The sequence below is a fragment of the Syntrophaceae bacterium genome (assembly GCA_013177825.1).
GTDB lineage: Bacteria > Desulfobacterota > Syntrophia > Syntrophales > PHBD01 > PHBD01.
Genome location: JABLXX010000010.1, coordinates 1 through 115,026, shown reverse-complemented (window position 1 = coordinate 115,026; position 115,026 = coordinate 1). Strand labels below are relative to the sequence as shown.

Here is a 115,026-nt window from a genome sequence, read left to right as displayed (position 1 = left end):
CGGTTTCGGTCTCCAGGGGAAAAGGCGGCGGAAAGGAGGTTGAGGCATGCCGACATACGATTATCAATGTCAGAACTGCGGGAAAAAGTTCACCCTGATCATGAGGATCTCGGAACACGGGAAGACCAAGGTCGCCTGCCCCAAGTGCAAGGGCAGGAAGGTCAAGCAGATGATCTCCCTCTTCACCGCCAAGACCAGCAGAAAGAGCTGACGGCTCCCGTCCCGGTCCGCCTGCGGCGGATGGCATCGGGACGGCGGCGCGTCAGGGACAAGACACCCCCGTTACGCTTCGGATCCGGAATCCGGAAGGACACCCCGGGACCGGGGCAGGCAAAAGGAGGCCGGCCATGTCCCTGAAAGTTCTCATCAAGCGGAAATTGCCCCCGGCAACGCGGGACGAAATCATAAACCTGATCAAGGAACTCCGCTCCAGGGCCACGGTACAGACCGGTTACATCACCGGGGAAACCCTGCAGCGCATCGACACGCCGGACGAATTCCTCGTCATCAGCACCTGGCAGAGCCTGGAGGACTGGAACAACTGGGTGAATTCGGCGATCCGGACGGAGATCCGGCAGCGGATCGAGATCCTCTCCGGCGCGAAGGAGTCCTACGAGATCTACTATCACCCGGGGCGGGCGTCGGCAACCCTGAGCGGTTTCAAGGGATGGGAAGGCGGTTGACGGATTCCGGAGGCCGATCCCCGGAAACCGGACCGCCTTCGGGGATCGCCGTCCCGCCAGCCGGGCTGCGGTCCACACGCCCGGCCGGCACAGGAGTTCGGGCTGAGCAAACCTTCACCGTTTCCTTCTTCTCCAGGCCACCCACCCGTATACGGCAAGATTGGCCCCCACCACGGCAAACCCCAGCAGGATCTGATGCCGCCGGGTCAGACCGGACGGATAGATCAGCCCGCCGACAACCCGGTCGATGAAGTCCGGCGGGGGCGGCCCCGTCCCTGTCCCCCGGAGGAAATCCTCCAGGAACGTCAGGGGGCAGGGCCAGCCGGCCCACTCCACCAGGGCCGCCCAGGCGACGGCCGGCAGGTGGATCCATCGCCACCACGGCCGCTTCAGGGCAAGGAGACCGCCGAAGACGGCGAACAGGATGAAGGCCCCGTGGAGGAGCACCACGCCGTCCGCCAGAATGGATCCCATGGGACACCTCCGTTCGCCATGGCCGCCGGAAAGGAGCCGGCCGGAGTCCGGTACGCCTGCGCCCCTTCCTGCCTTGAATTACCGGGCTTTCCCCGGCGCGCGTCGCGACCGGCTCTGCGTCCCGCGGGAAAGGGTCTTCAGCGTGACCGGAAGCAGCGGGGACGGCTCCCCCTCCCGGACAGCACGCTCCCCTTCGTAAAGGACTTCCTCCAGGAAAAGGCCAGACGGCGGGGCCGTCAACCGCGCCGGAAGATCCGACCGTTCCTCCAGCATCCTTCCCAGGTCCGCCTCGCTCAGGTTTCCCCGGCCCACCTCCACCAGGGTTCCCACCATGCGCCGCACCATCTTCCAGAGAAAGTGGGAACCCCGTACCCGGAACAGGATCAGGTCGCCCTGTTCCCAAAGCTCCACGCTCTCGACCTTGACCCGGGAGGACGTCTTCCCGTCCATCCGGCGGTCGGCGAAGGAGGAAAAATCGTGGAAGCCCTCGAAAACCTGGGCAGCGGACTGCATCGCCCGCGTATCCAGACGGTCCCGGACCCACCAGACATATCGTTTGCCGAAGGCGGTCCGCTCCCGGGAGAGGACATAGAGATAGCTCCTGGAAACAGCGTCTCTTCGCGCATGGAAGCGCGGGTCCGCCTCTTCCGCACGGAGGACGCAGATCCCTGACGGCAGGAGATCGTTGAGCCCCTGCCGAAGCCGGTCCGGGGATATCTTTCGGGGAACGACCAGGTGGGCCGCCTGCCCGAGGGCATGGACGCCGGCATCGGTCCGTCCGGACCCCTGGATTTCCACGGGTCCTCCGAAAAGTTCCCGGGCCGCCGCGATCAGGGTTCCCTGGACCGTCCGTGCATTCTCCTGGATCTGCCAGCCCCGGTAGCCCGTTCCGTCGTATTCGATGACAAGGCGGTATTTGATGATGCCCGGATCATCCGCTCTAGACGGCGAGGGCACTGGCAATTTTTTTCTTCGGGAAGGTGAGGGGCGTCTCATCGTTCCTCCTGCGCCTTCGGGATCGATGCCGGATCCGTCAGGAATGTCATGCCGAGGAGCCCCCTCAGGTATCCGTATTTCCCTTTGCCATAGCGATTTCCACCGGGCCTGAGCGTGGTGACGGCCGCCCGGCCGACGATCCGCTTTCTCTGCAATCCAGCTTTTCCCTTCGTACGGACGCTCCAGAAGTTGTGAAAGACCAGCACGTCGTCTTCGTGTACCCCCATATAGAGCATGATGTGTCCTTTCGTGTACAGAAGTGTCAGATAGGGTATGCCGTCCCGCCGGATCACCCGCTCCTTCTCGACCGGCTTGAGCATGGACAGGTCGACCCAGCGTCCCCCCTCCCGGGCCTGGTCCTTCGAGTTTCGGGGGAGCCAGATCCCGAAAGGGGCGAAGAGGTCCCGGATCATGGCGGAGCAGTCCCGGTTTTCGTACATCCCGCCCCATCCGTAGGGCTGTCCCACCAGAACGTTGGCCACCCGGGCCAGGTTCCTCCGGGTCAGAGGCAGGGGCTTGGCCGCGGCCGCCTCCTCCGGAAGCACAACCTGCCGGATCACGGCCCGACCCTCCTCGTCTGCGACGGCCGCCAGGACGAGATGCGGACCGCCGACCGGTCCCTCCTCCGGGAACATCATGCCCAGGGACGTATTGAAGAGGAAGCGGCCGTTGACGGAATAGAAAGGGGTCTCGTCTTGCAGCACGGCCGCGTAGCGCCCCGATTCCCACCGCTGCACGAACGCGTCGTCCACCCAGGCGGCCTCCCGGGCGGGAATCCAGCCGTAGGTGAATCCCGTCTCCGCCAGGAGCCAGGCGCCGTCGGCGCTCATATGGGATACCCACAGGGGCGTATTGGCGGCGACCAGGGTCTGCTGGAACCGGTCGAACGGATAGTCGCAGGCATCGGGACCACAGGAGCGGAAATGGGGTTTCTGCGTGGGAACGGTCCGCATGTTGGCATTGACAAGGGTGATGGCCCGCCGGCCCGAATTGGGATAGGCCTCCAGTTGTGCATTGGCGCATACCCGGCGAATCCAGGCCGGGTCGTGGGGCCGTCTGTTCTCCCCGAACCCGGTTTTCCCGAATCCCTCGTGGAATTCCTCCTCCACATCTTCCCGCGCATAACGGGGGCTCGTGCGGTGCCACGGCGAAAAGAAGCGGGCATTGTATTGCCGATCCTGAAGATGCTGCTCCTCCGCCAAGAGGAGGGCGGCATCTGCGGAAACGGCTTCCAGATAGACGCCGTGATCCTGTTTCAGACGCCGGATGTCCTGAATCGGGTCGGTGGGGGCGGAAACGGACGTCAGAAGGACGATCCAGACCATCCAGAGATTCATCGGGGACATGGGCTGCTCCGTGGGGGCTCGACCGGCCGCGGGTGCATCCCCGGGGACAGTGACCGCTTTTAACACATCGACCATGAAACGACAATACCGGCGGACGGACGGGACGGTCCCATGAAAGGGATGGCTTTCGAAAAAAAACATTGCTATGATTGAATCGAATCCAGCGAAAGGAGGACCATGCGATGATTTCAGCCGGCCAGTTGAAACAGTTTGATTTCTTCTCAGAGTTCACCGATGCGGAACTGGAAAAACTTACAACGATCGCAGAAGAACAGGCCTACCCGGCGGGAGCCCAGATGTACAAGAAAGGCGATCCCGCGGCACACCTCTTTCTCGTAACCAAGGGCAAGATCATCCTGGTCCTGGACAGCTACGTGGGGCCCCACAAGCCGCCGCTCCAGGTAACGCTGGACATCATCACCAAGGGAGAGTCCATGGGCTGGTCTGCCGTGGTGAACCCGTTCATCTATACCCTGGGAGCCCTATGCATCGACGAATCGGACTTTATCGCCATCGACGCGCCGAAGCTCCGGGAGTTGATGGAAGAGGACTGTACGATGGGCTTCAAAGTCATGAAATCCATCGGCAAGGTCCTGGCATCGCGGCTCAATCACACGCGGATCATCCTCGTGGGCGAGCGGGGGCTTTCCCACCTTTCCGAGTACTGACGGAGGAAGGAGCGGAACGATGGCCGGACAGCCCGTGCGCATCTTCGGCAAGGCGGGTTGACCGTACACGGACCGGGCCAGGGAGGCCTTCGGAAACCGGGCGGTCTACATGGACGTGAGATCCGATCCTCAGGCGCTCCGTGAAATGCTGGCGCTGACCGGAGGAACCCGCAAGGTTCCGGTGATCGTGGACGGGGAAAAGATCAGCGTCGGTTACGGGGGCTCTTGAGGCGTGTAGATCCGCCGGAGGCGGGTCCGGAGACGGATACTGGCAGGACCGAAGAAGGGAACCGCATAAGTATGATCTTCCCGCAGACAGCGGGATAATCGGCAATCCGGAACAAAGCCTCCGCGGGGAATGGATCGGCTCGATCCCCCGCGGGGGCTGTTTTTTTTGGGATCCGGAACGGAATATGATATGGATGGAAGCCGTCGCGGCCGCACCGGCCGCGGAAGAAAATCAAAACCCCAGGGAGGCTTGACATGCGTACCAAAAGAAATTTCCTGTGCTGCCTGTTCCTGGCCGGAGCGATTCTCTTCGCCCCCGGCATTCCTGCCGCAACGGTCGACGCGGCTTCTGCGCCGGCCGGGGCTGTGTCCGGCGGTTTCGCCGATCTGGCGGAACGGCTCAGCCCGGCCGTGGTCAACATCAGCACAACGAAAACCGTGAAAAGCGGCGGCACCGGCCCGTTCGGCGCCATGCCCCAGAACCCCTTCGGCAATGACTTCTACCGGCGTTTCTTCGGCGACCAGCCGAACCGGGAATACCGCCAGCGGGGACTCGGCTCGGGATTCATCATCTCCCGGGACGGCTACATCTTCACCAACAACCACGTAATCGCCGGAGCGGACAAGATCCTGGTAAAACTGGCCGGCGGGAAGGAATACCCGGCGGAGATCGTTGGCCGGGACGCCAACACGGACATCGCCCTCATCAAGATCAAGCCGAATGGTGACCTGCCGACGGCCCTCCTGGGTGATTCCGACAAGCTCAGGGTCGGTGACTGGGTCCTCGCCATCGGAAATCCCTTCGGACTCGAACAGACCGTGACGGCGGGGATTGTCAGTGCCAAGGCGCGCTCCATCGGAGCGGGTCCCTACGACGAATTCATCCAGACGGACGCCTCCATCAATCCGGGCAACTCCGGCGGCCCGCTGTTCAACCTGAAGGGCGAAGTCGTGGGGATCAATACGGCCATTGTCGCCCAGGGGCAGGGAATCGGCTTTGCCGTCCCCGTCAACATGGCGAAGGAAATCTACAACGACCTGAAGACGAAGGGCAAGGTCACCCGCGGCTGGCTCGGCGTCTCCGTTCAGGACCTGACGGATGAGATGGCCGCCAGCCTGAAAATCACCGGGAAGCAGGGGGCCCTGGTGGGAGACGTCTTCCCGGGCGAGCCGGCGGACCGGGCGGGCATCAAGACGGGCGATTTGATCGTCGAGGTCGGCGGAAAGGCCGTCCGCAACACCCATGATCTCCTGCGTCTCGTGGCAACCCTCCAGGTGGGCCGGAGGGTGGCCCTCAAGATCATCCGGGACGGCCGGGAAAGAACCGTCGAAGCGACGGTCGGTGAGCGCAAGGATGCCCGGGAAATCGCCCGCATCGGCAAGGGCACCGAGCGGTTCGGAATGACCGTCCAGGAGATCACCCCGGAAATGGCGCGCCACTTTGGAATGGCCGATAAGACCGGCGTCGTGGTGACCCGGGTGGCGGAGGGGAGCCCTGCCGAGGAAGCGGGAATTCAGCCGCAGGACATTATTCTCCGGGTGAACCGGACGGAGATCCGGTCGATGAAGGATTATCTGCAGGCAACTGCGGGCGTGAAGGAGGAAGACTCGCTGCTGTTCCTCTTTCGCCGTGGAGAAAGCAACTTCTTCATCACCCTGAAAAATCAGAAAGCAAAATAGGAGGAGATAGCGCCGCAATGGAACTTCGCACCGCCGTCCGGGAAAGACGGAGTATCCGCCAGTTTCGCAGGGAAGCGGTCCCCCGGGAGCTGATCGAGGAAATCCTGCAGGATGCCCGCTACGCCCCATCCTGGGGAAACACCCAGCCCTGGGAGATCTTTGTCGTCACCGGCGAGGCTCTCGAGGCCTTCCGGTCCGGGAACCGGGAGAGCCTTCTCAAGGGCGTTCCCATGGCCTCGGAGGCACCGATGCCCCAAGAGTGGCCGGAGACTCTGAAGAGTCGCTATACGGGCACCGGCCGGAGCGTCCTGGAGGCCCAGTCCATCCCGAGGGAGGACAAGCAGGCGCGGCTCGATTATGCCCTGCGCATGTTCTCCCTCTTCGACGCCCCGGCTCTTCTGATCCTGTGCACCGACCGCAGCCTGCCGGAGGGATACGCCATGCTGGACTGTGGCCTGCTTCTCCAGACGATCTGCCTCCTGGCCAGGGACCGGGGCCTGGGAAGCTGCATCCTGGCCTGTTCTGTCGGCTATCCGGACCTGATCCGCAAACTCCTCCCCGTGCGGGAGGAGCAGCGGATCGTCATGGGCGCGGCCCTCGGCTGGCCCGACGATGATTCGCCACTGAACCGGTTCCCCCGGGAACGGGCGGAGCTGGGGGAAATCGTCACCTGGGTAAGCGCGTCATGACAGGAAGAGAAGTCCGCGGCCCCTTCCCGGAGGTCCGCAGGGAAACCGTCGGGGGTGCTGGGCTTGATTATCTCTTCTACGAAGGAAATGGGCCCGACGTGATCATGCTCCACGCCACAGGCTTCCTTCCCTGGCTGTGGCACCCCATCGCCCGGGAACTGACTCCGGCCTGCCGCGTTCTGGCACCTTATTTCTGTGACCATCGCCCGGCGGATCCCGACGAAGGGGGGCTCCCCTGGGAAACCCTGGCGGAGGACCTGGCAGCCTTCTCAAGGCAGCTTGGCCTGGACAGGCCGTACCTGATCGGCCACTCCATGGGCGCCACCATCATAACCATCGCCGCCGCCATGTTCGAAATCGCCCCCCGGGGGCTGGTCCTGATCGAGCCGATCTTCCTTCCCGACGAGATTTACAGGATGAACATGCGGGTGGAAGACCACCCGCTGGCCTCCAAATCCATCAAGCGCAGGAACGGCTGGCACGACGCGGCGGAGGCAAAGGAATATCTTCGTTCCAGAAAAATCTTCGAGGCCTGGGACGAGGAAATGCTGGACCTTTACATACGGTACGGCTTTCTGGAAAGCGACGCGGGCGGCCTTCAGCTGGCCTGTTCTCCCCGGCGGGAGGCGGCGCTGTTCATGGGAGGAAATCGCCTGAATCCCTGGCCGTTCCTGGAAAAGGTGTCCTGTCCCGTTCTCGTGATCGAGGGTGAGAAGAGCGACAATCGCACCTTCATCGATTTGAAAAAAGCCGCCGGCCGCTTCCCCCGCGGCTCCTATCGCCTCGTCGAAGGAGCCGGACATCTGGTTCCCATGGAGAGGCCCGCTGAAATCAGAGCGATGATTCATCAGTGTCTGGAGTCGAAAACATCTTGAAAAACTCACCGTTTTCCGTATAGAAAATACCAGTGATCGCGGATACCCTGTCAGGACAAGCAACTGCATATCCATGAAGGAGGGATAAAGCATGGCAAAGGCAAAAAAGGGAGATAAATTCCGTTGCGAAGTTTGCGGCTTGGTCGTTGTGGTGGATGAGTTTGGCAGAACCGGCGTGGGAGAGATTCTGTGCTGCCAGGGGAAACCCATGAACAAGGCAAAGGCCGTCGTCGCGAAAAAAGCGGCGCCGAAGCCCGCCGCCAAGGCCGCCGCTGCCAAAGCTGCACCCGCCGCGAAGAAGGCCGTAGCCAAGAAGGCCGCCGCCAAGCCCGCTGCCAAGCCTGCCGCAAAAAAACCCGCCGCAAAAAAAGCGGCAGCGGCGCCAAAGGCACCGGCAAAAAAAGCAGTCGCCAAAAGCAAGAAGTAATCATTCATTACTGCGGAAGCGATCACACAAAGAAAGTCCCCGCCTGGAACAGATAACGAACCGAGCGGGGCTTTTTTTCTGACAGGTTGTTGAAAAGGGACCGTCTGCTTCGTTCCCCTCATCCTTCGCCGCTCGACGTACCTCGGAGTAGGACTCGCGGTTCAGGATTTCGGGCGCCTCGCATCCAACCCCTTTTGAACAACCTGGAAAGGTGATTACCTGATAGGTTGCTCAAAAAAGTCTCCGATAAAGGAATGAACCTCGATCGGGCCGGGATGACGAAGCGGAGCATGCATGGAACGACTGCAAACCTCTGAAACCAGCCGCTGGTGCGAAAGTCACGGGTACTTCATCGCCGTCGAGGCCTGTCAGGCCCGTGCCTTGAAAAGGCCGCGCTGCCGGCGCTGCCTTCTGCTGTGGAGGCAGATGCCGCTTCCCTTCCTGGAGACCGCCGGCGGAGCCGATCGGAAGAAGGGAACGCAGCGCTCCGCCGATGCGGATTGACCGACCCGTCCCCGAGATCAGAGGAAGAAACATGTTCAAGGAAACAGCGGAACACTGGGTGGAGGATCTGAAGGCCCGCGGCAGGCTGAAGGACCTGGACGAGGCTTCGCTCCGGAAGCTGGTGGACGACTACGCCGTTCGCATCGAAGCCTTCTATCACGAAGCGGTCCACCGCCAGCTTGAACCGATCGGGAAAGTCGCCGAATATGAAAGGATGATCCTCTTCGACACGCAGTACCTGCACAAATACCTGAACCAGACGATCCCCGGTTACCCGGCCTTCCGCTTCGAAGTGCTCCAGGAGGCCCGAAAAGCGATCCTCGGAGATTCGTGACCGGAAACCCTATGGACATTCATTTCCTGGGAACGAACGGCTGGTATGACACGGAAACGGGCAACACGATCTGCACCCTGATCCGCACGGACCACTGGGAGATCCTGCTCGACGCAGGATACGGCATCGCGAAGGCCGACCGCTACCTGGCCGCGGAACCGGAAAATTCAACGGTCCTTCTCCTCAGCCACTTCCACCTGGATCACGTGGCGGGCCTTCATACCCTCGCCAAGTTCCGTTTCCCCAAGGGCCTGATCATTGCAGGCCCTGATGGATCCAGGCAAACGCTGAACGTCCTCGTGAATGCACCATTCACCATCCCCCTGGCGGACTTATCCTATCCGGTGGATGTCCTGGAACTGCCGGACGATCTGGGCCGGATTCCCTTTCCGCTTCTGGCTCTTCCTCTGCGACACACCGGAATTACGCTGGGGTTCCGCATCGAGGCGGAGGGGTTGACCGTGGCCTATTGCCCCGATACCGGTTACTGCGAAAACGCCCTGTCTCTGGCCCGCGGCGCCGACCTCCTCATCGCCGAATGCGCCTACCGGAGCGGGCAGGGAAACGAGGACTGGCCCCACCTGAATCCGGAAACGGCGGCCCGGATCGCACTGGAGGCAGGAGCCCGCAGGCTGGTTCTGGTCCACTTCGAAGCCTGGACATATCCGACCTTCCGGGAACGGGATGAGTCGGAAGCCGCGGCCCGTCGCATCTTCGCGGAGACCCTCGCCGCCCGGGACGACATGCTCCTCTCATTGTAAAACGGCCTGCCGCCCGCTTTCCCGTACCATCCGAGGCGAAGAACCACCTTTCTATTCCGACCCGACAACCGGCGAATTTTCAGGATCCCGTCTCACCTCTCAGACCGCCTCAAACAGCGCCGCCGTCTCGATGTGAGAGGTCTGGGGAAACATGTCCAGTGGCTGGAGCGCCGCAATGACGAATCCCCGATCCGCCAGAAATCGGGCGTCCCGAGCCTGGGTCGCCGGGTTGCAGGAGACATAGACGATTCGCCTCGGGGCCAGATCCACAAGGGCTTCCAGGACCTCCCGGGAACACCCGGTCCGGGGCGGATCCAGAACTGCAGCGTCGATCCGATGCCGGCGGCTCAGGACATCGCGCAATCCCTCCGCCACGTCCCCCGCATGAAAATGAGCCTCGCGAAACCCGTCCCGCAGGAGGTTTTCCCGGGCACAGGCAACCGCCGCCCGATCCTGTTCGATGCCGAAGACGGATCCCGCCCGAGGCGCCAGAAACCGGGAGAAGAGGCCGGAGCCGCAATAGGCGTCCAGAACCGCTTCGTCAAGGGAAGGGGACGCCAGTTCCAGGACAACGTCTACCAGCGTGTCCACCAGGGACTCGTTGGCCTGGAAGAAACCTCGATCCGGAACGGACAGCAGGACTCCCTTGACAACCCGATGAATGTGCCCCCGGCCGGGCAGCGCCGGATTTCCGCGGTTCGGAGATCCATGCCCCGGAGCGGACCAGAGCAGACGCTCCTCCCGGCGGACAGGCCCGTTCCTCCGCTCTTCCAGCGAGCGCCGGAGCAGCGGCAGGGACTCGTTGACGCTGTCCGCCAGAAGGAGGCACCGGTCCACATCCAGCACGTTGTGACTCCCCCGCTCCATGAAGCCCGCCTTCGTCTTCCGTCCACCTCCGTACTGCACGTGGATCTCCGCCCGGCCGCGATAGGAAAAGACCAGCGGGGAGGGAATGACGGGTTGCAGGGGCAGGTCCATAAAGCGCCCGATCCGGGCAAAAGACTCCGCGACATGGCGTTCCTTGATGGTCAACTGATGACCGTACCGGACATGCTGGAGCGAACAGCCCCCGCACCGGCCGTAATACACGCAATCCGGCTCGACCCGCCGGGGTGACGGAGAAAGGACCTCCCGCAGGACCGCCCGGGCATAGTGATTCCGCCGCTCCGTCACGTCCGCCACGACCTCGTCGCCGTCCACCGTGTAGGGGACAAAGGTAACCAGACCGTCCGGGCGCCCGACCCCGTCCCCGCCGAATGCCACCGCGTCGATGGTCATCCGGATGCCATTCCCGGTCTTCCCGTTCCGCGTCATTGCGCCGTTCTCCGCTCCGTTTTTCCTCTCATGTCAGGATTCCCAGTGAAAGACAAGCTCACCGCAAAATGAATCAGATCTTTTTTTCATTTTTTAAGGAAGTCTGCCCCCTGGTTCGAAAGCCCCCCTCCCCGATGTTCGCGGGGGTGCGGCCGGGGCGTTCCAGAGGAGCATTGGGAAGCTTTTCCATCGCTTCATTCATTCAATCAAGAAATGGCTTATGCGGAAAAGCTTCCGCGACGGCGGAAGCCCCCGTGACAGCCCCCGCGCCTCGGACTGTGTCAAAAAACAGATCCGACCTCTTACCCTTACAGGATTCTTGCGACGCAAGCCCCTTTACATCCCGGGAGATTGCTGGTATTGACAGTCGCCTTTGGGATCCCATGCGGTTTCCCACATCAAACAACCGGAAAGCCATGAATCCTCTCGAACACCCCCATGTCCACCGCGTCCATCACGAAGGGCGGGAAATGATCCTGGTCGGGACGGCCCACGTGTCCCGGGAAAGCGCCGAACTGGTGGAGCAGGTCCTGGACGAGGTGAAGCCGGACACAGTCTGCGTGGAACTCTGCCAGCCCCGGTTCGACGCCCTGAAACAGAAGGACAAGTGGCAGGAAACGGACATCGTCAAGGTCATCCGGGAGAAGCGGACGTCCCTTCTCCTTTCCCAGCTCCTCCTGGCCTCCTTCCAGAAGAAGATCGCCCAGCGTTTCAACATCCAGCCCGGCGAGGAGATGATCCGGGCCGTTGCGAAGGCGGAAGAAACGGGCGCCCGGGTGGTCCTGGCGGATCGGGAGGTCCGCATCACCCTGACGCGGACCTGGCGCAGCCTGGGATTCTGGAAAAAGGCGAACCTGATGTCGGAGGTCCTCGTATCCCTCTTCTATACGGAAGAGATCACCGAGGAAGAGATCGAAAAGCTCAAGGAGCGGGACATGCTGGAGGTGGCGCTCCAGGCCATCAGCGAGAAGCTCCCCCAGGTGAAGACCATTCTGATCGACGAGCGGGACCGCTACCTGGCCTCCCGGATCCGCACCGCCCCGGGAGAGCGCATCGTGGCCGTCGTCGGGGCCGGACACATCCAGGGCATCCTGGAGAACATCGACCAGCCGGTAGACCTGGCGGAACTGGAACAGATCCCCCCGAGGGGCTGGCTGGCCCGCACGGTCGGTTGGCTGTTTCCCCTTGCCATCCTCGCCCTGTTCGTCGGCGGTTTTTTCGCGTCGGGCGCCCGCACCAGCCTCGCCATGATCCTCTGGTGGTCCGGCATCACCGCCGTCTGCGCCAGCGCCGGGGCCCTGCTGATGCTGTCCCACCCCTTCACGATCCTCGCCTCCGCCCTCTCCGCCCCGATCGCGACACTCCACCCCCTCATCGCCACGGGCTGGGTAGCCGGACTCGTGGAGGCGACCCTGCGGAAACCGCAGGTTCGGGATTTTCTGGACCTGAAGGACGACATCACCTCGTTCCGGGGATTCTTCCGCAACAAGATCACCCGGCTCCTGATCCTGGTGGCCGTCGTGAACCTGACGACCTCCATCGGGACCTTTGTCGCCATCCCGGTGGTGATGAAGTTCATCTTCCAGCCGCTGTGAGAGGCCTTTGATGAAGGATGACGAGAAAAAAGCGATTCTCTGCCCCCAGTGCCGCCGCCTCATCAGCCGGGACGAGCCGGTCTGCCCGCACTGCGGCCTGTCGCGGCCCGGCACGCGCCGGGTAGCCGCCCTGCTGGGACGTCTTGGATCGGGAGCCCTGGATCCCGTTCGGATCGTGCTGTTTTCCAACGTGGCGCTGTTCCTGCTGTCGCTCCTGCTGAATCCGTCCTCCCTGGGATTCTCCCTGAACCCGCTCTCGTTCCTGTCTCCCTCCGAGACCAGCCTGTTCTACCTGGGGGCCACCGGGACGGTGCCGATCCTGGCGTACGGGCGCTGGTGGACCCTCTTGACGGCCTCCTTCCTGCACGGCGGCCTCCTCCACATCTTCTTCAACATGGCCGCCCTGACCCAACTGGGCCCCTTCGTGTGGCGCCAGTTCGGATTCTGGCGGTTCTGGATCATCTACCTGGCGAGCGGGATCGGCGGATTTCTCCTGTCCCTCCTGGCAGGCGTCCCGTTCACCATCGGCGCCTCCGCGGGCCTATGCGGACTCATCGGGGCGATCCTGTATTACGGCAAGAGCCGGGGGGGATTCCTGGGTGAGATGATCTCCCGGCAGGCCATGGGCTGGATCGTGGGACTCGCCGTGTTCGGCCTCCTCCTGCCGGGCATCAACAACTGGGCCCACGGCGGCGGGCTCCTGGCCGGGATCGGCGTTGCATTCCTGACGGGCCACCGGGACCGGGGACCCGAAACGGCGGTTCACCGCGCACTGGGGGCCGTTCTTGCGGGACTTACCGTCCTCTGTCTCCTCTATGCCGTGGCGGGCGCCTTCGCCATGGCCCTGAACCTGAACTGACGAACCCTCGCTTGAATTGACAGTCCAGCCGCCATTCGGTAGAATGAAGGGCGATTCAGGACGTTCGTTTCTTGGTCCGGAATGCATCTTCAGCGGAGATGCGGAGCGCGAGTGGCGATGCCTGTCCCGCTACGGGATCACGGAGGACAAAATGTACGGATACCGACGGACAATCTCGTTCTGCCTTACCGCCCTGGCCCTCCTGGCCTTCAGCGGCTGCTATACCGCCTCAACCATCGAGGTGAAGGACCGGATTGTCGGCGTCCGCTCCGGACGGTTTGTCGTGATTGACGGGAAACTGGGCGCCGACTACCCGTACTCCTATGATCGGGTCTGGACGGCCGCGGAAAAGACGATGGCCCAGATCAAGGCCACGGACGTCGTCCCGGACCGCGGCATCGCCTCCGGCTCGATCAAGGGCCGGGTGAGCGGTGACGAGGTCATGATCATGATCGATTACATTTCCCGGGACCGGACGTCCGTCTCGGTGCTGGTGGGCCTGATCGGTGATACCCTGGGAACCCGCCTGATCCACGAGCGGATTGAGGACAACCTGAAAAAGTCCACGCCATAAAAAAAGCCCACGCCGGGTGCCCGGCGTGGGCTTTCTGTTCTGTTCCCTGTTCCCTATTTCCTGTTTTCTGCTCCCCTGCCCGCCCGTTTCAGTGACGGGAAATCAATCCCAGACTCGCTATCAAATCCCCTGCGGCCTTCCGGACTTTTTCGGGCCCGAGCTCCTCCAGGCATTCACTGCGGTGCGAGTTGTCGCAGCCGATTTTCCGGCAGGGAACGCAGTCCCGGTCGGGAAAGACCGTCCGGTGCCGCGGACCCGGGTGCGCCCATGCCTCCCCGAAGGAAGGGCCGTAGATCGTCACGGTCGGCAGGCCCAGAGCGGCGGCCAGATGGGGGCCGCCGGTGTCGACGCCTACGTGCAGTACACTTCGGGCGATGACTCCCGCCAGTTCCGCGAGCGACGTTCGTCCCGCCAGGTTCCGGATGTGATCTCCACCGCCCCGCAGCAGCTCATCCGCCTTGTCCCGGTCTTCGACGGAGCCGACGATAGCGGTCCCCGCGCCCCAGTGCTCCCGGAACCATCGGATCAGGTCGATCCACTTTTCCTGGCCCCACTCCTTGTAAGTCCAGCGTGAATAAGGGCTGATGGTCACCCAGGGGAGTTCCATGTCCATCCGCTCTTCCCTGAAGAGGCGATCCACCCGCTCCGCGATGACCGGGGGAACGGGAAAAGGCGGCAGATCCCCCTCGATGTCGATCCCGAAGGGCCGCAAGACATCCAGAGATTGCTCCGCCGGCCCCCGGAACGGCCCTTTGCCCGGCAGCGGGGCGGCCGCCAGGTGCGTAAACATCCGGTTCCGCCAGAAGGGAACATCGTTGCGGCCGTAAGCGAGGGCTATCCGCACCGGGGCCCTGGTGCTCCAGGCCAGCAAGGCTCCCCGCTCGTCCCCCCGCAGGTCGACGGCCATGTCGAAGCGACGGCGCCGGAGGCTCGCCAGGAAGTTGGCATGGGCGGACAGGACCGCGATCCCGCCTCCCCGAGGCTGAACCACCTCTATGATTTCACGCAGAAGCGGGTTCGCCTCCAGGAGCCCGCCCCGTCCCTTCCTTGCAAGAAGGCTCATCTCCGCCGCGGGGAACCTGCCGTGGATTGCAGCCAGCGCGGGCCATGTCCACACGATGTCGCCGATATCGCCCAGCTGGATCACGAGAATGCGGCACGGGTCGCCGGGGATTTTATGTCGTTCGCGGATCAGCATATTCGGAAAAGAGCGGAAAAGGGGACAGATTTAAACCAGTCCCCTTTTCCTTGTGTTTTGGAACCCTTCGAGAAACGGCTCCGCCAGAGAGGCCACGCGATGGCCGATGGCCAGGGAGGCCGTCAGGCCCGGGGACTCGATCCCCACCAGGTTCACCAGACCCGGAAAGCCGCGGTCGCTCTCCTCGCGGATGATGAAATCCCGGTACGGCTCACCGGGCCCCTGGAGTTTGGGCCGGATGCCGCACATATCCGGCTGGAGGACCTCTGCCGGAAGCCCGGGCAAATAACGCCGGATGGCCTCATGAAAACGGCTTCGGAGGCCCTCGTCAACGTCATAATCAATCCGCTCTACGTACTGGACATCGGGCCCGAAGCGGACCCGCCCCGCCAGATCCACCGTGGCGTGAATGCCGAGTCCTTCCTTTCCCCGGTCCGGAGCGGGGTAAACCAAGTGCTTCAACCGGGGAGCAGCAGAAGCGGAGAAATAGGACCCCTTGCAGTACTTGAGGCGGTAATCGGCAGCATCCACGTCGATGCCGGCCATGGCGGCCAGCCGGTCGGAAGCGAGCCCGGCGGAGTTGACCAGAACCTTCGTCCGGAACCGGTACTCGCCGCCGTTGATCTCCACGTCGAAGCCATCTCCGTCCGGCCGGACCGCCGTGACATCCGACCGGAACGCCGCGGTGGCTCCCGTCGTCTGCAGACGCGACAGGAGTGCCTGCATGAACCGGTGGGAATCGACGATTCCCGTGGAGGGAGAAAACAGGGCTTCCCGGGCCCGCACGGCCGGCTCCAGTCGCCGAATCTCCCGGGGGGTCAGAAAGCGGAGGTTCATGACGCCGTTTCTCTCCGCCTGGTCGCGAAGCCGGTGGAGTTCCTCGCCGTCCTCGTCACCGCCGGCAACGATCATCTTGCCCACCCGCCGGTGCGGCACCCGCCACTCCGTACAGGCCTCGTAAAGCAGGCGGTTTCCTTCCCGGCAGAGGGCCGCCTTCACAAAACCCGCCGGGTAGTAAATGCCGGCATGGATGACCTCGCTGTTCCGGCTGCTGGTTTCCCGGCCGCAGGATTCATGCCTCTCCAGGAGCAGGACGTCCCGGTACTCCCGGGACAGCCGCTCCGCCACGGCGAGACCCACAACCCCGGCGCCGATGACGGTGGCGGAAAAACAGTCCCTCAAAGAACGCTCCTTGAATCCTGGGGGGCGTATTCGGGAACGATGCCGTGCAGAAGACGCCGGATCTCCGGAGCGTCGTGCCGCGAAGCGGCTTCGCAGAGCTGCTCGATCTCGCCATAGAGCCTCCGGCGGAATGCCTCCGGATCCGTTTCCCGCTCCGGGTCCGGATCGGGCCGGAGGACCAGGATCTTGTCGTGGCCCGTGGGAACGATCCCTTCTCCCTCGGTGATCAGTTCCTCGTGCAGTTTTTCGCCATCCCTGAGCCCCGTGAAAACGATTTGGACGTCCCGGTCCGGCTCCTTTCCCGACAGGCGGATCAGGTCCCGGGCCATGTCGATGATCCGTACGGGCGTTCCCATTTTCAGAATATAGATTTCCCCGCCCTCCCCCATGGCGCCGGCCTGGATGATCAACTGGGCTGCCTCGGGAATCGTCATGAAGAAGCGCGTCACGTCGGGATGGGTCACCGTAACGGGCCCGCCGTGCTCGATCTGGCGCCGGAACAGCGGAATGACCGATCCGGAGGAACCGACCACGTTGCCGAAACGGACGGAGAGGAACCGGGTGTCCGTTCCCTGGTGAGCCTGGAGAATCAGTTCCGTGACCCGCTTGCTGGCCCCCATGACGTTGGTGGGCCGGACGGCCTTGTCGGTGGAGACCAGGACGAACCGTTCCACACCGAAGGAGACGGCCGTCTCCATTGCCGTCCTGCTTCCCTGGATGTTGTTGAAGACGGCCTCCCACGGGTTCAACTCCAGCATGGGAACGTGCTTGTAGGCGGCGGCGTGAAAGACCACATGAGGACGGTACGTTTCCAGGACGGAGCGCAAGAGGGCCTCGTCCTGCACCTGTCCCAGAACAGGCTCATACCGCCGGAAGGTCAGCTCGTTCTCCATCTCCATCTGAATCTGGAAAAGGTTTGCCTCCGAAGCGTCCAGAAGCACGATCAGTCCCGGCTCGAACCGGACCAGCTGGCGGCAGAGCTCGGAGCCGATCGACCCGCCGCATCCGGTAACGAGGATCGTCCGGCCGGCCAGGTAATTCCGGATACCCGTCACGTCCAGGTGGACCGGGGGCCGGCCCAGCAGGTCCTCGTAGCTCACGTCCCGCAGGATCTTGACACTGACTCGGCCGTCGATGATCTCCCCGATACCCGGAAGGGTTTTGTACGTAACGTTGCACTCCTTGCAGACGTCCACGATCCGCCGCATCTGCTCCCCTGTGGCTGACGGCGTGGCGATAAGGATTTCCTCGATGTCATGGCGCATCACCAGGGACGGAATCGTCGCCACCGTTCCCAGGATGGAGACGCCGTGGATGGAACGCCCCTGCTTATGCGGGTCGTCGTCGATGAACCCGGACACCCGGTAATGAATCTGCTCGTTCTCGTTGATCTCTCGCAGGATCTTCTCCCCCGCATCTCCTGCTCCCACGATCAGGACGTTCCGGGGCGGCCTCGCAGCGGCGGCCCCGTCTGCGCGGCCGTTCCCCGCCCGAGCCTGAGTCATGTAATAGGACCGGACAAGGAGACGGTGCAGGCCCGCCAGCATAAACGTCAGCCCTCCGTCCATCAGGAAAACCGCCCGGGAAAAATTCTCGTCCCGATACAGAAGAAAAACGACCGCGATGGAGACGAGTGTCGTCATGGCCGTTCCGGTTGCAAGAAGCCAGAAATCGCGGACGCTGGTATAGCGCCACATGCCGTGATAGAGACCCAGCCTGTAAAATACGATGATTTTCAACGGGATCAGCCAGGGAAGCACCATTTTGATATGCACCAGCCTGGTTTGATCGATGAAAAATTCAAACCGGAACAGGTAGGCAATGATATGCGCCGCGACGAACAGGGCGCCGTCGATTGCCAGCTTCACAAAGAATCGGGGATTTTTGAGTTGTTTTCGCATAAATGTTGCCGGTCGGGGCGATCGGTGCCTGCCACTTCCTTACATATTGACATTACAATACAATTTGCTGAGCGACGTCGATTGGTCCTGTCTTCAGGAGTGTTCCCTTTCCCGTGATTGACATTGCCACAGAACGGCAATCATTCCAAACAGGACATAATGAATCGTCAGTTGCGGACCGAAGGCCGAGTCCATGAACAGGTCAAGGACCGTGATGCACGTCAGCGACGCCGTCAGGATGACACCCAGGTGCCGGATTTCCCGGTCCTCCCCTTTCATCATCAGCCCGATGCTCGTTCGAAACGCAGCAACCAGAACATACAGCCACAGGACGAGCCCCACCAGGCCGGTACGGACGGCGACGTCCATGTAGGAATTGTGCGTCGCGCCCCAGAAGATGCCGCCTTCATGATGCTGCCGGTATTTCTCCGGCAACCTTGCGTTGTATTTCGCCAAATCCACATACTGCCGGTTTCCGTATGTCTGCATCCCGTAGCCGATCCCGAAGACGGGATAGTCCTTGAGCAGCTCGATGGAGATCATGGCAATCTTGACCCTGGACTCGCCGGCCAGAGCCTTGAGGGACATGCGGTCCCTCACGCTGGGAACGAATGAAAACATCAGCACGCCCGCGATGAGGATGACAAACAGCGGAAGCAGGTTCTTCCGCAACCGGGGCAGGAACACCCACGCCGGGGCGAGCGCACCGACAAACGCCGCCCGCGCCCCGCTCAAAACCGACGCCGCCGCCGAGACAATCACACCGAACAGGTACAGGTACCGGTACGCACCGTCGCTTTTCAGCCTCAGGAATCCGAGAGACAGGAACACCGTGAACAGGGTTGTATAAGTCAGAAACCCTGGATTGAACTCCAGGTAGGGAATGTACATGCCCAGCCGCTCCGTCAGGGGATAGCGGGCGATGCCATAGTAATAAACGAGAAGGCCGGCAGAAAAGAGGAGGCCCGAGACAACGGTCAGGCGGAGCAGGAGAATCAGTTTCTCCTTTGTGTCGAATACGTTGAAGATCAGGAAGAACAAGACAAGAAAACAGAGAAGGTGGGCATAGTAGTCATGAATGCTGTTCTTCACGTCCAAGGCGGAAAAAAGCCCCAGGAATCCCCAGAAGGCGAACAGGAGCAGCGGAATCGTCAGAGGTGTCCTGAAGTTCAGCTTCATCCTGCCGGTCAGCGAAAGGATGGCGACCATAAGCGTGGACGAGTAAAATGTGATCAGCTCAATGGCCGTCTTTCGCGGAAACGGATTGATGAAAACGTAAACCGCCAGAAGAACCAGTACCGTGCACTGTATCGCTCTGGTTATCCTCGCTCCGTTATCCGCAACAGGGGATTGTGCCGGGTTCCTGTCGTTCATTGCAATGGCCTGACGTTTATGCCCTGACGGCATGGCGCATCACTTTCTCCACCGCCATGACGGTGTCCTGGAGATCGTCCGTTTCCAGCGTCGGGTGAACGGGAAACATGAGGCTCGTCTCCGACAGCCGCTCCGCCACGGGAAGCCTGTCCCGGGGAACCAGGCCCGTATCGATAAAGGCCTTTTCCATGTAGATTTCACCGCAGGTGCCGCTGAAGCAGGGCACACCCTCGGCTGTCACCGACGTGATGATGCGCTCCTGGTCCCAGGAATCCTTCAGCATCTCGGGAATCAAAAACACATAATACTTGTAGTAGGAATGCCGGACGTGAGGAGGGGGAACAACGACACGCAGGCCCGGCACATGGGCGAGGCGATCCGAGAGATAGCGGGCGTTGCGCTCCCTTTTCCCGAGCCAGCCATCAAGTTTTTTCAGCTGGATCCGGCCGATTGCAGCCTGCAGCTCGGTCATCCGGTAATTGGATCCGAAGGAATCGTGAAGCCACCTGAAAACGGGAGGATGATGCTTCTCGTGCGCGGGCCAAAAACTTTTCCCATGGTCCTTGAACGACCAGACTGCCGACCAGATCTCCTCCTTGCCGGTGGTAACCATCCCGCCTTCCCCGGCCGTTGTCATGATCTTGTCCTGACAGAAGGAAAAGGCGGCCACATCCCCGAAAGAGCCTGTTTTCCTGCCCCGATAAAGAGCGCCGTGGGCATGGGCGCTGTCCTCGACCACCCAAAGGCATCGATCCCTGGCCATATCCATGATCGGATCCATTTCACAGGGCCATCCGGCATGATGCACGGCGAGGACCGCCTTCGTCCGGGGAGTGACGACCCGCGCCATGGTTTCCGCCGTTATGTTCTGACTGTCGGGATCCACATCGGCAAAAACGGGGATTGCCCCCAGGAGGATAAACGCGCTGGCCGAGGCAATGAACGTCCGGGGCGTTACGACGACCTCGTCACCGGCACCGATTCCCAGGGCCCGAAACGCACTGTCCAGTGCAACCGTTCCGTTGGCCATGGCCACCGCATACCCGGTGCCAACATACGAGGCAAATTCCTTCTCAAAGATATGTCCTTCCTCGCCGGTCCAATAGTTCACCCGGCCGGAACGGAGAACGGATGTTGCGGCCATCACCTCGTCATCATCATAAACAGGCCAGGACGGGTATGGGACATGCCGTACCGCATGCCCGCCCTCCACCGCAAGACGATCAGCCTTTCCCATTTTCCCCCTCTTTCCCGCGCGGCGGCAACTTCCGCAGCACTTTTGCCGGGACTCCCCCGGCGACAACGTCGGCCGGAATGTCCCGATTGACGAAACTGCAGGCCGCAACGACGGCGTTCTCCCCGATGTGGACACCGGGCATGATGACCGAGTGGCTCCCGATCCGGCAGTTCCGGTCCAGCCGGACTTCCCCGGCCTTGTCGTCGATCGTGGAAACGGAATAAATGGAGCAGTGCGATCCGATCTGGACCTCGTCTCCGATGACGACGCCGCGGACGGCATTGATATACGTAAAGGCCCCGATGTCCGTCCGGTACCCAAGGCGAAGCCCCGGAACATGCCGGACCAGCCAATGGTACTTTGTGGGCTTGCCCTCCTCAATTTCCGGATACTGCCAGTCGGCAAAGCGGTCTTTTTCAGTCTTCATGCCTGCTCCCCTTGAATTCCTCCGCTGTACAGTGTCCTTCCTGGCTGATGCCTTCCCTCCTGAGAACGATTCCCAGGGTCATGAAGAGAATCTTCAGGTCAAGCAACAGGTTGCGGTTGTCCACATACCAGACGTCCAGCCGGAATTTATCCTCCCACGTCAGCGCATTCCGCCCGTTCACCTGCGCCCAGCCGGTCAGCCCGGGCTTCACGTGGTGCCGGCGCTTCTGCTCGGAGTCGTAGCGATCCAGATAAGCCGTCAAAAGGGGCCTCGGCCCCACCAGGCTCATGTCACCCCGCAGCACATTCCAGAGTTCGGGGAGTTCGTCAAGAGATGTTGATCTCAGAAACCGGCCGAATGCCGTCAGTCGCTCCTCGTCGGACAGGAGGCGCCCCTCCCCGTCCCTCGCGTCCGTCATGGTCCGGAACTTGTAAAGACCGAAGGGCTTCCCGTTCAGTCCCGGGCGGATTTGCCGGAAAAGGACCGGCCGGCCAAGGGTCCGGAGGATCATGAGGGCGATCAGGGCCATGACCGGAAGGACCAGAACAAACGCACATCCGCCGATGGCCAGATCCATCGCGCGTTTGCAGTAATGCGCCGCCCCCGGTTGCATCAGACGTTGTCCCCGGCCTTATGGCCACTCCGGACGGACATCAAAACCCGCTCCAGTTCCCGGGCAAGCCGCTCCCTGGAAAACAGCTCCCGGGCAAGCTTCCCGGCCGCGCTTCGGGCTTTTTCCATCCATTCCGGGTTGCGGATGGCACCGGTCAGCAGGCGGGCGGCCTCGGGAATGTCATCGGCAGGAAGGATGAGCCCCGCTCCGTGCTCCTCGGCAAGCCGGGACTGCCACCCGTCGAAATTGTTGACGATGGGCCTCCCCGCCGCCATGGCATCGAAAAACTTGTTCTGGACCGCATCCTTCCAGACAATCTTCGGACCCGTGAAAAGGGCTGTAACAAGATCCGATGCCGACAGCCAGGCGGGAACTTCCCGCTTGGGGATGGCGTTCATCATGAAGAAATTCTTCTCCAGAACGTCCTGCTCCCGGGCCATGCCCCGGACCCGCTCCACCTCTTTTCCTCCGCCGATCACCAGGAAGCGGATTTCCGGATCGAGCATGCGTACGGCAGATGCCAGCCGCACCAGGTAATCGACTCCGTTCGCCATGCCCAGCGTCCCGGCAAAGAGGACCAGCGGCCGGCCCTGCAGCCACGGATGAAGGCTCCGCAGGCGCTTTCCCTCCTCCGGCGGCACATCGAACAGATCGAGATCGGCCCCGTTGGGAATCACGGAGACCTGCCCGGACGGATAGCCCGTTTCCACGATGGCGTCCCGCATCCCCGGGGCCAGCGCGACCACATGGGAAGCGTTCCCGTATGCAAATCGCTCTAGTCGCCGTGCCAGCCAGCGGCTCAGCGGATTTTTCAACGCTCCGAGGGCAATGGGAACCGCGGGCCACAGATCGCGAACCTCGAAAACCATCGGGATGCCGCAGCGCTTCGCCGCATACACGGCGGGAAGCGCAATCGTCAGGGGTGTACTCGTGGCAAAGACCAGATCCCCTCCAACGCGCGCCGCCTCTCTGGCCGATCGCCAGGCAAAGAGGAAAAAAGCCTTGATCCTCTCCCCGTACGGCATCTCGTTTCCATAAGGAACCGTCGTCCAATGAACGTGGATGCCGGCTTCCTCCGTAATGCGCCACCCTTCAGACGCATCGAAGCGCCCCGACTGATCGGAGGTGATCATATGGACCTCGTGGCCGGCCTCGACGAGCCGGCGCCCCATTTCATAGGAGCGGGTTCCTCCGGGCATGTCGGGCGTCACGAAGTACTGATGGAGGTAAACGATCTTCACGCTTTTTCCCCTGTCAGGATGCCATCACGACGAGAGGATCTCCACGACCTTTCGGGCGTGGTCGATGCCGGTCAGGCAGGGCGTACCCCTTTCAATGCAGTCGAGAAAGTGGTCGATCTCCACCTTCAGGGGCTCCTGGAAGTCGATCTTCGGGATCAGGATATCGCCGGACCGGAGGCTGAAGGTCGGATAGGAAGGACCATCGTAATCCATGTTCTCCCCCAGGACGGCCTTGCGGTCGATCCCCTTGTCATAAACGGCGATCTTGTTTTCCGCCACGTCGTCATACACGACCATCTTCCGGGAACCCACGACGGTCATGCACCTCACCTTGCCGGGGTCCAGCCAGCTGACGTGGATATTGGCCATGATTTTCCCGGGATAGTGGATGTTCATGAAGACGACGTCGGCAATCCCCGGCTGGATGAAGTCCACCCCCCGCTTCACCACCGAAACCGGCTCGGGGTCGCCCAGCCAGTATTGGATGATGCTGACGTCGTGGGGGGCAAAATTCCAGAGAGCGTCCACGTCGGAGCGGATCCTTCCCAGATTCAGGCGCTGGCTGTAGATGTAGCGGATGTCGCCGATCTCCCGGTCATCGATCAGTTTCTTCACGTATCGGACCGCGGCATTGTAGAGGAACGTGTGGCCGACCATGGCCACCCGTTTTCGCTCCTCCGCCAGACGGCCGATGGCCTCAACCTCCGCCACGCTCCGGGCCAGGGGCTTTTCCACGAGGATATGCTTTCCCGCATCCAGCGCCGCCATGGCAAGGTCGTAGTGGCTTGCCACTGGGGTGGCCACGATCACCGCGTCCACCTCCGGGTCTCCGACGACATCCTCCACCCGGTCCGTCACCGCAACAGCCGGATACAGGGATTGAACGTAATTGCGGCGCTCCGCAGACAATTCCGCTACGGCCTTCACCCGGCAGCGCCGGTTCGCAATCAGGTTGCGCAGCAGGTTGGGGCCCCAGTACCCCACACCGATCTGGGCGACTTGAATCATGATACGCTCCTTGTCGATGAATGTTTATACAGACAGAGACTCCTCGTGTCTCTGATGGATCCGGTAGAGGATCGCCCCGTACAGCAGATAAATAACCGCTTCCTTGCAGGACCAGAACCACAGGAAAGACTTGATGTCCTGGCGCCAGAAGAAAAACCCCAGCAACAGGGCGGTGATCATCGTCAGGAAGGACAGCACCTGCCAGCCGAGCAGCAGGTTGAGTTTCTCGAATGCCATAAGGCCGAGGCTCGTCGGGGAGACCACAAGCTGCCCGATGAAGCCGATGGAGAGAATCGCGGCATACTCCCCCGCTTCGCTCCATCCCGACCCCAGGAGCAGGAGGAAGATTTCCCTGCCGAAGAACAGCATCAGCAGGCTGGGACCGATGAAAAACACGAAGAGCAGTTTCCAGGTTTTCAAGAGCAGGGAGGTGGTCTCTTCGTGGTCGCGCCGGAGGCTTGCAACCCGCTGGTAAAACACCTGCCCCAGCGTCACGCTGAAAAAGTCCACCGCGCCCCGGAACAGCCGGTCGGCCACGGCGAAGGATCCGCCGACATGAGAGGAGAAAATGACGGGAAGCACAATCAGCGGAATCTGTGCGGATGCCGTGTCAAGAAAAGCACCTATACCGGCCTTTTTCGGAAAATCGGCGTACCGGGACGCGACAGGAAGCATCCTGGACCACCGGATGTCGCTGGCAATGACCACCTTGGATCGTTTTAGAATGGGTCCCAGACCGGCCGCGAGACCGATTGCATAGCCGCAGATCAGGCCGCCGCCGGGCAGTGCAACGACCAGATATGCGATCAACTGCCCCAAAACCGTGAACAGGGATTTCGCCGTCCGGGCAAGGACGATCCCCGGGAAACGCCGACCTCTCAGGCACCAGTTGTACAAGGTGTTGTAGGAGCCGACCTGCAGGATGCACAGCGGCAGCAGGGGCAGCCATGGATGCAGATCCTGAATGCGGCTTACCGGGAGCAGCCAGCGGCCGGCGGCGATCACCAGAACCAGGGTGACGAGGCTCACGGAACAAACAATCAGCAGGGAGAACTGGACAAGAGCCGCAGCATCCTCGTCCTTTTCCGGCAGCGTTACGGCGATTTCATATCGGAAGGACGACCAGACGCTGACCAGGGAGACCAAACCGGCGAACATGGAGAAAACACCGAAATGGGAGGGAAGATAAAACCTGGCGAGGATCAGGGTCCCGAGAAGGGTTATCACCTGCGCAACCGCCGTCCCGCCCATCATCGTCACGGTGTGGGCGAAAAAGGCTTTTCGTCTCATGCGCCCGAAAAACCGGTCCCAGAGTCTCAGCATGGTTCAGTCCATCCTCGGAGGAGCCTGTCCGAATCCTCAACGGCCGATGAAGCCGAGTGTCCGATAGGCATCGAGCAATTCCCTTTCTTCCACATGCCAGCCGAATCCGTATCCGGCCTCCAGGGCCCGTTCCCTCTTTTCCTGCACGTCCTGCACGGTGATCCCGCCGATGAGCTTCAATGCCTCGTCGTCGGAGGGACCGCACTTCCAGCCGCATCCGCAGCCGTCCACCACCCGCGCCATCTCCGGGAGGTCGCTCACGACGACGGGGAGGGCCGCGTTCAGGTATTCCCAGATTTTATTGGGAAGGCAATAGTAATGATTGAGACACGTGTTTTCAATCAGGTGGACCCCCACGTCGGCGCCGCATGTATGGCGGAAAACCTCGGATGGGGGAACGGCGGGGTGGTAATGAATGTTCGGATGCTTCCGGGCAAAGCTCCGCACCAGATCGACGTCTTCCCCGAATCCCATGCAGACAAGATGCCTGCCTTCGTCAAGCCTGGAAAAAACGTCCAGAAGGCGGCGGATCCCCCGATCCTTCACCATGGCCCCCTGGTAAAGGAAAAGAATCGCCTCCCCTCCGACGCCACAGGCGTCGCGAAGCATTGCCGTCTTCATGGGGGCGGAATCCGGACGATAGGGGACGTTCTTTACAACCCAGACCCGTTTCAACCCGTAGGCACGCCGGTACCAGGAGGCGATGGAATCGTTGACCGCGATGACGGCATCCGCCTCGCGGATCAGGACACGCTCGACCCAGCGGGCCAGAACCCTGCGGATGCCCGTGGAACCGGCTGTCTCCGTTTCCAGCTCATGGGTATCGTAGATCAGCTTCGATCCCTTGGACCGCTTCAGGAGTACGCAGAGCGGGAGAACCGAAAGGCTGTGGGCATTCACACAATCAATGTTCTCTTCCCGAAGGGAATGCATGACCCGCCAGGACCACTCCCCGACCCGGGCAGCTTTCCAGAAGGTTCCGTTCCTCCCTTCCCCGATCCGCCTCCGGATGCGGACGACCCTTCGCGTCTCGTCCAGGTCCTCTTCTTCCGCAAGCCCTTCCTCCCAGGTGGCCATGATCCGGATCCGGTCGAACGCGGCCGCCTCCTTCAGGCTCCTCGTGATCTTGAGAATCCGGCTCTCGTTCCGGAACGGGGTGGGATATATATGTACGTTCATGGTGATGAGGAGCCTCAGGCGGCCGTGGCCACCTTCTTGAAGCGGGACCGCAAGTCCCTGAGAGTGTGCAGGAAGAAGGAATGATTCGGATAATCCCGGTAGGACCGGATGGGCAGGTGCATCAGCCCCTCGAAGGTCTCCTCGGTCAGGCCGAATTTCTTGATGACGAACTCGCGATCCTCCCGGAGGAGGCTCTCGTTCCCGTACGGATCCTTTTCCATTTCCCGAAGCGCATCCTCCCGGCTCATCTCACCCGAGCAGACCAGGGTGGACAGATGGGCCCGCCGCTTGTCGAACCCGAACTTGACGGGCAGGATGTAGCCTTGGAAAAAGCGGGTGAAGATGGATTCGTAGTGCTTTCCCCCGTAGTAGCGCCAGCAGAGCTCCTCCTGGATAAGCTTCATGGCCTCCGCCTTGTTGTAGTCGACGTAGTTCAGGATGGGAATGAGCCGGATCCCGCGGACGAAGACGAGGTAGATGAACCTGGAAAGGCTGAGCCTGGGCGTGGTCTTCAGGGGAACCGTGCCGAAGCGCCGGTGCACCGCCTCCAGGTGCTTCCGGTCCTGGTTGTAGTATCCCCAGCTGAACGGGAGGATCCCCTCCGTGGCGACGTTCCCGCCCCCGAAAATGTACCGGATGCCGTGTTGCGCCGCCGTGTTGAACAAGAGGGCCGTGATGGCGTGATCGGTGGGAATCTCACAGTTCGCCACGGAAGCCTTCAGAAAGGAAAGCTGAAGGTCCCTGAACTCCTCCCAATCCACAACGTGTGTCTGGAGATCGATTCCCAGGCGGTCGAGTGTCTTCTTGATGTTGTCCACCGCCAGTTCACTGTTCCATCCATTGTCGAAATGGACGGCCAGGGGTCTCAGTCCCAGTTTCCGGACCGTGTAGGCCACCATTGTGCTGTCCACCCCTCCGCTCACCCCGATGATGCAGTCGTAGTCGCGGCCGTGCCCCTGGGCCCGGATCCGTTCGGCCATCTCCGCGATCCGGCGTTTTCCTTCCTCTCCCGGGAACACCTCCGAGGCCACGCGAACCTCGTAATTCCGGCAATGGTTGCAGCGCCCCTGCCCGTCGAACGAAATTTCCGGGTCTGACGTGTCCATAATGCAGTGCGTGCAGATCTGATAAGGTCTTTCCATTCATCTCTCCCTGTCCGGAGCGGTCGGGAAGGCCGCGTCCAGTTCTTTCCTGGACGGATAACTGATCAGAACCGCCCGATGGCGGCCGTGGAACACGAACAGGCTTCCCGCCGCAGCCGCGGCGGCCCCGCTCTTCACAGCCGCCGTTATGTCATTCAGGCCGCCGGCGCCCCCGCAGGCGATCACGGGAATCCCGACCGCTTCCGCCACCCGCCCGATCAGGTCCAGGTCGTATCCCTGCCGGGTGCCGTCCCGATCGATCGAGGTGAGCAGAAGCTCCCCGGCCCCCAGCTCCTCCATCCGGCGGACATGGGACAGGATGTCTTTCCTCGCGTTCCGGCGCCCCCCGTGGGTGAATATCTCATACTTTCCGAACAGGCTCTTCTTCACATCCACGGACACAACGATGCTCTGGTTCCCGAAGGCCTTCGCCGCATCCCGGACCAAGTCTGGGTCCTCCACCGCTGCAGCGTTCAGGCAAACCTTTTCGACCCCCAGGCTGAATATCTTCTCGATTTCCCGGAGGCTCCGGATTCCCCCTCCGTACGCCAGGGGCATGAAGCACTCGCTGGCGATCTCCGAAAGAACCTGGTAGGGCGGAGGCCTTTTCTCAATCGTTGCCGTTATGTCCAGGAAAACGAGCTCGTCCACCTCTTTCTCGTTGAAGATCTTGATGGCGTTGATGGGATCTCCAACGTACGTTGGATCCTTGAACCGGACGGTCTTGACCAGTCCATGGCCCTTGAGCAACAGGCAGGGAATCACTCTCGTAATCAGCATTTTTCCGCGAAATTCTGCAGGAGCCGCATGCCGAACCGGTGGCTCTTCTCCGGGTGGAACTGCACCCCGGCGATGTTCTCCCGCGCGAACGCGGATACGAAATCGCCTCCGTAATCCGTCGTCGCCAGGACGTCCGATTCTGCCCGGCATCTCACATGGTAGGAGTGGACGAAATAGAACCGGCTTCCCTCCGCCATCTCCTCGAAAAGCAGCCCGCGCCCCCGCACCCGGATCGTGTTCCATCCCATGTGCGGCACTTTCAGATGCCGAAGGGATTCGTCGAACCGGAAACGCACGGTCTCCGCATCCACCCAGCCGAGCCCCGGGAGTTCACCCTCCTCGCTCCCGCCGGTCATGAGCTGCATGCCCAGACAGACTCCGAGGATGGGAATTTTCCGGTTCAGCACGCATTCGCTCAGAACAGGGATCAGCCCCGTCGAGCGGAGGTTGCTGATCGCGTGATCGAAGGACCCCACCCCCGGCAGGATGATTTTGTCGGCCTTCCCGACGGCCTGCGGATCCTGGGAAATCAGCGCCTCCTGGCCTATCTTCTTCAGCATGTTCCGAAGCGATCCGAGATTCCCCACCCCATAGTCGACGATGACGATCACGCTACATCCCTTCTGCAAACAAGCCGGAGCAGGATACGTAAACGGCCATACAAAGAATGATGACCGTGCCGTTCACAACAATCGCAGCAAACGGATTGAGCAACACCATACAGATGCAGCTGAGTGCTCCCGAAACAGCTGTCAAACCGGCAAGGAGCTTCAGCAGGCCCATCAGGTTCAGTTTCTTGAAATCAGCCTCGCTGAAAATGACATGGAGAAGATAGAAGTGGTAAATTGTTAAAATCAGCGATTGCAAAACGATTGCCAGAAGAATGTTCTCCAGTACGACCATCACCAGCGTGAACAACCCGATGACGATGACGGATGAGACAAAATCCAGCTTGAACAGGAGGCGCTGACGGCCAAGAACGTCAAATGAACGATCCATCCAATTGCCGAGCAGTCTCGGAATGATGGGAGCTGAAAGAACGGCGGCGTAGAGACCGGCCTCACGCCAGGCTTCGCCGAAAAACAACGCGAACAGGGTCTCGGCGTGAAACAGGAAGAGAACCCAGAAGGGAATGGCACAAATGGAGATTGTATATAGAAGTGTCTTCAATCTCCCTTCCAGAGCTTCCAAGCCCGCGGATGCCCCGCTCTGGAAAAAGACAGGCCGTATGGCGCTGCTGAGAAGGCTATTGGGAACATTGATCACCCGTGAAGACAATCCATAAAATCCGAGGCTTTCCTTGCTGGCATACCCGGCAAGCAGAAAATACGGAACCCGCTCGCGAAACGTCCCTATCAGGGTGTAAGGCGTCATGTGAGTCGGATAGACACGGTAGCGAGAAAACAAATGCAGGATTTCCGCCCATGAGACACTGCGGGCGATAGCGCGTCCATATTTACCCGATATCAATGCAAGCATGAGAATAATCACCACAGACTGGCCGGCCAAAGTCCCGATGATCAGGCCCGAGGAGTCCTTCCGGCCAGTCATGGCCATTACGATTTGCACCAGGCACACAATCAGAGGCAAGAGTAACTGCATCATCGCGTACCATTGAAATTCCTTCTTTCTCACACACCAGTGCAGGCATGCCTGGTAAAATCCCGCCACTGCGACAAGATAGGATATGTATAACAACCAATGCTTCAGTTCCTGGCGGAACCCGCTGCCAATCAGCTCGTCCTGGAACAACGGCAGCAGCAGACCGGAGGCCGCAGCAACGAGCAACGAAACAGCCAGGCAGATAACGAAGAGATTCGAAGCCTCCTTGTCGGACCTGGGAAGAACCAGGGCAAGTTCGAAGCGCAACGTTGCAATGGAGCTGAAGAGAATGGCGGTACTCATCATCAGGGCCCATCCCGCGTAAGCCTCCGGCGCATAGAGGCGTGTAATAAGCGGGATTACAGCAATATTAAAGAAAAAAGCACCAGCACTTCCCAAACCAACCGTGAAAACATGATGGACAAAGTCGGACAGCTTCACTTGGTTTTTCTCATCTCATGTGTGACGCCGTCTCCTCGTTCTATCCTGGAGCGCCGGTCGGATCCGTGTGATGGCCGTCTCTCATCACAAGCATGCCCGCAGCAGCAAACAGAAGCCTGTTATCCGAAAGGTCGCCCGAGCAAAGGGCGTTCACAAACAGATCAACAAAGATCATCAACAAAATCATTCGGATCGGAGCGCTTTGAATCGCCTTCAAAGACCCGTTTTGATACAGCGCCTTCAAGGAAATGGCCAGAAACAGAAGAAAACCCACCAGGCCAAGCTCCACCAGAAGCTCCAAAATGACGTTGTGAGGATACTCTTTGATGTCCCCAAGACCGACCAACAAGGGCCAACTACCGAGCCCATGTCCCAGGATCGGCATCTCCGCCCATAGTCTTAACGCTCTCCAATAATAATCCAGCCGAAGCAGCGGACTCTCCCCTATGCCGGCAAACAGGTAATACGTCCTTCTGATGGTCGGCATGAGTGAACTGTGAGTCACCATATAGCCAGCCAGGATAGCGGCAGCCAGAATCGCAAGAAAAATCAGGAAGACATGCTTTCTGTTCCATAGATGGAACGGAGAGCCCTTCTTCCATCCTGCAATCGGGATCAGGGAAAAAGAAACGATCATCCCCAGAAGAGGTCCTCGGCCTCCCAGAATCATCAATACGAAAACGAAACAACAAAGAAGGGCCAGTGACAGGAATAGGGAGAGACCCGAGTCGGCAAGCAGCATATAGTAGCCATAGATGGAGATTGCCCCCAGACTGATGATCCTTCCGATTGAAATGTAGTCGGCGCCGTCTATGGCAACGCCGATCGCCCAAAGCCTCTGGTCTGAGGACTGGAAAAACGAAAAGAGAGATTCCATGCCAAACCACAGGGCGAAGAAGGAAAGGCCTCCCAGGAAATATCGGACCCGCCGAGCACTGTCAGCGACAATCAAGGCTGCGGCAACCAGGGGCCAACATGTAAGGGTGCAGAGATACAGAGCCTTCTTCCCGGCATAGAGCACACCTGGAGACCAGGTCAAACTCACGGCGGCATAGAGAAACAGGAGACCGCCCATGCCGACCACAATGAGAGCGTCCCGGGAAAAACGAACCTTTTTTCGCGCCAGGATGAACGCCCCCACGGCAACACTCACGGCAAAGAAAAATGCCGTCAAGTCGACGGGAACCCACTGCAGCCAGGGACGGGCCTTGTAGCACCCCGCAAAGAGAAATAAGAGGAACACGAATTCAAAAGAAAAAAACGTCTGTGCTGCATAAACATGCATACCTTTCAACGGATCGGTCATCCTCATTCCATCCGTTCGATCATTTTTTCGGTGCCTGTAATGTACGGGCTGCGGGCGAATTGAGAGAGCCGCGGATCAGTCCTGTGATGAGACATCGAACATCCTCTCCCAGATGGCGATGTTATAAAGACGCCATTGCATCTCGGTATTCAAAGTTCCGAGGTCGGGAATCCGATTGCAAATCCTGTTGAGCACGCATGAGCGATCGATCTCAGCCTGCATGACTGCCTGATGCCGTTTCTGCCACAAATCGGCAGGCGCCTCGAATCCGATCTTGTTGCGCCGCCAGGCGATTTCCCCGGGCAGGATTTCCTCCGCCAGCTTTCTCAACGGATACTTCGTGTACCCCTCCCGGATCTTCTCGGCGGCCGGCAGGTCCAGGGCCGTGCGGACGCAGTCGGCCTCGATGAAGGGAACCCTGGCCTCGATGGAAAAGGCCATGGAGTTCCGGTCCTCGTAGCGAAGCAGATGGGAAAGCTGCTGTCCCATGATCTCCGTGATCTGCAGATCCCGGAGCCGGAAAAAATCCCGGGACAGGCTGCGGATCAGGGGATAGGATCGGGCCAGCGCTTCCCGCTTCAGGAAACGGGACCGCCGCTTGAGGACGGACCTTCGCAGGGGATAACAGGAAAAGTAGCCGACGGACGCGAGAAACCACCAGAAGCTCATGCGTGAATTCCGGACGGCCAGGATATATTCGCGAAGAAGGTCCCGCAGGCGTCCTTTCCGCAAAAGCTCCAGGAAGTACGCGATGTAGTACCGCTCGTACCCCAGGAGAGTCTCGTCGCCTCCCTGGCCGTCCAGCATGACCTTCAGGCCCGCCTCCTTCGCCTTTTTCATGACCCAGTACTGCATGAAAACGGATGGACTGCCGACCGGCTCCTCCTGAAACCACAGGCATGCCTCAATGTGCCCGGCGAAATCCTCGTAACCGGGAGCGGCAACATGCCACCGGAGGCCGCAATGTCCTACGACCTGCCGGGCATACGGGGTTTCGTCCGTTTCCGGGTTTTCCGACCGGGCCGTGACCGCGTCGAAGCGGCTGTTGCCGTTCTCCCGGTTCATGGCTGCCGCCAGGGCTGCCACGACGGAAGAGTCGAGCCCCCCGGAAAGGCACGTCCCGACGGGAACATCGCTGCGAAGGTGCAGGTGAACGGAACGCTTCAGGGCGGCGGCGAAATCGTCGCCGGTCGGAGGCGGCGTGACCGCCCGGTCCGCCGGATAATAATACCGCTGTCCCCTGATCCGTCCGGACAGTAGGTCGATGCGCATCCAGCATCCGGGCAGGAGCTGGTGGATGCCCTCGAAACAGGTCTCCTCCGTATGGTCGGTGATCCCCACCACCAGGTATTCGATGAGGCGCTGTTCGTTCATACGGGCGGTAACGCCCCCGGCCAGGATCGCCTTTATTTCCGAGGCGAAAAGGAAACGCTTTTCGCCGTCCCGGTAATAGAGGGGCTTGATGCCGAAGCGGTCCCGGGCAAGGAAAATCTCCCGCTTTGCTTCATCGAAAATCGCGAAGGCCCACATCCCCGTAAAACGCTGCAGGCACTCATCCCCCCAGGCATCGAATGCCTGAAGGATCACCTCGGTGTCCGTCCCGGTCTCGAACCTTCGCCCCAGGCTCTCCAGTTCCTGCCGCAGCTCCAAATAGTTATAGATTTCGCCATTGTAGATGATCACCAGGTCCCGGAAGCGCATGGGCTGGCGTCCGGCGGGGGACAGGTCGATAATGGACAGGCGCCGGTGGCCCAGACTCAGCTGCCCGGACGAATAGATCCCCTCATCATCGGGACCGCGATGGCCCATGGCCTCCATCATGGCCCGCAGCGTCTCCGTCCCGGTGGGGACGGGATCCTTGTTTATGATTCCGGCAATGCCGCACATATCCGGCTCAGCAGCCGCCTTTTTCGGCCAGCACGGATTCATAAATCCGCGAAAGGTTTTCCAGGTAAACCTCCTCGCCGAAGCGGTCCGTGACGCTCCTGCGGATGGCCGCCGTATCGAAACGGACGCCGCCCGTCAGGACCTTTTCCATGGCTGCGGTGAGATCCCCGCTGTCGTTTATTTCAACCAGCAGGCCGTTCTCCTTCGTAATGATGAACTCCGGACCGGTGCATCGGGTTGCGATCACCGGCTTCCCACAGGCCATGGCCTCCCCGATAACCACACCGAACGTCTCCACGAGGCTGGGCAGGACAAAGACGTCGCACTGCTGCATCCAGCTGCGGACCTCGTCCGGTTTGAGCATCCCCAGGAAGCGGCAGCGGCTTTCCACCCCCAGGCGCCTCGCCTGCGCCTCCAGCGAGGCCCTGGCCGGGCCGTCCCCGCCGATCCAGAGCTCGCAGTTCTTCAAGCCCCTCAGCTCCAGCAAGTGAAGCGCCTCCACGAGGTTGTGGATCCCCTTGGCCGGATCCAGGAGCGCAACCGTCAGGAACCGGGTGCGCGGGCCGGGAGTCCGGGCTTCCGCAGGTGGAACGAAGAACGCGGACTTCACCATGATCCCGAGGGGTGAGACGTTCCTCACCGGCCGGAACGATTCGATCTCCCTCGCCAGCCCCGGGCTGGCGGTCACGAGGTGATGGCAGGAATCGAGGGTCTCCCGGACCAGGCGCCGCTGCAGGCGCGTTTCCAGGTGCACCGAGAACGGTCCCGTGTATTCGGTCAGAACGACGGGAATGCCGTGCCTGCCTGCAATGCGGACGGCCGTCCATCCGGCGGGATAGACCATGTAGGCATGGATGAGATCCGGCCGACCCCAGCGGTCCATCACCCGGACGAAGAGCTTTTCCGCCAGCATTCGATAGAACATCACGCGCAGGAGAAACGATCGCGGCGGGGCGATGGCTTCCTGGCGAAACATGGGGAGACCGTTGTGGGTTCCCTCCATCGTTCGGGGCCGGTCCTGCCCCTTCAGCATCCTCCTCCAGCTGGGGACCCGCGCCAGGGCAACCGCCACGTCGTAACGCCTGGAGAGGACCTCGGCCTGCTCCTTGGTGAAAATGCCGCTGACGAAGGACGCCTCCGTGGGATAGGTGGACGGCCAGACCAGGATCTTCCGTTTCATGAAATCGCCATCCCGGGGAAATGCCGCTGCGTCACCGACCACGCCTGCCGGGCGATCACCAGCGGGTCCATCTTCAGGGACCGGCCCAGCGCCGGCCACAAGGCCGGATGCGAAATCCCCCTTGCGAAAAGCATGAACAGCCTCGCCGCGGCGTCGAGACGGATTCCCCTTCTTTCCACGAAAGCCAGGGAAGGATCGGACAGCATTGCATCACAGAGGCGGCCGACCCAGTCCGCTGCCGCCGTCGCTTCGGCGGGGTTCCTGACCTCCTGAAGCCAGAGGGTCCGGAGCACCCCCGGCGGCGGCTCCTCGCCCAGGATTGTCCGGATATGGGCCGACGCAACGCGCAGGGCATTCCGGACGTTGTCCTCCGGCCAGACGCGTGTCATGCTCGAGGCATGCCGACGCAGGTGCAGGAGCACTTCCGGGATCATCGCCAGCCTGGTTTTTCCAGCCGCACGGGTCCAGAGGTCATAGTCCTCGCAGCGGAAGGCCTCTTCGCGATAGGCTCCCACCTCCAGGATCAGGGAACGGCGCATCATCACGCCCGCATGGGCGATCGGGCAGCCGAAACAGAAAGACCAGCGGAGGAGATCATGCCCTGTCAGGAGCGGCAGGACGGCTCCGGGACGGTCCCGCTCGTCGATCAGCCTCGCTCCCGCCGCCACGATGCCCACGTCCCTGTGCCGGTCCAGGAACGCCGCCTGTTTCTCCAGGCGCTCCGGCAGGCTGATGTCGTCCTGGTCCATCCGGGCGACATACTCCCCCTGCGCCAGGCCCAGCCCTTCGTTGAGCGTCGCGACCAGATCCATGTTCTTTTCATGCCGGACGAGCCGGATCCTCGGATCCCGCATGGCGGACAGGATGTCGCCGCTTTCGTCGGTAGACGCATCGTCAATGACGAGAAGCTCGAACTCTGGGTGAGTCTGGCGCAGGATGCTGTCCACGGCCCGCTCCAGGTAGGGAAGGCCGTTGTGGACCGGCATCAGGACCGTTACCTTCGGCAGACTCACGACCGGCAGGCCTCCAGGACCTGCCTCCAGGTCCGCCCGATGCCTTCCTCCAGGGTGGTCACGGGTTCCCATCCCAGTTCACGCCTTGCCCTTTCGATGTCGAGATAGATCTCCGGCACGTCGAATCGTCTCCCGCCGCTGTAGCGGACGGCCGCCTCCCTCCCGGTAACGGTATGGATCACCGACAGCAATTGATTGAGGGAAATCCCCCGGCCGCTGCCGAGATTGAAAATCCGGGACGGCGTCCGGGAGACGGAGGCCCGGTAGATGCCGTCCACCAGGTCCCCGATGAACACGTAGTCCCGGACGACGCTGCCGTCTCCCCAGATATCCAGGGATTCCCCCCGGGCCAGCCGCCAGAGGAAAACCGAGACGGCCCCCTGGGACCCGAGCGGATTCTGCCGGATGCCGTAGGGATTGGAGGGCCGGAGAATCACGTATTCCAGCCCGTGCAGATGGCGGTACAGGGCCAGGTATTTCTCCACCGCCAGCTTCGTGATGCCGTACGAGCAAAGGGGCTCGGTGGGGCTCTCCTCGGAAACGGGCAGGCTCCGGGGATTCCCGTACACGGTCCCCCCCGAGGAGATGAAGACGATCCGGCCGATTTCCCGGCGGACGCATTCCTCGAGAAGAAACAAGGTGTCCGCCAGGTTGGAGGAGACGTCAAAGAAGGCGTCGTCGTTGGAGGTCTTCGGCACGGTATTCCAGACCAGGTGGTAAACTACCTCCCGGTCCCGGAGAGCCTCCGCCAGGAGGCCGCGGTTGCCGAAATCGCCGAGGTGATAATCCACCCCGCGCAGGGGGGGCCGACAGCGCTCTTCGTACTTGTCGAACACCCGTACGTCGTGGCCTTCCATAAGCAGCCGGTCCGTAAGATGCGATCCGATGAAGCCGTTGCCGCCCAGTACGAGAGCCCTCATTCCCCTTGCTCCCCTGTCCTCTTCCGTTTGCGATCCTTTAAAATCATGTGCTTCGCTACATCCTGATCCAGGAATCCGGAACGATGTCGGTCTCCTCCAGGGTGCCCGCCCGGAACCAGCTTCGCGGTGCCAGAACGATTTTTTCGGGATATCCGCTCAGCCAGGCACCCCACCAGCTGAAACTGCTGTTCGCGATGATGTGGTGACGGCACCGGCTCATGAGAAGCAGGTCTTCGTAGTCCTTCTCCCCGCCGTTGTGATCCACCACGACGGACGGCCTCCCCAGGTCCAGGTTCCGCCGCACCCACTCGGGCTCGTCGGAAAAGACGAAACAGTGGAGATCCTCCACCCTGTCCTCCAGGAACCGCACACAGCGCCGGTAATAATCATCGTCGCAGAGACGGTGGACCTCGCGTGCCGCAGGGTCCGTCACGTAGTCCCCCCGGCGCACATGGACGCTCACAGAGGAGGTCCGGAGGATTTCCGCCTTCAGGTCCCGGCTACGGGCGTCCGGGGGTTCCGTCCCGACGACTTCTCTCCGGATGGCGTCGGCGACGGGCAGAAAATACTTTTCACTCTGCCAGTATCCGCGGAGATAAACGCTCTTCGGAGTTTTAAGGATGTCCGGATCGTAGCGTCCGATATGCCTTTCGTGGAAGATGGAACGCCGATGGAACGGCTTCAACCTCTGAAGGAAGCGAAAGGCAATCCCCCGGAATGAATTCCGGGGCGGTCCGCAGAGGGCGTCGATTTCCTCCTCGTCGGCAACGCTTTCCCGGATCCGGAAGTGATTCAGACGGTAGGTACGCCCCTGACCGGCGTGAAAGGCATTCAGATCCAGCTTCAGCTCCGTCCGGTGGAAATCGGCCAGCATTCGGCCCGCCGCATATTGGAACAGCTGATTCCCGAGCCCCCCGTTCAGGCGTACGATCACCATCGCCGGCTATTCCTTCCCGGCCGATCCGGCTGCATCGGGAACGAGAAGGGTCATGCCGGGTAGCCCGGCCTGCGTGGAAAGGCGGGCATAGCGCCCGGGGAAAGCCCGCAGGGCGTCTTTGACGGCCCGCCACGGGCCTGTGTTGTAACCGGATTCGGATGACTGATTGAATGTATCGTGTATGAGAATGGATGCCCCCGGCCGCTTCTCCATGATCTCATTCAGTTCCCTGGAAACCGAGTCGTAGCCGTGATCTCCGTCGAGGAAAAAAAGGAGGGGAGTCCCCGGGTCCAGGTCACGGGAGAGGCGGAGGGAAACCTCCAGGCCGTCCCCCTGGTAGAGCCGGACGTTTTCCCGGCCCCGGACCAGGATTCCCCGCCGCTTGCGAGGATGTTCCACATGATCCGTGTCGTCCGGCAGGTCGATGGAATGGATCTCCGTTTGCAGGCGGAAACGCCGGGCCGTCTCGAAGAAAATCCTCGCCGACGTGCCGATGTTCGTCCCCCATTCGTAGATATGCCGGGGACGGCAGCGGCACACGGCGCCGGTCATCAGCAGCAGTTCGTCGAGCGGAAACGGGTGAATTCCGACAACGGGAACAAGCTCCCGCAGGATGAACTCCGACAGAACCCATTTGTTCACCTCGAACTCGCGGCACGAGGCATTCACCATGGCTTCCCCCGGAGGATGACCCAACAGGGCACGGATCCGGTTCACGACGCTTCCGACCATCAGAACGCCTCCTGCCGGGGGTCGGACAGAAGCTCCTTGATCCCTTCCTCAAGAGAATAGCGGGGCTCCCATGTGAATGCCCGCTTCACGAGGCGAATGTCCACGGAGATGTCATCGACGTCGTTTCTTCTCGGCAGGTCCGCGATCTCCAGCGAAAAAGGCGTCGGAGAAAGCAGCCGGAAAAGCCCGGCCACCTCCAGGTTGCTGTGGGTCTCGCCACCGCCTACGTTGTACGTTCCCGCCGGTACGGGCTCCGTAGAAAGGATCGCCCGGACCAGGGCGGCAAAATCCCGGATGTACAGGTAGTCTCTCCGGGGCGCTGGGTCCTTGAGCACAAAAGGGGTTCCGCGCCTCGCCGAATCCAGGAGGTCCGGGATCAGGCGCCCCGGCGACCGGCTGTCCCCGTAGATCAGAAAGCCGCGAAGGGCGATGACGGGAATGCCTGTCAGGCCACCCCACTGCCGGCTGATCACCTCGCCGGCGATCTTGCTCCCCATGTAAGGATTCAGGGCCTCGACGGGATGGGACTCGTCGATGGGGAGATACTGCGGCCGACCGTAAACATAGGAACTCATGAAGAGAAAGGGGGCACGGGAGAGCCTGGCGATCTCCAGAGCGAGCAGCGTGGATCCCGTGTTGTTGGCATATACTGCCAACGGGTCCTCGAAGCTCCTGGGAATCGACGTGGAGGCGCCGAAATGGAGGACCCAATCCAGCCCGCAGGGGAAATCGTTCCGGTTTTTCTCATTCGTGGAACGGCGGGTGAAGGCGTCCAGGGGGATCACGTCGTGCCCGTCCCCGGACAGGAAACGGGAGAGGAACCCGCCGATGAAGCCCTGCGATCCGGTGATCCCGATTCTCATGCAGGGTGCACCCGCATCACAGCTCGTTGAGGGCGGACCGGGGCTGATGGAACACGTCCAGGTACCGCCGATACCATGCAACCGTCCGCTCCAGCCCCTCTTCGAAGGTGACCCGGGGGGTCCAGCCGAGGCATTCGGCGGCCCGCTCGTTGTCTGCGCACATGCGCCAGATCTCCGTGGGACGGTTCGGGAGATGGCCGATCCGGAGCTCCGACTTCGAGCCCGTTGCCTCGTGGATCCGGCGGACCAGGTCCCGGATGGCGATCTCCCGGTTGGAGCCGATGTTGACGACCTGGTCCTCCGGAGGAACGGGCATCCCGGCGACAATTACGAAGGCATCGACGATGTTGTCCACGTAGTTGAACTCCCGCGTCTGGATGCCCTCCGTGGTCTCCACGGGAAGCCCCCGGAGGCAGCGGCCGATCAGTTCGGGGATCACGGCCCGCTCGCTCTGGTAGGGACCGAACGTGTTGAAGGGCCGCACACAGACGATGGGCTGGTTCGTGACGTGCCGTTTCATCCGGGCGTAAAGCTCCCCCGCATATTTGCCGATGGCATACGGCGAGATGGGAAACGGCGTGAAACCCTCCGAAAAGGGAACCGCCGTCTGGTAGCCGTAGACCTCCGAGGAGGAAATGTAGATGAATCGCCCAAATTCGGGGGCGGACTCCAGGAGGTTGGCCGTCGCCACGGCATTGGACATGAGGGCCTCGTTCACGTGCAGGAAGCTGTCCCCGACGTGGTTGTAAGCCGCGAGGTGAAAGACCGTGTCATAAGACTGGTCGCGGAACGGCTTCAGGGAATCGATGTTTCTGAGATCCCCCTCGATCACCTGGATGTCGTCCCAGACCGGGCTCAGGCGGACATTGTCGATGATGCTCCGGTATTTCACCAGGACCGAGACCCGGGCTCCCAGCCGGACCAGCCGCTTCGTCAAATGGGAACCGATGAACCCGGCCCCTCCCGTCACCAGAACGCTCTTATCCTTCCAGACCATCCTCCACCTCGGACATCGTATAGAATTGACAGAGTTTCTCTTCTGCCATTTTCAGCTCGTCGGGAGTGTTGAAACTGATCTCCAGCCCCGTGTGCTCATAAGCCCCGAGCCTTTCCATGGCCATCAGGATCTTGAAAAAGGCCACCAGGCCCTCCCCGTCCCTCATGCGGCGGATCTCGTCAGGCACGAACCGGAGGGCCGATTTCCGGACCACCGCATGACCGATGTAGTACTTCAGGACCGGCTTCTCCCGGAAGCTGGTCACCCGGTTGCGGCCGTCGAACTCCACCAGCCCGAAGGGGTTCTGAATGGGGGCCGTGACCAGGGTGGCCTCGTGGCCCCCTTCCTCGTGGAACGCGAGCAGCTTTGCCAGGGACAGGTTGGTGAAGGTGTCCCCGTAGGTCATGAAGACCTGGTCGTCGAACAGCTCCCTGGCATGGCAGAGGCGCTCCAGGATGCCTGCCTCCTCCCCGGCATCGGAGAATACGGCGTCGATCCGGTCCTCATACCGGCGGACCGCCTCCCGGATGAGATCCCCGCGGTATCCGGTACAGAAGATGAAATTCCGGCAACCCTGCCGCAAATATTCCTCGATCTTGAGTTCCAGGATGGTCTTCCCGTTGAGACAGACCAGGGGCTTGGGAACCCGGTCCGTGAGCTTCCCCAGGCGCCGGCCGCGCCCCCCGCACATGACGAGAATCTTCATGCTTTCTCCTTACAGCCTCCCGGGACCGCCCGGACAGAGGAGTTCTTCATAGCGTCCGACAATCGTTTCCCAGGTGTAATTCCGCTTCCAGTTTTCCCGTCCCCTCCGCCCGAGCATGCCCAATCTTTCCCTGTCCGTCGCCAGGTCGGCCATGGCCTGCGAGAGGACGTCCACAGAGACGCGCGTGTTTCCAACCCGGTCCCGCTCGGCAGGGACAATCTCCCCGGCCCCGGTCCATCTTGCAATCTCATCGGCGTTGCCGGCGGGTACCGTGAGAAACGGCAGTCCCGCAGCGGCGGCCTCGAAGAGGACCAGGGGGGAATATTCGACCCGGGACGCGAAGACGAACAGGTCCGCCGCAAAGAAAGCGGCAACCATTTCCTCCCGGGGGAGGTCGGTGAATACCACCTGTTTCCCCCGTTGCCGGCGTATGGACTGACAGGCCAGCAGGAGCTGTTGCGCGGGATTTTCCTGCCCGCGAAGGATCCTTTTCAGGACGCCCCGCAGGTGCAGCCGGACCCGGTCTCTCCGGTTCTGGGCCGGGGGATGGTACCGCCGCTCGTAGCGGCCGTCGAGAACGAGACACGTGGGAAAGGGAAAAGAAGCCCGGGCATAGGCCTGGGCCACCTCGGCATGCCCCTTGGCAAAAGGCGGCGAACCCACGGAGAGGAGAACGAAGGCTTCGGGAGCGATGCCGAGCCGCTGCCGCAGGTCCGGAACGGGGCTGACGGCGAATTCCCTCTCGCTGGCCCCGTTCGGAAGGACGGAAAACCGCTCCAGACCGTTTTCCCTGGCAAACTGGATATCCCGATAATCCGTGGCGTTGAAGACCAGGTGGTCGAACTGCCGCAGAATATCGGGCATCCGGCGGAAGTAGTCTTCATAGGAAGGCTCGTACAGGCATGAGTACCCGCAGGGGACATGGATCTTGCGGGCCTGAACCTGCGGAAGGATCGGCCAGAGGGCGTCGAACGTCCACTGCTGGGCGGCATAAACGAGAAGCGCGTCGAATCCGCCGTCGAGAACGAACTGCCGGTATTCCTCCGCCTCTCCCCGGACTCCCAGGACGAGGTTGCCGGAGACATCGAAGCCCCGGACAGCAACCCCGCCCGGCAATGTGCCCGGGCGGCCGTCGATGCTCGTCGTCGCCACCGTTACATCATGGCCGCGCCGCACCAGTCCTTCGCCGAGTTCCCGGACCACTTTCTGAACGCCGCCGACGCTGGGGGCATACCACTCGGCACAGAGGAGAACGCGCTTGCCCATCAGGACTTGCCGGCCGTCAGGACCCGGGAAAAAGCCAAACAGCCTTCATGATACCAGCGGAAGGAACGAGCACCCAGGGATGCGGCAAGCCGCGCCGGCAGGACCCGGTTGAAGGCCTTTCCTCCGACTTCCCTGGCTTTCCGGAGACAGGATCTTCCCTCCTTCATACGCCCCAGCAGGCAGTAATGCTTCCCGATGGCGTAATACCCGTCTGCCGGCAGCCGGCCGAAAGGCCGGTACTCTGCCCGGCGATCCTCCAGGTGATCGGACCAGCGTTTCAAGACCCGGAGCCAATCCTCGTGGAGATGATGCTCATCGGAGGACGTCTGCTCGTGAAGGGAAAGGATGGTCCGGAACGCCCGGGAGTAGGCTTCCAGCAGCGCCCGGCGGACCGGCGGGTCCTGGCAGGAGACGGAAATCCTGTCCAGGACGTCCAGGAGCTCATAACCGAATTCCACGGAAAGAACGCCGGACTTGGACACGGCATGGTAACGGAAACGGGAGAGAACCGACGGCAGATAGGAGGCCCGGACACCGTTCAGGATCTGCCGGATCCAGAGGTCGTAATCCATGACGTACTGGAGGGCCGGATCGGGCCCCCCGACAGCCTCCCAAGCCTCCCGGCGGCAGAAAGCACTGGGCTGGGGGATATAGTTCTCGCCGAGCAGCGCCGCCAGGTCTCCCTGCCGGACGGAGAATTTGCCCGTCACGCGTCCTCCTTCGTCGATCATCTCGCAGTCACCGTAGAGGAGTCCCGTACCCGGATGTGCGGCCAGAAAAGCTCCGGCGGTCTTGAGGGCGTCCGGGCAATACAGATCGTCCGAGTTCAGCCACGCCAGGATCTCGCCGGACGACTGCCGCACTCCCTTCCGGATCGCATCCGTCTGACCTTCGTCGGATTCGCTGGCCCAGAAGGCCAGCCAGGGATCGTAGCGGCGGATGACATCGATGCTGCCGTCGGTGCTGCCGCCGTCGACGACGATGTATTCCAGGTTCTGATACCCCTGCAGGAGGACCGAGCGGATGGTCTCCTCCAGAAAAATACCCTGGTTGAAGGAGGGCGTCACAATGCTGATCCGGGGCCAGGGGGAACCGTCCGGCAGAAGCGGCGGAAGGGCCGGGCATCCCTCCGTCCAGGGCCAGCCCGACCGGCCCGGGGGAGGCGGGGGAAGCTCGTGTATCGAAGGCGTGGAAGCGATGTCTGCCATGGCCTTCGGCATCAACCCGGCTGAATCTCTTCCTGGTGGGCCATTTCCTCTTCCACAAGCCGCCGGACGAGTTGATCGAAGGTCATGTCGTATTCCCAGCCCAGCCTGTTCCTGGCCTTGGCGGGATTGCCATAGATCAGGTCGATGTCGGACGGCCGGAAGAGGCTCCGGTCGATCACGGTGTGCTCCTCCCAGTCCAGGTCGAGGCAGGAGAAGGCGGCGGCGGCAAAGCTGCGCAGGCTGTGGGCCTCGCTCGTGGCGATGACGTATTCGTCCGGCTCGTCCTGCTGGAGCATGAGCCACATGGATTTGACGTACTCCGGGGCATAACCCCAGTCCCGGCGGATCTCCACGTTCCCCAGGGTCAGTTTTTCGCGGGAGCCCCGTGAAATCCGGACCGCCGCGGAAACGATCTTCTTGGTCACGTAGTTGGGGGGCCGAAGCACCGATTCATGGTTGAAGAGGATGCCGCAGCAGCAGAAGAGTCCGTAAGCCTCCCGGTAGTTGACGGCCAGCCAGTGGCCCGCCGCCTTGGAGATGGCGTAGGGACTGACGGGATGGAAGACCGACTCTTCCATGACCGGCAGGTTCCTGACCCGGCCGTACATCTCGCTGGAGGAGGCCTGGTAAAACCGGGCAGGCAGGTCCAGGGTGCGGATCGACTCCAGCAGGTGCTGGGTGCTCTGGATGTTGAACGTAACCGTATCGACAGGGGTCTGAAAAGACTGGGCGACGGAACTCTGGGCGGCGAGGTGATAAACCTCGTCCGGCCGCAGATCCTCCATCCGATCTCTCAATCGCACCAGGTCCATGAGATCACCCGAAACGAGCGAGATACGGTCCAGAACGCCCACCTGCTTCAGATTGGCCAGTTGCGAGCGGTCGTAATCGGTCACCAGGCCAAGGACCCGATACCCTTTGTCCAGCAGGAACCTGGACAGGTAGGCCCCGTCCTGTCCGGTGATGCCGGTGATCAATGCCTTTTTCATTGCGGAGAACCCATGGGGCGTCGCTGTCCGGCTGTCATTGGAGGCCCCGATACACGCGCAGCGTTTCACCGGCCGTCCGGTCCCAGGAATACCCGCCGGCATGGGCAAGACCGGCACGGGTGCGATGCGAATTTCGCCCCTCCTCCATCGCCTGATCGAGGGCGGACAGCAGGGAATCCCCGTCGAGAGCCTCGAAATAGATGGGACAATCCGCGGCTATCTCCACCGTCGTTGCGATCCGGGAAGCCACCACGGGACATCCGCAGGCCATGGCCTCCAGCAGGGGAATGCCGAATCCTTCGTAGAGGGAGGGGTAGAGAAAGGCCGCGGCCCGGTTGTAGAGCCTGCAAAGGGCCTCGTCGTCGACATTCGTGAACAGGCGCACATGATCGGAGATGCCCAGCACCCGCAAGGATTCGACCTCGCCGGGCGTCCAGGGAGGTCCGACGACGAGGAGCGTCAAGTCCCGCCTCATCGGCCAGCGGCTGTAGGCCCGGAGGAGTCTGTCGAAGTTCTTGTAGTGAGCTCGGGAACCTACATAGAGGAGAAAGGGTCTTTCGCCGGATCGACTGTTCCCCGACTCTTCGTCTTGAAGAGGCCGGAAGAAATCGCTGCAGGCCAGGTGGACCACGTGGAGCCTGTCGGAATCCCAGTCGTACAGATCGCGGACGTCGTTGCGGGTCGCCTCGGAGATGCACAGGACGGCGTCGGCCGAGAGAACGCAGCGCTTCCGCAAGGCCCGGAAGGCGTCGCCGCCCGGACCTCCGAACAGCTCCGGATATCGCTCGTGGATCATGTCTGCCACGGTGAAGACCTGCCTCCCCTCCCAGCGTCCCGGTTCCGAAAAATACGTCGAATGCCATATCTTGCCGCGGCCGGTGCCCAACCGGAGACGAAGCATGGCCTTCCGGGCGGGCTCCTCCAGGGAGCGCCAGAGGAAGGACGGACGGAGAAACGGCTGCGGATCGAAAATCCGCAAGGGGTGGATCCGCGGATGCACCGGCAGCGCCTGGCTGCTGTTCCCCACAACGAACAGGGTCATGTCCACCGCCTCGTCCTGTGCGCACATGCGGGGAAGGATCTCCGTGAACAGCCGGGAGATCCCTCCCGTGGACTGGGACTGGTAGATGATGCCGTCGACGACGAGATGAAGGGGATCGCGCATGAAGTGTTATTTCACCAGTTCCAGGCAGGCGACGGCCCGGGCCGCCGCGGCGTAATCCGGATCGTAATCGGACTTTCGGTGGATATCGAAATACCGACAGTCCGCGCAGGCCTCCGCCGTGGAGATGTTCCAACCGTCCTCGTTGTAGCGGTAATAGGAGACCTCCGCGCTGCTGCCGTCAAAAACCCGCTGCACCCTCTCCACCATCGCCCGGTCGAACTGCTGCAGCCAGCCGTGATTCTCATAAACTCCATATGGCACGGTGATAAAAAGACGGCCGCCGGGTTTGAGCAGACGCTTGAGTTCAACAATCACCGCTTCGAAATCCAGGGGACTGCTCTCGTCGAACGCCTGATCTTTCGTATAAAGAAGCGTGTTGTTCATGCCGACGTGTTCGAGGGTCGAGATGCTGACGATTTCATCGAAACAGTCGCTCTTTATAATGGTTTTCCTCAGATCGCCGTATAGGTAGGAGACACTGGGTGATGGAAATGTCTGCTCCGGTGCAAGGGTGACGATAACAAGCGTCTTGCGTTCCAGGGCTTCGTGCGAAAGCAGGTAATCATGATTCAGGGCGGACCCGGCGTCCAATAGCATCGTCTCTGCACGGTTCAGTCGGGCCAGTACCCAAGGGAGTTCGATAACCCTCTCATCAAGGCGATACCCGTACTTGGAAGGCAGGAGGCTTTTATCCCGAAATCGACGGATTACATCTCTGTCGCTCAAGTACTCTTTGATGGTCTTTTCTCGGAATTCCCCATACCCGATGCTCCAGGGCTTCCGATCGGACGCAACGTACCTCCGGATGCGAGTGTCCCGGTTCCAAAGGTCCCTTTTTGCCTTGAGCATTCGAACGAAACGAACGATCACGCACCCGTCCGTTTCGGTCTGAGGACAAAGTCCCTTACGTATTTCATGATAATTCGCAATACCATTCTGAGAGTCTGCCCATAATAAGGGGAGCCTTTTAGATATGGCAGATATTGATTGACAAAAGACAGATAAGCCCCAGCCTGACGAACGCCGATCGCTTCTGACCTACGGACAACGCTTTCAAAGTCCAGAATACACCATTGGAGAAGCCGAAAGAGGTTTACCTGAAAAACGCCATTTCCCCCGGTATTCTTTAGAATATCAATGCTCTTGGAAAGGAGATCCCTCTGAGCAGTCCTGTATATTTCGATGTTGGCATTCCCATAAGATGAGGACGATTCGTGGGTCCTGAAAAAGACAAGATCTGCATGGATAAACATAATGTGACTCAGAAGCCCCGCTTGAATCGCCAATAGATTGTCCGAATACGGTGAAAAATAGCCGTTACCCAGATGTACCATGCCTCCAATGCCTCGCAGGCATTCTGTTTCAAATACACCATAATTACCAATAACCCGAAAATCGCGCAGGAGGTATCGATTCAAGAAGTCGGAACCCTCAAACAGTTCGACCCTGTCTATCTTGGATTCAAGGTTTTCTGGAAGATGTTCCCCCTGACAGTACGATGTGAAGACACAGGATATATTGTTACTCGTACCCAATCCATCATAGACTGCCTTAAGATAATTCGGAAGGAGAATGTCATCATCGGCCAGCCATGTGAAATAGCTTCCCTTGGCCATGGCCAGCAAGGTGTTTGCGTTGTTGATAGGACCGATGTTTTCCGGATAATTGACCAGACGGATCCGGGAATCTTCGATTCCCAAAATCTCGCTGGAAATCGGTGACGGAGGGTAATCATTCCCTACAATGACTTCAAAGTCAGCAAATTCCTGCATCAGAAGAGAATGAAGACTCTCACGCAGCAAATCATTCCGATTATAGGCCGTGACACCAATCGAAAAAAGCGGCTTCACAGAAGACATGCCGCACTCAATCCCTACAGCATTTCAAGTACCCACCCGGGATACAAGTGAAGAGAAGCTTGTCGTCGACCTCCCGATCCATTATGAACCGGTCGTTTTCATTGAGGAATTCGTCAAGGGCGGTTTTGGGGTTGTTTCCTTTTCCCCAAGGGCGAGGCCGGTAGTCCGCTGCGGGTTGGTATTCGATGACTGTATCGGAACAGACGAGATAATGGTTCTTCCCGATCAACGGGGAGTAAAGTCTCAATTCCTTCAAGACGTGGTCATGGGAATGATGCGAATCGAGGATTACCATTACGTCTCTCGACGGACCGACGATTTCTCTTATCCGTTCGACCGTATCTTTCTCTACGGAGGATCCCTGCAGCAGGGTGATCCTTTCTGAAATCGGTCCGTGTGATTTCAAGCGTTCCACGAGATCGTCCGGAACGAAGATATCGACACCGACAATCCGATCCCCACCGAGAATCTGCATCAAGGATGAATAGAACAGCAGCGAACCGCCCCAAGCCACCCCCAGTTCGATGATGTAACGAGGACGGGTTCGGAAAACGATTTCCTGGATTGCAAACATATCCTGGGGAAGTTGCAGAATGGGTTCTCCAAGCCAAGTCGTCTGATGAACCCAGAAATAGCGGCCTGCCCGGACCTTGACGTCGAGTGCATCATGGACCAACTGCTTGTCCGCCATCATTTCCCTGGCGCCGTTGCGCCGCACTTCCTCAAACTCTTGGCGGGTATATAGTTTTTTCTCTGACATTCTCTTGTTACCTCGCTTTTCGTTTGACTGAACTGGCAGGCCGCCGTCAATCCATCGGATATCCGTGATCCCGCAGAGGAAGGCCATACTCGCTTGCCAGTCCTGAGTTATCGTCACGGTAAAGCTCGATGATCCGTTTCCTCCAAGCATCCGACATGAATCCATCCGCCGGAGGCCCCTTCTCTAAATAGTCTGCCCATACCCTCTTGAGCGCATTACCGAAGGGGGCGTAGCGGCTCAGGGGGATACACCGGAAAAAACCGTCGCGGAAACGATGGTATCTCAACTCCCTGTCCGTATTGCGTCTTCGCTCCCTTCCTCCCTCCAGACGCCTCAGCGCGTCGTCTGCATCGATTCTGAGGATGCGGCAGAGATCCTTCATGAATTTCTCCCGACGATGCACGAAGTCCTCGTAAAGGAGGACATGGACATTCTCCCGGCCAAACAGGGAGGCATAGAGGCTGGCAATCCGGTGATAGAAGAACCCGTCGATGGGACTGTAGCGGATGAAGTTTGTACAGTAATCCATCCAGCTATCGAAAGACACATAGCGTCTGAAATAGCAGCGGGGCACATGACGAAGATAAGCCCCATGGTTCGCATACCAGGAGGGGATTGCCGTCAGTTGGTTCCTCACGACCATCAGAATCCGCGCGTCAGGCATGAGCCTGTACAGTCGTTGTGCGCACAAAGCCGGAGTGCGGCTCGTCATGATGTCCTCGTTGGAATAGAGAAAAGTCTTACCCTCAGCCAGGGAGAGAAAACGGTCGAACAAAGCCCGGGCCTGCTCGAAGCGGAAGTAGATATCGTCATCGGTCACAAGGGAGTTTACGATGTCCCGATAATCTTCATATCCTTCCCCGTCTTCGCCCATGTAAACCAGTCTACTGCTGTAGGGAAAAACCTTTCGCTGCAGGGTCGTGGAACCACTTTTGTTCGCTCCAATGTGAATAACCTTGTATATCATCTCTGCTCCCGAACGTGCTCGATTGACCCGTATCCTCCCGCCGCAGCCAGCATCGAAATCGTATCGCGGATGGATTCTTCCGGTTTCCCGCTAAATGCAAAGCCCAGGGCACAGAAGCGGGCACTGGATACCTCGTAGGACAACTGGTTCATGATGGGCGAATCGACATACTCGATCCGAGTGTGGGGGATGTCTCTCTCGATGTAATGGATAATCTGCTGAACCGTCAGATTGTCCGTCAGGACGTTGTAGATCTTCCCATCGAAGAGGTTATGGCGAATGACATAAACAATCGCTTCCGCGGCATCGCTCAAGCACAGGTAGGGCCGTTTCTGGTGCAGGGCAGTTCTCCACACCGTGATAGGCCGACCGGTGACAGCTTGCCAGCAGAACTTGTTGACTGCTGTATGAAAGCGCATCCCTGGAGAAATCCCGCAGATGGTTCCATTGCGCAGGGTGATGAAACGCAGGGAGCCGGAGTTCCCCAATTCCCGTAGGACCGCTTCTTCCTTGAGTTTGGCTTCCGCGTAAGGGCTCTGTGGTTGCAGCTCCTCAGGGGAGCAATCCTCGTCAACAACCTGTGCTTGCGTCCCATAGACGCTTGTTGAAGACATGTGAATCAGAGAACAGCCTGCGGCGAGGCTGGCTTTTGCCACCATTACGGTTCCCCGGTAATTGACCCGCTCCACTTCTTCCGGGTTGGAGAAACTCGCAGCGGCGTCCGTAACGGCGGCCAGGTGAATCACCACATCGGCCCCTGCAAACACAGCCGGAAGATCCGCACTCAGGACGTCCGCCTCGAGGAAGCGATATCGCCCTTCACGGGGAAGGTTGAAAAGGGAACAGTATCGGTTCGTCTTCAGGTTATCAACCATGAGGATTTCCGAATCCGGGAATGCCCGGGGCAACTCCCGGATCAGGAAGGATCCTATATGGCCGAGTGCTCCCGTGATGACAAAGCGCATTATTTTTACCTCAGGTAGGCTGCCAGGCAGTCCCGGTAGTATTCCCTCGTCTTGATCAGTCCGCTTCCCAGGGTGTCCTGGGCGGCCCAGGGTATGATCGACTTGAACCTTTGATTACTGAGTATCGCGTCGCCGACGTCTATTGCCTTCTTCCCTTTCGGCCATTCGACGAACCGAACCCGGCCGGACCCTATGTGTTCTACCGTCGCCCGTGCAATATCCGCGACACTGTAATGCTCGTCTCCTACGACGAACCAGGTCTGGCCATCTACAGCATCGCTGCGGGAGGCAAGAATGAGGGCAGATACGGCATCGTCCACAAAGATTACATTCCTCTTCTGACTTCCATCTCCGAAAACAGTTACCTCCTTGCCCTGGAGGGCAAGACCGACAAAATAGTTGTTGAATGTAAAATCTGAACTGTGAATGCTGGCTCGGGGTCCGAAGACGTTGGACAGCCGGATGACGGATGCCCTCATTTGATAGGCCGTAGCATAGATAAGGACAAACTTCTCAGACACGCTCTTGTTGGCTGAATAAATATCTGCGGGGAACTCTGGATGGTTTTCATCGGCAGGCTGATAATGGAGCCGGCCAAGCTGGGTGCTCGTGCCCAGATGAATGAATTTCACGTCCGGGTTGAAACGCCGGATGGCTTCCAGGAGATTAATCACGCCGCGGCTGTTCACATCGAGATCGATCCATGGCTCCCGCATGGAGAAAGGATGAGAGGTCGATGCTGCGCAGTTGAACACAATATCCTTGTTGATGATATGTTGGCAGACATTCTCAAATGTGAGAATATCGTAAAAATAGAGATCAATATCGTCCTTGATATCCCGGACGTTGAACAAATTCCCGCCGGAACGAGGATCAAGGCAATCGAAGACAGTCACACGGGCTCCCAGCTCAAGGCAGCGGCGAGTAAGATTGCTCCCTATGAATCCCAATCCTCCCGTCACCAGAACCCTCAAGCCTTTTAGGCTGGGGACCTTGAAACTCCGCTTTTTTGCCATTGAATCCGCCCCTTTCCTTTTGTGTTCGCTCATGGTGAGAGAATTTTCCTGATCCCGCTGCAGACGAAATCGATCTGCTCCTCTGTCAGGTTCAGTGCTCCGGGTAGATTGATTCCCCGGGAGGCGATATCGTAAGCTACGGGATTCCGCTGCCGGAATTCATCCTCGCTATATTCTGGATAGGCCGGGAGCGATGTCAGGGGATAGAAGAAAGGCCTTGATGGAACGCCCAGCGTCTCAAGGCGCGCAATGGCCTCCCGCTTGGAAATATTGTGGCTGCGGCCGAAAACAAGGCCTGTGATCCAGACACTGTTATAAACTCCCTCTCGCTCGTCATTAAATTGAAGATCCCGGATATCCTGCAGTTTCTCCTTGTATAGGCGGTATATCTCACGCTTCTTGTCCACCAGTTCCTGGAGTCGCTGGAACTGGGCATATCCAAGGGCTGCCTGTACGTTGAAGGGCATGTATTTGAAGGCCACTTCCGAGTTATAATATGGAATGCCTTCCACGCGGCCATGGTCCCGGAGGAACTTGCACCGCTCAAAGAGCCGGTCATCATCAAGCAGGAGGATTCCCCCCTCGCCGGTGGTGATGGTCTTGGTCCGATGGAAGCTGAAGACAGACCCCACACCGAATTTACCCGCCCGCACGCCCCGGTAGGTGCTTCCCAGAGCCTCCGCGGCATCCTCGATGAGGTGAATGCCACGTTTCATACAGAGTTCCTCGATGCGTTCAATATGGGGCATGTTGCCGAAGAGATCGACAAAAATCAGCGCCTTGGTCCGTGAAGTGATGTACTTTTCCGCCGACGCGGGATCCAGGCACCAGTGGTCCGGATCGATGTCGCAGAACACGGGTTTTGCTCTCTGGTAACTTACGGGCGCCGCGGTGGCAATCCAGGTGCATTCCGGTATGATAACCTCATCGCCGTCCTGGATATCCAAGCCTCTAAGGAGCAGGTGGATGGCTGATGTGCAGTTAGGCGTCATCAGGGCGTATTTTCGATCATGATATTTCGCAAATTCCCTCTCGAAGGCCTCACAGTAATCGTAAGCATGTTCATACCACCCGTTGCGCATGGCGTCTTCTACCGTACGAATCTCGTGCTCGGTGATCCATGGACCGGCCATGTATATCTGTTCCATTTTCTATTCCCCTCTATTGATTAACTAAGATAGATCCTTTCGATGATCCCGTCCTTTTCAAGTTGTCTCAAAAGTGCACCGACAATATCTTCAACGCTGTGCAGATCGGTCTCTACCACACACTCGGGGTGCTGCGGTTCCTCGTAAGGGGAAGAAATCCCGGTAAACTCCTTGATCTCTCCCACCATGGCCTTCCCGTACAGACCGTTCGGATCGCGCCTTTTACAAACATCAAGGTCGCACTTGACGAAAATCTCGAAGAAGCGGCCCGACGGGAAAAGAGAGCGTACGAATGCCCGGTCTTCGGCAAATGGGGAGATGAAAGTACAGATCACGATTTTGCCAGCTTCAAAAAAGAGCTTCGCCACCTCGCCTGCTCGGCGAATGTTCTCGGTGCGGTCCTTTGCCGAAAAGCCGAGATCCCCGCAGAGTCCATGGCGGACCGTGTCTCCGTCCAGGAGCATCGACTGGCACCCCGCATCAAACAGGACACGCTCCAGACGCCTGGCGATGGTTGATTTCCCCGAGCCGGAGTACCCCGTCAGCCAGAGCACCGCAGCCTGGTGGCCGTTGCGATCCTCCCTGACCTCCCTGGGAATGTTCCATCCGCTCCATACTGCATGGGGTGATCTCCTCTGCTGAACTTCGTCCTTCTTCTCCCCTTCGATGACCTCTTCCAGTGTTTTGGAGACCCCTCGGATCAACCCGGCCCCAACGGTTTGATTGGTCAGGGGATCAATGAGAATGAAGCCACCTGTCCCGTGGTTAAGCTTATATGGATCAAAGAAGATGGGCGAGGCCGCTGCTATCTCCACCCGTCCGATTTCGTTGAGGCCGAAGGAAGAGGCCTGCCCCCGGTGCAGGGTGTCGACATCGATCTTGTAGATGATCCTGGAGACGAAGGCCTTCACCGTCCGGGTCGTATGCTTGAGGACGTAAGTATCAGCCATGGAAAGGGGTTTTTCGTCCATCCAGCAGATAATGGCCTCGAAGCGGGAGCTCACCTGCGGCAGGTTGTTCCTCCGGACGATCATGTCCCCCCTGCTCACGTCGATCTCATCCCGCAGGGTCAATACGACCGACTGGGGCGCGAAAGCTTCCTGCAGTTCCCCGTCGTAGGTAACGACGGACCGGACCGCGCTGGTCTTGCCAGACGGGAGAGCTACGATCTCCTCACCCGGGCCGATGGTTCCAGAGACGACCTTGCCGGCAAATCCCCGAAAATCCAGATGGGGGCGGACAACGTACTGAATGGGGAAACGGAAGTCCACCAGGTTGCGGTCTGCCGACACATGGACATTCTCCAGGTAATGCAGGAGCGTCGTGCCTTCGTACCAGGGCATATTGGCACTCTTTTCCACAACATTGTCACCCTTCAGGGCGGAAACAGGGATGAATACAATGTCATGGATGTCCAGTTTGTCGGAAAATGCCTGATATTCCGACACAATTCGGTCATAGACCTCCTTGCTGTAGTCTACAAGATCCATCTTGTTGACGGCCACGATCATGTGGGGGATCTGCAGGAGCGAAACGATGAATCCATGCCGCTTGGATTGCGTCAGAACTCCGTTCCGGGCATCGATGAGAATGACGGCACAATCGGCGGTCGATGCCCCCGTCACCATGTTCCGGGTATACTGAACATGGCCAGGCGTATCAGCGATGATGAATTTACGGCGTGGCGTCTCGAAGTACCGGTGGGCCACGTCGATAGTGATTCCCTGTTCGCGCTCCGCTGCCAGTCCGTCCAACAGGAGGGCTAGGTCCACATCTTTCAATCCCTTGCGTTTTGAGGTCTTTTTTATCGCTTCGTACTGATCCACATATATGGATTTCGTTTCGTAGAGAAGCCGGCCGATGAGCGTCGATTTGCCATCATCGACGCTTCCGGTAGTCGTAAAACGAAGAAGGGATTTTTCCGCCGACTCCATCAGAAATATCCCTCCTTTTTCTTCTGCTCCATCGAGGAGTCGCTGGTCAGGTCGATCACCCTGTTTTCACGCTCCGACTTCTTGGCCGCCCTGACCTCTCCGATGATGTCGTCGATGACGGAGGCCCTGGAAGGGATTGCCCCGGTACAGGGGATGCAACCCAGGCTGCGGAAACGACAAGAAACCGTCTCTATTTTTTCTTCATCGGTCTTCAGCTGATTGCTGTCCTCCACAAGGGAACAAGATGAGACGGGGATCAGAATCCCCTGACGTCGAATCACCTCGCGCTCTAAGGCGAAATATATCGGGACAATGGGGATCTTCTCGATTTTTATGTATTGCCAGATATCCTGCTCAGTCCAGTTGCTCAGCGGGAAGACCCGGACCGATTCCCCTTCGTTGATACGCGTATTATAGAGGTCCCAGAGCTCCGGCCGTTGATTCTTGGGATCCCACTGACCGAAACGATCCCTCAGGGAAAAGACACGCTCCTTGGCCCTGGATTTTTCCTCCTCGCGGCGTGCACCGCCGATGGCGGCATCAAAACCATGCTTGTTCAGAGCTTCCAGCAGTGCCCCCGTCTTGAGATAGCTGCAGCACTTGTCAACGCCCATTTTCAAGGGGTGGCACCCTTTGGCAATCCATTCTTCATTGCGCTCCACGATCAGGGTCACATCAATGTCACGGCAGAATCCGTCCCGAAAGGCGTACATCTCCGGAAATTTAAAACCGGTGTCCACATGCATGAGCGGAAAAGGGATTTTTGCAGGATGAAAGGCTTTTTGGGCGATCCTGACCATGACGCTCGAATCTTTTCCGACCGAGTAGAGCATGACGGGGTTCTTGAACTCCGCCGCCACTTCCCGCATGATGTACATGGATTCCGATTCGAGCTGTTTTAAATACGATAGACTGTAGGAAGGCATTTCAGCTGATCTCACCACTGATGTAGGCCCGGGTCCTCTCATCCCGCGGCGCGTTGAAGAACTCGGCAGCAGGCCCGTGCTCTACAAGCTCGCCCATGTAGAGAAATACGATGTAGTCCGCCATTCGCCTGGCCTGTCGGAGGATATGAGTAACCACAACAATCGTATAATCCTTTTTCAGGAACTGGAACTGCTTCTCCACCAGCCGCGCCGACACCGGGTCCAGCGCCGATGTCGGCTCATCAGCCAGGATGACCTCCGGATCAACGGCGATGGCCCGTGCCAATGCCAGGCGCTGCTGCTGCCCGATGGACAGACGGGACGCCGGTGCATGAAGGCGATCCTTCACCTCGTCCCAGAGTCCCGCCAGATTGAGGTAGTATTCAACCAGGCGGTCCAGGGAATTCCCTCTCTTCTTGCGGGCTGTGGACCGCTCTCCTTCCATGGAGTTACCCAGCAGAAGCTCCCGGCTTCTCTCCAGTTCCTCGATCCGCTTGCGGATCTGCGCTCCCCCCACCCGATGGATCCGGGGTCCGAAGGCAATGTTATCGTAGATCGACATGGGCAGAGGATATGGCCGCTGGGAGAGAAATCCCACCTTCTTGCGCAGGGCCAGGAGATCGGCCTGCCGGTCATAAATGTTGAGCCCGTCGATAAGGACGTCCCCCTCTACCGTAACGCTGTCGTAAAGGTCAAGAAGGCGATTCAGACTCTTCAGAAGGGTGGTTTTCCCACAGCCGGAAGGGCCGATAATGGCAATGATTTGGCGGTCCGGGATGTCCAGGGAGATATCCTGGAGCACACGGTGGCCGCCGTAGGATATGCTCAGGTTACGGATACGGATGTGGGACATTTAGGCCTCTAACGGATAATGTTCTTTGAAAAACGCCGCCCCAGCAGGCGCGACGCGATGTTGACCAGCAGGACGATTGCCAGGAGAATCAGGGCCGCCGCATAGGCCCGTTCCTGAACCTCCGGGATCGGTGTCCCCACCTGGAAAAAGACGGCCAGGGGGAGGGAGGCGACTGGATCGAGGAGAGACGAGGGGATCTCGTCCGTGTATCCCGCTGTGAAAAGGATCGATGCGGCGTCGCCGATCCCACGTCCGAAGGCCAGGAGGACCGCTGTGATCATGCCGGGCAAAGCCTGCCGAAACACGACCGCAAAGGTGGTCTCCAGCCGCGTCGTTCCCAGGGCATAGGCGATCTCCTTGAGTTCCGGCGGGACCATGCGGATCACCTCCTCCATGGACCGGATCATAATGGGCAGCATCAGCATTGTGAGCACAATGATCCCTCCCAGCAGGGAGGCCCGCAGCCCGAGATAAACCATGAGGGTAAAGCCAAAAGCACCGTAGACAATGGAGGGCGTACCCCACAGGATGTCCAGGACGAAGCGGGTTGCATCGGCAAAACGCCTGTTCGTGTATTCCCGCTGGAGAGCGAACGCCGCGGGGAGGCTGATCAGCATTGCCAGGATCGACGCCCCGAAAGCCAGGTACAGGGAACCGACGATGGCATTGGCAACTCCCCCCCCCTGGCCCAGGTAATACCCGCCCTGCGGCGTTTCGATCAGCATGGAAAGGCTCATGGCGTTCCAGCCCTTCACGACGATGACGGCCATGATGCCCACCAGGGTGGAAAGGATCAGAACCAGGGAAAGCAGCATCAGGACCTTGAACAGGTTTTCCGTAAATTTCCGGGATCCCATTGCCTTCAGACCCCGAACCGCCCGATGCGAAGCAGGGTGAAATGCGCTCCCAGGCTGAACACGCTCACAACGAGCAAAAGGATGAAGGCGGCCAGCATGAGAGCTGCGTCGTAGAGAGGAATGGACATCATCTCTCCATAGTTGTTGGCGATGAGAGCCGGCAGAGGATACGCGGGGTCAAACAGGGAACCGGGTACCTGCGGAACATTGCCCACGACCATGAGAACCGCCATCGTCTCGCCGAACGCCCTGGAGAATCCCAGGACGACTGCCGCCATGACCCCCCGGCGGGCATGGCGGAGCAGAACGTGATGGACCATTTCCCATCTCGTCGTTCCCAGGGCGAGGGCGCTTTCCCGGGCTTCGATCGGAATGGTCCGGAAGACCTCAACCGTAAGCGCAATGATGAACGGCGCAACCATGATGGCCAGTATGATCCCCCCGGCAAGAAGACTGTAGCCGGTGGTCTGGATCCCGATTGCCTCTCCCAGTTCGCGCACCAGGGGAACAATGACGAGGATGCCGCAGAGGCCGTAAATAACCGATGGGATGCCCGCCAGGATATCGACCGCCAATCGGACGGACTCCCGGATCCGGGTTCCGGCATACTCGGACAGATAGACGGCGCTCAACAGGCAGACGGGAATTGATATGGCCATAGCCAGTGCCGTGACCGCCAGAGTTCCCATGATAAAAGGATACAGCCCGAAGTCGCCTCTCAGGGGATGCCAGGACTCGGATCCCAGGATGGCCCCGATGGGAACCTCCGCCAGAAGGGGCCAGGCCTTCAAAAACAGCCCCACCCCGATGGCAAGAAACAGGACATGGACGAAAAGAAGAGGAAACCGCATGGAGGCACCGGAGAATGCATCCAGGAGGCGGCGCCTTTTCAGCACATTCATCTATCTCACCTTCTTCAGAGACTCCTTGACTTGGCCCGGCGTAACCTTCAGATAGCCAACCTCCTCCGCGTACCGCTGACCATCCGTCAGAATCCAGCGAACGAAAGCCAGAGACGTCCCCTTGAAGTTACCCTTGGCGACGAGATACAGATCGCGGGCCGGGGGCGAGGGATATCGCCCCGCAAGGACGGCCTGGATGGCATCATGCTTCGACATCAGTCGCTCGCCGGGATCCACCCGGCCATTCTCGTTGACATCGATGGGAGCAATCTGGAGACCGGCAACGGGCCTGCCCGTTCGCATGTCATAGGCATAATTCAGGTTGTTATAACCAATCCCGGCAGGATCCCTCCGGATCGCTTCTGCAACGCCCGGATCTCCGTAAACGGCAACTCCCTTGAGGTCTTCCTGTTTTTTCCCCAGATATTTCGCCCAGGTCTCGGCAGCACCGCAGGAATCGGACCGGGTGTATACCTGAATCCTTGTCGGAACGGCTTGTCCCGCAACGGATCCCCAGGTGAGGGGTTTTCCCATAATCCACAGATCCGTGAAGACGCTCTTCTTGATGCCCTTTTTCATCAGGGTGGCCAGGACCGGGTTGTTGCCGTTGATCGTTGGGAAAACAGCATCCTTGACAACGGGAACCCCGAAGAGACCCTGCCTGGTTTCCTCCTGCCTGATCTCTCGGGAGACCATTCCGATATCCACCATTCCTGTCAGTGTATCCGCGGCCCCCTTGCCGGCCCCGCCGGCGGAAACGTCGATTCTGACCTTGGGGTGCAGTTTTCTGAACTCCTCGGCCCACTTGACCATCATCGGATAAAGAGCCCAGGCGCCGGAGACCCTGATGGTACCTTGAAGGTCCACGGTTGCCGGAGCTTTCCCCACTGCAGGTCCGCGCTCTGCCGCCCGCCCTTCCAGGCTTCCCAGCACCATGGCCATAACAACCAACAAAACGAAAACAATCTTGCCGTAAAAACGTATCACCTCGTACCTCCTCGTATAATTTAGCGAAAATCCACTATTTAATCGGCGGCCCCTTCAACCAGTCAAAGTCGATCTGCGGATCGTCATATGGAATCCGAATCTCATCATCCGGGTTGTAAATATGGGAGGTCACATAGAGAAGATGTACAGGTCCCTGAATCGCCTTACAGCCATGGGCAACACCGGGAGGGATCTTCAGGATCCTGGCGGGCTGGTAATCGCCCGCCAGGAAATCCATCGTCATCTTGTATGATTTCGATTTCTCCCGCATGTCGCAAAGGCCCACCCGCATCACTCCACTGACGACGTACCACCAGTCCGTCTGGATTCTGTGAAAGTGCCAGGCCTTGATGACTCCGTCGAACATGAGGGAATGGCTCCACTGGCCGAAGCCCTCCTGGAAGAAATCATCGGTCCTGCGTATGATTTCCCGAAAGAACCCCCGTTCATCCGAGTGTGTCACGAGGTCTCTGACGACCACTCCGTCGATGCAATTATTCTCCATAAAAATCCCTCACGACATTGATGACCCTGTCGATTTGCGCCTGCTCAAGCTCCGGGTAGAGGGGCAGGGATAGGACCTCCCCGGCAGCCTTCTCCGTTTCCGTTAGGCCGTCGCCTCCCAGGCACAGGCGCCCCGCATAGGCGGGCTGCAGGTGAACGGGAACCGGATAGTGGATCAGCGCCCCTACCCCTTCATTCTGCAGATGATCCAGAAGATGGTCCCGATCGGTTGAACGAACCACGTAAAGATGGAAAACATGGCTTGTTCCGGGGGCGATCCCGGGACAGCGGAGCGGGGTCCCCGCCAATCCATCTGTGTAGGCCTGGGCGAGGGCAGACCGGCGGGCATTGTTCCGATCCAGGTGCGGAAGCTTCACCCTCAGGATCGCCGCCTGCAGTTCGTCGAGCCTTGTATTCCAGCCTCTCCGGGAGCTCACGTATCGCTCCACCCATCCATATTCCCGGAGCGACGCCGCACGCCCGGCGAGTTCGCCATCATTTGTCACGACCATCCCACCATCTCCAAGGGCTCCCAGGTTCTTCGTCGGATAAAAACTAAAGCACCCCATGTCCCCGAAAGAACCAACCCGCCGGTCCCCATGAATGGCACCATGAGCCTGTGAACAATCTTCAATGATTCTGAATCCGAATCGCCGCTGAAGGTCTAAAAGTGCATCCATGTCTGCAGGCTGTCCGTACAGGTGAACGGGGATGACGGCCTTCGTCCGCGGCGAGAGCACTTTCAATAATTTGTTCGGATCCAGGGTAAAGCGTCCCGGGTCAATGTCTACGAGTACGGGCCGTGCCCCGGTCAGCTCAATCGCCGCCACGGTGGCTACGGCCGTATGTGAAACAGTGACGACCTCGTCTCCGTCTCCGATGCCGCAGGACGCAAGTGCCAAGTGTAGTGCTTCGGTCCCACTGCCTACTCCGATTCCATGGGAAACGCCCACGTACCTTGCAAACTCCTCCTCGAAAGCCCGTACTTCCTCGCCCAGGATATACCGCCCTCCGTTTAGGACGCGGGCGATCGCTTCGTCGATGCCTTCCTTGAAAGCATGGTACTGGGCCAGGGGATTGCTACAGAGGATCATTCCAGCACCGTGACCCGTGGCACGTAAACGATCCATTTCCCTCCGGACTCAATGAAGGGTTTCTCCTTCGCCATGATCTCCCGGGCATGATTGTAGGCAAACAGGAGGGCATAATCGGGGTAATGGGCCATGAATGACTCATATGGCCGCACGGGGATGTGTGCTCCCGGGCTGAATTTTCCCTGTTTGATGGGCGTTGTATCGGAGATAAATTCAATGAGATCGGGGCCGATGCCGCAATAGTTGATGATCGTCGTGCTCTTTGACGTGGCTGCGTACCCGACGATGCGCTTGCCCTCACGCCGGATGCCGGACAGGAGACCTATCAACTCGTCTCTGGAACGCTCACAATTCCGACGGAACTGATCATACACACCTGCCTCCCAAAGACCCATGCCGCGTTCCTTTGCCAGGCAGGCCTCCACTGTCGGTGAAATCGGTCTGGCCCCCCGACGGGCGATGACGTAGCGCATCGATCCTCCATGGGTTTCCTGAGGCTCGATGTCGACTACTTCCATGCCGTGCATACCGAAAAGGTGGCTTATGGAAGAGACGGAGAACAGGAAAACGTGCTCGTCGTAGATCTGATCATAGGAGGTCTGCTCGATGACATCGCCGAGATAGGGATCTTCGAACAGAACCACTCCGCTGGGTTTCAGGAGAATATCGATGCCCCGGATGACCGAGTGGAGGTAGGGGATGTGGCACATCACGTTTGCCCCCAGGAAGGCGTCGGCCTGACCATAACGGCTCACGATCTGCCTGGCCTGTTCTTCATCGAAGAAGGCGCAGGTCGTGTTCACGCCTTTCTGACGCGCGACATCGGCAACGTTCGCGGACGGCTCGATGCCCAGATGCCGGATCTCCCAGTGAGCGAAGTGTTGCATCATAATGCCGTCGTTGCTTCCGATCTCCACCACAAAGGGATCCTGGCCACCGAGATAGTCCCGCTTCACGTGAGAGGCAAACTCATTAAAGTGAACGGCCATATTCCTCGAAGTACCGGAGTAGAAGGCGTAGTTTTCGTTGAACATCATCTCCCTGGCAGGTTGCTCGACCAGCTGAACCATTTTACAGGCGCCACAGAAGGCAACCCGCAGATCGAAGAAGTATTCGTCGTCAAACTCGCTTTCCCTTAAAAACCCATTGGCGATGGGCATCCGTCCGAACGACATGAATGGTTCAATAGGCTCTTGACAGATGAGGCATTTATGCATGGTTCTCTCTTTTCATGATGGCAAGATACGTAAGATGACGCGCCGTATGATCCTGTACAGGCGGCGTCCTGCAGTTAGTCGGCCTGTTTCTCCGTTCTGTTGCGGTCTCAAACGGTGCATGATGTCGTTCAGCCTTGCAATCTCACAGGTTTCAAGAAGCCCACGCAATGCGGGCGGAGGTTGGAGCATCAGGCTTATGAAGTCTGCCGCCGGAGAGTCTGGATGGTAAATGATCCCCCCTCCATGATTGATGGGGAGGGTAAACAGCTCAAGGGAAACGCCGGAGGTGTTGATAAAATCCTCAACCGCCGTCCTCACGCCGTTTCGTAGCCCTCCTTCCTGCCGGGCATTAAAGAACGGCGCATTGATTGCGTTCTCCTCCAGGCCTGGAGACTACGGACTCATCCCTATCCGCCCATATTCATGCCGTGCTTCCGGCGGGATGGCATCCGGATCATAATACATGTCCCGTCGCGCATAGGGCCGTGACATACTTTTGGTGATGAGGGTGGGGAAATCTCTTCCCTTTCGTTCGGCCATCTCGGCAATGTCCTGCAGGTCGACACGCATGGAATGATAATTCAGGTCTCCATTCAGAAGCACGACATCGATAGGATCCATGATCCCCGGAATGGCTTCATGACTCTTCTTCGCAATAAGGCGACCACAGACGTCCCCTTCCATTATCTCCTCGAGTTCGGGAAGAACGAAAGGCTCGACCACTGTTAGGAATCCTCCACAGGTCCGGCAGTATTCCAGGAGCAGACTGGTGTGCTCCCCCTTGTAAGCACCAATTTGTAAAAGATATTTTGCCCCCGTCCTCTCCAGCAGCGGTTTGACTGCATCGAACCAAAAAAGACTGAACCCGGTGGCACCGTCGATCTCTCCCAGGAAGGCCTTTTCCGCTTCCGATTGTTTGCTGAATGCAGGTGATAGGTATTGGAACTTCGTCATTGGAGCTCTCCGTTTCCCGAATAATGGAACCGGTATTCCCCCGATGAAACGAATTCATCAAGACCTTCGAAGATCCGCTTATGGCGCTCAGGAGTAAAAGATTCCATGAAGGCCCGGTAACTCTCTGGACCCATTTGTCCGTAATAACCACCGACCTCCTGCAGGAATCTCCTGAAGTCGGGAAACAGCCAGTCATCGCTGTTATGAAGAAAAGCCATATAGTAGTATTCGAGGACCTGTCGAATGTCGATATCGAGCTTCTGATCATGTAGATTCAGAAGGATGTTTTCGTATTCCTGCACCGTGCGGGGGTGAATATTAAAGCCGTAACGGATCTGAGGATTGCAGAGAGAGGCATGGATTACAGGAACCCCAAGGGCAGCATATTCAAAACCTATGGTCCCGTATACGGTCAGGGCGAAATTGATCCCCTCCTGAATCAACTGCAGATGGGAACTGTCCGAAGGAATAAGGGTAAACTTTGGGTAACGACGGATCAATTCCCCAAGGATCTCCTTGTTGCCAGGCAGAAAATCCGGGTGCGTCTTGATGTACCAGTCATAATCCGTTCGCTCCGAAATATTCCCTAGAAACACGAGCCATTCATAGAAATCAGGAAAGAGATTGACCCCGTATGGATGAGGGCTGTCAAAAAAACAGTGGGTGGCTATGAGAATCTTGATCCTGGGACTCTCCGGGATAATCCTTTGGCCGTTCGGCCTGGTGTATGCGGACATGGTGGAGTAGTGCATATCTACACCGACTTCCCCGGAGAACCGCCGCTGCAGCCTTTCCTCGGCCATCCACAAGCCTCGTTCCTGCTCCTCTGCTGAGAGCATGGCGAATCTCTCCGGGTAGTCGTAGAAGTCATCGTACGCCCATAACCGCTCCCGGCTCAGGTGGTATACGTGGCTGGCGTTGCTCTGATAGACCGGGATGTCCCGCTGAACGGCGTGCCGCAGGAGTACTGCATACTCGTAATAGACGCAGTGGCTGAGGATGACCGCTTTTACCCGACCGGTCGCCAGGTAATCACGCCAGAACACATGATATCCCAATGCATCGCGCAGGGCGTGACGGAAATCTTCATCTTCGAGATCGATCGTGGGCTTTCGGCAGGCCATCAAATAAGAATCGTAGAGCAGGTCGCCAAACCATACACCATCCGCCTGAAGATCCTCCACGTCACGTTTGGTCTTTAGCATGGGATACAGCGACTCGAAAAGGCGGTCCCGATCCTCCATCTGAGACGAGCTGAGATGCACGTACACGAACCGGTCCGCATTGAAGGAACGGTAAAGCCTGAAAAGACCCCTGTCCGTCAGCCACGACCTGGAGTTCTTTTCCTTGAGCAGAAAAGCCGTGATGGAGGCTCGATGTCGTCGGGCCAGGACATTTGCCAGGTAGCTGAAGGAGATGATGGAACTGGCCATCGGGTTCGCTTCCAGAAGGATCTCACCCTCCTCGGGGTTGGACCGATGATCCTGCCACAGTTTTTCATTGTGACGGATGAAGGCGGCTTCCTTTGGGTTGATTCTTAAGAAATTAACGATCTGTCGAATACGTTCTAGGAAATGCTTCATTAGAGATTGCCTGACTACATCTGGAGATCCTGTCGAAACAGGGCGCTATGGATTACATCCACTTCACAGGAATCGAACAGATAATGCCGGATCCGCCGACCATCCTCGACCATGCCCGATTTTTTCATCAGGCGAAGCATGGCAGCATTCAGAGCCAAGGTCCCCGCCGTTACCTTGCGCATCCCGGCAGGGCCAAGGAGATAACAGCAAACGGCCGACCAGGCCTCGAGTCCGTAACCTTTGCTCCAGGCCTTTTTCTCCCCGATCAGGATGCCCACGTCGGCGACAAGGTTTTTCTCATCGACATAGGCATTCATGTTGCCGATGTGCCCCCGTACCCCCGCGGAAACAACGATGGCCCAGAAATAATGGGGCGTGCCGGAAAAGGACTGCCAGTATTCCCGACATGACGCGAGCGAGTGTTTGTGGTGCCGCTGCTCACTGAAACGCACCACCTCGGGGTCGTTGAGCCAACCGACATAGCGGGAGGTCAGATATGCCTCTCCAAAAGGAACGATACGTAGACGGCCTGTCTCAAGAATCGGTCCCTCAGCCATGGTTGCAGACTCTTTCCATGAATTCGAGGAGGTGCGTCAGGGCACCTTCTGCAATGAAGGGACGGTGCTCCACGACACCACTTTTTTGAACGAGTCCCTTCAACGTCACGGCCAGATCGGCGCGGTTCGTGACACACGGGGTAATCCCCTGCCGAATGGTCGGGAGCCATTCTTTTTCCAGTTCCCGCGGGACAATCGACAGGGTACGTCTCCCCAGCAAGGCTGCCTCCAACAGAAGCATGGACGTCATCCCCACCACGAGATCGGCACAGTAGACCAGTTCCAGAGGTGGTGATGTCTGGTCGATGCAGTCAAACTCATCGCCATATTCCTTGAAGTCATCGCCATGATCCTTGGGATGCAGGCGCAGAACGAGGTAGGGCCTCTGCGGCAGCGTCCCTGCCGCATCGAGAAACTCCTCCATGATGATCTCCGTCCGGCCCTTCCGCAGCCCCCTGCCGCGCATAACAAATTCATCCAGCGGGACGGGTTGGAGGAGCGGAACGCTTTCGGATCCCTCACTCAGGAAGATCAAGACTTGCCTGCCCTTCGTCAACCCCGGCAAAAGCTTCTTTCTCAATTCCTCCCGGTCATTATCCGTCCATGTTCTGAACAGATTAAGAACATGGTCGTAATGCGGATGACCGCATACGATCACCCTGTCGGCCCGGGCACCGATCCGCACAAATTCATCCCGCGTCCACACGTCCGGGACCAGGATCCAATCCGGTGCTGAGGCCAGTGCATCCGTGCTTCTTTGCCGGAATCTGTACGAAGCATTCATGGCTGCATCCACGAATGCCGCTGACGGGATTTCCGCCCGCCTCGCTGCATCGATGAGCCGGAGGCCCAGGGTGTCAGGATTCTCCGATGTTCCCGTCAGAAGGACACGGGGCTGCATTTCCAGGATCAGATTCTCCGCAGATTCATTTTCCCTTGCCGGCACGAAATCAACCTTGCGTTTTTCCAGGACATCCCTGGCCAAGCCCGATGCCAGAACGACTGTCCTCCGGCCTCTCGCGGCCAGCGCTGCAGGAAAAGGCGCAATGTAATGGGCCGGACCGGGATCTTCCACAAAGATCAGGAAGTCAACCGCCATTCGCTATACGTTCCTCAACTCGTCAAGATGATCCCAGACCTTGCGAAAGGCACGGACCACGGAATCAACCTCCTGATCCGTGAATGTGTATGAACAGAGGCCGATCGAAATGAACGAATTGTCCTGGAGAGCTTCCGCCACCGGGCATATCCCCTTCCCGTAAGAGACATTTCCCTTGTAGAATTCGGCCGTCCAGGGGAATCCCCCTTTGCCGTAAGCTACCCGTTTTTGATAAAGCGGCTGCAGATGCAGATTCTGGTACCCGCCTCCAATGGGAACACCTTCAGCTTGGAGCGCCGCCAGGATTGTCTTTCGCGGGATGCCAGTCTCTCTTTCCGAGTAGACGAGCGGATAGACGTAGTAAACATGGGTGCAGCCGGCCTTGACGACGGGTACCCGGATGCCTTTCAGATCGCGGATTCCAGCAGTCAACCGGTCTGCCGCGGCAATCCGCTGCCCCACCAGGGCCGGGAGCTTCTTCAGTTGTTCCCGGCCGATGGCGGCCTCGATCTCGGTCATGCGGAAATTGAAGCCGATCATGTTGGTCAGGTCCGTCACCCCCTTGTCCTCCACGACGGCCTCCGCATGGTTCCGGATCAACTGCAGGCGCTCCGCCAGGACGGGATCGTTGGTAACGCACACTCCCCCTTCGCCCGTATGCACGTGCTTGTGGTAATTCAGGCTGTAGACACCGATATGGCCGATCGTGCCTGCATAGCGGCCCCGGTAGACGGCCCCCGGGACCTGCGCGGCGTCCTCGATGACTTTCAAGCTGTGTTTCTCCGCCAGGTCCATGATCGCATCCAAATCGGCCGCATGACCGAAAATGTCCGGCAGCATGATCGCCCTGGTCCTGGGTGTGATGTTCCTTTCTATCGAAAGCGGATCCAGGTTGAAGGTCTCTCCCTCAATGTCGGCAAAGACCGGTATCCCGTTCCAGATGAGGATGGATGTTGCAGAGGCGCTCATAGTCCAGGGGCTGACGATCACCTCGTCGCCCGGCTCGATCCCGATGGCGCCGACGGCCGCGATGAGGCCTGACGTGTTGGAGTTCACCGTCACGGCGTATCCCACGGAAAAATAAGCCGCCCATTCCACTTCCAGGGCCTGCACCTGCTCGCCACCGAAGAAATCCGGATCCCAACAGCCCAGGAAGCGCGACAGGACGCCGCTTTTCAGGACTTCCTGAACCGTGGACGATTCTTCCGGCCCGATTGTATTGTAGCGGGAAAAAGGCTTGGTGATGGTCCGGTCCCCCCCCATCAAGGCAAGCTGGCTCATGGATTGGACTCCTTGCATAATTTCCTGATCTCTTCGATGACAGCGAGGGTTTTCAGCGCTGATCGGCCGTCGGACGGAAACGGCTCGCCTGCCTCCAGGTGCCGATAGAGATGATCGATCACATGCCACTGGTATCGCGACATATCCGTAGCAATCTCAATGCATTCGCGGCTCAACACACGGTAGCCGGCGAAGAGGGCATCAGCACTGGACTTTCGGATACGGATTGTTTCGCCGAAATCATCATAGAGGACTTGCCCGGCCGTTCCCATCAGTTCCAGCCTCCCCACGGAGAAGCACTCCTCCCGGGCGGCAAGGAAGTAGACAGGCGCCTGTTCGAAACAGATTCGAACATCCGGCTCAGGGTCCGAATCCTGAATGTTCCAAGTATTTTCCTCGACAAACAGATCCGTAACGCCACCCAGGAGATAACGGCACAAGTCGATATAATGGGACCCGTTGTTCAGGATCCCTTTGCTGTACCAGCAAACCCCCTTTTCGATTTTTCCAACATCTCCTCGTTGGAGGGTCTCCCGCAGGGCCAGTACGCCGGGTTCAAAGCGTCGGATGTAGTTCACCAGGAGGGAACATCTGTTTTCTTCGGCCAGTCGAAGCATCTCCTTTGCCTCGGACACCGTGCCGGTCATGGGTTTCTCGCACAGGACCGCCCGGGGGCTGAAATGAACGATCTGCCGGAAGGAGGATAAATGTAATGATGTGGGAACACACAGAGAGACAACCTCCGGACGGAGACGGTCCATCATGGTCCCCATATCGGCATAGGCGGGAAGCCCGAAACACTCGGTGAACCGTTTCCGCTGCGAGGCGTCCGTATCAACAGCCGCTACGAACTCATATCCTTCGTGACATGTATAGGCACGAGCATGGGTGAGAACGGTTCGACCATCAGACAAATTGTAATCATAACCCTGTCCGATCTGTCCCAAACCCACGACTGCGGCCCGAAACCGCCTCATGTAGCTCCTTTCCGCAGCACTTCCCGGTTGATTGCCACCCATTCGGGTCTCGATCTGAGGAGAGCGATAATGTCCCTGCAGCTGAAATACGGATTTGACGGTCCGAAGTGTTCGATCAACTTTTTCAGGAGTTCATAATCTTTCCTCTCGTCGAGGGTCAATCCTAACTCTGGCCAGTGTAAATCGGGAGATGCTATCAGGTAGACATGTCGGAAGAGCTCAGGATGATTGCATATGTGGAGCGTTACATGCTCACGGTCGAGCCGATCTGTTGTCAGGGCAGCAGAATGTTTAAGCGTTTTCAGGGAAAGAACCTGGGTATCCATTCCGTCAGGATAACTGCGAATGAAGGAATTACTTGCGAAGTCGCACTGGTTACGAAGGAACATCTGTATCGTCTGCTCGACAAGCAATGGATCAATGACGGGGCAATCTCCAGTGATTTCCACCACAATATCAGCACTCACGGAATCGGCGGCATCGATAACCCGGGCCATCACGTCATCCTCACTGCCTCTGAAACTGGCAATGGCTTGCTCTTTGGCAAAATCCTCCAGACAATCATCCGCTTTGTTTACGGTCGTAGCAAGGACAATGCTATGAATGGATTTAACCTGCCGCAACCGATCGACAAGGTGCTTCAGCATCGGCTCGCCGTCAGCCGGCAGCAAAACTTTGCCGGGTAACCGAGAAGACGTCATTCTTGCTTCAATAGTAGCTACTATCTTTTTGCCTTCAATCAGCATCTGTAAAACATCCTCGACCCATTAAGAAATAAGATCCCGACTCAGGGGGGTACAACCTCAAACAAATCAAATATTCTAGTGTCTTTAACAGATTTTCGCATGTCGAACTAGATTGACAACATGAATGGTAACGCTTTTCATGTCATTTTCTTTGGTATGGGAAATCGGGATATGCATTATCATAGTCTTTATTAAGCATCATTACGGATATACGTTCATCTGGAATATTAATTAACTCCGGTGAACTAGCAAATATTTTCTGGTAAATTAGATAATAGGCTGGATTACATGTAAAGAGTTTTGCATAATTCATTTTATAGCTAAAAAGACCAGGGCAATGTGAATATGCATTCCGATACGGAAAGGGGGGGTGGAAATCCAAGATAATCAGCTTTCCCAGGTTCATCAAGACACGGTCCACTTCACAGGCAATCTTAAAAAGATCTTTCCTGTCACAGAGATAGAGACAGAAGCCGAGGATGACCAGATCGAACATTTGATCAGTATAGGGAATTTCATCCGCTGTAGCTTGTTGAAGCGATAGTTCAGGGAAGAGATTCATGCCATCCTGAATAGCCCTCATTGATGGATCAATGCCGAAACACTTTGCTTGATAGTGCTCCCCAAGTGCATGCAGACGCCATCCACTACTGCATCCAATTTCCAGGATGGATTTAGGATGCAACTCTACCTCCGATATCGCCCGCATGATGGGATCACAATCCGATGATTTTAATGCCTCTTCCAAGGCATGTTTATTACGCTGATAATAACGATCCCCCTCGGAGCATCTGAAAATTTCCTTCTGCATACAGTTCTTATCGATCACGGTCTATCCCTCACTGCCATTCAGGCCATAGGATTGGATTCACAACAGGTTCACACACAGTAAGGTAATGTTTCATCCAATCGGCTTCTCCAGGAGCCATACAGTGACCCCGGCCAGACATCGACATTCCCCTCTACCCGCCGCGGTGTTTCCGTAAGAAAAGTAATCAAAACAAATGCTAATGCTGCTATCTTCGATGTCGGATGAACAGCCAATAACGATCATCGAAGGACAGACGCTCTCCCAAATCTCCGTCAGGTGCCACAGCAGCCGGTAACCTCCTTAAGATCACCAATGACCCGTTCTACATCCTCGGCAGTCATTCCCGGATAGAGGGGAAGAGAAAGAATCTGTCCGTAAGCCTCCTCGGCAACGGGACATAAGCCGGGACCGGTACCGAAGTGCTTCCGGTAGTAGGGGTGCAGGTGAACCGGAATGTAATGGACATTCACACCGATCCCCCTCTCTCGAAGCCTCCTAAAGACCTCATCGCGATCTCCCATCAGGCGCACAACATAGAGGTGATATGCGTGGACGACATCGGGGCGCACAGAAAGCGGGCGGATTCCGGGGACAGAGGCCAGAGCCTCGTCATAACGGCTCGCAATCCGCCTGCGCCGGTCTATCCAACCGGCCAGTTTTGAAAGCTGGCTGATTCCGAGGGCGCATTGAAAATCCGTCAGCCGGTAATTGAAACCCAGGTCGACCATCTCGTAGAACCAAGCCCCCGTGTTCTGCCGCTCTCGATGGTCCGTCGTGATGCCGTGATTCCGGAAGGTTCGCATGCGCCGGGCCAGTTCAGGATCGTCCGTGGTGATCATGCCTCCCTCACCGGTGGTAATATGCTTGACGGGATGAAAACTGAAGCAACTCAGTTCGGTCAGGGACCCTACTGGCCGGCCCTTGTAGGCCGCCCCCAGGGCATGGCAGGCGTCATCCACCAGTTGCAGGCCACGGCGGTGTGCGATGTCGCGCAGGGTATCGTAATCGCACGGTTGCCCCGCATAGTCGACAGGAACGATCGCCCTGGTCCGTGGAGTGATTCTCTCCTCCACGCTTCCGGGATCGATCAGGAGCGTCTCACGGTCCACATCGGCGAAGACCGGTGTCCCACCCTGGAATACGACACAATTGGCCGAAGCGGCAAATGTCATGGCCGGGACGATGACTTCATCACCAGGCCCGATGCCGAGTGCATACATGGCTGCATGGAGGGCTGCCGTTCCGCTGCTGACTGCCACCGCATGTTTTACACCTGCACAACGGGCAAAGCTCGATTCGAACTCGGCCACCTTGGGTCCCGTGGTCAGCCAATCGGAACGAAGAACTTCTATGACTGCCTTGATGTCGGATTCATCAAGGCATTGCCGGCCGTAAGGAATCATAATCGTTCAATTATCTCGCGCATTTCTTCGATGGACAGCTGCCAGGCGTTCGTGCCGGAGTTATATTCGAAATCCTCTGGAAGCGTTTCTCCCCCCTGGCCGTTATATCGGCGCGACCAGAAACGGAAATCCGGCTGAATGATGTAGTAATGTTCAAATTCAATGCTGCGAATCGCCTCATCCCGCGGGATCATAACTTCATGGACTTTTTCTCCAGGCCGGATGCCTATGATTTCAATGGGGCAATCCGGTGCGATGGCTTTTGCCAGGGTCATGATGTTCATGCTCGGCAATTTGGGGACAAAGAGCTCTCCCCCAACCATGCGTTCCAGGCAGGAGAGAACGAAGTCCACTCCCTGTTCCAGGGTTATCCAGAAACGGGTCATCCTGGGATCCGTAATCGGCAGAAGCCCTTTCGACCTGCACTGCAGGAAAAAGGGAATCACGCTCCCCCGGCTTCCTGCTACGTTTCCGTACCTGACAACGCTGAAGATTGTCTGCCCGTGTCCAACATACGCGTTTCCGGCAATGAAGAGCTTATCCGAACAGAGTTTCGTTGCGCCATAGAGGTTGATCGGATTGGCTGCCTTGTCCGTGCTGAGCGCAATGACCCGTTGTACCCCCTGATCAATGGCGACATTGATGATGTTCTGCGCCCCCAGAATGTTGGTTTTGATCGCTTCGAAGGGATTGTACTCTGCTGCCGGGACCTGTTTCAGGGCTGCCGCATGTATAACGTAATCCACTCCCCGGAAGGCCCTGTGCAAACGCTCCTGATCACGGACATCCCCTAGAAAATATCGTATGCTTGGATAATTCTTCTCGGAGAAGACTTGGGCCATTTCATATTGTTTCAGCTCATCACGGCTGAAGATAATGAGACGTTTCGGTCTGTACCGCTTCAGGATTATCTCTGTGCACTTGCAGCCAAACGATCCCGTACCGCCCGTAATCAAAATTGTTTTGTCATTCAGCATATCTTCTTCCTATGTTTCAAATCACGCGATTCATACGCCACCGTAACTGTGGTCTGAAAAAAAACGGATGGTTGTCGTGGATATTATTATAACCTTTGAACGTCACTTCGATCCCGAGGATCTTGGGTGCGATCAGGTGCTCCGTCTTGGGGAGTTCCAAATGGACCGAAACGAAGAAGGTCTTTCCGCCGAAAAGATTCGGAGGGATTTCACAGACCATTTCATATTTCCCTTCGGACAGGTACTGAAACGACGACACCAGTTCCGGTTCGTCAAGGTGCTGCGTCAGAAGCAGCAACTCATCCCGTTCATCTGTCAGATGAACAACGACCCGCAGGTCGTGGGCCGGCCGCAGGCAACGGAACACTATTTTCAGCCGGATGGGCTCGTCGGAATAAAAGGAACGCCTGGGCTCGCCGGATTCGTCATAAACTCCGACCTCGACGAACCGGATGTGCGGAGTATTCCTGAGGATGACCCCTTCCTGGCGCTTTTCTATCTCCGCCGCTCCTGCAACGGCTTTCTCAATCGTCTTCTGTTTGAGATAGTAACCGATGGCCTGCTCCGACGTCCCGTCCGTCGCAACCCTCCCGTCTTCGAGCAGGATCGACCGGGCGCACAGATTGCGCACCGCCGCCATGTTGTGGCTGACGAAGAGGACCGTCCGGCCCTCCCGGGCCACGTCGCCCATCTTGCCGAGGCACTTCTTCTGGAACTCCGCGTCCCCGACGGCCAGCACTTCGTCGACCAGCAGGATCTCCGGCTCCAGGTGAGCCGCCACCGCGAAGGCCAGGCGGACGTACATGCCGCTTGAATAACGCTTCACCGGCGTGTCGATGAAGGTTGCAACGCCGGAAAAATCCACAATCTCGTCGAATTTCCGGCCGATTTCATCCTTCCGCATGCCCAGGATCGCGCCGTTCAGGAAGATGTTTTCCCGCCCTGTCAATTCCGGGTGAAACCCCGTTCCCACTTCCAGGAGGCTGGCAACCCTCCCGTCGAGCCGGACCTCTCCCCGTGTCGGAGCCGTCACCCGGGAGAGGACTTTCAGCAGCGTCGACTTCCCGGCCCCATTCTTCCCGATGATCCCGACGGTTTCTCCATGCCCGATCTCCAGGCCGATCTCCCGGAGGGCCCAGAACCGGTCCCCCCCCGCCACAGGATCCGCCTGCCGGAAGCCGACGGGGGTATTGGGGTCCTCCTTGCCCCGCTTCCGGGCCCACCAGCTCTGGAGGTCCCGGTAGAGGGCACCGTGGCCGATCACACCGAGGCGGTACTGCTTCCAGAGGTCTTCGATCTGAACGGCCCGGTTTCCCATGCGTCCTCAGACCGTATCCATGAAGGTCTTTTCGATTCTGCTGAACAGGACGATGCCCGCAAACAGAACCAGCAGGGTAATCAGCCAGCTCACTGCCATGAACGTCGCATTCACGCCGCCCGATCCGAGAAAGGCGGCGCGGAAGGTCTCGACCACCGCCGTCATGGGATTGAGCATAAAGAACAGGTGATACTTCCCGGGAATCTGGGACAGGGGATACACGACAGGGGTGGCATACATCCAGAGCTGCACGCCGAAGGCCACCAGAAATGCCAGGTCCCGGTACCGGGTCGTCAGTGAGGAAATGACAATCCCGAATCCCATGCCCAGGAGGGCCATCTCGAGGATCAGAAAAGGAAGGAGCGCGATCCAGATGGTGGGATGGACGGACGCGCCCGACAGCAGGAAGTATACGTAAAAAATCAGGAACAGGCAGAACTGAACGGCGAATTTCATCATGTTCGTGATCACCGTGGCCAGCGGGACCACCAGGCGCGGGAAATACACCTTTCCGAAAATATGGGCGTTCGTGACGAAGGTGTTGGCCGTCATGGTGAGGCAATCGGCGAAATAGGCCCAGGCGATGTATCCGGCCATGTAAAAGAGAAACGGGGGGATTCCGTCCGTGGGGATCTTCGCGATCTTGCCGAAAACAACGGTGAAGACGATCGTCGTCAGGACCGGCTGGATCAGGTACCACAGCGGTCCCAGGATCGTCTGCTTGTAGGCGGACACAAAATCGCGCCGCACGAACAGAAATACCAGGTCTCTGTAATTCCAGAGTTCGGCCAGATGGATGTCGAACCAGCCCGTCTTCGGGCGGATCACGGTCGAATGTTGCTTCTTTATCGCCTGCGTTGCAGCAGACGTGTCAGGACAGGAATCGATCATTCTTCTCCCGGGGTTCTTGCCTGGGCGCTGGAACCTCCAGACAACTCATTCAACCTCGCCTCCGGTCCACTTCTCTCCGCAAACCGTACAGACACGGCGGGCATTCAGCCGCTCGCCGCACCGGCACATCCAGCCGATCCGCCGCGCCGGGTTCCCAACCACCAGGGCGTGGTCCGGCACGTCTTTCGTCACGACCGCTCCGGCGCCGACAAAGGCGTACCGGCCGATGGTGTGGCCGCAGACGATGGTAGCGTTGGCCCCGATGGTGGCACCCCGCTTCACCAGGGTAGGCCTGGCCTCGTCCATCCGGGGGATCTCGGCCCTGGGGTTGTAGACGTTCGTGAAGACCATGGAGGGGCCGCAGAAGACGCCGTCCTCCAGGGTCACGCCGGGGTAGACGCTGACATTGTTCTGGATCTTGCACCGGTTCCCGATGACGGCGCCGGGACCGACGACGACGTTCTGGCCGATGTTGCAGTCTTCACCGATGGAAGCCCCTGCCTGAACCTTCGAGAAGTGCCAGATCTTCGTTCCCTTCCCGATGACGGCGCCGGGCTCCGCAATGGCCGTTTCGTGAACGAAATACGGCTTCTCCTCTGCTTCTTCGGCTGCCCGTTCGACGATCCCCGTTTCCTTCGCCTCCAGGGAGCGCTGGCTCATTTCCAGGATCCTGAGCACCCTCAGTCCTTCCGCGCCGTCCGTGACGGGATCCGCCCCCGTCCGGACCACCTCCAGGAAGGCCCGGCATTCGGCCCGGAGCGGCTCCTCCCATACGTCCTTCAGGTCCACGGGGCTCCCTTCGCCCTTCTCGGGAACGGGAACATTGTCCTGCCAGCGAATGCTGTGGGCATAATGGACCAGTTTCGCCTCCACCGGCTGGGTGTCGTCGAAGACCAGCATTCCCTGGTCGCCCACCACGACGAGGCGCTGTTCCTTGAAAGGATTCAACCAGCTCACGAAGATATGGGCGCCGATGCCGGAGGGGAACTTCAGGTTCGTCATGGTCACGTCGGCGATCCGGGCGTGGAGGAAGTTGCTGCCTACGGAATCGACATACGAGGGATCCTCCCCCACGAGACTGAGAATGACGGAGATGTCGTGGGGCGCGAAGGACCAGAGGATGTTCTCCTCCCGCCGGATCTTCCCCAGGGAGAGGCGCCGGGAGTAAATGTACCGGAGGCGCCCCACCTGTCCCTGCCGGACCATTTCCTTGAGCCGCATGACCGCCGGATGGTACTGGAGGATGTGCCCGACAAAGAGGGTCCGCTGCTTTTCCCCGGCAAGGCGGACCAGTTTCTCTCCGTCCCCGTAGGTCAGCGACAGGGGCTTCTCTACAAAGACGTGCTTTCCTGCCCGAAGGGCCTGCTCGGCCAGCCGGAAATGAGTCACCGCCGGCGTGGCGAGAACCACGGCCTGGATCTTCCCGTCCTTCAAAAGCTTTTTCAGGTCATCGGTGGCAACTGTCCCCGGGTAGTCCTTCTTCACCTGTTCCCGGACGGCGGCGCTCCCGTCACAGACCGCCGCCAGCACACCCAGCTGGTGGAAGTTCCGAACCAGGTTCTTTCCCCAGTAGCCCGCTCCCACCACCGCCACGCGGACCTCCTCCGCGTTTTTTTTCGCTCCCTTTCGCACCGGGGCGGCCATTATGATGCACTCCTTTCCCGCAGGACCTTCACCACGAAGGCCTGCTGCTCTTCCGTCAGATAGGGATGCATGGGCAGGCTGAAGGTCCGGACGGCACAGTCCTCGCTGGCCGGGCAGTCGCCCTCCTTATAACCAAGGAACGAAAAGGCCGTCTGGAGATGGAGGGGACGCGGGTAGTAGATCATGGTCGGAATGCCCTGCTCCTGGAGGCCCTTCTGCAGGAAGGCCCGGTGGGCCTCGTCGCGGGCCAGGAGCGAATACTGCGCCCAGGCGGAGCGGTATCCCTCGGGAACGAACGGCGTCTCGATGCCCGGGATGCCCAGGATGGCCTCGGTGTAGCGGCGGGCCGCCTCCTGGCGCTTCTCCATCTCCTCCGGAAATACCTCGAATTTCGCCAGGACGATGGCAGCCTGGAGAGTGTCCAGCCGTCCGTTGATGCCGATCCGGACGTTGTCGTATTTGTGGCTCCCCTTGCCGTGAACGCGGATGGATTCGAGCAGCGACGCCAGGTTCGGGTCGTCGGTGAAGATCATCCCCCCGTCTCCATAGCAGCCCAGAGGCTTGGCGGGAAAGAAGGAGGTGCAGGCAATGTCGCCGAAGGAGCAGGACATCCTGCCCTTGCAAACGGCCCCGAAGGACTGGGCGGCGTCTTCGATCACTGTGAGCCCGTGTTTCCGGGCGATGTCCCCGATGGCGTCATAGTCGGCCATCAGGCCCAGCATGTCCACCGGGATGACGGCCTTCGGCCTGAGCTTCCCGACGCCCTCCAGACGCGGCAGGGGCGCCAGGCGAGGGTCTCCCGCTTTCAGGGCGGCGACGGCCTGCTCGAGTTTGTCCGGGTCGATGTTGTAGGTCCTCCGATCGATGTCGACATAGATCGGAGTCGCCCCCAGGAGGCTGATCACCTCAGCCGTGGAGATGAACGTGAAGGGGGTGGTGAAGACGGCGTCGCCGGGGCCGACCCCCAGGGCCATCAGGGCCATCAGGAGGGCGTCCGTCCCGGAGGCGCACCCCACGGCGAATTTCCGCCCGGCGTAGGCCGCCAGTTTTCCTTCCAGTTCCTTCACCTCCGGCCCCATGATGTACTGCCCGTGGGCCAGAACCTTCTCCATGTTCGCCTCCAGGCGGTCCCGAATCCCTGCCTGCTGCGCCTTCAAATCGATAAAATCCATTGCTTTTCCTGTTGCTTATGGGGGCTGATGGAAAATCGGTCCCCTTCTCTGTTATGTTGCCTTTTTTTCCGGGGTCCTCACTGCGTCCTTGATTCGCTTCACGTGTCCCCGCCCCAGGCCTTTCACCTCACAACCCAGTTCGAAATACCGACGGATGGCATCGTCGTCGAGAATGCCGAAGCAGTCAATGACCGCCACGGGACGGCCCGTCATGGCTACGACCGCGTCCGGGGTCAGCTTCAGGTAGGGATCGTGGCGGACGGCGAATACCACCGCGTCGGCGCCCTTCAGCGCCTCCTCCAGGTTTTCCCGAATCCGGAGGTCCTTGAGCTTTTCCTGATTCCTGAAGAACCGCGACCAGGAGTGGCCGACTGCCGGGTAGGTGTCCTGCTTCTCGAACTCCCACCAGTGCTTCACGTAGGGATCGTGCACGGCCACCTCGCCTCCCATCTCCGTGATCTTGCGGATCAGCATCTCCGATCCGCTGTAGCGCGTGTCCCCCACGTCCTCTCGATAGGAGGCCCCCAGGACGGTGACCTGTGATGCCGCAATGATCTTCCCCATGTTCCGGAGCGCGTCGCGTACCAGCTCCGCCGCATGGAGGGACCGGGTGTCGTTGATGTCGATGGCCAGGGGTGTGATCTTGAAAATGTCGTCATCGAAACCCATCAGGGTGTGGTACGCCCAGACACCCAGGCCGCCGTCCTTGGGCAGGCAATACCCGCCGATACCGGGCCCCGGGAAGATCATGTTCGAGTGGGTCGGACGGACCTTGATCGCCTTGATGACCTTCATCAGATCCACGCCGTTCCGTTCGGCGAAAAGGCTCCATTCATCCAGGAAGGCCAGGAGCGTCGCCCGGAAAGAATTCTCCACGATCTTGCAGGTTTCGCTCTCGATGGGCCGATCGAGCACTGTGAGGGGGAATTTATCCACGTTCAGGACTTCCGAGAGGAATTTTTTTACCCGGCAGCGGGCCTCCTCGTTCGTGCCGCTGCAGACCCGCCAGAAGTCCCGGATGGATGCCACGTATTCCCGCCCCGGCATGACGCGCTCATAGGAATGCGACAGGAGGGGCTCTGCATGGATCCCCCGCTTCTCGAAAGCCTTTTTCACAATAGGATAGGCCACGTACTCCGTCGTTCCCGGCGGAACGGTCGTCTCGATGAGGACCAGACACTCCGGCCGAATCCGTTCGCCGATAACGCGCAGACTGTCTTCCAGGGCGGCGATCTCCGCGTGTCCCTGCCGGCAGTTGCCCAGGCTCTCCTTGAAGTAGTCGCACTGGACGTCCACTACCACCACATCGGCCAGCGTCAGGGCATCATAGCTGTATGTTGCAACAAGTGTTTTCTTGTCGTTGACACAGCGGGCGATCATGGGCGCCACGTCCGGGTCCTCCGACTCCACGGGCGCAACCCCCCGGTTCAGAAAGGGAATTTTCCAATAGGAGCGCGACGACGGCCGCTGCATGCCGATGACGAACTTGCCCGGTTTTCCCGTTGCCTTGTCCACCGAGTCCGCCACGACGCCCGCCATGACGGCGCCCACAAAGCCGACGCCCATGACCACCACGATCTCCCGGTCCAGAGCTCTCTGTTCCGCCACCAACTGACGGAGCCCCCGGTTCTCCCGCTCGTAATCCCCCGGACCGGGCAGAGGGAAGGTTTCGCCGTTGGGAGATACACTCACGCCGTTTTCTGAACCCATCTCGTGCACCTCAAACAGGTTTGGCTTGCACCGTCGGCCGGCGGGCAAAGCTTCGCTCTCTGGATTCCATCCAGCCCCGCTCGATGATGGTGTTAATAATCATATCTGCTACTTACAAATCCGTCCGGCCTGTTCCGAAAAACAGGATGGATGGTTCCTCCTGCTGCCGCGGCAATATTCCGCCCCTTCGGGGGCGGGAACTCCCCTATTGGGGCACGTCCGGCGGGATGCCGCTCTCCCGCACTTCCTGCGCCAGCCGCTGGATCTCCGCCTGCAGGCGCTCGTATTCCTCCATCTTCTGCCTCAGGAAGCGGTAGGTGGCGCGGGCCTTGGCCTCCATCCCCTGGGGCGTCAGAACATACAGATAAGAAACTTTGTTGTTGGAATTCTTGAAGTTGCTTGCCTTGACAAATCCCCGGCCGATCAGGGACTTGATGAGGAAATTGGCCTTCCCGACGCTGATCCCCAATCGGGTCGCAATTTCCCGCTGGGTCAGCTCCGGGCTCTCCTTGATCTCCCGGAGGATCTTCAGGACTTCCTCGTTTTCCAGGTTGAAATAGGATGATTCTGGCATTGGATTTGTTTGTTCAATCGATGAACAGGTGCGAACCTACTTGATTTTTTATGAGGAAGTCAAGATTTTTATCAGCAGGATGGGAATCGGGGGGAACACAGGCGGGGCAAAATTACTCGATCCATTCTTTTGAAGTCAAGGGATTTCAGGATAATGGCGAAAAACCGAGGGAAATCATGTCAGATGCACGGCCGGCAACCCTGTAGCGCGCATTGCTTTTCATCCGTCACTCCACGGAGAAGAGCATCCCGGTAAGGCGGGCGGCGACGCGGGGAACCGTCGAGATCAGTGCTTCCCTGAGAGGAAGGCAGGCCTTGAAACGAATAACACGCCGGACATAATCTGCCACAGTGTCAACTGCCTGATGAGGCACGCTGCCTCTGCTTCCGCGCCCCCACCCGCACAGCGCCTGGCACAAGCAACGATCAGGCCCTCAGCACCTTTCCCCCGGCGCGATAATGCTTTGTTTTGATGAGAGATCGCTCGTCGAGACCGACTTCCAGCAGGGAATTGCACCGTTTGAGCCCCTCCATGACGTACATTTCAAATTCCTCGTCACTCATGGAGGTCATGTTGAGGCGGAGGTCCTGCCGGTCGCCCATCTTCAGGAGGTATTCCTCCTCATCCCCGATAAAGCCGTTGGCAACGGCGTAATCGTACATTTTGGAACCAGGCTGGGGAAGGAGATAACCGGCGGAGGGATATATGCTGTTTTCAATACAGCACTCAAACGTCCTTCTAATGGTCTCGGGCGTCTCTTGCGGGTAGCCCATCACGATGCTTGTTCCGACAGGAATGCCGGCACGATGAAACAAACCGGTTTGAGTACTGAATTGTTCGGCCGACACATGCTTGTTCATCATCTTTAGAATCGAGGGGTTCGACGATTCCAGTGAATACGCCATGCTGACACATCCTGATTTTTTCATTTTTTCCATGATTTCCAGATCTTCTTCACAATCGAAGAGATTTCCCCGGCAACTGCCGGCCCAGTAGATATCGAGGTCTTCCGCGAGCAGCCTGTCAACCAGGGCAATGGTCTGCTTCTTCGAAAAGAATGTCAGCTCATCCCAGAACAGAACGTAATTAATCGAGTATCTGGAGATTAATTCCCTTATCTCTGCAACGATGGAATCAGGATTCCTGAATCGATACGGGGAATTTTTAAAGACATGGTAACAGAATGTACAATTCGCTATGCAGCCTCTTGCCGTGTTCACGGGCATCGCCCTCACGTCGTCCCTTTTCATGGGCAGCGGATCATTCGCGTGCTGTTTGGAAGCGTCGATGTAAATATCGATGTCATAAGGAGAGAAATCGATGAACGGCAGCGATGAGATGTCTTTGATCAAAGGTCTGGATGGATTTCTGACAAACGTTCCGTCCCGGAGAAAGCTGATCCCCTTGACACCATCGAGGGAATCGTTTCCCGCCAGCAATCCAAGCAATTCTACAATGGTTTCATCTCCTTCCGACATCACGGCAATGTCGGCCCGGGTTTTTTTCAGAAGTGTTTCAGCGACGGAGGTTGCAACCGAGTTGCCGACGACAATCGTGGCATGCGGATGAATTTCCTTTATAACATCGCATAATGATTTCACTATTCTATAGCCAGTGACAATGCATCCCATGCAGACAACGTCGTATTTCTTCTTTTGTATTCTCTTTCTCACCTCGCTGTCCGAATACCTGTGAGCGTCGATATCGATCAGATCGAATTCAAAGCCGGCCCTCTTCATCGCCGTCGTGACAAATCCCAATCCGATTGGGAAAAGCTTTACGGGAGACTGGGGTCTCAAAGACACATTCATGACGAGAATATTCATGGATTCCTGCTGCTTTCATCTTTAGAACAGATGTTCAACGGATCCCGCTTCCATTGGATCAACGAATCATTTCCCAACACAGCGGGGTTCCTCTTGTGAGGTCCTTCGCGGCCTTTTTTCCCAGGACATCCGGCAGATACTTCGGCGGAAGGCCATGGCCGGGACGGATGGATCGGACGTTCTCCGGAGTAAATACCTCGCCCTTCTTCACATCGTGGACGACAAACAGCGACCGGCGATATGCCAGACTGGCCTCCTCCTGGTCCCCGGGCCCATATTGGACGCGTCCCAGAGCCTTTTCGACAGTCCGGACGGCATCGACCATGGCCTTGAACTCGTGCGGCTCGAGCGAAAAGGCATGATCGGGCCCCCCGGACGAACGGTCCAAAACCAGATGCTTCTCGATGATGCAGGCACCGACAGCCACGGCGGCCACGGGGATTTCGATGCCCAGGGAATGATCCGACAGGCCGACGGGAACGCCGAAATCCTCCGCCATCTGCCGGATGGTGAGCAGGTTCATTTCTTCCGGAGGCGATGGATACGCTGTCGTGCATTTCAGCAGGGCGACATGGGGCATGCCTGCATTCCGAACAGCATTCAGGGCATCCGCGATCTCTTCCCGGCCGGCCATTCCCGTCGACAGGATCATCGGCTTCCCCTTCCGGGCGACATACTCGATCAGTGGGAGATCGACGAGCTCGCAGGATGCAATCTTGAACGCGGGAACATCCACCTGCTCAAGGAAGTCAGCGGCAGAGGCGTCGAAAGGTGAACTGAAGCAGTGCATCCCGAGTTCTTCCGCCAGTGCCTTCAGCCGGGGTTGCCATTCCCAGGGTGTGTAGGCTTCCTGATACAGGTCATAGAGGGTTCGCCCCGACCAGAGGTTCCCGGAGCCGACCCGGAACAGGCCGCTGTCGCAATCGATCGTGATGGTGTCCGCCGTGTAGGTCTGGAGCTTTACGGCATCCGCCCCACTGTCTTTTGCTGCACGTACGATTTTCTCGGCCGTGTGATAATCTCCATTATGATTTCCGGACATCTCCGCGATGATGTAAACGGGATGCCCCGGTCCGATATTTCTTCCGGCGATATTCATTTCCGATGCCCCCTCAGACATCCGTCGGCTCAGTTGCAGAGGAGTAATCATTGGCTGTGACGGAGACCATGTCGTCCCATTTCGACCATCCCACATTGCTGTTTTCGATCAGATCCCTGGTTCCGGCGAGCCCCACGTTCATTAGGGCGTCCACGATAGACAGATAGGGGACAAATTGCCCGGGAGAGCCAACCTGGACATAGGGTCGGGGAATGAAATGCTGAAAGTAAACGGGGATGTCCGGTAGCGGGAATACGCCATCTTCTTTCATGTATTCGAAAGAGCCGCGGGCCGAATAATAGGAATCTCCGCCTGCCCACTTCAGTAGTTCGACGACCCGGAGGGAACGTTCTTCGGCTCCGGGGTGTCTGGAACTCGTTCGAAACTCCGGAGTGTAACCAAGGAGATCGCAGACCCAGTGAATGAAGGCCATGTTCTGATCCGCCAGGTTGTCCCAGGGCTGCAGAAGCCATTTCTCCAGGGAGCCTGCCAGATCGTTGTAATGGGGCGTCTTTCGATAGTTCTGCTCGACCCGCTTCCACATCTTCTTCCGCCATGGCCCCTTCTCGTCGATCTTTGCTTTATTCAGCGGTGCCTGAAACGATACGGACTTCACTACCGGAACCGAATACCAGTCGATCTGGCCCGGGTTGACAAACAGGCGGTTGCGCTGGTGATAGCTCTGGACGGAAAATTGAAAATCGTCCAGCAGGATGAAGCAATCCACCTGGCGGATCAGATCAAAGAAACCCTGCCACGGCATGAAGGATGGTTGCATCATGGAGACTTTCATGAATCGTTCCTCGCTTCCATTCGGATTACGGTACAGCCCCGGTCCATCCATTCCTCATCGTTTCCCAGCAATCTCGATTCGGTAAACCCCAGCCTCCGGTACATGCGAACGGCCTGTTCATTGAAATCGGCAACATGGACATAGACGGTCCGCAGCCCCAGATTCCGGAATCCTTCCTGCAGCAGGAGTTCCGTAGCCCTGGATCCGGCGCCTTTTCCCCGGTCTTTGTGATCGCCGATATAAACCCAGAGCTCTCCCGAATGATCGTCCATACGGATGTTCTTGATGCCGCCGTTGCCGATATGCCGGTCTTCCTCCACAATGGCATATACCCGCTGACCTTCGTCAGCCAGAACCCTGTGGAAATAATCCAGGTGCCCCTCCCAGGTCGGCGCCTGCCGCATGAGGAAGAGCCTCTGGAAATCCGGTTCCCTGACCCATTCAAACGTCCTGCCGACATGGGTCTCGGAAAAAAAGGCAAGACGGATCCGGTCCTTCATATGTCATAATCCGTACAATCCCTGCAGAAGGGGATTTCCGCCATCCTCCCCTGTCTGTTGAGGTCAAGAATCCGACGGCGCTGCTCCCCGTTCCAGATGTCATGGAGAGAGGATTCATGGATATTTCCGAGGTACAGCTCGCCGTTGTAGGCGGCGTCACACAGCGTGACGTGGCCGTTCGAACAGATGAAACAGTCGTTCCGCGACACCCTCAGACACGAAGTCAGGGGCTTTCTTTCCCGCTGGCGCAGTCCGTATCTGTTGTTCGGCAGGTTCACGTATTCAAGCATGTTGACGCTGACGATTTCACCCCTCTGGTAATGCCGGGCGATAAAGGCATCGACCTCATGGGCCGTCGTCTCCTGCTCGATCATCTGACAATGGAGATACGGCTTCCTGGGAAGCGCCTCGCTCCCTTTCAGGCGATAGAAGGTTTCGAGATTCCCCTGCACGATATGGAAATCACCCTGGGACGCGACGGTCTTATACGTCTCTTCCGTTACCGCATGGGCCGAGAAATTGATGTAGTCGATGTTTGAATCGAGAACACAGCGGATGTTTTCTTCGGTAAAATATTGTCCGTTCGTGCTCATCCAGATCACCCCAAGGTTCTTTTTGGTGCTGATGTGGCGGATATTGTCCCTGAACTCGGGGTGAAGAAGGGATTCGCCCAGATGATAGAGCCAGAGGCCTTCTATGCCATGGGCATCGATTTCGTCGATGACCCTGCAGCAGGCCTCGCCCGGCATGTCCATCCGGGGTCGTGTCAGGTTCTGTTGCGGACACATGCGGCAGAAGAAATTGCATCGGCTCGTCATTTCAAGAATGACGCGACGCGGAAAGGTGTTTCTATCCAAGTAGTTCGACTTCGGGGGCCGCCGGCGGATCGGAACGACCGCCAATCCCCGGGATGCGAGCTCTATCGCATACTCCCGGTTTTCTTCCTCACCATCGAGATTCAGATCCTGTGTGAAGAAAAGAGGGGGCATTTTCCTCAATTCCGCAAAGGGAAGCAACCTCGGCTGCTCCACAGTCAAATAGCGTGAAAGATGAATTAATTCCATTTGATACAATCCTCAACGTTTCATCGTCCGGCCGGACTTCATTCGGAACGCCCCGGTGTGGCGAAAACAACAATCTGCCGCCCGAGATCCAGATCGGCAAGGGCCTGATAGAACCGGGACAGTTTCTCCCCCCTGTCTCTCTTCCGAAGGACGTGCTCGAAGGACACCCTTTTCTGATGACAGGCTTTGCCCACGCCTTCGTCTCCGACATATACGTCCCCCATCAGGAGAAACATCTCCATCGGAAAGGAGGCCTCCCGATGGACGATCCGGTATCCACAAGCTTCCAGGAGGCGGCACAGGCTCGATCCCGAGAAGTAGTTGATGTGGTTCGGCGGGCACAGCCACCACTGTCCGAGCTGGAACTCCGCGTCGGCGGCCGTCTGAAAGTCGTTGAACTCGTTGGCTACATCGACGATGAGCAGGCCGTCCCCATGAAGAAGCCTGTTGCGCACGTTCAGGAGGGTCTCTGCGGGCTGCCTCAAGTGCTCGAGCACATTGATGATCGTCACAACATCAAAGCGCCGTTCCCCCACGCATTCAATATCCTCGATGTTTGCCTGAAAAACATCGAGGCCCCGGTCCCGCGCATAGGCCACGCCCTCCGGAGCCGGCTCCAGACCGCTGACGTTCATCCCCCGGGTACGGAAATACAGCAGGGCCTGCGCAAATCCGAAGCCGATGTCGAAGACCGAAAGACCGGCCAGCCGACCGAAGTGGCGTTCGCAGATCCTGCAGATCGCCTCCCAGCGGCTGTCGAAGAACGCCTTTTCTTCTTCCTGAACCGCCAGTTCCGAGTCGTTGAAATGGGGAAGAGCGGAATAAAATTCTTCCCTGTAGTAGCGGTCGACTTCCTCCTGGGTCGGAATGGGATCGACGCGCAGATATCCGTACACCGGGTCGTCAACAAGACGGAAGCGGTTGTCCATGGCTCCTCCTGGTCATCCAGTCACCCATCAGGATCTGTTTCAGATTCATCCCGGCAGTCCCCCTGCCGATCGGTCGGGGCAGCCGGCTCAAATCCGGAACCTGCCCCTGGTCGCCGGCAAGGGTGGCAAGCACATCACGGACCGGATCGGTATCCGTGAGAACGGGAATCCCGATGTGTCTGAATATTCGGAAATATTCGAGCTTGTCCCGGTTGAGGTTCGGTTGAAAAGAGACCACTCTCTTCCCCAGAAGGGCCGCTTCGAACAGAAGGCTGGAACACATGCCGAAAACGCCGTCAGCAGCGCAGACTGCGTCAAGGGGTTCCGTATCTGCGAGAATCAGCGGCTCCCGGAGTCCGGAAGCCGCCATGAGGTCACGTAAATCGGCCAGGGATTCCCGCGGGTGCGGCTTGACGGCCCAGCAGACCGGCCGGCGGATACCGTTGCTCCTGGATAGCGAGGCAATCGCCCCGAACAAATCGCCTTCGTCGTAGCCCAGATCGAGTCCAAGATTCCGGATGTTGCCGGATACGATCAGGATAAGCCGGCTCTCCGGAGGAACGTTGAGACACGTCCGCACGTTGTTCCGGGTGAACTCCCAGAGCGAACGGGAAATCCCGATCAGGTCCTCCCAGTAGGGATTCCCGGTGATGCGGATGGATTCGGCTGGAATGCCTTCCGCAATGCACCCCTCTCTCGCGTCGTCATCGGGAACGGCAACGATGTCCGGCAGGAACCGGAGATCCCGGGTCCCGGGCGCGGAAAACCGCTGCCCGAAATTGGACCACCAGTCCACCAGTCCTGCCGTGCGGATCCCACGCTTTCGTGCCTCCGCCGCCAGAAGCCGCTCCCCCTGCGAATCGAGGCTGGACCCCAGCAGAACAGCATCCGGCTCTATCTGATCGAGTACCTCACAGACCTGGTCGTTCGTCATATCCGCATCATAAGCACGATCCGGCCGGATTCCGGACCTCGAGAAAACCTCAGAGGCGTATTGCATCGTGACCGCCTGAACGAACATTCCCTCGCTTTTCCAGGGCCCGACAAGCCTGGACAGGGCGTTGGCGGCGCCTGCGTCGTGGCAGGCAATGAGAATGGAAGGGCAATCCATGATGCCGGTCACTTTTTGATGAATTTACCCGTCAATCGGCTGTCATGCACCCGATTGACCTTGACCAGTGATCCCACGATCCTTTGCTCGAGTCGCGGATTCAACCGGTAGAGCGCATGAGACGCCCAACCCAGTGCATACTTCCCGTGCCGCCGGATGCGGGAGAGGCTCTGCGCCTCGATCGCCTTGCGGCCGATGAGAAGCCCCATCCTGGCAACGGCGCGTTTGTACTCCGGTGTGAAGCGGAAAAAATAATCCTCCGCCACATACGTGTCGTCGTAGAGGTTGCGCTGAAAATAGGTGCTCACCTTGTAAGGATTCGCTACGTTCTGATAGATGACCATGCCTGCGTTCTGGAACTTCTCCTGCAGCCAGAAGTCCGTGAATCCCTCTTTCTCATGGTAGTCCTCGTAGATCGGCGTATCCGGGTACGGAATGACCGCGCCGTACAGCTGAAAGCAGTTCACATACTTTTCGACGGCCTTGATGAACCGGACGTCGTCTTCGACGTGGTCCGGTGTCTCCCAGGGAAAACCGGTCATAAGATTGACGTACATGGGAAGCCTCAGCTTTCCCGTCATGACGACCGTCTCCAGGGCCTGTCTGGCTGTATATCCCTTCCTGGTCTTTTTCAGAGTCTCGTCATTCGCGCTCTCGATACCATAGGTAACCTGGGTCAGACCGGCCTGCATCATTTTCTTGAGCAGTTTCTCATCGACACTCGTCGCCCTCGTACCCATCATCCACCGGAAGGGAAGCTTCGCCGCGATGAATTTGTCGCAGAATTCGTGGATGTGGTCCCGGTCGACGGTGAAGGTCTCATCAGACATCCAGAAGTCCGTGATGCCGTGTGCCTCGTTCCGCCGGACCATCTCTTCAAGAATACTGTCCGTGCTTCGCTTCGCATGCTTCATCCAGTCCCTGTGGGAACAGAAGCTGCACTGGAAAGGGCACCCCCTGCCGCAGCTGATGACATTGAGACCCTTGATTGAGCCGTCGGCAACCTGGAATTCATCCAGATCGATGGCGGAAAAGTCCATTTCCCCCAAATCATCGAGGTCCGTCAGCCTCGGCGGCTTCGCGTTGTGGACGACATGGCCCTCCGGGTCGATGTAGCTTGTTCCGCGAAGCCCCGCCCGCCCGGCCGGGTCCCGGCCGGCCCCGAACCATGCAGAGAAGTCGTCGATGGCAAGCTCCCCTTCCCCGCGGACGACAAGATCGGCCCCGTTGCGCAGGGCTTCCTCCGGGCAGATGGTAGGGTGATTGCCTCCGGCAATGACAAAGTAACCCGTTTCACTGAGCATCCGCTGCAGCCGGTAGACCTCCAAAACGTTGAACGTAGCATAGGAGAGCCCGACGACATCGGGAGCGAAGGGCCGGACGATCTCTTGCAGGAGCTGATCGACGGAGCGGAAGTTTCGAAACGTGTTGATGTGTATTTTCACATCGAATCCGTTTCTCTTGAAGCGCTTGCCCACGTATGTCAGTCCGCCCGGTATGGTGGCGATGGGATTGGGGAAAAGCAGCAACAGCCGGTTCTTCTTGTCCATCATAAATTCACCCTGGCCTGACGACATCATGAGGATTGAAGCATGGCCTCCAGGCAACGCTTCGTCCCCAGGCCGTCCACCAGCGACTTTCCTTTCCTGGCCATTTCCAGCACCCGTTCCGGATGTCCGGTAAGTTCTTCAATCGTATCGCGGATCTTTTCAGGCGTTACCCGCCCGCTTTCACCCAGGAGATGAATGCATCCTGCAGCCGCCAAGTCCCGGATGGCCTCGAATTGGTTGAATGCCGTGAAAATTACCAGGGCCGGCAAACCGACACAACACCTCTCCCATGTCGTGATCCCGCCGGCGCCGACGGCAAGATCGGCCAGGGCCATCAAACGAGCCATGTTCTCCACACCTTCATGGATACGCACGCACGGCATTCCCGAGGCGAGTGCTTCAATGGTTCTCCTGTTTGCGTTGTTGGGACCGATTACAACATCTGTTTCAATATTCAACCTGCCACCAGGCAGGGAAAGGCCTTGCAGAACGTTTCCCGTTTCGTTTGTCAGATCGCTTCCTCCGAAAAAAACAAAAATGCGGCGGATACAGCCATCTTTTTCGATTCCAGGCGACACCGCGTTTGCAAACTCGTCTCTGAGGAGCGCAAAACCTGGACCGGTCAGCAGGCGGCAATGTTCAGGGACCAGTCGCTCATAACGACCGGCGGTATTCATGTAGTAGTTCTGGTCGAGGAGGAGATCAGCGTCATGAGGGCGATCCGCCAGATCGTCGACGACCATGATCCTCTTCACGATCTTTCGCAGTGACGACTCCCAGCGCCGGTCAAGGGCGTAGTGATCGACGATGAGCCAGTCTGTTCCATTCCCGGGAGAAACAAGCGCGTCGATCGTCTGCCTTGAATCCGTCTCCCAGTCCGCCCCGAGCCAATCGGCATGAACTGTTCCGGCCGGAGGAACAGCCGAAGAAAGGCCGTCCGATATCCCGGTCAGCCGGTACACCCGGAAGCCCTTTTTCTCGATCCATGAACAGAGATTCCCCGGCATCTCCCGGCATACAAACGTGACGTCCGCTCCCCCTGCCTTGAGGGCGCCGGCAAGCGTCAGACAGCGCATGACGTGGCCGGTCCCGATCTCCATCGAGGCGTCGGTGCGAATCGCAACGTTCATTAGTTCAGCCGCTTGAAGCCGGCAACGGCCGGATTCCCTTTCAGATACTTCTCGGGCCTGCCTTCCCGGCAGACCTCGGCGATTCGCTCAAAGATCGAATCCGCCGCGGCAAGATAGCCCTCCACATGCTCTTCCGTATGGGCCAGCATGGAATAGAAGGACGTCGAGGCGAGGTATCCCTTTTCCAGCATCCATTGCACAAAAAGGGCTTTCAGCACGGCCTGCCCGGAATCGGCAAAGGAGAAATGACTCAACGGCGGGATGCCGCCTACGTCAATGGAGAGGCCGTGCCTGGCCGTAATCGCCTTCCACCCGGCCTGGATCTTCTCTCCGACGGCCATCAGGTGCGCTCCGGCATTCATGCGCCGGTGCTTTGCAATCATGGCGAGGGCGGCCGCCGGCCCGATCCGCTCCGTCCAGTACGTGCTGCTGATAAAGGTCTTCTGGGCCGCGTCCATGACCGTTTCCCGACCGATGATGGCGCCGATGGGATAGCCATTGCCCAACGCCTTGGAAAAAACGGCGATGTCGGGCCGGATGCCGAGTTCGAGATGAGCGCCCCCGGTGTTCATGCGAAAGCCCGCCGATATCTCGTCCATGATAAGAACGGCACCGTACGTGTCCGCGAGCATCCTGATCTTGTCGAAGTATCCCGGATCCGGCCGGTCATTGCGGATTGGCTCCATAATGATGGCCGCGACATCCTTTCCGTGCCCGCTCATGATCGCCGCGATTTCCTCCGGCTGATTGTAGCGGAAAGGAATGGCGGTCCCGGCCAGGACCTTCGGGACGCCCGCCGGATCGAGTCCGGGCAGCAGGTGTTCTCCGAGTGCATTTTCCGTCCCCACGTTGGCAGCCAGGTACCAGTCATGCCAGCCGTGGTATCCGCAGAAGGCGACCTTGTCGCGTCCCGTGGCGGCCCGGGCTATGCGTACGGCAACCGTCATGGACTCTCCGCCTGTCCTGGCAAAACGGACTTTCTGTGCCCACGGATGAAGTTCGCACAGGAGCTCGGCAAGAAAAACCTCTTCGGGGCAGTTGAGGGAGGAAGAGCTTCCCTGGCGGACGGCGGTCAGGACGGCGGCATCGACATCGGGATCGGCATAGCCGAGGACGTTTGCCCCGATCCCTCCAATGCTCATGTCGATGTACCGGTTCCCGTCCAGATCCCATACCTCGACACCGCTGGCCCTGCTGAAATAACCGGGCCAGACACCCATCGAGAACAGATCGGGCCGCTTGGAAAGAAGCTGGGTCATCCCCGGGATGCGCTTCTTCGCCCGCTCCTGCATGGCGAGCGATTTCGTCAATGTCTTACCCGTCCCATTCACCGGTCGGTCTTCCATGACGGATTTCCGAAAACCCTCGTTCCGGGAAATGTGACGGTTCATCGCGGACAGTTCGGGCCTCTCCTTTAGAAGCGTGAGGATGTCGTCCATGGAGAAAGACGGATTCCCGGGATACAGAGCCTCGTAGACTTTCCTCACGAAGGCGAGGTCGGGCTCCTCGTCCACCGTCCAGCGCAAGGCGGAGAGATCCCGGCTGTTTTTGAATTTCGCTACCCGGAACCGTTCCGGGTGGCTGCGGATGAACGGCGTCACGTGCTCCCGCTCCGACTTGAGGGTAGCCTCGGTCCATGCGGCTGTCAGGGCCTCCATCCGGAAGACCTCCGTATCGAGACCGTCGGGAAATGTCGGTTCGATGGCGTTGGATATGTAATCCGGATCCTGCTCCCTGAAGGCGGCGACGACCCGGTCCACAATTTCCGGATCGATGAGTGGACAGTCGGCTGTCAGCCTGACGCAGATATCCGCCTCGTAATGAAGTGCGGCCTTGTAAAAGCGATCAAGGACATCGTCCAGACTGCCGCGGAAGCAGGGGATCCGCTCCTGCCGGCAGAGGGCCTCGATTGCATCGTCTTCGCCGTCGGTCGATGTGGCGACGGCGACCAGATCGATACTCCGCGCCCGTGCCACGCGTCCGACCATATGCCAGAGCAGCGGCTTGCCCAGGATGTCCGCCAGGACTTTCCCCGGCAGGCGGCTTGAACTCATGCGGGCCTGAATAATGGCCACTGTTTTCATCCGCTGTCCCTCCATTGGGATGGGTTGACGACCCGTTCGTCCACTTCCGGGAAGAGGTTCTCAACCGCTTCGATCAGCGCCTCCGGTACATCGCTATGCCAGGAACGGATATTCTCCCGCACCTGCTCCGTTGTCTCCGCGCCGAAAAGAACCGGGGACTCCGGAAAGCGCTTCTTGATGTATCCGATGGCCGCTTCGCGTCTGGTCAAGTCGAACCCGGCGATCAGCCGGCCATATTCCTCAAGAATGGGAACGGAAAATGCAACTCTTGGCGGCACGTCCATAGGATCCAGCAGGAGGAGTCCCTGCAGGAAAATGCTGCGGATGTGAATTCCCTTGTTTTTCTCTTTCGCCCTTGCGTCGATGCCTGCCCTTGCGGCCCGCTGGTCAACGATGCTGGCCGGCAACTGGACGATGTCGATCACATCCTCGTCCAAAGCCGCCAGGCCCCTTTCGGGAGAATAGACCGAGACGCCGATGCGGCCCACTTTCCCCTCGGCGACGAAGTGAAAAAGGCTTTCCGCCAAACCGTCTTTCAACAGATCCAGATGCTCTTCGCGATGAAGGAGAAGGGCGTGAATTCGAGGGACTTGAAGGCAGCGCATGCTGTGATCGACTGCCTCGGCAAGAACATCGCGCCTTCGGTGGTCGATTCCGGGATGCAGTTTCGTAATCACACGAATCTCGTTCTCAAGACCGAGATCGTGGATGATCGACCCAAGGACGGTCTCGCTGTCTCCATACCCCTGGGCCGTGTCGAAGGTCCGGATCCCGCCTTCCCAGGCAGCGGCAATAATCGCCCTGGCATCGGCCGCTTCGGGCCGGCCGCTCCGGTTTGCCACCCCGTAGGGCATCCCCAGTTGCACCGTACCGAGGATCAGTCTTTCCAAAGAGTTCTTCATCGGTATTCGATTGCCAGGTTCACGTCACCTGCACGCGTTCCACACGACCATCTGGTGGACCGGTCATATCACGGCGCCTTGATGACATTCAGGACGTTGTCATCGTCCACCATCTTCCTGCCGTAGAGTATCATAGCCTACGGATGATCTCTTTCATATCTTCCACACTCAGGCGCCAGGGGTTCGTGTCGGAACTGTACTCGAAGTCCTCCGGCGGGGTCTTTGCTCCGTTGGATATATATCTTTTTTCCCAGAACCGGAAGTCAGGCTGGATAAGGTAATGCGAATCAAACTCCAGGGTTCGCCGCGCCTCATCTCTGGGTATCATGAGTTCATGGAGCTTTTCGCCCGGCCGGATGCCGATGACCCGGACGGGACAGTCCGGGGCGATGGTTTTTACAAGGTCCATAATGTTCATGCTTGGCAGCTTCGGTACGAACATCTCCCCCCCAACCATGCGATTCAGGCTTTCCAGAACGAAATCAACGCCCTGATCAAGCGTGATCCAGAAGCGCGTCATCCGAGGATCCGTCACGGGAATGGATCCTTCCTTGCGGCACTTGATGAAGAATGGGATCACGCTTCCTCTGCTGCCAATGACGTTGCCGTATCGGACAACACTGAAGCAGGAATCACCCATCCCAACGTAAGAGTTCCCCGCAATGAACAGTTTGTCCGAACAGAGCTTCGTCGCCCCATAGAGGTTGATCGGGTTCGCAGCTTTGTCCGTGCTGAGGGCGATGACCCGCTTCACTCCCTGGTCGATGGCCACGTTGATGATATTCTGGGCTCCGAGAATATTCGTCTTTACAGCCTCGAAGGGATTGTATTCCGCCGCAGGAACCTGTTTTAGAGCGGCGGCGTGGATCACGTAGTCCACGTTCCGGAAGGCCCGGTGCAGTCTCTCCTTGTCGCGTACGTCTCCGATGAAGAAGCTGACGGACGTATTGTTTGCGAATACGGGATTTTGCGACATTTCGAACTGCTTGAGTTCATCTCGGCTGAAAATGATGAGGCGTCGAGGTTTGTATCGTTGCAGAATAATTTCAGCACATTTTTTCCCAAAGGAACCCGTGCCCCCGGTGATGAGAATTGTTCTTCCGTTCAACATGTTGCACTCCTTAATGATGCATGGTCAGCATGACCGATGTTTCGCCCGGAGTTTCTGCACTGGAAAGTCACCCGTCATATACTGTCCCGCCTGCATCGTGTTTTCCTGAAAAGGACCACAGACCGTCAATGTTTCATCATGCAGGTGTCGAAGTATGGACATGGCTCACAACCCCAGATCTTTTGCTCCCCGGGTCTTGCCGGATGGACCTTCCGGCGGCGCATACATAGCCGTTCGCCGGACACGGACTCCATTGCAAACGGAGTTCAGGGTACCGATATGCAAGTTCCACACCATGCAAGCGAATCACTTTCACTGAACGTGATTCAACACATCGGTCTTCTTTCTGCATCGACCAGGAATCACAATCTTTCCTCCTCCCGGTGCAGTCCAAATTCCATGGATTGTGAAAGAGCATAAAATCATCCGTGTCTTCCGCATAATTACCCGGGGATCACGGACACAGGCCTCCCGCCGGGCATTTTCGATCGAGATTAAAGAGACCCGATATATTTGAAATTGCCCCATTCCTTGAATAAAAAGTCAAGGATTTTGTCAGGACTCTAAGGACGTCAGGGAAGTCCCCTCAAATGCCACGCCAGCAATTCCTGATACACGTCCGCCTTCCGGCGCAGTTCCGCGTGCTGCCCCAGTGTGAGGAGCATTCCCGCGGTGCTGAGGAAGGCGTTGACGGCGAGGCGAACGAAGAGCATGCAGCAGACCGTGAAATAATAAGGCCTTCCGAACCACTTCCGGAAGAAGGCGTAGCGGGAGCGGTAGAAGGCCATCCGGGAGGCGATTCCGGTGCCCACGCTCTGGCCCTGGAGATGGTAAATCCGGGCCGCTGGCACGTGGAAGACCTTCCAGCCCTTCCGGGACATGGCATAGGCCCAGTCGGTCTCCTCGAAGTAGAAGAAATACCGCTCGTCCAGGAGGCCCGCATCATCCATGGCATCCCGGCGGACCAGCAGGCAGGCCCCCACGCCCGAGTCCACCTGCACCGGCTCCGCGTGCCGATACCGCTTGCTGGGAAACCGCCGGGGAAAAAGGATCTCCAGGAGGGGCATGTTGGCGGCAAGGGTAAGCAGGGAGGGAAAAGCGGCGATGGAATTCTGGAGGCTCCCGTCCCGGTTGAGGAGCTGGCCGCAGGCCATGGCGGCGTCGGAATGTCCTTCCATGAACCGGAACAGCGCTTCCACGGCCCCCTCCGTCAGGACTGCGTCGGTGTTGAGGAGAAGGGCGTACCGGCCATCCATGATCCGGAAGGCCTGGTTGTTGGCGGCGGCGAATCCTCGATTTTCGTGGTTTTCAACGATCCGGACAGCCGGAAAGGACTCGCGGAGCATGGCTGCGCTGCCGTCGGAAGAGCCGTTGTCCACGACGATGATCTCGAAGGCGAGGTCCCGCACCGTGCCGTAAACCGAGCGGAGGCAGTCGCGGAGGAGATCCCGGGTGTTCCAGTTGATGATGACGATGGAGAGGTCCACTACCGCTTCACCCGGTCCTGCTGGCGGGAAAGCTCGCTCAGCTTGGCGTACTTGAAGAACTTGTTGATTGAGTCGGTCATGGCCAGGGTCAGCCCCTGGACCCCGTCGAGCATCCCCAGCCGGAGGAAGTACCCCTGCAGAAAGGTGAAACCCGCCCGGGAAAAGGCGGCCCAGACGGTGGCCCGTTTGCCCTCCTCGTATGCCTCCAGGGCGCCCAGGGTGGAATAGCGATCGATTTTCTGGAGGACGGCGCTCAGGCGGCTCTCGGTGAAGTGGTCGATGGGGTCCTCCAGGGCAGCCACGAGCCCTTTCACCTCCAGTCCCTCGTGGACCCGGGCGGGGCTCATGCGCCCCTTCTCCCGCCGGAAGAGCCTGAGGATGCGGTCGGGCCACCAGCCGTTGTGGCGGATCCAGCGGCCCTGGAAGTAGTTGCGCCGCGGGAACGTGTATCCAACCGGATGCCCCTCTTTCTCCGGCCTGGTAACGACTTCCCGGATGGAGGACGCCGTCTCGGGAGGGATTCGCTCGTCCGCATCCAGGACCAGGATCCAGGGCTCGGTGCACCGGTCGATGGCATACTGTTTCTGGACGCCGAACCCCTCCCAGCTGCGCGTGAAGACCTGGCAGCCCGCCTCCTCGGCGACACGGATCGTGTCGTCGGTGCTTCCCGAGTCGACGACGACGATCTGGGAGGCGAAGCGCACGCTCTTCAGGCATCCCGGGAGGTTCTCGCCCTCGTTCTTCGTGATGATGGCAACGGAAAGGGGAACCTTGATGATCATAACCGGTCCAGAATCGTGAGCCCGTTGCAGGATGCCCGGTGGCGGACGAGCCAGCCGGCCCCGCCGGGCTCACTCTGCCCGCTGGGAATGATCCGGGTGAAGTCCGTTTCTTCCGGAAAAGACTGTCCCACATATTCCTCGACGGCCCGGATGACCCCCCGGGCGTTGTCCCAGCCGGCGCCGATGCTCCCGTCCCGCCGGACAAAGCTCTCTTTCATGTTCGTGTCGTGGAAAACGACGCGCGACGCTGCGCCCAGATGGGGAAACCAGGCACGGATTTCCTGGACGGTGTGTTCGTAGAGATGGCTCGTGTCGATGAAGAGGAGATCGATCTCCGGTGAAAGGCCCCGGCCTGCGCACCAGGAGGGGAAGTCGTCGCCGAAGGCCACGTCGTCGCCGTGGAGGAAGTGCCGCTTCCCGTAGGTCGAGACGTTCGCGCGGTCCTCGATGTCGACGCTCACGAGGACGGCATCCCAGAGCTTCGCGGCCCGCTCGAAGACGAAGCTCGACTCGCCGTCCCCCACGCCCAACTCCACGATCAGACGCAGCTCCTTGTCCAGGCAGAGGAGAAAGAGCTCCTCCAGATGGTCGCAGATGTCCGTCGGCCGGGCGGCACGCTGCCGGACTTCATCGAGGGTCTTATGGAGCGCCCCCGACGGGGTCTTCCGCAGGGCCCATGTTTTCTCAAATTTTCCCACCCGAATCGCTCCTTCCCGCACCTGTCGCCTTGAAGACAGGGACCGGGCTCAACCACTCGACCGGCCACGGCGATTCCTTGAACCGCCTGTCCCAGCCGGTGCATGGTTCCGATCCCCCGGATCAGCGCTCTTCGCCCCGCGGATCCGCCAGGTACCGATTGTGGCCGTACCGCCGGGCCACTTCCGGAAAATCCCGGATCGTCCGGTCGCCCAGGGACCGGTAAATGTCCAGTTGCCGGTTCAGATCCGGCCACTTCTCGTCCCAGAGGGCCTTCATCACGGCCGTTCCGTCCTCGCCGTAACAGGCAAAGACGAGCTGCCGCGAATCGTTCTTTTCCGTCACTTTGTGATGGTGCCAGACGAAGGAGTCGTAGCTGACGGCCGTACATCCTCCCGCCAGGAAACACCGGAGGGAGAAGTCATTGTTCTCGTAACAGGCCTTCCAGCGCTCGTCGAAGAACCCGACCTCGTCGAAGACGGAGCGGCGCCAGAACATGACGTTCAGCTCCACGCCGATGCAGCGCAGATAACCCCTCCGCTTGCGCCCGGCAAGGCGCCCCAGGAGGGACAACTCCTTTTCCCGGAGGGGCGCCAGGTCGAGGCCGTCGGAACCGAAGGGCTCCGCCGGGGTCCAGGTGTGGCGCAGGACGTCGCTCTTGTCGGTGAAGGGCAGCGCCTGGAAGACCTCGGGGATCTGCACCTTTTCGAAGAGGTCCTCGTCCATCCCCGTGGTGACCATCACATCCGAGGTGACCAGCGCCACCACCGGCGATTTCGCCATGCGAACGAGCCGGTTGATGGCACCGCTGATTCCGATGTTCTCCTCCAGGAGAAGAAGGGAGAACCCGAAACGGGCGGCCTGCTCCCGCAGCCAGTCCCGATGCCCCTCCGTCGTCCCCTGATCCAGCAGGTGCACCTCCGCCCTCAGCCGGGGGCTCTTCCGTTCATGGAAGGAGCGGATGGTCTCGCCCAGGATCTCCTGGGCCGTCTCCTCCCCCCGGGGATTGTAGTTCAGGATCAGGTACGTAACGTCGGGAATCATGCCGGGAAACCCCCTCCTTCGACGCGGGGGTTGCATGCATATCACAAATAAGGCCTGAATTAAATAGTGAATTTTCACCGTCACTGTGGTAGACGGCCGGAAAACCAACCTTCCGCAAAGGAACCCATGCCCAAACGACTCAAATCGTTTCTTTACCGGCGCTGGCCGGAACTGGCCGCCGCCAGCGAAGCCTACTCCGCCGTCCGGTCCATCCGGAAGGCCGGCGTCCGCGAAACGCCCTGGGGTTTCCGTTTTATCGGACCGGTCGAAATGCAGGAGGGCCGCTTCGAGAAGGAAGAGGCCCAGGTCATACGGGATTGCATCTCCCGGGCGGATGTCTTCATCGACGTCGGGGCCAACGTGGGATACTATACCTGTCTCGCCCGCTCCCTGGGCCGGATTGTGATCGCCGTGGAGCCGCTGTCCCAGAACCTCCAATTCCTCTATTCAAACCTGGAGGCAAACGGCTGGCGAGACGTGGAGGTGCACCCCCTGGGCCTCTCGGCTGCACCGGGCCTGGCCGTTCTTCACGGAACCGGCACGGCGGCCTCCCTCGTGGAGGGGTGGGCCGGCCCGTCCACGAAGCACCGGCCGATCCCGCTCACCACCCTGGACGCTTTGCTGGCGGGGCGCTTCCGTGCCCGCAAGCTCTTCATAAAAGTCGACGTCGAGGGCGTGGAGTTCGACCTCCTCCAGGGGGCCGGGGAAACCCTTCGCCGGGATCTGCCTCCCGTCTGGATCGTCGAGACGGGGATCGGCGGCTGGTGCCCGGAGAGCCACGACAGCCGCTTCCGGGAGATCTTCGAGCTTTTCTGGTCTCTCGGCTACCGCTCCAGGACCGTGGGTCGGGAGACCGTCCCGGTGACGGAGAAGGAGGTCGCCGCCTGGCTCAAGGAGCAGTCCACGGACGGGTTCAGCAATTTCCTGTTCGAGAAAGCGGGCTGACAGCGGCGACAGCACCTCCTGATGAGCCCCCGTGACGACCCCCGCGCCCCGGACAGGCCGATCTTCGCGGGGGCGCGGCCGGGGTTTTCCAGAGGAGCAATGGGGAGGCTTTTCCACCCGGATGCAATCCGCTCCGGCAAAGCTTCCTGCGGAAAAGCCTCCGCGACGGCGGAAATCCCCGTGACAGCCCCCGCGCCCCAATGCAACCATCCGGCGCGTGATGCGACAAGGGCAATTCACATGTGAAAATCGGTTAAGCTTTAGAAGCCGACGCCCCCTGGATTGTCATGCTCTTCAACTCCTACGAATACATCTTCATCTTCCTGCCGGCCGCCCTGGTCCTTTTTTTTCTCTTGAGCCGCCGGGGTTGGACGAAGGCGGCCAAGGTCTCCCTCGTCTTCTCGTCCCTCTTCTTCTACGGCTGGTGGGACCCGCGGTACCTGCCGCTCATCCTGGGGAGCATCCTGTTCAACTACGCCGTCGGCCGGACCCTGTCCCACTTCGGGGAGAAGCCGGAATCATGGCGGAAACGGCTCCTGGCAGCGGGAATCGCCGGGGACGTCCTGCTCCTGGGATGGTTCAAGTACGCCGACTTTTTCATCGCCAACATCAACAGCTCGTCAGGCCTTCACCTGCCCCTGCTGCACATCGTCCTCCCCCTGGGCATCAGCTTCTTCACCTTCACCCAGATCGCCTACCTGGTGGACGCCTTCCGGGGCCGGGCAAAGGAGTACAGCTTCACCAACTACGCCCTGTTCGTCTCCTTCTTCCCCCACCTCCTGGCGGGCCCGATCCTCCACCACCGGGAGATGATGCCCCAGTTCGACGACGAGGGAAACAAGCGGATCGATTACGGAAACCTCTCGGTCGGGGTTTACCTCTTCTTCATCGGTCTGGTGAAGAAGGTCGTCATCGCCGACTCCTTCGCCCCCTGGGCGAACAGCGGCTTCGATACGGCGGAGAACCTGGCCTTCATGGAGGCCTGGATCACCAGCCTCTCCTACACGCTCCAGCTCTACTTCGACTTTTCGGGCTACACCGACATGGCCCTCGGAACCGCCCGGATGTTCAACATCCGGCTCCCGGTAAACTTCAACAGCCCCTACCGCTCGCTGGACATCCAGGAATTCTGGCGCCGCTGGCACATGACGCTGAGCCGCTTCATGCGGGACTACCTCTACATCCCCTTCGGCGGGAACCGCGGAACGGAGGCCCGGGTGACGGCAAACCTCCTCCTCACCTTCCTCATCGGCGGGCTCTGGCACGGGGCGGGCTGGACCTTCGTCTTCTGGGGCTTCCTCCACGGCGCCGCCATGGGCGTCCACCGCCTCTGGAAACGGACGGGCCGGACGCTGCCGAACTGGGCGGCGTGGCTGGTCACCTTTCATTTCGTGAACGTCGCCTGGATCTTCTTCCGGGCCAAATCGTGGGACCGGGCGTGGCTGGTCCTCAAGGGGATGCTCGGCCTGAACGGCATCGTCGTCTCGGAGCACCTTCGAGGACCCCTGGGGTTCCTGGCGGAACACGGCGTCCGTTTCGGCAAGTGGATCACCCTCCCGGGGGGCACCCGGGCCGTCTGGATGATCCTCGGGTTCGGCCTGCTCTGCCTGCTCCTGAAGAACTCAAACGAGATGGCCGAGCGGTTCCGGCCCGGCCGGGCGACTCTCTGGTTCCTCATCGCCCTGTCCCTGGCCGGCCTGTTCCAACTGGCAAAGGTATCGGAATTCCTTTACTTTAATTTCTGACATGACAAGCAAGCGCTTCTTCCTCTATTTTCTCACCTTCTTCCTGGCCGTCGCGGCCTTCAACGTGATCGTCTGGAACCTCGCCACGCGGGACCTCCTGACCTGCCGGAACGGCTACTGCCCCGGGGATCTCGCCCGGATCGGATACATCACGGAGGTCCTCGTCCCGAAGCGCTTCCATGTCGATCTGCCGCGCCGGCACTTCGACTACCGCCTCTGGAAGGGCGAACGGGTGGACGTCCTGACGGTGGGCGACTCCTTCTCCTTCGGCGGCGGCCGTGGCCGGAACGCCTTCTACCAGGACTACATCGCCTCCCTCCAGGGCCGGAACGTCCTGAACATCCCCATCTACCGGGAAGACCCGGCCCAGACGGTGATCTATCTCCTCAACAACGGCTGGCTCGACCGGGTCAAGCCCCGTTTCGTCCTCATCGAAACGGTGGAACGGGCCTGCATTGGGAGCTTCGCCCGGGAGATGGATTTCAAGGCCGTGGAGCCCATGGAGAGGATCGACCGGGACTATCGCCGGCGGGTCTATGACTACGAAACGACCCTTCCCGCCGTCGGCTTCGTCAACGACGGCAACTTCAAATACGTCCTCTACGGCCTGCTCTACCCTGTTTCGGATCACGCCTTTTTCTCCAAGGTCTACAAGGTAAAGACCGACCGGCCCCTTTTCTCGGCCGGCGACGGCCGGACTCTCCTCTTCGGCGCCTTCGACCTCCTGGACCTGCCGAAATCCAACGAGGCCACCGTCGGGAAGCTGAACGAAAACATGAACCGCCTGGCAGGGATGCTGAAAGAGCGAAACATCCGCTTGATGTTCATGCCCGCGCCGGATAAATACAACCTCTACCGGGAATACCTGGCAGAGAAGAAATACCCTGAGAGCCGGTTCTTCGAGCTGCTCCGGGAGCTGCCGAAGGACTACGGTTTCATCGACACAAAGCGGATTCTCGGGGACGAGCTGAAAAAGGGGACCGTTGACCTCTACCACCCCGACGATTCCCACTGGACCTGGAGGGCCTCGGAGCGGATCTTTCGAGAAGTTCGGTTCGACGACCGCTGACGGGTGGAAAGACGCGGACCGCCTGCCTGGGGACGCCCGCGAAAGGGAAATCATATGAAGGAACGGCGGAAGAGGATCGGCGTGGTCATTCCCAAGTACGGGACGGTGGGCGGCGCCGAGGGCTTTGTGGCGGAGCTCACGGAGCGGCTCGCCCTGAACCCCGAGTGGGAGATGCACGTCTTCGCCAACCGGTGGGTGCGGCGCTCCGACAATGTGACGTTCCACCGCGTCTCCGTCATTCCCTTCCCCCGGTTCTTCGTCACCCCCAGCTTTGCCCTCTACGCTGCGAAGGAGATGGAATCCCTGGGGATCGACCTCATTCACACCCACGACAGGATTTTTGCGGCGGACCTCTTCACGATGCACGGAACACCCCACAGCTACTGGGTTTACGGAGTCCGGGAGAAGCCGTTCATGAGCCTTTTCGACCGGGCCACCGCTTGGGTGGAGCGGAAGCTCGTCACCGGGAACCGCTGTTCCGGGTTCTTCGCCGTCTCGGAGCTGACCCGGAAACTCTACATCGACGAATACGGGCTGGAACCCTCAAGGGTCGAAGTGCACCATCCCGGGGTGGACCTGGGAATGTACGAGGGACTGGACCGTGAGGAGTGCCGCCGGGACGTGCGGCAGCACCTGCAGATCGGCCTTAAAGAACCGGTCATTCTCTTCGTCTCCATGAACTTCGAGGTCAAGGGCCTCGACCGGATCATGGCCGGACTCTCGGAGATCAAGCTCCGGCGGCCCACGGAGCCCTTCCGGCTCTTGGTGGTGGGGCGGGGGAACGAAAAGAAGTACCGCGGAATCGCCCAGAGGCTGGACATTGACGACCGGGTCCTCTTCACCGGGCCGATACCGAGGGAGGAACTGGCGAAGGTCTACCTGGCCTCGGATGTCTATGCCATGCTCTCCACGTTCGACACCTTCGGCATGGTGGTCCTGGAGGCCATGGCGGCGGGTCTCCCCGTGGCCGTCAGCGGCACCGTCGGCGCCCGGGACATCGTGATCCCGGGGGAGAACGGCTACGTCATCGAGGATCCCCAGCGGCCCGCCGAGGTGGCGGCGATCCTGAGCACCCTTCTCAACCCCCGGGAGCGGGAGCGCATGGGCGAGGCGGCCCGACGCACGGCCCTGGAGCACACCTGGGAAAAGGCGGCGGCGCGGGTGGCGGAGCACTACCGCCGGCTGCTGAATACCCGGAACGTCTGAAGACCGCCGGAGTAGGGCCGGCCGAATCGCATGCTCAGTTTTCCGTAACCAGGTGCTCCCGGAGTCTCCGGAGGGCCTCCTCCGAGACCGGTTTCGATTTCTTCGTCTGGAAGTCGAAGTGGACAAAGGTCACGGCCGCACGCACGCAGAGCTTGCCCTTCTGGTAAATCTCCTGGTGCAGAACGACGCTGGTGTTGCCGAGCTTCTTCACGGCCGTCGTAAGTTCCACGTCCGTGCCGAAGAAAATTTCCCCCAGGAAATCGATATTCAGGTTCACCATGGCCACGGCCGGATCCCCCGTGGGGTCGTCGCTGAAGAGCCGCAAAATCTCGATGAACCCCTCTTCCAGCCAGACCGGGATCGCGTTGTGGCCGATGTGCCGCGCCGCGTTCGTCTCGGATATTCTCGGTGAGATCGTTTTTCTGAACATACCCCTTCCTTTCCCGTGCAGGTCCATCTTTCAAGGGCTTCTCTGCTATCCCTTTTCAGGCGGAGAGTCAACAACGGGATCAGCCGGCGCATGCTCCCGCTCAATCCCCCTTGACGGTATCCGCCCGGTCCGTTAAGGATGCATGCAATGGAACTCTCCGTCATCATCGTCACTTACAATACGCTGCAATTCCTCGGCCCCTGCCTTTCCTCCGTCCTGGCGGCGGATCCGGCGGACAAGGAGGTCTTCGTCGTCGACAACGCCTCGCGGGACGGCAGTGCGGACATGGTGGAGCGGGACTTCCCGCAAGTCCGTCTCATCCGGAATGCGGAGAACCGGGGATTCGCCGCGGCGAACAACCAGGCCCTGCCGCTGTGCCGGGGGCGCTGCCTGCTCTACCTCAATCCCGACACCGAGGTCCGGCCCGGCGCCCTGATCGCCGGGATCGCCTACCTTGACACCCACCCGGCTGTGGGCCTGGCGGGAGCCCGGATGATCAATCCCGACGGAACGCCCCAGGAGTCGGTTTCCCTTCGCTATCCCGGCGAGCGGCATACCCGTGGGGAACTGGCGAACCTGCCCGGCCGGATTGCCGCCGTCCTGGGAGCGGCCATGTTCGCCCCGGCGGACCTGATCCGGAGTCTCGGGGGATTCGACGAAGGCTTTTTCCTCTATGGGGAGGACCAGGATCTCTGCCTGCGGATCCGGCGGGCGGGGCGGGAGATCGGCTTCATCGACGACGCGGTGATCTTTCACGCCGGCGGCGGGAGCGAGCAGGACTCGCCCTCGGCGGACGTCGTCCGGCGGAAAGTCCGGGCCGAGTACCTCTTCTACCGGAAGCATTACCGGCCCGAATCGGTCGCGCGGATCCGACGCCTCCAGGATCTCCAGGCCCGCTGGCGCCTCTGGACGCTGGGGCTCTCAACCCTTTTGTCACCAGGGAAGGAAGAAACGAAGCGGAAGAGAGACCGCTACCGGACCGTCCTCGAGGAGATCCGAAACCATGGCTGAACGCTCCGGAAGCCCCGGGAAGCGGAAAGGCGGGGACCGTTCCATCGCCGCCGGCCTCCGGTCCCTGTTCGCCATGCCGCCCTACCCGGAGGGAAACCGCGACCGCCTCATAGACGCCATGAAGGGCGCCGGGATTCTGCTTGTTGTCTTCGGGCACGCCGTCCTGGCCCACGACCCGCGGTTCCGCGACAACCCCCTGTTCATCTTCGTCTTTTCCTTCACGATGCCGCTGTTCTTCTTCCTCAGCGGCTGGGTCCTGCCCCGGTCCCTCGACCGGCCGGCGTCAGCCTACCTGGGGCGGCAGTTCCGCCGCCTGGTCGTTCCCTTTCTCGCCTGGCATGCCGTCTACTACGCCGTTCGGGGAAGCTATGCATCGGAGAGCCTCGCCGGATCGTACATCGAGCTTCTCCACGCCCCGGCCGTCGGCCTGTGGTTCCTCTGGGTTCTCTTCCTGGCCAGCGGCATCCTCTTCCTGACGATCCGGGGAATGCGGAGGGCTAGCTTGGAAAAATGGGAGGACGCGGCGGTGATCCTGGCGGTCTTTGCCGTCCGCCTGATCCGGACGGACTGGCTGGCCGTCCCGGAGGTCCAGCACCACCTGATCTTCTACGCCGCCGGTTTTCTGGTCTCGAAATACCGGTCCGCCCTGTCCCCCTCGTGGAATCGGTTGCCGATTGCGGCGGCTGTCCTGTTTCCGCTCCTGGCGCCCTTCTGGCGCCAGAACGAGCTGCCCCGGTTCTATCCGTGGCTCGTGGATTTTCTCGGAGCCGCGGGTCCGGCCCGGCTCGTCGCTTCAGTCTACAAGGACCTCGTCGCCTTCTCCGGAATCGGTATGGCGGCCTTCGTTCTGCAGTCGGCGGAAAGAAGCCGGATCCATACGACGCTTTGCCGGCTGGGAACGTTGACGCTGGATATCTACGTGAGCCACGCCCTGTTTTTGACGGGCGTCGGGCGGGGATGGACGCTATACCTGACTTCAGCGGGGGCGGGCTTTTTCCTGTCCCTGGCCCTGTCCCTCCTTCTATTGCGGCGATACAAGCCCTTGAGGATTGTTTTTCTGGGGCTGGACCGCTGAGGCTCGCGCCTCCGGGTGCGACGCCAGGAACCGGGCCGTTTCGTCCCGCTCCCGGGCCAGGACGTCCTCCACGTTTTCTTCCGTGACGTATCGTCCGAAGTCCCCGGCAGATCCCGCCGCACCGGATCCGAAGATACGCTCCACAATCCGGTCCCCGATCCCGTAGCGGTAGTGGGACGTCTCGTAGTAGTTCAGGTTGTCCGTCGTGACCGCGTTGAGTCCGCTGAAGTCGTAGAAAGGGGAGACCTTCACCAGTTCCCGCTTGAAGGTCTGGAGGTCGTCGGCGTTCTTCAGGTAGACCCGCCAATGGATGGGATTGATGAACAGGATCAGGCGGAAACCGTATTTCCTGGACAAGTCGGACATCTCCCGGAGGACGGCGATTGTTTCGGGGATGTAAAGGCCGGGGTAGGAAGGCGACTCCTCCCGGAACACGGGGGACCGCCGGTAGGCCTCGGGGTCCTTCCCGACCTGCTCCTCGAAGGATCCCCAGATGCGCATCATGCCCCGGTTGTCCATCTCGAAGGGATGGATCCTCGTCTTCCCCCTGAGCTTCCGTCCCGCGCCGGTCACCTCGAACCCCTCGGGCACCCGGAGAAAATACCGGCCAAAGAGGCGGAGCCAGGACTCCCCCGTGACAAGCGGGTGGGGAATCCGAAGAAGCTCCTTCCGGTGATCCTCCGGGCGAATCCGGAAAGAAAACTCGTCCAGGGCCACCGCGACGTTCCGGACGCGGACCCCCCTGGCGAGCAGAACCTTCAGGATCTCCAGGTGCTCGGCCGGAAGGCCCGCGGCGTAGTTCATGTTGTAATAGCGCCCCCCGGGAATCGAGGCCACGTCGATCGCCCCCGCCCGGGAGGAGCCGAAGAGAAGTGAATCAAATCGCCCCGGGTGGGCCAGGATGTAAGCGGGCTTGTAGAGATGCTGGTTCAGCTCCATCCCCGTCCGGACCACCGCCGGGTCCTCTCCCCGCAGGATCAGGCCGCAGTACGTCCAGCGGATTCCGTAGGTGTCGGTGTAGAGGTTGAAGGCCGCGAAGAGCCCGACGACCAGAACCGTAAGCCCCACTGAAAGGAAAATCCAGCGTCGCCAGGGCATGTTGTTTTTTTCGGGGATTTCCATGGAATGAAGGCGGTCCTCCGGTCTCGTTTACGGGTTTTTTAGCATGTCCGTACGGGTGTTCCGGTGGATCCCCGGCGCACAGGGAATCTCTTTTCACATCGAGACCGCGTGCCCGCTGTTTGTGTCTTCCCCTCCGCACAGTCGGCGGGAGAATAACGATCTTTCCGGGGATCTTCAAGAAATAAAAGATCCGGAGGTTCGGGACGCCCGGTGCGGCATCGTTCAATTGCGCTTTTCTTTGGCCAGAAGGTCAAGGGAGACATTCAGGTTCTTCCTGGCCAGTTCGTAGCCCGGATATTCGTTCAAGGCTGTCCGGAATGCCCGGATCGCCTCTTCGTATTTCCCGACCTGCGCCAGGAGAACTCCAAGATTGTTATGGGTATCGGGAAAATGGGGCGTCATTTTCGATGCCAGGTCGAAATGCCGGATGGCCCTATCGATATCTCCCTGCCGGGCATAGGCAAAGGCCAGATTGCTGTGGGCTACGGAGTTTTCACGGGTAACCTCGACGGCGTGCCGGAAGAGCGTGTGGCTGTTTTCCCACACCTGGACCTGCCGCCAGGAAAGGACCGCCAGGACAGAGAGCACGACGGAGCCGGCCGTTGCCATGGCAATGCCCCGATGGCGCCACGTTTTGAGGAGATCCGGGATCCCCCAGGCGATCATGATGAAGATACCGACCAGCGGAATATACGTATAACGGTCCGCCATGGCCTGGACACCGACCTGCACGAGGCCGATCACGGGAACCAGGGTGCCCAGATACCAGGACCAGCCGACAAACAGATACGGGTAGCGGGAGGCAAGAAACAGAACGGCGGCCGTGATCAGGACCAGAACGGCGATGCTCGGCAGCAGCTGTTCGAGGGACGGCATTCCCGGATGCGGATAGAAAACGGCCAGATCGACCGGCCGGAACGTCATCGCCAGGTACTTGGCATAGGAAATCAGGGCGTTGGAAATTCGCGCCGGCAGGGAGATCAAATCCACGGAGACGACGGCTTCGCTGCTTTTCTGGACACAGAAAGTCACGATGCAGGAGGCAGCGGACAGGACGAAGAGCGGAATCTTTTCATAGACGAGATGAAGATTTTTCTTCGTCAGGCTCATGTCAAAACGCTTCAGGGGCCAGTAATCCAGGAGCAGCAAGACGAATGGCAGCGTGACCAGCATGGGCTTCGTCATCAGCCCGGCCGCATAAATCAGAATCAACGCTGAATAGTTCGCGATGGAGGGCTTCTCCGTGTATCGGCTGTAGGCATAGATCGTCAGGAAACAGAAAAGGGCGCTCAGGACGTCCTTACGCTCCGATATCCAGGCGACCGACTCCACATGCAGGGGATGAAGGGAGAAAAGCAGCGTAACGAAGAAACTCTGCCAGAACGCCTTCGTGATGCGGTTCAGGGCAGCCAGAAGCAGGAGGCTGCCGAGCAGGTGCAGAAGAACGTTGTTCCAGTGGTATGCCGCGGCATTCAATCGAAAGAATTGGTAGTCCAACATGAAGGAAAGTGTTGTCAAAGGATGCCAGTTCGCAACCTGAACCGTCGAGAAAGCCTTTAGCATCCTGTCCCAGCTCAGGCCTCCGGTGACGATGTCGCTCTGCACGACGTACTGGGGATCGTCCATTTGGATGAAATCGAAATGCTGCACGTTGAAGTATACGGCGAGCACCAGGACGGACAGCAGAAGGGCCGCGAGAAACATTCGATAACGATCTGGAATCATTCACCCAATCCTTTCCGTGACAGAAACGAAAGGATCGGCCCGCGATCCGCCCCTCAACCGATTGGATGAGCCTGCCCGCCGCCGGTTTCAGGCAATAGAATCCCCTTGCGGATCCTCCGTATGGGAAGAAGATCCGCCGGGAGCATGCCCTACTTGGAAGCGGCTATTCGTCCGGTTGAGGCAACAGGGCGTAATTCAGGACCGCAAAGGATGGATGATGGCTGTATGTAGATATGTTGGACATAGTTGGGGACAAATGGATATTTAAGGAATTCTGGTCGTAAGTCTCAGTCCCACCGTTCCCGAAGGATTGGGACTGCCGTCCTACCGACGTTTTCTCAAGTAGAGATACCAACCAATGAACATTCCATTCAAGAAGGGCGAAATGTCAAGAAGGGTGATTATGACCTCTGAATCACCACCGGTCATAAAACCAAAGAGCGTAATAAGTGAGGCCGGAAACGATACCAAGCAGAAGAGAATAGTCAGAAACCAGCCTGGATAAACAAAAGGACCGTGCCCCCCTCCACCATACATCACTATAAATCCAAGAGTCAGCAACAGTAAGAGGTAGCAGCCGGCCACATAATAGATGACAATTTTTTGGAATAACATTCCGTTTTTCATAGACTAAATGCTAGTAACCATCCTGCTCTTCTTTCACCAGGAGTATTTTATCCTTCAAAAAAAAGTTTTTCAGCCATTATTCTGCATATTAGAGCAGCTGCAAGGTGCACAAGCCCTATCATTATTGCGGCGTCTTTCACGGGGAAGCCACGTCTTTCAACAACAGTCAGAATCAGGCCATAAACAACTGGCATGACAAAAAGAGACAACATCAAAATATCGAAGCACTTATTATCCTCTGTAGAAAAGATGATGGGAACCAATATGGAAAACGGGAATATTAATGTAAAAAAAAAGATAGGTTCCATGGCCACCTCCTGCTGTCGCAAGTGCTATAAAGATCAGTACCGGTGTCCATATGAACGATCGATAAAGGTACGGATAGCGTATCTTAAACCTTGTTATGGTTTTCATGTCTTCTCATTTTTCAAACAATCGAATGGCTTTTTATAACCGGATGCACACAATCTTTTGCCATTTCATTTTAAAAATCTCTGAAAATATATAAACATAACCAAAAAGAGAAAAAATGAACTGCAAAAAGCATGATGGACATAAATTTGAACTGATTTACACTTTTAACATATGTAAGCAAGAGTCCGTAAAATACATACTGAAATATTCCAGCAACAATGATTGTTGGCTGCATCTCTCCAAAGTGAAGAGCCGATAGCATCGTGTACGGGTAAACCAGTTTGAAAAAGAAGTATGTTCCATGACCTGCCCCAGCAGTCAGAAATACCAACAGGAACAGAGTCGGCATCCAAACAATAGACTTATAAATACAGGGATACTGAATTTTGAATAGTTTTGATTTATTTATGTAATCCATTTCAGCGATAACCTTGTATTGGTGAACAATCATTTTCTACAGCCACATTTCTTATTCCACTCGTCGACAAACATCTTTGTCATTTTATTTGACCATTCCCAAGCAGCAGGGTCATTATCCGGATTTGATATAGCGAATAAATGCCCCCAAATTTTTCCATACCCTTTCTTTGCATGAAACGGATAGTCTTGAAGCCGATGTCCCGCCCTTTCAAATTTATTTTTGTGACAAATGTTTATGGCGCTTCGAATGTCCATGATGCTGTCATAAGCGTCCATGAAATGCCTCTGCGTTAATACTTATGGAAAATCTGGAATTCTTAGTCATGTATTTAATTTTTTATTATACCATTCTTTCTCATCCTCATTTTATTTCCGCAATAAACTCCAAATGATGACACTATTACATAGATTAATGAACATATAAGCCATCCCATGATATCATCCATTCGATGTGCCAATTTACCAAAACCATAGTTATAGATAGGCGTTATTAAATCAATTAACATAATAAGTGAAACTAGTATGCCTGGATTATAAACATATTTCCCCCAATATGTTTCATCGTACACCATGTTTAAGTTATAACCAGTGACAACACTTCCGGCCAGAATACATATTGGCCTAACTATATATAGTGAAAGAATGATAAGACTGCTTCCTGGAACATCCACATTGGAAAGCAATCCGCCGAAAATATTCATAAATAGATACTTGTAAAGTATCTCTGCAATTGCAAAGCCAATGAACAAGAATATCACTTTTCGCAATAACCGCATTTTGCCTTCCATTTCTTTACCGATTTTATTGTCCCTAAGTGTGCATCATTCCAAGAATTGTTGTCATTATTAGGGTCAGGAATCAGATAGTACCATTTTCTGCCAAGGTTTTTTCGTTAATGAACGAAATAATCCTGACCTTGATGCATATGTCTTTGAAATTGAGCAGTTTAAATCCATACTTTCAATCTACTTTTTCATCCAACCGATAGCGGCCATTGGCATTTATGGGCGCCAGATCATCGGGAACCTTAATCCAATAAAGGTTCAGATATAGATACTTTCGCTCCGGATCGACCCATGCGTAACCAAGGTCCCAAGACTTGGATTTACTCTCTATCTTGTTCAGCGAATAGTAATAACCGGGTCTGGCCCGGTAAGACAAATCTTCTCCTCTTCCAATAAAATCGATCTCGTGATTTGTTTCCTGTACCGGGAAAAAGCCTTCTGCTGTGATTGGTTTCCAAATCCTCTTTTTACATACAATTTTTAGTGTGTATCCGCCGTCGGTTCTTTTTGTAACGGTGTATTGAATGTCCTTCGCAAAACTCTTTCCACTCATTGAAAATGAAATCACAAATGTTAAAACAACGAAGAATACTATACGGGCTAGACGTTTTTGCTTATTCATCGACTGCCTCTCATCTTTTCTTGCAGTTACAATTTATGTTCCATTGCTTTAGCCAACCCTTATTTGTCCATTTCTGTGCCAGTTGCCACGCGCGAACATCTTCATCCGGTGCATTAAAATCAAAGATATGTCCAAAACCAAGATTTTTCAGGATTCGGAAGGGTGCCCAACGGTAGCCTTTCGCATAGTGGGAGAAATAATCTTGACGTCGATGCATCGCCCTTTGGAATAAGTCCTTATTGCATATTGCTATGGCTGCAGAAACATCGCGTTCTGATACAGATAAATCACGGAAATGACGTTCAGGATTTCTATAAGGTTATAGTTATCTAGTTAAAAAGATGCAAAACAATAGCGATGATACATGCGATATAACAATAATTCTAATGGCTTCCTTTTTTCTTCCATATTTCTCCGCTATCGTTATGATTATTCCGTAGAAGATGTATAGGAAGAACCCTATAAGAATTGAATAGTCAATATTGAAAAAAAGATATGTATAAGGGAAAAACAATTGCAGAAAGAAGCCCCCCCTCGTTCCTTCCCCAAGAACAGATGTTAGAGATAGGAACGCAAGTGGAGGGGTAATCAAAATGGACCAGAATATCCAAGGATAATTCTTTTTTAGTTGCATCTTCCTAATCCTTTCGCTATCCAAGCACAATTATGTTAGTATTTATTTACACCCACATTTATTGTTCCACATATTCACAAAATATAGAGTTCTCTTCTGAGACTTATTCCAAGCAGCCAAATCATTATCTGGGTCGTAAGGGGTTGGGAATTCTTTCAAGTGCCCGAGAGTCCACCATCGATACCCTTTATCATAATGAAAGGTGACATCATGCATATCGTGTATAGCCCTTTCAAATGAATCTTTATTGCATTTCGCAATGGCATCCAAAATGTCGCCTACCGTTTCATGAAGACTACGGAAGTGCCAATAGGTCCCTATCCACGGAAGCTCAGGGGCAGTTAAGCCTCTATCCTCCTTCGTCCAGTCGAACCGGTCACTTGCATAGAAATCACTGTGCCCCTTCGACACTTGTATATAAGGTCCCAGGCCGCCGGTGATCCAGTTCGCCGGGTTGTTGTAGTACTCGTCAAATGCCTTCTGCCCGTCGCCCGCCAGACCAAAGGGATCGACATGAGTGGCAGGCCCGTTCCAGACATATGAAAACAGGTTCACATCCCCCCCGGCGAAGCCGATCGGGTCCCTTGTGATGAACCGTCCCGCCTTGGGATCGTAATATCTTGCCCGGTAGTAGTACAGCCCCGTCTCGGGGTCGTACTCCCGGCCGGTGAAGGCATAGGGCTGGTTGATCAGCGGATGGATCGCCCCCGGGTTCCCGAAGGAGTCGTACTCGTACCGCTGGACCAGCCGGCCTTTGGAATCGGCCAGGCCGGTGATGGAGCCCAGTCCGTCAGCCAGGTAATTGTAAGTCTCAAACCCGCCGTTCCCGAAGAGCGGGGGCCGACGCCTCTCCACCGCCAGGGGCTCGTCGATCCCGGGGCCATGGAGGTAGGAGGCCGTGCGCGCCTCCCTGTCTCCGTGCCTCACGTACTCCAGGATCACGTCCTCGCTGTCGTAGACGTACCGGACCGTCCGGGGCGCCGGGATGCTGAACTCCCGGTCTCCCAGCTCGATCTCCCGTTTGACTGTTTTCGCGATCCGCCTCCCGAAGGGATCGTAGGCGTACTCGATACTCGATCTCCGTGGTGAGGGGACCCAGGGTTGTTTCCACCCCGGTCAGGTAGTTCTCGTCGTCGTAGCGGTAGGTGGTGACGGCACCAAGGGGACCCGTTCCAGTCTTTCGGACGAGGTTGCCGTTGGCATCATACTCGTAGCGGTGATCCCGGTCCTCCAGGAGCCGGTTCCCCGCGTCATGGGCCTGGCTGTCTTTCTTTCCGGGGCCCCGGACCCGGTTCCCCACGGCGTCGTACTCATAGCCTTCCTTCAGCTTCTTCGCAATCTCCTCGAGGAGCCTCCCCAGGATCCCCTTTGCGGATTTCGGCTTGGGGGATGCCTCCGTCAGGCGGTCCACGGCGTCATAGCCGTAGGAGACGGTCCTGTCCTTCTCCTCCCGGGTGACCCGGTTGCCGGCCCTGTCGTGGGCATAGCCGACGGTGTCGAGGGTCCTGCCGGCCCTGTCCCGGTGGGGAGGACCGTCAGCAGGCGGCTCCCGGCATCGTAGCGGTAGGTTGTGGCTGTCCCACTCGGCCGGGCCAGCAGGGTCCTCCTCCCCGCTGCGTCGTAGGTGAAGCGGTAAGCTCCACGGTCTGCATCGTTCACGCCGCCGCTCTCCGGGCCAGTCTCCTCTTCGTTTGCCGTCCCGATCCCGGTGAGGCGGCCGTTGAGGTCATACGTGTAGGAGACGGCCTTCCCCTCCGGCGTGTCCATCCGGGTCCGGTTCCCCAGGGCGTCGTAGGCATAGCGGATCCGCCGGCCCTCGGAATCAACGACCTCCGTAACACGGCGGTTTACATCGTAGGTGAACTGGTAGGCGATGTGCCGGTTCCCGGCGTAGACCAGGTTCCCCGCGTCGTCATACCGGAAGGCGGCGGTCGAGCCGTCGGAGAAGACCTTTTCGATCAGCCTCCCGTTCCCGTCATACCGGTAGGCAATGGTCCGCCCGTCGGGACGGGTCAGGGCGGCGAGGTTTCCCCGGGCGTCGTAAGCATAAGAGGTGGCGTTCCCCAGGGGATCCGTCTCTTTCGTCATCCTCCCCACCCGGTCGTATTCGAAGGTCGTGGTCTGTCCCTTCGCGTCCGTCACCGCCGTCAGCCGGTCCGCCCCGCCGCCGCAGGAGGGGCAGGACGACCCGCCGTAGGTCAGGGCCGTATGCTGCCCCAGGGCGTCGGTGATCCCGGTCACCCGGTCCCGGTAGCTGTAGGTGTAGCCCGTGGCGTGGCCGTTGGGGTCGGTGACCGTCAGGGGGTTCCCGGCGGCATCCCGGGTGAGGCGGGTGACGTGCCCCAGGGGATCGGCGATCCGGATGAGCCGGTTCAGGCTGTCGAAGTTAAACGTAGTGGCGTTCCCCAGGGCGTCCTTCATCCGGACCCGGTTGCCCAGGCTGTCGTAGCTCAGGGTAGCGGTGTTCTTCTCCGGGTCCGTGACGGAGATGAGATTGCCCGAAACATCATAGCGGAGTGTCAAGTTCCGCCCCAGGGCGTCGGTGATGGCGGTGATGTTGCCTCGGTCGTCATAGGCATACCGGGTGGCGGCATCGGACGGATCGGTGATGGAGAGGAGGTTCCCCCGGTCGTCGTAGCCGTAAGAGGTGGCATTCCCCAGGGGGTCCGTGATTGACGTGACCTGGCCCTGGCCGTTGTAGGCGAAGCTTGTCGTCTTCCCCAGGGGGTCCGTGACCGAGGAGAGGTTGCCGTAGCCGTCGTAGGTGTAGACGCTCTCGCTCCCGTCGGGCTCGGTCTGTTGGACCAAGTTCCGGTTCCCGTCATAGCCGTAGCGGGTCGTGTGGCCCAGGGGGTCCGTCTTCTCCAGGAGGACGCCGAGAACGGGGTCGTACCGGAACGTCCAGGTCCCCCCGTCCTTCTCCGTCAGGGTGGAGAGAGAGGATTCCGGATCGTACCGGATCGCCTGGCTCTTTCCCTCGGGATCCGTCGTCCCGACGAGGCGGCGGTTCTCATCGTAGGTGTACCGGGTCTCGTACCCCCGGGGGTCCGTCTTCGCTACCAGGAAGCCCTGATCGTCATATGCAAATCCCCAGAAGTGCGCACCCGAGGGCCTGGAAGTCGCGATCCCGGTCAGGGTGTCGCCAGCGTAGGTAAAGGCGTAGGTGTTGCCGTTGGGATCGGTGACCATCCCCAGGAGGCCGGCGGCATCATACTCGAAGGCAATCTTCCGGCCCGCCGGGTCGGTGACAGCCACCAGATTCTTTCCCGCATCATACGTCAGGGTGACGGCGTTGCCGTTCCGGTCCAGGATGGCCGTGAGCCTGCCGGAGGCGTCGAACAGGCGGTGGGTCAGGTCCCGGGAAAAGAGATCGAAGGTCCCGTCGGCGTTCTTCGTCAGGGCGGGATAGGAGGCATGCTCCGGGGTGTGGACCTCGCCGTTCCGGTACAAGACCAGCCGGCCTCCCTGGCCGTCCCGCCAGACGTACCGGTCCTCCTCCGGAACGGCCGTGAGGGTCTCCATGTAGTCGTGAGTCCAGCCGGTACCGAGGACGCCCCTGCGTCCGTCTTCGCCGTTGT

110 protein-coding genes are annotated in these 115,026 nt (G+C 58.7%); 20 read left to right on the top strand and 90 right to left on the bottom strand.

Features of this window, described 5'->3' with window-relative positions; translation table 11 throughout:
* The first annotated feature begins 46 nt into the window (after window positions 1–46).
* Both HPY65_17215 and HPY65_17210 read left to right on the top strand, forming a co-directional pair.
* Window positions 47–211, top strand: a complete 165-nt coding sequence (locus HPY65_17215) for a zinc ribbon domain-containing protein (GenBank protein ID NPU86221.1) — start codon at window positions 47–49, stop codon at window positions 209–211.
* A gap of 136 nt (window positions 212–347) precedes the next feature.
* A complete protein-coding gene (locus HPY65_17210) occupies window positions 348–683 on the top strand; it encodes an antibiotic biosynthesis monooxygenase (protein ID NPU86220.1) in 336 nt (111 codons plus the stop codon).
* 114 nt (window positions 684–797) lie between these two features.
* Here the strand turns inward: HPY65_17210 and HPY65_17205 are convergent, their stop codons facing one another.
* From HPY65_17205 to HPY65_17195, 3 genes are all read right to left on the bottom strand, one after another.
* Complete coding sequence (locus HPY65_17205) at window positions 798–1,157, bottom strand: DUF2784 domain-containing protein (GenBank protein ID NPU86219.1); 360 nt, start codon at window positions 1,155–1,157, stop codon at window positions 798–800.
* 78 nt (window positions 1,158–1,235) lie between these two features.
* The gene (truA, locus tag HPY65_17200) at window positions 1,236–2,153 is read right to left on the bottom strand and encodes a tRNA pseudouridine(38-40) synthase TruA (GenBank protein NPU86218.1); all 918 of its coding nucleotides are present in this window, start codon (window positions 2,151–2,153) and stop codon (window positions 1,236–1,238) included.
* Entirely contained in the window at window positions 2,150–3,499 is a 1,350-nt protein-coding gene (locus HPY65_17195; protein NPU86217.1) for a hydrolase Nlp/P60, read from the bottom strand. The genes truA and HPY65_17195 overlap by 4 nt, the downstream gene beginning before the upstream one ends.
* Window positions 3,500–3,681: 182 nt before the next feature.
* Between HPY65_17195 and HPY65_17190 the strand changes: the two genes are divergently transcribed.
* The 9 genes from HPY65_17190 (at window position 3,682) to HPY65_17150 (ending at window position 9,665) form a co-directional block, all read left to right on the top strand.
* On the top strand, window positions 3,682–4,167 hold the full coding sequence (locus HPY65_17190) for a cyclic nucleotide-binding domain-containing protein (protein NPU86216.1): 486 nt from the start codon (window positions 3,682–3,684) through the stop codon (window positions 4,165–4,167).
* A gap of 19 nt (window positions 4,168–4,186) precedes the next feature.
* Window positions 4,187–4,396: a glutaredoxin family protein gene (locus HPY65_17185; GenBank protein NPU86215.1), complete on the top strand. Its 210-nt coding sequence runs from the start codon at window positions 4,187–4,189 to the stop codon at window positions 4,394–4,396.
* A gap of 254 nt (window positions 4,397–4,650) precedes the next feature.
* Window positions 4,651–6,075, top strand: coding sequence for a DegQ family serine endoprotease (locus tag HPY65_17180; GenBank protein NPU86214.1), 1,425 nt, complete (start codon window positions 4,651–4,653; stop codon window positions 6,073–6,075).
* 17 nt (window positions 6,076–6,092) lie between these two features.
* The gene (locus HPY65_17175; protein NPU86213.1) at window positions 6,093–6,764 is read left to right on the top strand and encodes a nitroreductase; all 672 of its coding nucleotides are present in this window, start codon (window positions 6,093–6,095) and stop codon (window positions 6,762–6,764) included.
* Entirely contained in the window at window positions 6,761–7,639 is an 879-nt protein-coding gene (locus tag HPY65_17170; protein ID NPU86212.1) for an alpha/beta hydrolase, read from the top strand. The genes HPY65_17175 and HPY65_17170 overlap by 4 nt, the downstream gene beginning before the upstream one ends.
* Before the next feature lie 91 nt (window positions 7,640–7,730).
* Window positions 7,731–8,066 carry a hypothetical protein gene (locus HPY65_17165; GenBank protein NPU86211.1) on the top strand — a complete coding sequence of 112 codons (336 nt, stop codon included), beginning with the start codon at window positions 7,731–7,733 and terminating at the stop codon, window positions 8,064–8,066.
* A gap of 294 nt (window positions 8,067–8,360) precedes the next feature.
* Window positions 8,361–8,570, top strand: coding sequence for a hypothetical protein (locus HPY65_17160; GenBank protein ID NPU86210.1), 210 nt, complete (start codon window positions 8,361–8,363; stop codon window positions 8,568–8,570).
* 31 nt (window positions 8,571–8,601) lie between these two features.
* The gene (locus HPY65_17155) at window positions 8,602–8,904 is read left to right on the top strand and encodes a hypothetical protein (GenBank protein NPU86209.1); all 303 of its coding nucleotides are present in this window, start codon (window positions 8,602–8,604) and stop codon (window positions 8,902–8,904) included.
* A gap of 11 nt (window positions 8,905–8,915) precedes the next feature.
* The gene (locus HPY65_17150; protein ID NPU86208.1) at window positions 8,916–9,665 is read left to right on the top strand and encodes an MBL fold metallo-hydrolase; all 750 of its coding nucleotides are present in this window, start codon (window positions 8,916–8,918) and stop codon (window positions 9,663–9,665) included.
* A 99-nt stretch (window positions 9,666–9,764) separates the two neighbouring features.
* Here HPY65_17150 and HPY65_17145 read toward each other — a convergent pair whose 3' ends face one another.
* Entirely contained in the window at window positions 9,765–10,979 is a 1,215-nt protein-coding gene (locus HPY65_17145) for a class I SAM-dependent RNA methyltransferase (protein NPU86207.1), read from the bottom strand.
* A 416-nt stretch (window positions 10,980–11,395) separates the two neighbouring features.
* Here HPY65_17145 and HPY65_17140 point away from each other — a divergent pair, with 416 nt between their 5' ends.
* From HPY65_17140 to HPY65_17130, 3 genes are all read left to right on the top strand, one after another.
* Entirely contained in the window at window positions 11,396–12,574 is a 1,179-nt protein-coding gene (locus HPY65_17140; GenBank protein NPU86206.1) for a TraB/GumN family protein, read from the top strand.
* Between the two features lie 10 nt (window positions 12,575–12,584).
* Window positions 12,585–13,433 (top strand): rhomboid family intramembrane serine protease, encoded by an 849-nt coding sequence (locus HPY65_17135; protein NPU86205.1) that lies wholly within the window; start codon window positions 12,585–12,587, stop codon window positions 13,431–13,433.
* Between the two features lie 151 nt (window positions 13,434–13,584).
* Window positions 13,585–14,007, top strand: a complete 423-nt coding sequence (locus tag HPY65_17130) for a DUF3568 family protein (GenBank protein NPU86204.1) — start codon at window positions 13,585–13,587, stop codon at window positions 14,005–14,007.
* An 88-nt stretch (window positions 14,008–14,095) separates the two neighbouring features.
* On the opposite strand, the gene HPY65_17125 is transcribed toward HPY65_17130, so the two are convergent.
* The 77 genes from HPY65_17125 to HPY65_16745 form a co-directional block, all read right to left on the bottom strand.
* The gene (locus HPY65_17125; GenBank protein ID NPU86203.1) at window positions 14,096–15,154 is read right to left on the bottom strand and encodes a glycosyltransferase family 9 protein; all 1,059 of its coding nucleotides are present in this window, start codon (window positions 15,152–15,154) and stop codon (window positions 14,096–14,098) included.
* An 81-nt stretch (window positions 15,155–15,235) separates the two neighbouring features.
* Window positions 15,236–16,387, bottom strand: a complete 1,152-nt coding sequence (locus tag HPY65_17120) for an NAD(P)/FAD-dependent oxidoreductase (protein NPU86202.1) — start codon at window positions 16,385–16,387, stop codon at window positions 15,236–15,238.
* On the bottom strand, window positions 16,384–18,288 hold the full coding sequence (locus tag HPY65_17115; protein NPU86201.1) for a polysaccharide biosynthesis protein: 1,905 nt from the start codon (window positions 18,286–18,288) through the stop codon (window positions 16,384–16,386). The genes HPY65_17120 and HPY65_17115 overlap by 4 nt, the downstream gene beginning before the upstream one ends.
* 93 nt (window positions 18,289–18,381) lie before the next feature.
* A complete protein-coding gene (locus HPY65_17110) occupies window positions 18,382–19,662 on the bottom strand; it encodes an O-antigen ligase family protein (protein NPU86200.1) in 1,281 nt (426 codons plus the stop codon).
* Between the two features lie 16 nt (window positions 19,663–19,678).
* The gene (locus tag HPY65_17105) at window positions 19,679–20,899 is read right to left on the bottom strand and encodes a DegT/DnrJ/EryC1/StrS aminotransferase family protein (protein ID NPU86199.1); all 1,221 of its coding nucleotides are present in this window, start codon (window positions 20,897–20,899) and stop codon (window positions 19,679–19,681) included.
* Complete coding sequence (locus tag HPY65_17100; GenBank protein ID NPU86198.1) at window positions 20,886–21,326, bottom strand: acyltransferase; 441 nt, start codon at window positions 21,324–21,326, stop codon at window positions 20,886–20,888. Before HPY65_17100 ends, HPY65_17105 begins: the two co-directional genes overlap by 14 nt.
* The gene (locus HPY65_17095; protein NPU86197.1) at window positions 21,316–21,903 is read right to left on the bottom strand and encodes a sugar transferase; all 588 of its coding nucleotides are present in this window, start codon (window positions 21,901–21,903) and stop codon (window positions 21,316–21,318) included. Before HPY65_17095 ends, HPY65_17100 begins: the two co-directional genes overlap by 11 nt.
* A gap of 35 nt (window positions 21,904–21,938) precedes the next feature.
* Window positions 21,939–23,180, bottom strand: coding sequence for a glycosyltransferase family 4 protein (locus tag HPY65_17090; GenBank protein ID NPU86196.1), 1,242 nt, complete (start codon window positions 23,178–23,180; stop codon window positions 21,939–21,941).
* Window positions 23,181–23,204: 24 nt separating this feature from the next.
* Window positions 23,205–24,188, bottom strand: coding sequence for a Gfo/Idh/MocA family oxidoreductase (locus HPY65_17085; protein ID NPU86195.1), 984 nt, complete (start codon window positions 24,186–24,188; stop codon window positions 23,205–23,207).
* Between the two features lie 24 nt (window positions 24,189–24,212).
* A complete protein-coding gene (locus tag HPY65_17080) occupies window positions 24,213–25,511 on the bottom strand; it encodes an oligosaccharide flippase family protein (GenBank protein NPU86194.1) in 1,299 nt (432 codons plus the stop codon).
* Window positions 25,512–25,547: 36 nt separating this feature from the next.
* Entirely contained in the window at window positions 25,548–26,690 is a 1,143-nt protein-coding gene (locus HPY65_17075) for a glycosyltransferase (protein NPU86193.1), read from the bottom strand.
* A 14-nt stretch (window positions 26,691–26,704) separates the two neighbouring features.
* Entirely contained in the window at window positions 26,705–27,832 is a 1,128-nt protein-coding gene (locus HPY65_17070) for an N-acetyl sugar amidotransferase (GenBank protein ID NPU86192.1), read from the bottom strand.
* Window positions 27,833–28,612, bottom strand: coding sequence for an imidazole glycerol phosphate synthase subunit HisF (gene hisF / locus HPY65_17065; GenBank protein ID NPU86191.1), 780 nt, complete (start codon window positions 28,610–28,612; stop codon window positions 27,833–27,835).
* Window positions 28,606–29,223 (bottom strand): imidazole glycerol phosphate synthase subunit HisH, encoded by a 618-nt coding sequence (gene hisH, locus HPY65_17060; protein NPU86190.1) that lies wholly within the window; start codon window positions 29,221–29,223, stop codon window positions 28,606–28,608. Before hisH ends, hisF begins: the two co-directional genes overlap by 7 nt.
* 1 nt (window position 29,224) lies before the next feature.
* Window positions 29,225–30,655, bottom strand: coding sequence for an oligosaccharide flippase family protein (locus HPY65_17055; GenBank protein ID NPU86189.1), 1,431 nt, complete (start codon window positions 30,653–30,655; stop codon window positions 29,225–29,227).
* Window positions 30,656–30,695: 40 nt separating this feature from the next.
* Window positions 30,696–31,961 (bottom strand): hypothetical protein, encoded by a 1,266-nt coding sequence (locus HPY65_17050; protein NPU86188.1) that lies wholly within the window; start codon window positions 31,959–31,961, stop codon window positions 30,696–30,698.
* Window positions 31,962–32,036: 75 nt separating this feature from the next.
* Window positions 32,037–33,848, bottom strand: coding sequence for an asparagine synthase (glutamine-hydrolyzing) (asnB, locus tag HPY65_17045; protein ID NPU86187.1), 1,812 nt, complete (start codon window positions 33,846–33,848; stop codon window positions 32,037–32,039).
* 7 nt (window positions 33,849–33,855) lie between these two features.
* On the bottom strand, window positions 33,856–35,028 hold the full coding sequence (locus HPY65_17040) for a glycosyltransferase (GenBank protein ID NPU86186.1): 1,173 nt from the start codon (window positions 35,026–35,028) through the stop codon (window positions 33,856–33,858).
* Window positions 35,025–36,041: a glycosyltransferase gene (locus HPY65_17035; protein NPU86185.1), complete on the bottom strand. Its 1,017-nt coding sequence runs from the start codon at window positions 36,039–36,041 to the stop codon at window positions 35,025–35,027. The genes HPY65_17040 and HPY65_17035 overlap by 4 nt, the downstream gene beginning before the upstream one ends.
* Window positions 36,038–36,961 (bottom strand): NAD-dependent epimerase/dehydratase family protein, encoded by a 924-nt coding sequence (locus tag HPY65_17030; protein ID NPU86184.1) that lies wholly within the window; start codon window positions 36,959–36,961, stop codon window positions 36,038–36,040. Before HPY65_17030 ends, HPY65_17035 begins: the two co-directional genes overlap by 4 nt.
* A 55-nt stretch (window positions 36,962–37,016) precedes the next feature.
* A complete protein-coding gene (locus HPY65_17025) occupies window positions 37,017–37,898 on the bottom strand; it encodes an alpha-1,2-fucosyltransferase (protein ID NPU86183.1) in 882 nt (293 codons plus the stop codon).
* Between the two features lie 6 nt (window positions 37,899–37,904).
* The gene (locus HPY65_17020) at window positions 37,905–38,630 is read right to left on the bottom strand and encodes a class I SAM-dependent methyltransferase (GenBank protein ID NPU86182.1); all 726 of its coding nucleotides are present in this window, start codon (window positions 38,628–38,630) and stop codon (window positions 37,905–37,907) included.
* A complete protein-coding gene (locus HPY65_17015) occupies window positions 38,630–39,493 on the bottom strand; it encodes an NAD-dependent epimerase/dehydratase family protein (protein ID NPU86181.1) in 864 nt (287 codons plus the stop codon). Before HPY65_17015 ends, HPY65_17020 begins: the two co-directional genes overlap by 1 nt.
* A 16-nt stretch (window positions 39,494–39,509) precedes the next feature.
* The gene (locus HPY65_17010; GenBank protein ID NPU86180.1) at window positions 39,510–40,490 is read right to left on the bottom strand and encodes an NAD-dependent epimerase/dehydratase family protein; all 981 of its coding nucleotides are present in this window, start codon (window positions 40,488–40,490) and stop codon (window positions 39,510–39,512) included.
* Window positions 40,474–41,196, bottom strand: a complete 723-nt coding sequence (locus HPY65_17005) for a nucleotidyltransferase family protein (protein NPU86179.1) — start codon at window positions 41,194–41,196, stop codon at window positions 40,474–40,476. Before HPY65_17005 ends, HPY65_17010 begins: the two co-directional genes overlap by 17 nt.
* A gap of 9 nt (window positions 41,197–41,205) precedes the next feature.
* A complete protein-coding gene (locus tag HPY65_17000; GenBank protein ID NPU86178.1) occupies window positions 41,206–42,462 on the bottom strand; it encodes a glycosyltransferase family 4 protein in 1,257 nt (418 codons plus the stop codon).
* A complete protein-coding gene (locus HPY65_16995; GenBank protein NPU86177.1) occupies window positions 42,462–43,670 on the bottom strand; it encodes a glycosyltransferase in 1,209 nt (402 codons plus the stop codon). The genes HPY65_17000 and HPY65_16995 overlap by 1 nt, the downstream gene beginning before the upstream one ends.
* A gap of 11 nt (window positions 43,671–43,681) precedes the next feature.
* The gene (locus HPY65_16990) at window positions 43,682–44,659 is read right to left on the bottom strand and encodes a GDP-mannose 4,6-dehydratase (GenBank protein ID NPU86176.1); all 978 of its coding nucleotides are present in this window, start codon (window positions 44,657–44,659) and stop codon (window positions 43,682–43,684) included.
* Between the two features lie 34 nt (window positions 44,660–44,693).
* Window positions 44,694–45,824, bottom strand: coding sequence for a glycosyltransferase family 4 protein (locus HPY65_16985; protein NPU86175.1), 1,131 nt, complete (start codon window positions 45,822–45,824; stop codon window positions 44,694–44,696).
* Between the two features lie 6 nt (window positions 45,825–45,830).
* Window positions 45,831–46,550: a class I SAM-dependent methyltransferase gene (locus HPY65_16980; GenBank protein NPU86174.1), complete on the bottom strand. Its 720-nt coding sequence runs from the start codon at window positions 46,548–46,550 to the stop codon at window positions 45,831–45,833.
* 140 nt (window positions 46,551–46,690) lie between these two features.
* Window positions 46,691–47,683, bottom strand: a complete 993-nt coding sequence (locus tag HPY65_16975; GenBank protein ID NPU86173.1) for a glycosyltransferase — start codon at window positions 47,681–47,683, stop codon at window positions 46,691–46,693.
* Window positions 47,684–47,690: 7 nt separating this feature from the next.
* A complete protein-coding gene (locus tag HPY65_16970; protein ID NPU86172.1) occupies window positions 47,691–48,443 on the bottom strand; it encodes a cephalosporin hydroxylase in 753 nt (250 codons plus the stop codon).
* 46 nt (window positions 48,444–48,489) lie between these two features.
* Complete coding sequence (locus tag HPY65_16965) at window positions 48,490–49,410, bottom strand: hypothetical protein (protein NPU86171.1); 921 nt, start codon at window positions 49,408–49,410, stop codon at window positions 48,490–48,492.
* Window positions 49,407–50,375: an SDR family oxidoreductase gene (locus HPY65_16960; protein NPU86170.1), complete on the bottom strand. Its 969-nt coding sequence runs from the start codon at window positions 50,373–50,375 to the stop codon at window positions 49,407–49,409. The genes HPY65_16965 and HPY65_16960 overlap by 4 nt, the downstream gene beginning before the upstream one ends.
* 5 nt (window positions 50,376–50,380) lie before the next feature.
* Window positions 50,381–51,391, bottom strand: coding sequence for an NAD-dependent epimerase/dehydratase family protein (locus tag HPY65_16955; GenBank protein ID NPU86169.1), 1,011 nt, complete (start codon window positions 51,389–51,391; stop codon window positions 50,381–50,383).
* Between the two features lie 29 nt (window positions 51,392–51,420).
* The gene (locus tag HPY65_16950; protein ID NPU86168.1) at window positions 51,421–52,539 is read right to left on the bottom strand and encodes a DegT/DnrJ/EryC1/StrS family aminotransferase; all 1,119 of its coding nucleotides are present in this window, start codon (window positions 52,537–52,539) and stop codon (window positions 51,421–51,423) included.
* 20 nt (window positions 52,540–52,559) lie between these two features.
* Entirely contained in the window at window positions 52,560–54,473 is a 1,914-nt protein-coding gene (gene cysN / locus HPY65_16945) for a sulfate adenylyltransferase subunit CysN (GenBank protein NPU86167.1), read from the bottom strand.
* Entirely contained in the window at window positions 54,473–55,441 is a 969-nt protein-coding gene (gene cysD, locus HPY65_16940) for a sulfate adenylyltransferase subunit CysD (GenBank protein ID NPU86166.1), read from the bottom strand. The genes cysN and cysD overlap by 1 nt, the downstream gene beginning before the upstream one ends.
* Window positions 55,401–56,252, bottom strand: coding sequence for a phosphate ABC transporter ATP-binding protein (locus HPY65_16935; protein NPU86165.1), 852 nt, complete (start codon window positions 56,250–56,252; stop codon window positions 55,401–55,403). The genes cysD and HPY65_16935 overlap by 41 nt, the downstream gene beginning before the upstream one ends.
* A gap of 8 nt (window positions 56,253–56,260) precedes the next feature.
* Window positions 56,261–57,109: a phosphate ABC transporter permease PstA gene (gene pstA / locus HPY65_16930; GenBank protein NPU86164.1), complete on the bottom strand. Its 849-nt coding sequence runs from the start codon at window positions 57,107–57,109 to the stop codon at window positions 56,261–56,263.
* A gap of 5 nt (window positions 57,110–57,114) precedes the next feature.
* Window positions 57,115–57,960 carry a phosphate ABC transporter permease subunit PstC gene (gene pstC, locus HPY65_16925; GenBank protein ID NPU86163.1) on the bottom strand — a complete coding sequence of 282 codons (846 nt, stop codon included), beginning with the start codon at window positions 57,958–57,960 and terminating at the stop codon, window positions 57,115–57,117.
* A gap of 51 nt (window positions 57,961–58,011) precedes the next feature.
* Window positions 58,012–58,953, bottom strand: coding sequence for a phosphate ABC transporter substrate-binding protein (locus tag HPY65_16920; GenBank protein NPU86162.1), 942 nt, complete (start codon window positions 58,951–58,953; stop codon window positions 58,012–58,014).
* A 79-nt stretch (window positions 58,954–59,032) separates the two neighbouring features.
* The gene (locus HPY65_16915) at window positions 59,033–59,503 is read right to left on the bottom strand and encodes a dTDP-4-dehydrorhamnose 3,5-epimerase family protein (GenBank protein NPU86161.1); all 471 of its coding nucleotides are present in this window, start codon (window positions 59,501–59,503) and stop codon (window positions 59,033–59,035) included.
* Window positions 59,493–60,596 carry a DegT/DnrJ/EryC1/StrS family aminotransferase gene (locus tag HPY65_16910; protein ID NPU86160.1) on the bottom strand — a complete coding sequence of 368 codons (1,104 nt, stop codon included), beginning with the start codon at window positions 60,594–60,596 and terminating at the stop codon, window positions 59,493–59,495. Before HPY65_16910 ends, HPY65_16915 begins: the two co-directional genes overlap by 11 nt.
* Window positions 60,593–61,813 (bottom strand): class I SAM-dependent methyltransferase, encoded by a 1,221-nt coding sequence (locus HPY65_16905; GenBank protein NPU86159.1) that lies wholly within the window; start codon window positions 61,811–61,813, stop codon window positions 60,593–60,595. Before HPY65_16905 ends, HPY65_16910 begins: the two co-directional genes overlap by 4 nt.
* A 393-nt stretch (window positions 61,814–62,206) precedes the next feature.
* Window positions 62,207–62,767, bottom strand: coding sequence for a hypothetical protein (locus HPY65_16900; GenBank protein NPU86158.1), 561 nt, complete (start codon window positions 62,765–62,767; stop codon window positions 62,207–62,209).
* A complete protein-coding gene (locus HPY65_16895) occupies window positions 62,764–64,200 on the bottom strand; it encodes a hypothetical protein (GenBank protein NPU86157.1) in 1,437 nt (478 codons plus the stop codon). Before HPY65_16895 ends, HPY65_16900 begins: the two co-directional genes overlap by 4 nt.
* A 164-nt stretch (window positions 64,201–64,364) precedes the next feature.
* Window positions 64,365–64,907 (bottom strand): GNAT family N-acetyltransferase, encoded by a 543-nt coding sequence (locus tag HPY65_16890; GenBank protein NPU86156.1) that lies wholly within the window; start codon window positions 64,905–64,907, stop codon window positions 64,365–64,367.
* Complete coding sequence (locus HPY65_16885) at window positions 64,900–66,006, bottom strand: hypothetical protein (GenBank protein NPU86155.1); 1,107 nt, start codon at window positions 66,004–66,006, stop codon at window positions 64,900–64,902. Before HPY65_16885 ends, HPY65_16890 begins: the two co-directional genes overlap by 8 nt.
* Before the next feature lie 3 nt (window positions 66,007–66,009).
* The gene (locus HPY65_16880) at window positions 66,010–67,287 is read right to left on the bottom strand and encodes a DegT/DnrJ/EryC1/StrS family aminotransferase (protein ID NPU86154.1); all 1,278 of its coding nucleotides are present in this window, start codon (window positions 67,285–67,287) and stop codon (window positions 66,010–66,012) included.
* On the bottom strand, window positions 67,284–68,264 hold the full coding sequence (locus HPY65_16875) for a Gfo/Idh/MocA family oxidoreductase (protein ID NPU86153.1): 981 nt from the start codon (window positions 68,262–68,264) through the stop codon (window positions 67,284–67,286). Before HPY65_16875 ends, HPY65_16880 begins: the two co-directional genes overlap by 4 nt.
* Window positions 68,261–69,010, bottom strand: coding sequence for a glycosyltransferase family protein (locus HPY65_16870; protein ID NPU86152.1), 750 nt, complete (start codon window positions 69,008–69,010; stop codon window positions 68,261–68,263). Before HPY65_16870 ends, HPY65_16875 begins: the two co-directional genes overlap by 4 nt.
* Before the next feature lie 142 nt (window positions 69,011–69,152).
* A complete protein-coding gene (locus HPY65_16865; protein NPU86151.1) occupies window positions 69,153–69,839 on the bottom strand; it encodes a class I SAM-dependent methyltransferase in 687 nt (228 codons plus the stop codon).
* A gap of 254 nt (window positions 69,840–70,093) precedes the next feature.
* Entirely contained in the window at window positions 70,094–71,224 is a 1,131-nt protein-coding gene (pseC, locus tag HPY65_16860) for a UDP-4-amino-4,6-dideoxy-N-acetyl-beta-L-altrosamine transaminase (GenBank protein NPU86150.1), read from the bottom strand.
* Complete coding sequence (gene pseB / locus HPY65_16855; GenBank protein ID NPU86149.1) at window positions 71,221–72,201, bottom strand: UDP-N-acetylglucosamine 4,6-dehydratase (inverting); 981 nt, start codon at window positions 72,199–72,201, stop codon at window positions 71,221–71,223. The genes pseC and pseB (HPY65_16855) overlap by 4 nt, the downstream gene beginning before the upstream one ends.
* A gap of 16 nt (window positions 72,202–72,217) precedes the next feature.
* On the bottom strand, window positions 72,218–73,519 hold the full coding sequence (locus HPY65_16850; protein NPU86148.1) for an ABC transporter ATP-binding protein: 1,302 nt from the start codon (window positions 73,517–73,519) through the stop codon (window positions 72,218–72,220).
* Between the two features lie 6 nt (window positions 73,520–73,525).
* The gene (locus tag HPY65_16845; GenBank protein NPU86147.1) at window positions 73,526–74,410 is read right to left on the bottom strand and encodes an ABC transporter permease; all 885 of its coding nucleotides are present in this window, start codon (window positions 74,408–74,410) and stop codon (window positions 73,526–73,528) included.
* 45 nt (window positions 74,411–74,455) lie between these two features.
* Window positions 74,456–76,054, bottom strand: coding sequence for a Gfo/Idh/MocA family oxidoreductase (locus HPY65_16840; GenBank protein ID NPU86146.1), 1,599 nt, complete (start codon window positions 76,052–76,054; stop codon window positions 74,456–74,458).
* Window positions 76,054–77,226 carry a DegT/DnrJ/EryC1/StrS family aminotransferase gene (locus tag HPY65_16835; protein ID NPU86145.1) on the bottom strand — a complete coding sequence of 391 codons (1,173 nt, stop codon included), beginning with the start codon at window positions 77,224–77,226 and terminating at the stop codon, window positions 76,054–76,056. Before HPY65_16835 ends, HPY65_16840 begins: the two co-directional genes overlap by 1 nt.
* Before the next feature lie 51 nt (window positions 77,227–77,277).
* Entirely contained in the window at window positions 77,278–78,936 is a 1,659-nt protein-coding gene (locus tag HPY65_16830; GenBank protein ID NPU86144.1) for a GDP-mannose dehydrogenase, read from the bottom strand.
* Window positions 78,937–79,141: 205 nt separating this feature from the next.
* A complete protein-coding gene (locus HPY65_16825) occupies window positions 79,142–79,510 on the bottom strand; it encodes a MarR family EPS-associated transcriptional regulator (protein NPU86143.1) in 369 nt (122 codons plus the stop codon).
* 425 nt (window positions 79,511–79,935) lie between these two features.
* Window positions 79,936–81,336, bottom strand: coding sequence for a radical SAM protein (locus HPY65_16820; protein ID NPU86142.1), 1,401 nt, complete (start codon window positions 81,334–81,336; stop codon window positions 79,936–79,938).
* 58 nt (window positions 81,337–81,394) lie between these two features.
* A complete protein-coding gene (gene pseI / locus HPY65_16815) occupies window positions 81,395–82,435 on the bottom strand; it encodes a pseudaminic acid synthase (protein NPU86141.1) in 1,041 nt (346 codons plus the stop codon).
* Between the two features lie 13 nt (window positions 82,436–82,448).
* Window positions 82,449–83,228, bottom strand: coding sequence for a WbqC family protein (locus HPY65_16810; GenBank protein ID NPU86140.1), 780 nt, complete (start codon window positions 83,226–83,228; stop codon window positions 82,449–82,451).
* Window positions 83,225–83,728: a GNAT family N-acetyltransferase gene (locus HPY65_16805; protein NPU86139.1), complete on the bottom strand. Its 504-nt coding sequence runs from the start codon at window positions 83,726–83,728 to the stop codon at window positions 83,225–83,227. The genes HPY65_16810 and HPY65_16805 overlap by 4 nt, the downstream gene beginning before the upstream one ends.
* Window positions 83,725–84,792 carry a radical SAM protein gene (locus HPY65_16800; GenBank protein NPU86138.1) on the bottom strand — a complete coding sequence of 356 codons (1,068 nt, stop codon included), beginning with the start codon at window positions 84,790–84,792 and terminating at the stop codon, window positions 83,725–83,727. Before HPY65_16800 ends, HPY65_16805 begins: the two co-directional genes overlap by 4 nt.
* A gap of 38 nt (window positions 84,793–84,830) precedes the next feature.
* Window positions 84,831–85,721 (bottom strand): class I SAM-dependent methyltransferase, encoded by an 891-nt coding sequence (locus HPY65_16795; protein NPU86137.1) that lies wholly within the window; start codon window positions 85,719–85,721, stop codon window positions 84,831–84,833.
* A complete protein-coding gene (locus HPY65_16790; protein NPU86136.1) occupies window positions 85,696–86,832 on the bottom strand; it encodes a hypothetical protein in 1,137 nt (378 codons plus the stop codon). The genes HPY65_16795 and HPY65_16790 overlap by 26 nt, the downstream gene beginning before the upstream one ends.
* A gap of 8 nt (window positions 86,833–86,840) precedes the next feature.
* Window positions 86,841–88,385: a radical SAM protein gene (locus HPY65_16785; GenBank protein NPU86135.1), complete on the bottom strand. Its 1,545-nt coding sequence runs from the start codon at window positions 88,383–88,385 to the stop codon at window positions 86,841–86,843.
* Between the two features lie 23 nt (window positions 88,386–88,408).
* Window positions 88,409–89,512, bottom strand: a complete 1,104-nt coding sequence (pseG, locus tag HPY65_16780) for a UDP-2,4-diacetamido-2,4,6-trideoxy-beta-L-altropyranose hydrolase (protein NPU86134.1) — start codon at window positions 89,510–89,512, stop codon at window positions 88,409–88,411.
* A complete protein-coding gene (locus tag HPY65_16775) occupies window positions 89,512–91,596 on the bottom strand; it encodes an aminotransferase class III-fold pyridoxal phosphate-dependent enzyme (GenBank protein ID NPU86133.1) in 2,085 nt (694 codons plus the stop codon). The genes pseG and HPY65_16775 overlap by 1 nt, the downstream gene beginning before the upstream one ends.
* Window positions 91,593–92,486, bottom strand: a complete 894-nt coding sequence (locus HPY65_16770) for an aldo/keto reductase (protein NPU86132.1) — start codon at window positions 92,484–92,486, stop codon at window positions 91,593–91,595. Before HPY65_16770 ends, HPY65_16775 begins: the two co-directional genes overlap by 4 nt.
* A 142-nt stretch (window positions 92,487–92,628) precedes the next feature.
* A complete protein-coding gene (gene pseB / locus HPY65_16765; GenBank protein NPU86131.1) occupies window positions 92,629–93,609 on the bottom strand; it encodes a UDP-N-acetylglucosamine 4,6-dehydratase (inverting) in 981 nt (326 codons plus the stop codon).
* Window positions 93,610–94,181: 572 nt separating this feature from the next.
* Window positions 94,182–95,096: a glycosyltransferase family 2 protein gene (locus HPY65_16760; protein ID NPU86130.1), complete on the bottom strand. Its 915-nt coding sequence runs from the start codon at window positions 95,094–95,096 to the stop codon at window positions 94,182–94,184.
* On the bottom strand, window positions 95,096–95,878 hold the full coding sequence (locus HPY65_16755) for a glycosyltransferase family 2 protein (GenBank protein ID NPU86129.1): 783 nt from the start codon (window positions 95,876–95,878) through the stop codon (window positions 95,096–95,098). The genes HPY65_16760 and HPY65_16755 overlap by 1 nt, the downstream gene beginning before the upstream one ends.
* Window positions 95,875–96,576: a class I SAM-dependent methyltransferase gene (locus HPY65_16750; protein NPU86128.1), complete on the bottom strand. Its 702-nt coding sequence runs from the start codon at window positions 96,574–96,576 to the stop codon at window positions 95,875–95,877. Before HPY65_16750 ends, HPY65_16755 begins: the two co-directional genes overlap by 4 nt.
* Window positions 96,577–96,697: 121 nt before the next feature.
* Window positions 96,698–97,618: a glycosyltransferase family 2 protein gene (locus HPY65_16745; GenBank protein NPU86127.1), complete on the bottom strand. Its 921-nt coding sequence runs from the start codon at window positions 97,616–97,618 to the stop codon at window positions 96,698–96,700.
* A 126-nt stretch (window positions 97,619–97,744) separates the two neighbouring features.
* On the opposite strand from HPY65_16745, the gene HPY65_16740 reads away from it, so the two are divergent.
* From HPY65_16740 to HPY65_16725, 4 genes are all read left to right on the top strand, one after another.
* Window positions 97,745–98,563: an FkbM family methyltransferase gene (locus HPY65_16740; protein NPU86126.1), complete on the top strand. Its 819-nt coding sequence runs from the start codon at window positions 97,745–97,747 to the stop codon at window positions 98,561–98,563.
* A gap of 287 nt (window positions 98,564–98,850) precedes the next feature.
* Window positions 98,851–100,308: an MBOAT family protein gene (locus HPY65_16735; protein NPU86125.1), complete on the top strand. Its 1,458-nt coding sequence runs from the start codon at window positions 98,851–98,853 to the stop codon at window positions 100,306–100,308.
* Between the two features lies 1 nt (window position 100,309).
* Window positions 100,310–101,377, top strand: a complete 1,068-nt coding sequence (locus HPY65_16730; GenBank protein NPU86124.1) for a hypothetical protein — start codon at window positions 100,310–100,312, stop codon at window positions 101,375–101,377.
* 54 nt (window positions 101,378–101,431) lie between these two features.
* Window positions 101,432–102,583: a glycosyltransferase family 4 protein gene (locus tag HPY65_16725; protein NPU86123.1), complete on the top strand. Its 1,152-nt coding sequence runs from the start codon at window positions 101,432–101,434 to the stop codon at window positions 102,581–102,583.
* Between the two features lie 34 nt (window positions 102,584–102,617).
* Here HPY65_16725 and HPY65_16720 read toward each other — a convergent pair whose 3' ends face one another.
* Entirely contained in the window at window positions 102,618–103,013 is a 396-nt protein-coding gene (locus HPY65_16720) for an acyl-CoA thioesterase (GenBank protein NPU86122.1), read from the bottom strand.
* Window positions 103,014–103,160: 147 nt separating this feature from the next.
* On the opposite strand from HPY65_16720, the gene HPY65_16715 reads away from it, so the two are divergent.
* Together HPY65_16715 and HPY65_16710 are read left to right on the top strand one after the other, a co-directional pair.
* Complete coding sequence (locus tag HPY65_16715; GenBank protein NPU86121.1) at window positions 103,161–104,024, top strand: glycosyltransferase family 2 protein; 864 nt, start codon at window positions 103,161–103,163, stop codon at window positions 104,022–104,024.
* Entirely contained in the window at window positions 104,017–105,099 is a 1,083-nt protein-coding gene (locus tag HPY65_16710) for an acyltransferase family protein (protein NPU86120.1), read from the top strand. The genes HPY65_16715 and HPY65_16710 overlap by 8 nt, the downstream gene beginning before the upstream one ends.
* Here the strand turns inward: HPY65_16710 and HPY65_16705 are convergent.
* The 8 genes from HPY65_16705 to HPY65_16670 all read right to left on the bottom strand — a co-directional run.
* Window positions 105,046–106,221 (bottom strand): hypothetical protein, encoded by a 1,176-nt coding sequence (locus HPY65_16705; GenBank protein NPU86119.1) that lies wholly within the window; start codon window positions 106,219–106,221, stop codon window positions 105,046–105,048. The genes HPY65_16710 and HPY65_16705 overlap by 54 nt on opposite strands.
* Window positions 106,222–106,443: 222 nt before the next feature.
* Window positions 106,444–107,946 (bottom strand): tetratricopeptide repeat protein, encoded by a 1,503-nt coding sequence (locus HPY65_16700; GenBank protein NPU86118.1) that lies wholly within the window; start codon window positions 107,944–107,946, stop codon window positions 106,444–106,446.
* Between the two features lie 674 nt (window positions 107,947–108,620).
* The gene (locus tag HPY65_16695) at window positions 108,621–108,881 is read right to left on the bottom strand and encodes a hypothetical protein (GenBank protein NPU86117.1); all 261 of its coding nucleotides are present in this window, start codon (window positions 108,879–108,881) and stop codon (window positions 108,621–108,623) included.
* Between the two features lie 553 nt (window positions 108,882–109,434).
* Window positions 109,435–109,683, bottom strand: coding sequence for a hypothetical protein (locus HPY65_16690; protein NPU86116.1), 249 nt, complete (start codon window positions 109,681–109,683; stop codon window positions 109,435–109,437).
* 53 nt (window positions 109,684–109,736) lie between these two features.
* Window positions 109,737–110,195 (bottom strand): hypothetical protein, encoded by a 459-nt coding sequence (locus HPY65_16685; GenBank protein NPU86115.1) that lies wholly within the window; start codon window positions 110,193–110,195, stop codon window positions 109,737–109,739.
* 172 nt (window positions 110,196–110,367) lie between these two features.
* Window positions 110,368–110,814 carry a hypothetical protein gene (locus HPY65_16680; GenBank protein NPU86114.1) on the bottom strand — a complete coding sequence of 149 codons (447 nt, stop codon included), beginning with the start codon at window positions 110,812–110,814 and terminating at the stop codon, window positions 110,368–110,370.
* 676 nt (window positions 110,815–111,490) lie between these two features.
* Window positions 111,491–112,390: an RHS repeat-associated core domain-containing protein gene (locus tag HPY65_16675; GenBank protein NPU86113.1), complete on the bottom strand. Its 900-nt coding sequence runs from the start codon at window positions 112,388–112,390 to the stop codon at window positions 111,491–111,493.
* 456 nt (window positions 112,391–112,846) lie between these two features.
* On the bottom strand, window positions 112,847–115,026 hold a 2,180-nt coding region (locus HPY65_16670), incomplete at its 5' end, for an RHS repeat protein (protein NPU86112.1).

What these genes read in the sequence shown, in the direction of transcription:
- HPY65_16905 (NPU86159.1), bottom strand. Translation starts at nt 61,813, where the DNA reads ATGCATAAATGCCTCATCTGTCAAGAGCCTATTGAACCATTCATGTCG.
- HPY65_16790 (NPU86136.1), bottom strand. Translation starts at nt 86,832, where the DNA reads ATGGATTGCCCTTCCATTCTCATTGCCTGCCACGACGCAGGCGCCGCC.
- HPY65_16730 (NPU86124.1), top strand. Translation starts at nt 100,310, where the DNA reads ATGACAAGCAAGCGCTTCTTCCTCTATTTTCTCACCTTCTTCCTGGCC.
- HPY65_16935 (NPU86165.1), bottom strand. Translation starts at nt 56,252, where the DNA reads ATGTCCCACATCCGTATCCGTAACCTGAGCATATCCTACGGCGGCCAC.
- HPY65_17015 (NPU86181.1), bottom strand. Translation starts at nt 39,493, where the DNA reads ATGAGAATCGGGATCACCGGATCGCAGGGCTTCATCGGCGGGTTCCTC.
- HPY65_16965 (NPU86171.1), bottom strand. Translation starts at nt 49,410, where the DNA reads ATGATATACAAGGTTATTCACATTGGAGCGAACAAAAGTGGTTCCACG.
- asnB (NPU86187.1), bottom strand. Translation starts at nt 33,848, where the DNA reads ATGTGCGGCATTGCCGGAATCATAAACAAGGATCCCGTCCCCACCGGG.
- HPY65_17195 (NPU86217.1), bottom strand. Translation starts at nt 3,499, where the DNA reads ATGTCCCCGATGAATCTCTGGATGGTCTGGATCGTCCTTCTGACGTCC.
- HPY65_17030 (NPU86184.1), bottom strand. Translation starts at nt 36,961, where the DNA reads ATGAGGGCTCTCGTACTGGGCGGCAACGGCTTCATCGGATCGCATCTT.
- HPY65_16990 (NPU86176.1), bottom strand. Translation starts at nt 44,659, where the DNA reads ATGAAAAAGGCATTGATCACCGGCATCACCGGACAGGACGGGGCCTAC.
- HPY65_16890 (NPU86156.1), bottom strand. Translation starts at nt 64,907, where the DNA reads ATGGCTGAGGGACCGATTCTTGAGACAGGCCGTCTACGTATCGTTCCT.
- HPY65_17205 (NPU86219.1), bottom strand. Translation starts at nt 1,157, where the DNA reads ATGGGATCCATTCTGGCGGACGGCGTGGTGCTCCTCCACGGGGCCTTC.
- HPY65_16970 (NPU86172.1), bottom strand. Translation starts at nt 48,443, where the DNA reads ATGTCAGAGAAAAAACTATATACCCGCCAAGAGTTTGAGGAAGTGCGG.
- HPY65_16795 (NPU86137.1), bottom strand. Translation starts at nt 85,721, where the DNA reads ATGGACAACCGCTTCCGTCTTGTTGACGACCCGGTGTACGGATATCTG.
- HPY65_16700 (NPU86118.1), bottom strand. Translation starts at nt 107,946, where the DNA reads ATGATTCCAGATCGTTATCGAATGTTTCTCGCGGCCCTTCTGCTGTCC.
- HPY65_17010 (NPU86180.1), bottom strand. Translation starts at nt 40,490, where the DNA reads ATGGTCTGGAAGGATAAGAGCGTTCTGGTGACGGGAGGGGCCGGGTTC.
- HPY65_16710 (NPU86120.1), top strand. Translation starts at nt 104,017, where the DNA reads ATGGCTGAACGCTCCGGAAGCCCCGGGAAGCGGAAAGGCGGGGACCGT.
- HPY65_17020 (NPU86182.1), bottom strand. Translation starts at nt 38,630, where the DNA reads ATGGTCGGAAGCGTCGTGAACCGGATCCGTGCCCTGTTGGGTCATCCT.
- HPY65_16690 (NPU86116.1), bottom strand. Translation starts at nt 109,683, where the DNA reads ATGGACGCTTATGACAGCATCATGGACATTCGAAGCGCCATAAACATT.
- HPY65_17170 (NPU86212.1), top strand. Translation starts at nt 6,761, where the DNA reads ATGACAGGAAGAGAAGTCCGCGGCCCCTTCCCGGAGGTCCGCAGGGAA.
- HPY65_17210 (NPU86220.1), top strand. Translation starts at nt 348, where the DNA reads ATGTCCCTGAAAGTTCTCATCAAGCGGAAATTGCCCCCGGCAACGCGG.
- HPY65_16740 (NPU86126.1), top strand. Translation starts at nt 97,745, where the DNA reads ATGCCCAAACGACTCAAATCGTTTCTTTACCGGCGCTGGCCGGAACTG.
- HPY65_17180 (NPU86214.1), top strand. Translation starts at nt 4,651, where the DNA reads ATGCGTACCAAAAGAAATTTCCTGTGCTGCCTGTTCCTGGCCGGAGCG.
- pstA (NPU86164.1), bottom strand. Translation starts at nt 57,109, where the DNA reads ATGGGATCCCGGAAATTTACGGAAAACCTGTTCAAGGTCCTGATGCTG.
- HPY65_17005 (NPU86179.1), bottom strand. Translation starts at nt 41,196, where the DNA reads ATGAAGATTCTCGTCATGTGCGGGGGGCGCGGCCGGCGCCTGGGGAAG.
- cysN (NPU86167.1), bottom strand. Translation starts at nt 54,473, where the DNA reads ATGGAGTCGGCGGAAAAATCCCTTCTTCGTTTTACGACTACCGGAAGC.
- HPY65_17000 (NPU86178.1), bottom strand. Translation starts at nt 42,462, where the DNA reads ATGGGCAAGCGCGTTCTCCTCTGTGCCGAGTGGTATGCCCCCAGCGTC.
- HPY65_17100 (NPU86198.1), bottom strand. Translation starts at nt 21,326, where the DNA reads ATGAAGACTGAAAAAGACCGCTTTGCCGACTGGCAGTATCCGGAAATT.
- pseB (NPU86149.1), bottom strand. Translation starts at nt 72,201, where the DNA reads ATGCTGAATGACAAAACAATTTTGATTACGGGCGGTACGGGATCGTTT.
- HPY65_16805 (NPU86139.1), bottom strand. Translation starts at nt 83,728, where the DNA reads ATGAAGGACCGGATCCGTCTTGCCTTTTTTTCCGAGACCCATGTCGGC.
- HPY65_17160 (NPU86210.1), top strand. Translation starts at nt 8,361, where the DNA reads ATGGAACGACTGCAAACCTCTGAAACCAGCCGCTGGTGCGAAAGTCAC.
- HPY65_17130 (NPU86204.1), top strand. Translation starts at nt 13,585, where the DNA reads ATGTACGGATACCGACGGACAATCTCGTTCTGCCTTACCGCCCTGGCC.
- HPY65_17085 (NPU86195.1), bottom strand. Translation starts at nt 24,188, where the DNA reads ATGATTCAAGTCGCCCAGATCGGTGTGGGGTACTGGGGCCCCAACCTG.
- HPY65_16985 (NPU86175.1), bottom strand. Translation starts at nt 45,824, where the DNA reads ATGCGCGATCCCCTTCATCTCGTCGTCGACGGCATCATCTACCAGTCC.
- HPY65_17050 (NPU86188.1), bottom strand. Translation starts at nt 31,961, where the DNA reads ATGACCGATCCGTTGAAAGGTATGCATGTTTATGCAGCACAGACGTTT.
- HPY65_17070 (NPU86192.1), bottom strand. Translation starts at nt 27,832, where the DNA reads ATGGAAAGACCTTATCAGATCTGCACGCACTGCATTATGGACACGTCA.
- pseI (NPU86141.1), bottom strand. Translation starts at nt 82,435, where the DNA reads ATGAATATCGCCGGAAGAAATATCGGACCGGGGCATCCCGTTTACATC.
- HPY65_16685 (NPU86115.1), bottom strand. Translation starts at nt 110,195, where the DNA reads ATGGAAGGCAAAATGCGGTTATTGCGAAAAGTGATATTCTTGTTCATT.
- HPY65_16785 (NPU86135.1), bottom strand. Translation starts at nt 88,385, where the DNA reads ATGATGGACAAGAAGAACCGGCTGTTGCTGCTTTTCCCCAATCCCATC.
- HPY65_16995 (NPU86177.1), bottom strand. Translation starts at nt 43,670, where the DNA reads ATGGCAGACATCGCTTCCACGCCTTCGATACACGAGCTTCCCCCGCCT.
- HPY65_17105 (NPU86199.1), bottom strand. Translation starts at nt 20,899, where the DNA reads ATGGGAAAGGCTGATCGTCTTGCGGTGGAGGGCGGGCATGCGGTACGG.
- HPY65_16885 (NPU86155.1), bottom strand. Translation starts at nt 66,006, where the DNA reads ATGGCGGTTGACTTCCTGATCTTTGTGGAAGATCCCGGTCCGGCCCAT.
- cysD (NPU86166.1), bottom strand. Translation starts at nt 55,441, where the DNA reads ATGAGAGGACCCGGGCCTACATCAGTGGTGAGATCAGCTGAAATGCCT.
- HPY65_16825 (NPU86143.1), bottom strand. Translation starts at nt 79,510, where the DNA reads ATGCCAGAATCATCCTATTTCAACCTGGAAAACGAGGAAGTCCTGAAG.
- HPY65_16725 (NPU86123.1), top strand. Translation starts at nt 101,432, where the DNA reads ATGAAGGAACGGCGGAAGAGGATCGGCGTGGTCATTCCCAAGTACGGG.
- HPY65_16695 (NPU86117.1), bottom strand. Translation starts at nt 108,881, where the DNA reads ATGGAACCTATCTTTTTTTTTACATTAATATTCCCGTTTTCCATATTG.
- HPY65_16735 (NPU86125.1), top strand. Translation starts at nt 98,851, where the DNA reads ATGCTCTTCAACTCCTACGAATACATCTTCATCTTCCTGCCGGCCGCC.
- HPY65_17080 (NPU86194.1), bottom strand. Translation starts at nt 25,511, where the DNA reads ATGCTGAGACTCTGGGACCGGTTTTTCGGGCGCATGAGACGAAAAGCC.
- HPY65_17095 (NPU86197.1), bottom strand. Translation starts at nt 21,903, where the DNA reads ATGGATCTGGCCATCGGCGGATGTGCGTTTGTTCTGGTCCTTCCGGTC.
- HPY65_16705 (NPU86119.1), bottom strand. Translation starts at nt 106,221, where the DNA reads ATGGAAATCCCCGAAAAAAACAACATGCCCTGGCGACGCTGGATTTTC.
- HPY65_16845 (NPU86147.1), bottom strand. Translation starts at nt 74,410, where the DNA reads ATGATCGATTCCTGTCCTGACACGTCTGCTGCAACGCAGGCGATAAAG.
- HPY65_16850 (NPU86148.1), bottom strand. Translation starts at nt 73,519, where the DNA reads ATGGGAAACCGGGCCGTTCAGATCGAAGACCTCTGGAAGCAGTACCGC.
- HPY65_16840 (NPU86146.1), bottom strand. Translation starts at nt 76,054, where the DNA reads ATGGCCGCCCCGGTGCGAAAGGGAGCGAAAAAAAACGCGGAGGAGGTC.
- HPY65_16830 (NPU86144.1), bottom strand. Translation starts at nt 78,936, where the DNA reads ATGGGTTCAGAAAACGGCGTGAGTGTATCTCCCAACGGCGAAACCTTC.
- HPY65_17145 (NPU86207.1), bottom strand. Translation starts at nt 10,979, where the DNA reads ATGACGCGGAACGGGAAGACCGGGAATGGCATCCGGATGACCATCGAC.
- HPY65_16900 (NPU86158.1), bottom strand. Translation starts at nt 62,767, where the DNA reads ATGACGAAGTTCCAATACCTATCACCTGCATTCAGCAAACAATCGGAA.
- HPY65_16950 (NPU86168.1), bottom strand. Translation starts at nt 52,539, where the DNA reads ATGGAACAGATATACATGGCCGGTCCATGGATCACCGAGCACGAGATT.
- HPY65_17025 (NPU86183.1), bottom strand. Translation starts at nt 37,898, where the DNA reads ATGGTGATCGTACGCCTGAACGGGGGGCTCGGGAATCAGCTGTTCCAA.
- HPY65_17140 (NPU86206.1), top strand. Translation starts at nt 11,396, where the DNA reads ATGAATCCTCTCGAACACCCCCATGTCCACCGCGTCCATCACGAAGGG.
- HPY65_16715 (NPU86121.1), top strand. Translation starts at nt 103,161, where the DNA reads ATGGAACTCTCCGTCATCATCGTCACTTACAATACGCTGCAATTCCTC.
- HPY65_17175 (NPU86213.1), top strand. Translation starts at nt 6,093, where the DNA reads ATGGAACTTCGCACCGCCGTCCGGGAAAGACGGAGTATCCGCCAGTTT.
- HPY65_16680 (NPU86114.1), bottom strand. Translation starts at nt 110,814, where the DNA reads ATGAATAAGCAAAAACGTCTAGCCCGTATAGTATTCTTCGTTGTTTTA.
- HPY65_16870 (NPU86152.1), bottom strand. Translation starts at nt 69,010, where the DNA reads ATGCTGATTGAAGGCAAAAAGATAGTAGCTACTATTGAAGCAAGAATG.
- HPY65_17165 (NPU86211.1), top strand. Translation starts at nt 7,731, where the DNA reads ATGGCAAAGGCAAAAAAGGGAGATAAATTCCGTTGCGAAGTTTGCGGC.
- HPY65_16975 (NPU86173.1), bottom strand. Translation starts at nt 47,683, where the DNA reads ATGTCTTCTGTGAAGCCGCTTTTTTCGATTGGTGTCACGGCCTATAAT.
- HPY65_16800 (NPU86138.1), bottom strand. Translation starts at nt 84,792, where the DNA reads ATGGAATTAATTCATCTTTCACGCTATTTGACTGTGGAGCAGCCGAGG.
- HPY65_16810 (NPU86140.1), bottom strand. Translation starts at nt 83,228, where the DNA reads ATGAAAGTCTCCATGATGCAACCATCCTTCATGCCGTGGCAGGGTTTC.
- HPY65_17135 (NPU86205.1), top strand. Translation starts at nt 12,585, where the DNA reads ATGAAGGATGACGAGAAAAAAGCGATTCTCTGCCCCCAGTGCCGCCGC.
- HPY65_16835 (NPU86145.1), bottom strand. Translation starts at nt 77,226, where the DNA reads ATGGATTTTATCGATTTGAAGGCGCAGCAGGCAGGGATTCGGGACCGC.
- HPY65_16775 (NPU86133.1), bottom strand. Translation starts at nt 91,596, where the DNA reads ATGAAAACAGTGGCCATTATTCAGGCCCGCATGAGTTCAAGCCGCCTG.
- hisF (NPU86191.1), bottom strand. Translation starts at nt 28,612, where the DNA reads ATGCTGATTACGAGAGTGATTCCCTGCCTGTTGCTCAAGGGCCATGGA.
- pseB (NPU86131.1), bottom strand. Translation starts at nt 93,609, where the DNA reads ATGTTGAACGGAAGAACAATTCTCATCACCGGGGGCACGGGTTCCTTT.
- HPY65_16820 (NPU86142.1), bottom strand. Translation starts at nt 81,336, where the DNA reads ATGAATATTCTCGTCATGAATGTGTCTTTGAGACCCCAGTCTCCCGTA.
- HPY65_16880 (NPU86154.1), bottom strand. Translation starts at nt 67,287, where the DNA reads ATGAGCCAGCTTGCCTTGATGGGGGGGGACCGGACCATCACCAAGCCT.
- HPY65_17150 (NPU86208.1), top strand. Translation starts at nt 8,916, where the DNA reads ATGGACATTCATTTCCTGGGAACGAACGGCTGGTATGACACGGAAACG.
- HPY65_17075 (NPU86193.1), bottom strand. Translation starts at nt 26,690, where the DNA reads ATGAACGTACATATATATCCCACCCCGTTCCGGAACGAGAGCCGGATT.
- HPY65_17190 (NPU86216.1), top strand. Translation starts at nt 3,682, where the DNA reads ATGATTTCAGCCGGCCAGTTGAAACAGTTTGATTTCTTCTCAGAGTTC.
- HPY65_17155 (NPU86209.1), top strand. Translation starts at nt 8,602, where the DNA reads ATGTTCAAGGAAACAGCGGAACACTGGGTGGAGGATCTGAAGGCCCGC.
- HPY65_16920 (NPU86162.1), bottom strand. Translation starts at nt 58,953, where the DNA reads ATGGCCATGGTGCTGGGAAGCCTGGAAGGGCGGGCGGCAGAGCGCGGA.
- truA (NPU86218.1), bottom strand. Translation starts at nt 2,153, where the DNA reads ATGAGACGCCCCTCACCTTCCCGAAGAAAAAAATTGCCAGTGCCCTCG.
- pseC (NPU86150.1), bottom strand. Translation starts at nt 71,224, where the DNA reads ATGATTCCTTACGGCCGGCAATGCCTTGATGAATCCGACATCAAGGCA.
- HPY65_16720 (NPU86122.1), bottom strand. Translation starts at nt 103,013, where the DNA reads ATGTTCAGAAAAACGATCTCACCGAGAATATCCGAGACGAACGCGGCG.
- HPY65_16960 (NPU86170.1), bottom strand. Translation starts at nt 50,375, where the DNA reads ATGCGCTTTGTCATCACGGGAGCACTCGGCCATATAGGATCCTTCCTG.
- HPY65_17110 (NPU86200.1), bottom strand. Translation starts at nt 19,662, where the DNA reads ATGAACGACAGGAACCCGGCACAATCCCCTGTTGCGGATAACGGAGCG.
- HPY65_16895 (NPU86157.1), bottom strand. Translation starts at nt 64,200, where the DNA reads ATGGCCAGTTCCATCATCTCCTTCAGCTACCTGGCAAATGTCCTGGCC.
- HPY65_16755 (NPU86129.1), bottom strand. Translation starts at nt 95,878, where the DNA reads ATGATCATCAAGGTTCCCCTTTCCGTTGCCATCATCACGAAGAACGAG.
- HPY65_16910 (NPU86160.1), bottom strand. Translation starts at nt 60,596, where the DNA reads ATGATCCTCTGTAGCAATCCCCTGGCCCAGTACCATGCTTTCAAGGAA.
- HPY65_16875 (NPU86153.1), bottom strand. Translation starts at nt 68,264, where the DNA reads ATGAGGCGGTTTCGGGCCGCAGTCGTGGGTTTGGGACAGATCGGACAG.
- HPY65_16915 (NPU86161.1), bottom strand. Translation starts at nt 59,503, where the DNA reads ATGGAGAATAATTGCATCGACGGAGTGGTCGTCAGAGACCTCGTGACA.
- HPY65_16745 (NPU86127.1), bottom strand. Translation starts at nt 97,618, where the DNA reads ATGATTCCCGACGTTACGTACCTGATCCTGAACTACAATCCCCGGGGG.
- pseG (NPU86134.1), bottom strand. Translation starts at nt 89,512, where the DNA reads ATGAACGTTGCGATTCGCACCGACGCCTCGATGGAGATCGGGACCGGC.
- pstC (NPU86163.1), bottom strand. Translation starts at nt 57,960, where the DNA reads ATGCGGTTTCCTCTTCTTTTCGTCCATGTCCTGTTTCTTGCCATCGGG.
- HPY65_17115 (NPU86201.1), bottom strand. Translation starts at nt 18,288, where the DNA reads ATGCGAAAACAACTCAAAAATCCCCGATTCTTTGTGAAGCTGGCAATC.
- HPY65_17215 (NPU86221.1), top strand. Translation starts at nt 47, where the DNA reads ATGCCGACATACGATTATCAATGTCAGAACTGCGGGAAAAAGTTCACC.
- HPY65_17040 (NPU86186.1), bottom strand. Translation starts at nt 35,028, where the DNA reads ATGAAACGGAAGATCCTGGTCTGGCCGTCCACCTATCCCACGGAGGCG.
- HPY65_16955 (NPU86169.1), bottom strand. Translation starts at nt 51,391, where the DNA reads ATGGCAAAAAAGCGGAGTTTCAAGGTCCCCAGCCTAAAAGGCTTGAGG.